The organism is Nocardia colli, assembly GCF_008704205.1.
Lineage (GTDB): Bacteria > Actinomycetota > Actinomycetes > Mycobacteriales > Mycobacteriaceae > Nocardia > Nocardia colli.
The window spans coordinates 1-113,393 of the sequence record NZ_VXLC01000017.1 but is presented as its reverse complement, the minus strand read 5'-3'; the positions used below and the strand labels follow the sequence as shown (position 1 = coordinate 113,393).

Sequence of the window (113,393 nt, the reverse complement as noted above, 5' to 3'; positions counted from 1 at the left end):
AGCGGCGGTGCGCGCCGGACAGTCCGACGCGATGCAGAAGTTGCTGCGCGACCTGGAACCCGCGGCCGCGCTGACCCCGTCACCCGCGCTGCACATCGGAATGCGTTACGCGCAGGCCGTTTTCGCTAACGAGGCCGCCGACGAGCGATTCACCGCCGCGCTGGCGGCCGATCTCGGCCGGTGGCCAGCCGAGCGCGGCCGGCTACACTTGGCCTACGGCGAGTGGTTGCGCCGGCAGCGCCGGGTCGTCGAATCCCGGACCCATTTGCGCACGGCCAGAGAGACTTTCGACGCCCTCGGCTTCGCCGCCTGGAGCGAGCGGGCCCGCGTGGAACTACGCGGTGCCGGCGAATCGAGCCCGGACCGCAGCCTGGACGCCCGCGACCGGCTCACCCCACACGAGCTGAGCATCGCGCAACTGGCGGCGCAGGGACTGACCAACCGGGAGATCGGGCAACGGCTGTATCTGTCGCATCGGACCGTCAGCACCCACCTGCACCGGATCTTCCCGAAGCTCGGCATCAGTGCGCGCGGCGACTTGGCCGCGCTGTTGCCGACCTCCGACGACCCGAACCCGTAGTCACCACTTGTCCCCGCGCGGCTGACCGACACTGATTACGTCATCCGACGCTCGCGGTGGCTCTCGTGCGCTGCCTAGCGTCGGTACCAGCGGTGACAAACGTCGCCGCGCATCCGCCGAGAACCGACAGCAGGAGCGCGAATGGACATCAGCAGACGATTTTTCGGTGGCGCGCTGGCGGTCGGCGCGGCGGCCGCATTGGGCGCCTGCGCCACCGACTCCACCACGCCCGCGACCACGACGCCGGGACCGGACCTGCGGGCGGGCTCCGGGGCCAACACCACGCTGGGCCCGATCAAACAGATCGACGCCGGAGTGCTCACTGTCGGATACGCCGAATTCGGTCCCAGCACCGGGCAACCCGTGATTCTGCTGCACGGCTGGCCCTACGACCCCTATAGCTACGCCGACGTCGGACCGCTGCTCGCGGCCGCCGGATACCGGGTAATCGTCCCGTTCCTACGCGGTTACGGCTCGACCACCTTCCGGTCCGCCGAGACCGTCCGCAACGGCCAGCAGACGGCGATCGCCCGCGACATCGTCGACTTCATGGACGCGCTGCACATCGACCAAGCCGTTCTCGGCGGATTCGACTGGGGCGCAAGAACAGTCGACATCATCGCCACCTTGTGGCCGCAGCGTTGCAAGGCGATCGTCGCGGTGAGCGGATACATCGTCACCCAGCAGGCGGCGCAGCAGCAGCCGCTGTCGCCGGAAGCCGAACTCGGCTGGTGGTATCAGTACTATTTCGCCACCGAACGCGGCCGCCTCGGCTACACCCGCAACCGGCACGATTTCAACAAGCTGATCTGGCAACGCGCTTCTCCCCAATGGCATTTCGACGACGCCACCTATGACCGCAGCGCGGCCGCCTTCGACAATCCCGACCATGTCGACATCGTCATCCACAACTACCGGTGGCGGCTGAGCCTGGCGCCCGGCGAGCCGCAATACGACGCCTACGAGCAGCAGCTCGCCGCCGGACCGGCCATCACCGTGCCCGCCATCACCATCGGCAGCGATTTCGACGGGGCGGCCAAGGACGGAAAACCCTACCGCGGCAAGTACTCCGGCAAATACGAGCACCGCGTGCTCGACGGCATCGGGCACAACGTCCCGCAAGAAGCGCCGCATCCGTTCGCGCAGGCGATCATCGACGCCGATCACCTGTGAGCGCTGGGGCCGGTGACACAGCACCGGCCCCAGCGTCCGGCTACAGGTAAGCGCGTTGCCGGATACCGCCGCCGGACTCGAGTTCGAGCACGGTGTCGACGCCGATCCGGCGCAGGAACGGATAGTCGTGACTGACCACCATAATCGCGCCGCGATAGTCGGCCAGCGCGTCGACGAGTTGGTCGACGCTGGCGATGTCGAGGTTGTTGGTGGGCTCGTCGAGGATCAGCACCTGCGCCGGTGGATCGGCGAGAAGCAAGCGCGCCAACGAGACTCGGAATCGCTCGCCGCCGGACAGCGTCGAGACGGGCCGCTCGACGCTGTCACCGCGCAGGAGTAGCCGGGCCAGCTGGTTGCGGATCGTGGCGGGCGGGGTGGCGGCGGCGACCGCGTGCACGTTGTCGAGCGCGCCGGCCTGCTCGTCCAGGTCATCGAGGCGTTGCGGGAGATAGCCCACCCGGTCGGTGTACAGCGTGCCCCGTTCCGGGTCGCGACCGTGGATCAGGTTCTCGATCAGCGTCGTCTTCCCCGCGCCGTTACGGCCGATCAGGGCGACGCGCTCCGGACCTTGGATGACGACGCCGCGATCGCCGTCGCGCAGTTCCGCGATGCGGCGGCTGCGCGGCACATCCGGGTCCGGCAGTTCGAGATGGATGTGTTCCTCGCGGCGCACCCGTGCCGCTGCGGATGCCAGCGCATCTTGGGCCGCAACGACTTTCGCGTCCAGCGTGGTGCGCATCGCTCCGGCCGAAGCCTGTGCCTTGCTGGCGCGGTTGCCCGCCAGGATTCGCGGAATGCCGCCGTTCTGCTGGGTGTTGCGCCCCGTGCGTTCGCGTCTGGCGAGTTTGGTCTCGGCCTCGATGCGTTGTCGTTTCTCGACTTTCAACGCCTGCTCGGCGGTGCGGGCCGCCTGCGCGGCCGCCGCCTGTTCCTGCTCGATGTGGCGCTGCCAGTCGCTGTACGGACCGCCGAACACGTCGAGAGTCGTGCCGTGCAGTTCCGCGGTGGCGTCCATGCGCTCGAGCAGTTCCAGATCGTGGCTGACCACCACCAGCGTGCCGGGCCAGGTATCCACGAATTCGGCCAGCTGGGAACGGGTTTCGCGATCGAGGTTGTTGGTCGGCTCGTCGAGCAGGGTGATCGGCGTGCGCTGCACCCGCAGGCCGGTGATCGCGATGAGCACCGCCTCGCCGCCGGAGATCTCCCCCACCTTCCGATCCAGATCGGCTGCGCTGAAACCTATTTCGTCCAGCGCCTCGTCGGCGCGGGCCTCGATGTCCCAGTCGTCGCCGATCGTGTCGAAGTGCCGCTCCGCGCTGTCGCCGGATTCGATCGCCCGCAGCGCCGCGAGAATGTCGGCGATGCCGAGCAATTGGGCGATGGTGGCGTCGCGGCCGAGGGTGAGTGTCTGCGGTAGGTAGCCCACCGCACCGGTGGTTTCGATACGTCCGGACGTCGGGGTGAGGATTCCGGCGATCAGGCGCAGCAGCGTCGATTTGCCCGCACCGTTGCGGCCGACCAGACCGGTTCGCCCGGTGGTAAGGGCGCCGTCGACTCCGGCAAGCGCGACGGTGCCGTCGGGCCATTCGAACGTCAACTGCTGCAAGGTGATCGCGGATTGCGTGGATATAGACATGGTTCGTCGACTCTTTCCTGCTCGCGAACGAGCGGGCCGCAAGTTTCGCGCCGCGGGCGCGGAGACCGTGGGCGCGGGTGATTTCGGAACTTCGCGGAAGCAGACGGAGGCGAAACAGGCGCAGGCACCAAGAAACTCAGGCCGTCCCCGATTCGGGACGCCGAGCAGAATGTGCAATCAATACGCCGCCCCCGACTGGGCGGCTACAGTCTGTCGACTTCCTCCATGATCACCCGATCACCCTAACATTCGGCTCGATTCCGCAGGCGAGGCAGACGGCGAGCTCCACGGACCGCTCGTCAGTGGGCGGTGTCGCGCGCGGCCTGCTCGATCACGTCGGCGACGGCCTCGGGCTGGGATACGGCGACCGAGTGCGACGCGGCGATCTCGGTGACGTGCGCCCGGGCCCGCTCGGCCATGAACCGCTGCGCCGCGACGGGGATGTTGAGGTCCTGCGTGGTGATCACGTCCCAGCTGGGCTTGCCGGTCCAGGCGGCGACCGTGGCCTTCTCCTCCAGTGCGGCCTGCGCGATCGGGCGCTGGGCCGCGGCCGCCAGCGCGGCGCGGTCGGCGGGCACGTCGGCGGCGAACTGGGCGCGGAACTTGTCGCGCTGGATGTAGAGATCGGTGCCGGCGCTGCCGTCCGGACCGGTGAACGGGACCGGGTCGAGCGTGCCGGGCAGCGTGGTGCCGGGGAACTTACCGGTCAGCTCGAGCGCGGTCTCGCCGGGCGCGGGCAGGAACGCCGCGACGTACACCAATGCCCGCACCTGATCGCTGCCGGCCGCGGCGGTGCTGATGACCGAGCCGCCGTAGGAGTGCCCGACCAGCACGACGGGTCCGTCGATATGACTGATCAGTCCCCGTAGCGTGGCGGCGTCGGCGACCGGGCCGCGCAGCGGATTGGCCGCCGCGACAACGGGATACCGATCCTTGCGGAGCTTGTCGATGACGTCGTTCCAGCTCGACCCGTCGGCGAACGCGCCGTGCACCAGCACGACGGTCGGCCTCGGCGCGTCCTCGGTCGGCCCGGCGTGCGTGGTGCTCGCGGTGCAGGCGACGGCGAGGCTGCCCGCGGCCACCGCGGCGGTGATCGCCGCGACCGCCCGGGCAGCGCGCCGGCTATGGGGACGTCGGATGCCGACCATGTGGTTGTTCCTTCCGCGAACCAGTGGGATTGACGGCTTCCACTGTGCGTCGGCCGCTCCCACCGCCACATCTGTCAACTGACGCCGACTATGACGTAGTCGGCCGGGTTTCCCCGGGACCGATTGGTACCTCAGTGTCGCTGAGCGCGGATGGCGGCGAGAGCCTCACCGGCAGTGGCGACCGAGACGCCGAGCAGGACCAAGTCCTTGATCAGAAACCCGCCGCCCGACCCGAGGAACGGGAAACCGTAGCCGGGCTGCCAGACGCCGGGGGCGCTGAGCATGAAGCTCAGGGTGGTCAGGAACAGGATTACGGCGCCGGCGCTGCCGATAAGGCCGACGCGCGGGGCGAAGCGCCCTGCCGCGATCGACAGCCCGATCGCGATTTCCACGACGCCGAGGACCGCCGAGAGGGCGTTCACGCTCAGCAGGTCGTAGAGCCAGGACATCAGCGGCGAACTGGCCACCAGCGGCTGAATGCCCTGCGCCTCGAAGGAGAAGAACTTCATCGCGCCGATCCAGAGGATGACCAGCGCCAAGCCATAACGGCTCAGCGCGGCCCCGATCGTCGGCACTGCGGCTACTCGATCGAACGTCGAGGTCCGGGTGATGGTTGCCATGACATGCTCCTTGCTTTCAGTGATAGCGCCGGGTTTCACTCGTAAAGTGACCGGCTAACTCGGAACACTGGTCATTGTGACCCGCAGCACCGTGACCGGTCAAGTGGTTACACTGGTCTCATGACGATGGAGGGTCGGCCCGAACCGGTGCAGCAACTGGTGGCGTTCATCAACACCCGGCACTGCCCCGACGGCGACGACGTGCTTGCCGACGGGCGAGCTCCGGGCTGGCTGGCCACCTGGCTCGGGCGCGACGACGCAGAACTGTCCGTCGAGCCGGATGCGCTACTGGCACTGCGGAATCTGCGCGAGGGCATGCGCGAGCTGGCCGCGGCCAACAACGGGCAGCAGTCCGACACCGACGTGATCCAAGGCGCGGCAACGGTTTTGGCGTCCGCGCCGGTGATCCTGCAACTCGGCGACAATCAGCAGGGCCCGCACCTGGTCGCCGATTCCGCCGCGGATCCGGCACGGCACGCCGTCGCCGCCGTGGCGCAGTCCTACCTCACCGTCCGCGCCTCCGGCGACTGGGCCAGGGTCAAATCCTGCGCCGCGGCCGACTGCCGCTGGGTCTACTTCGACACTTCACGCAACCGCTCACGCCGCTGGTGCGACATGACCAACTGCGGCAATCGGGCCAAGAATCGCACCTGGCGCGAACGGGTGCGCTCCGGCGAGCACGCCGACTGATCCACTTGCCGCCGTGCGGGATTCCCTTACTCCGACTCCTCCGGCGGCGGCTCCTCGCCACCACCACGGATGGTCCACAGCAGACCATCCAATTCGTCGGGCTTGATGAGAACGTCGCGAGCCTTGGAACCTTCGCTGGGGCCGACGACGCCGCGGGTTTCCATGAGATCCATGAGGCGGCCGGCCTTGGCGAAGCCGACGCGGAGTTTGCGTTGCAGCATGGACGTGGAGCCGAATTGGGAGGTGACGACCAGTTCGACGGCTTGGATGAAAACGTCGAGGTCGTCGCCGATGTCGGGGTCGACGTCCTTCTTCTCGCCCTGCTTGGCCGCGGTGACGCCCTCTTGGTATTCGGGCTCGGCCTGGTTCTTGGCGAAGTCGACGACGGCATGGATTTCTTCGTCGCTGATGAACGCGCCTTGCAGACGGGTCGGCTTGTTCGCGCCCATGGGCAGGAACAGTCCGTCGCCCATGCCGATCAGTTTCTCGGCGCCGGGCTGATCCAGGATGACCCGCGAGTCGGTCAACGACGACGTGGCGAAGGCCAATCGGGACGGCACGTTGGTCTTGATCAGGCCGGTGACCACGTCGACCGACGGGCGCTGGGTGGCCAGCACCAGGTGAATGCCTGCGGCGCGGGCCTTCTGGGTGATCCGCACGATCGCGTCCTCGACGTCGCGGGGCGCGGTCATCATCAGGTCGGCGAGCTCGTCGACGATGGCGAGGATGTACGGGTAGGGCCGGTACACCCGTTCGCTGCCGAGCGGCGCGGTGATCGCGCCGGACTTGACCTTCTTGTTGAAGTCGTCGATGTGGCGAACCTTGTTGGCCTGCATGTCCTGGTAGCGCTGCTCCATCTCCTCGACCAGCCAGGTCAGCGCGGCGGCCGCCTTCTTCGGCTGGGTGATGATGGGCGTGATCAGGTGCGGAATGCCCTCGTACGGCGTGAGTTCCACCATCTTCGGGTCGATCAGGATCATCCGGACCTCGTCCGGCGTGGCCCGGTGCAGCAGTGAGACCAGCATCGAGTTCACGAAACTCGACTTACCCGAACCGGTGGAGCCGGCGACCAGCAGGTGCGGCATCTTGGCCAGGTTCGCGGCGAGGTAGTCGCCCTCGATGTTCTTGCCGAGCCCGATCACCAACGGGTGGTGGTCGTTTCGGGTCGACGGCGCCTTGAGCACGTCGGCGAGGCGGACCAGTTCGCGATCGGAGTTGGGCACCTCGATGCCGACGGCGGACTTGCCGGGGATCGGCGCGAGCAGCCGAACATTCTCCGTGGCAACGGCATACGCGATATTGCGGGCCAGCGCGGTGATCTTCTCGACCTTCACGCCGGGTCCGAGTTCCACCTCGTAGCGGGTGACCGTCGGGCCGCGCACGAAACCGGTGACCGCGGCGTCGATCTTGAACTGCACCAGCACCTCGGTGATCGCCTCGATCATCGATTCGTTGGCGGCACTGCGCTTCTTGGGCGGGTCGCCGTCGGTCAGCAGGGACATCGGCGGCAGCACGTAGTCGCCCTCGACCTCGCGATCGGCGACGAATTCGAGCTGCTTGGGCGGCGGCGGGGTCTGGTCCTCGACCTTCGGGACCGGGCGCTGCTTCTTCGGTTTCGGCTTGGCGGCAGGCTCTTCCGTCGCGATCGGCTTGGCGTCCTGCAACGGCGGCTCGCCGATCACCTCGGTCACCGCGTCGGGATCGCCGAACTCGTCGGGCGGGTAGTTCTCCACCGGCGTGCGACCGCGGCGCTTGGCCTTGGCGGAGTGCAGCGGGAACCCGTCGGCGTCGTATTTGGCCGGGTCGTACCCGTATTCGCCCTCGTACTCACCGTATTCGTCGCCACCGCTGCCGGTGCCGAAGTACTCCCGCAGTCGAGCGGGCACCTCGCGCACCGTCGTGCCGGTCAGCAGCAGCACACCGAAGACGATGGCCAGCAACAGAATCGGCACCGACAGCCACGCGGTGAGCCCGTTGGTGAGCGGCCCGCCCACCACGAAACCGACGAAACCCGCTGCGCGCGAACGCCCGTGCGGATCGGTCGGCGCGCCGGCGATGACGTGCCACAGCCCGAGCACCGGCAGGCCGACCAGCAGCCCGCCGAGCACCAGCCGCGGCCGGATCTCCGGATGCGCCTCGGTCCGCATCAGAACGACGGCGATCCCGGTGGCCACGAACGGTAGTCCGGCCGAGGCCGAGCCGGACACGGCCCGGATGGCTTCGCCCACCCAGTGCCCCACCGGACCGCCTGCCGAGAGCCACACCGCGGCCGCGATCACCGCGCTCAACGCGATCAGGGCCAGCGCGATGCCGTCGCGACGATGGCCGTGCTCGATCTCCCCCGCCTTGCTCAGCGTCCGCGTGGTGGCGCCGAGGCCGCGCGCGAGCATGTTCCAGCCGCTGCTGATGCCGCGGCTCAGCACCGCGAGCGGCGCGGTGTTCGACTTGCGCCGAACCGGCCTGCGCGCGGGTGGGCGGCGGGCCCGAGGGGTCGTCGTGGTGCGGGGCGTTGCCGAACGAGACCGAGCCGCCGTGGTCCGTCCCCGCGCCGATCCCGCCCGCGCCCGAGTAGTCGTCGTGGTGCTGCGGGACTTACCTGCCATGGACCCAGGCTAGCCGCAAACGCCCCTCACAGACCATCCGCAACACTGGTATCGCACGTCTCATCAGTGCCCAACTGTGCAGATGCCCAGGTCGCCGATGATCCGACAGCGCACGCCCCCAGAGGCCGATCCTGCGTGTCGAACCCGACCGGTCGGGCCTGAAGCGTGGCGAGCAAACCGTCTGTTCGGGCAAGCCGCGACCGGCCTGCCCGGTGAGCGAACAGTCAGACGGAGCGATCCAGCGTCAAAACGGCCTGCACGGCCTCGGGAGTGCCGGTGGTCTCGATCCGAACCTCGTTCCGCCCGAACGAGTGCAGCAGCAGCTCCGACGGTGCCCCGGTCAGCACCACTTCCTCGCCCGATTTCGACCGAACGACCGCACGGCGCTCGTCCAGCGTTTCCAGCACGACCTGCACCGGCGAATTCCGGTAGGACCGTCGCGCCATCCGCCGGACCAGCTGCCAGTACCGGTCCTCGTCCACCTGCGACAGCGCACGCGGCTCCCAGCCGGGACTGCCGCGCCGCACGTCCTCGTGGTGCACGAACATCTCGGTCAGATTCGCGATCGCGTCGATCGGCCGCAGCGGCGACCACCACGGCGGCCCGGTCCGGACCAGTTCCAGCAGCTCGGGGAAGGGCCGGCTCGCCGTTTTGGCCTGCACGCCGTCGAGATACCCGGCGAACGGCTTCAGCATGATGCCCGGCGCGGCATCCGGGCGCCGCTCGCGAACCACCAAGTGCGCGGCGAGGTCTCGCACCGTCCAGGTGCCACACAGCGTCGGCGCCTCCGGCCCGACCGCGGTCATGGTCTCGACGAGCTTCTGACGTTCCCGCTGCGCGATGCTCACCCCCTGAACATACCGACCAGCGCGGGGATGCCCACCCCGGCGTCGCGGACATCGACACGCGAGACCCCCGAATTCTTGGGTAGCGCAATGAGTGTTCGCTATGTACCTTGTCACTCGGTCCATCGGGTCGTGGGCCTAAATACAAGAAGGGCAAATTCCCTGTGAAGAAGTTTATGACTGGTGCAGCCGTCGTGGCCGCCGCAGGTTGCGCGCTGGCTATCAGCGCGCCTGCCGCGCAAGCCAAGGCGTACAACTACGGCGCGATCGCACTGTCCACCTCCACCGGACTGATCGGGTACTCCTACGACTACCCCGATTCCGGTTCCGCGCAGGCGCGGGCGGTCCGCAGCTGCGGCGCGAGCGATTGCGAGACGGTGGTCTGGTTCGCCAACGGCTGTGGGGCGGTGGCCTATTCGAGCCGGACCGGCGACTACAGCTGGGGTTACGCCGCGTCGCGCAGCGGCGCGCAGAGCAAGGCACGGGCGAACAACTCCTCCGACGCCTACATCGTGCACTGGAACTGCACATCCAACCACGGCTGATGTCCGCGAATCGATTCAGGGGAAACATCGTGAAACACCGCACTTTCCGGACCGCCGTGGCCGTCGTGCTGACCGCCGCCGCGTGCACGCTCACCGCCTGCGCCTCCGGCGACAAGGAGTCCTCGTCGCCGAGCACCACCGCCAACGCCGACACCAAGCCCGGCGAGCTGCAGGGCGGAAGTGACAAGGGCGACAAGGAGACCGGCTCCGCGCCGACCACCCCGTCCTCGCCGGCCCTGGCCAAGCCTTCGACCCAGCAGCTGAACGACCGCCTGACCAAGGCGTTCGATCCGAACGTGCCGAACAAGGAGAAGATCAGCTGGATCCAGGCCGCCGAGCAGGATCCGTACCTGGTCGCCAACCTGGTCGACGCCGCCAAGAAGCAGGGCGTCAAGGTCGAGATCACCAAGGTGAACGACCCCACCGACGGCAAGCTGAAGGCCGACGCGAAGGTCACCATCAACGGCTCCCCGGTCGACGGCGCGTTCGTCTCGTTCGTCTCCGAGGGCGGCGAGTGGAAGGTCGACCACACCTTCGCCTGCAACATCGTCAAGAGCGCGAAGATCGATTCCGCGGCTTGCGAGGAATGAGCTAGCCCAAACGAAAAGCGCCGGAGGCCAATGGCTTCCGGCGCTTTTCGGTGTTCGGAGTCAGACGCCGATCACCGTGGGCACGATCATCGGACGACGACGGTAGGTGTCGGCGACCCAGCGACCCACGACGCGCCGCACGCTCTGCGCGATCCGATGGATATCGGTGACGCCCTCGGTCGCCAGCCGCTGCAACTCCGCCTCGACCAGTTCGGCCGCGTCGGACAGCGCCGTCGGATCGTCGGAGAAACCGCGTCCGCTGACCTCCGGCGCGCTCACCGCCTTGCCGGTGGTCTCGTCGATCGCGACGGTGATCGAGATGAAACCACCCTCGCCGAGCACCAGCCGGTCCGACAGCGTCGATTCGCCGACGTCGCCGACCGAGAGGCCGTCGACGTACACGTGCCCGACCGGCACCCGCCCGACGATCGAGGCGATGCCGTCGACCAGGTCGACCACGACGCCGTCCTCGGCGAGCATGACCCGGTCCTCCGGCACGCCGGTGGCGATGGCCAGCGCGGCGTTGGCGCGCAGGTGCCGCCATTCGCCGTGCACGGGCATCGCATTGGTCGGGCGCACCGCGTTGTACAGGTACAGCAGCTCGCCCGCGGACGCGTGCCCGGAGACGTGCACCTTGGCGTTCTGCTGGGTGATCACCGTGGCGCCGAGCCGGGCCAGGCCGTTCACCACCGCGAACACCGAGTTCTCGTTGCCCGGGATGAGCGAGGACGCCAGCACCACGAGATCGTCCTCGCGGATGTTGATCTGGCGGTGATCACCGCGCGCCATCCGGGACAGCGCCGAGAGCGGCTCGCCCTGCGAACCGGTCGAGATCAGCACCAAGCGATCGCCGGGCAGGGTCGCGGCCTGGTCGAGGTCCACGACCACGCTCTCCGGCACGGTCAGGTAGCCGAGATCCTGCGCGATCTGCATATTGCGGACCATCGAACGACCGACGAAGCAGATCCGCCGGTTGTACTTCTGGGCCACGTCGACGACCTGCTGGATGCGGTGCACATGGCTGGCGAACGAGGCGACGATCACCCGGTTGCGCGCCTTGCCGATCACCGTGTCGAGCACGCCGCCGATTTCGCGTTCCGGCGTGACGAAGCCGGGCACCTCGGCGTTGGTGGAGTCCACCAGGAACAGGTCGACGCCCTCGTCGCCGAGCCGGGAGAAACCGGCCAGGTCGGTGAGGCGGCCGTCCAGCGGCAGCTGGTCGAGCTTGATGTCACCGGTGTGCAGCACGACGCCCGCGGGGGTGCGGATGGCGACGGCGAGCGCGTCCGGGATGGAGTGGTTGACCGCGAAGTACTCGCAGTCGAACGGGCCGTGGTTGGTGTGCTGGCCCTCGATGACCTCGATCAGCTTCGGCTGCTGGCGGTGCTCCCGGCACTTCGCCGCGACCAGCGCGAGGGTGAACTTGGAACCGACCACCGGAATGTCGGCGCGCAGCCGCAGCAGGAACGGGACCGCGCCGATGTGATCCTCGTGACCGTGCGTGAGCACGACCGCGACCACGTCGTTGATCCGGTGCTCGATCGGCCGGAAGTCGGGCAGGATCAGGTCGACGCCAGGCTGCTGGTCCTCGGGGAACAGCACGCCGCAGTCGACGATGAGCAGCTTGCCGCCGTACTCGAAAACGGTCATGTTGCGGCCGATTTCGCCGATGCCGCCGAGCGCGAAGATGCGCAGGCCGTTCTTGGCCAGCTTCGGCGGGGCGCCGAGGCGATCGTGCGCGAGCGCCGCGGCGCGCGGATCCTGTTGCGGCGCGGACTGTTCGCCGCGTCCACGACCGGACTGCTGGCGGCCGCCGCGACCGGACTTGCGGGCCTGCTGGCCGTTTTGCGGCGCTTCGGCGCGCGGGGCGCTCTGCTTGGCCGGCGCGGACTTCTTCGCCGCCGACTTGCGCGGCTGCGTGGTCTTCACCGCGGCGGGCTCGGACGTGGTCGCCGGGGGCGGCACCTCCGCCTGCACGGCGACTTCGGGCTGGGCCACAGGCTTTTCGACCCGCTTGGGCTGCTCGGCCGGGGCCGGCGGCGGCGGGCCCGCGGTGCGGGAGGCAGTCCGCCGGGGACGACGTGCGACAGGCTCAGTCATGCCTGCACCTCGCTGGCGCTCGGTTCCGGCCTGACTGGCGTCGCTGTGTCGATGATTCGCTCGCTGCGCTCCCTCATCGGCACCTCTATGCACTGGTTATTTAGCTCGCTCTGCTGTGTGGTGATTCGCTCGCTCCGCTCTCTCATCCGAGCACCCCCGCTGCCCGTAGATCGGCAGCAAGGAACTCGAGTTGTTCAGGGTTCGGCATCAACTGCGGCAACCGCGGCTCACCCGCGTCGACCCCGAGCAGGCGGAGGCCGCCTTTGCTCATCGCGACACCGCCCAAACGGAACATCGCGGAGTTCAATGGCACCAGGCCGGCGTTGATCTCGCGGGCGCGGGCGACCGCGCCCGCGGTGTAGGCAGTGAGCAGCTCACGCAGCCGCTCGGGGACGAGATGTCCGATGACGCTGATGAATCCGGTCGCGCCGATCGACAGCCAGGGCAGGTTCAGCGTGTCGTCGCCGGAGTAGAAGGCCAGGTCGGTGTTCGCGATCAGGTCCGCGCCGGCGTTCAGGTCGCCCTTGGCGTCCTTCACCGCGACGATGCGCGGATGCTCGGCCAGGCGGCGGATGGTGTCGCTGGCGATCGGCACCACCGAGCGCGGCGGAATGTCGTAAAGGGTGACCGGCAGGTCGGTAGCGTCGGCGACCGCGGTGAAGTGCGCGAGCAGGCCCTCCTGCGAGGGACGCGAGTAGTACGGCGTCACCACCAGCAGGCCGTGCGCGCCGGCTCGCTGGGCGTTGCGGGCCAGTTCGATGGAATGCGCGGTGTCGTAGGTGCCCGCGCCCGCGATCACGGTCGCCCGGCTGCCGACGGCGTCGACGACGGCGCGGAGCAGGTCCGCCTTTTCCTGTTCGGTGGTGGTCGGCGACTCGCCGGTGGTGCCGGAGATCGCGAGCAGGTCGACACCGCGATCGACCAGGCGGGCCGCGAGCGCGACCCCGGCATCGACGTCGAGCTTGCCGTCGGCACTGAAGGGGGTCACCATCGCGACACCGACCGTGCCGGACGCGCGCAGCTCGTTCTGCGTCGATTCACCGTTCGTCATGGTCAGAAAGGCTACCCGGTCGAAGGAACGCCCTCGACACCGTCGCCACCGAATCGACCGGCCGGTTCGGCGCGTGGTCACCCACGACATGACCGTGATGTCATTCCCGTCCTTGCGTGACATCAAATATGACGCCACACTGATGTCATGGATCTGAACAAGTACACCGCCCGCCTGCGCGAGGACCTGATCGCGGCCGCCGCCCTCGGCGACGAGAAGACCCAGGCCACCGCGGCGGCGCTGGCCGCGGCGACGGAGAGCTCGGCCCGATTGGTGCTACTTTCCGCGCTGTCCGACCTCGCCGCCGAACTCAGCACCGAACTGGGTGACCGCACGGTGCACCTCTCCTTCGACGGCACCGAGGCCAAGGTCGACCTGCGCAAGAAGTCGTCCGCGGACGACCATCCGACCTTCGACGAGATGACCGGCGACATCAGCCGCGTCACCCTGCGACTGGTCGAAACCCTGAAGTCCAAGGCCGAAGAGGCTGCCGCACAGAGCAACCAGTCGCTGAACTCCTGGTTGTCCGGTGCGGTCTCGGGTGCCCTGCGCGACCAGATGCGCGGCTACGGGCAGAAACGTGACGTCTGATCAGAGGAACGGGGCGAGATTGCCCTTGGAGCCGATGACCACCTTGTCCAGTTCGAGCCAGTCGGCCATCTCACGCAACGACTCGGTGAGCGCGTGCGCGGTGGCGGGGGTGTCGTAGCCGGGTTCTGCGAAGGCTGCGGGGACCGAGAGCCGGCCTGCGGCGCGTTCGGCGCGCAGATCGACCCGGCCGACCAGCTCGCCGTTCAACAGGAACGGGAAGACGTAATAACCGTGCACCCGTTTGGGTTCCGGCGTATAGATCTCCAGCCGGTAGTGGAAGTCGAAGAGTCGTTCGGTGCGGGCGCGGAAGAAGATCAGCGGGTCGAACGGGCACAGCAGAGCCGCGCCTTCGACGCGGCGCGGGATCGGCGTGCCCTCGCGCAGGTAGGCGGGTTTGTCCCAGCCGTCGACCTGGACCTGGTGTAGCTCGCCCGCATCGATGAGATCGGCGATGGCCGGTTCGGTCTGGCTGCGCTGCAGCCGGTAGTAGTCGCGCAGGTCGGTCTCGGTGCCGATGCCGTGCGCGGTGGCCGCGCGCAGCATCAGTTCACGGATCGCGTCCTCCTCGGAAACGGTGCGCGCCAAGATATCCGGCGGGATCACCCGTTCGGCCAGGTCGTAGTACCGGGCGAAGCTGACCCGCTTGTCGATCGACAGCGCACCGGCGGCGAACAGCTGCTCGCAGATCGTCTTGGTGTCGCTGAGGTTCCACCAGGAACCGCCGCCGCGCGGCTTGTCCAGTTCCAGATGCCGTTCGACGTCGCCTGCGGTGCACGGACCGACCTCGGTGAGCACATCCAGAATGTCGTTGCCCAGGGTGGGATTACGCTCGACCACCTTGGTAGCGGCCGACCAGCGGCCGTTCTCGAACCGCCGCATCCGCCAGCGCATCAGCGGCCAGTCCTCGACCGGGATCAGCGCGGCCTCGTGCGCCCAGTACTCCACCAGCCGCCGCGGCCGCCGCGCGTTGTGGCTCCACGCCGCGTCCTCCAGCAGCGACCGGTCGTAGGCGCCGATCCGGCTGAATACCGGCGCGTAGTGCGCCCGCACCACCGCCGACACCGAATCCAATTGCAGCAGTTGCGTTTTCTCCACCACGCCGAGCACCGAGCGCCGGGTGGCGCGTGCCGGTTTCCGCGCCGTGAAACCCTGCGCCGCCAACGCGATCCGCCGCGCCGCCGCGACACTGAACTTCCGCATCCCTGCAATATGCCACGGGGGTCCGACAAGCTCTGCCGCGCCGGTCTAAGTGGAGATCTTGATGCTTCCGGCGGCGTCGATCTCGGTGCGGCGGTCCTGGTCGGGGGCGTTGGCCAGGACGGTGGCGAGGATGCGGCGGCCCATGGGCAGCACCCGGACGGTGACCGAGCCCGCGTTGGCGGCGTCCAATTCCTTTGTCGCGGCTTCGATTACCTGCTGACGGACCCAGCGGGGCACGCCGGCGAAACCGCCGTCGTCGAGCAGCACCACCTCGACGCCGCGCGAACGCGCGCCGCGGGCGGCGCTGCTGAGTTCGTCGGTGACCAGTTGCGGGGCACGCAGACCGTCGCGCAGTTCGGCTTCGAGTAATCGGCACTGTTCGCGTTCGGTGGCGGTGAGTTCGACGCCGTCGGCTATGCGTTCCAGGATCGGCCTGGCCACCTTGTCCAGGCGGGCCAGCTGGCGATCGCGTTCGCCGTTCTCCGCGGCCATGGTGGCCTCGGCGGCGGCGCGCATCGTCGACTCCTCGCGCAGCAACCGCAACGAGCGTTGCGTCGGCCGCATGATCACCGCGAACAGCGAGACACCGGCGACCGTGGCGATCGGCACGATCGAGCCGGCGATCACCTCGCCGCGCAGCCCGTTCACCACGCCGACGGTCGCGATCACGGCCGCGACGCCACCGACCCCGAGCCACGCCGCGCCCAATCGGCCGCGCAGCACGAGCACCGCGAGCACATAGGACGACGCGAACGCGGTCCACACCTGCTTGGACCAGCCGTGTTCGGCCTCGAACGAGGTGAGCGCGGTGGCCAGCGGTCCGGACGCGGCCACGAAGATCGTGGCCGGCAGCGGCAGCGGATCGACCGGGATGACCAGCACCAGCACGCCGGCCGCGGCCAGCAGCACCAAGGCGGTCACCGCCGCGATCAGCGGCGAATCGCCGAAGTTGCGAACCATATACAGCACGATGGTCGCCTGCAGGATGAGCAGGAACAGCCCGGCCGCCGGATCCCGCAGTCCGAGCAGATCGCGCAGCCCGAATTCGGTATCCGGGTCAGCCATCGCTACCCCACACCAGCGTCACCGTGGTGCCCTCGCCGGGCTGCGACTCCACGAAACCCGCGCCGCCGGCCAGCTGACGCATCCGGCCGAGGATGCTCACCGAGATGCCGAGGCGGTCGGCTGGCACCACACCCAGATCGAAACCCGCACCGTCATCGCGGAATACGACCCGGATGCCGCCGGCGCTGATGGTCACCGTGACGGTGCGCTGCACCTCCCGGCCGGGCACGGTCGCGTGGCGCAGGCTGTTGCGCACCGCTTCGGTGAGCGCGGCGGCGATGGTGCCCGCGGCGTCCACCGGCAGGCGCAGGTCGTCGAATCCGGACCAGCGCCGCGCGGTGAAGCGGATGCCGGGGTTGACCTCGTGCACCGCCGAACGCAGGAACCCGGTGGCGGACTGCGCGTCCAGCCGATTCGGTTCGACGTCGCCGACCCGGCATTCGTCGAGTTGTTCCAGCGTCCGCTCGGCCTGTCTGCGCAGCACCGGCGAGTCGGTGCCCGCCCGGGACGCGTCGAGCAGCGTGGACAGCACCGCGTCGTGGATCAGCGCGGCGAAACGTGCGCGTTCCCGATCACGAGCCGCGGCGCCGGCCACCGCCGCCGCACGCCTGCTCTCGATCGCCGACTCCCGGTCCACCCGGTCGGCGGCGGCCTTCGCGTAGATGGCGCACCACAGGAACAGCGCGCACAGTCCGGCCGCGCGAACGAAATCGCCGGCCCACACCACGGGCGTCGAGTCCGGCAGCACGAAGGCATTGGCGAACGCCGACAGCGCCGCACCGATCACCAGGTAGATCACCGCGAACAGCGGCCGCCAGGCCAGCACGGCCGCGAGCACGCCGAGCGCGAGCACCCGATACAGCCACACCGAGGAGGCCTCGGGCATCGGATCCGGATACGCGAACGGGATCACCGCCATCGCGGCGAGGAAACTCACCGCCGCCGCACCCGAAACCAGTTGGATCAGTTGCCGGCTCGACGCGATCGACACCGCGGCCAGCACCGGGAACAACCCGAACGCCAAGACCACCGTGAGGATCGTCCAGCCGCCCGCGATCAGCCGGCTCTGGTCGGCGATCTCCGGCAGTTCCACCACCGCGACGATCACGCCGGCGATCCCGATCGCCAACCCGAAGCGACGCAGAATTCGATCGGACGCGCCCTCGTACCCACTCTGTTTGGACACCGGAGCCGCACCCCTGCGCCAACGGCTCGGGGCGATGCGCTCGAGTGACACAGTAGGGGTCGGGGTGTCCAGCATGCTGGACGCAGTCATCCGCGTGGATGCCGCTCGGGCACCGGAAGCCATCCGTCCTCCACTGCCCGCTTGTACAGGTCGGTCTTGGTCGGCGCCGGGCGGCCCGCGTCGGCGTACTTCTGCCGGATGCGACCGAGGTAGTCGTTGACCGTCTGTTCGGACAGACCGGTCAATCGCGCTACCCGGGAAGCCTTCTCGCCGGACGCGTACAGCGTGAGCACCTCTTCCTGACGCGGGCTGAGCCCGACGTCGGACAGCTGCGGGTCGCCGTCGATGGCGGCGGCCCAGTCGGTGGTCACCACCTGTTCGCCGGAACCCGCGCGGCGCACGGCGGCGACCACGGTCTGCACGTCCTCGGACTTGCGCACCACGCCGAGCACACCGGCCCGCGCGGCGGACCGCACGAGGAACGCGTTGTCCGCGCCGGTGAAGATCAGTACCTCGATGCCACGGTCACGCAGGGCGCGCACGTTGTCCTCGGGCGTCGACCCGTCGGCCAGGCGCAGGTCGAGCACGACCAGATCCAGTTGCGGTAGATCCTGAGCGGCGGCCAATAACTCGGGCACCGTGCCTGCGGTCAGCACCAGGTCCAGATCGGGTTCGGGCGCGAGCATTGCGGCCAGTCCGATCGCTACTGATTCGTGGTCTTCGACCACTCCGATCCGGCGCGGTGCGTTATTGCCCCCTTCGGCCAACGTCACCTGAAATCTCCATTCCCGAGCAAACTCGTCACATCCCCACCGCAACAACGTTCTGTCAGTATGCCGGGCCGAAGCACCGAATGGTCAGACACCAGAAATCGGGGCCGTCCCTAAATCCCAACCGGCAGAGATTGTCACTGCCAGCTATTTCGGGGACAAAAACTGTCAGTCGCCCATTAGTTGCGCGGCAATGGTCGCACCGAGCTCCCAGCAGCGCTGGATGTCGTCCTTGGTGGGTGGGCCGGACACGATGACCGGTGCGGCCGACTGTTGCCAGCCGAGGCCCGTGGTGACCCGTTCCACCCCGCGTTCGGCGCCCTCGGTGCCCTCGTTGCCGTGCAAGTAGAAACCGAAGGGCCGACCGGTGGTGGAGTCGAGACAAGGATAGTAGAAGGTGTCGAAGGCGTGCTTCAGCGCACCCGACATGTAGCCGAGATTCGCCGGGCTACCGAGCAGATATCCGTTGGCGGCCAACACATCCGAGGCGGTGACCGCGAGCGCCGCGCGGCGCACGACCTGCACGCCTTCGATCTCCGGATCGTTCGCGCCGGAGACCACCGCCTCGAACATGGCCTGCATGTGCGGGGACGGCGTGTGATGGATGATCAGCAGCTGCGCCACACGACGAGCTTAGGCTTCGGACGCGAAGTATTCCGCCACCGGTCTCGGCCGTCGGCCGATGCCGACCGTGAAATATCTTCGGACGTGAGCGAATTCACCAGATGACCGGCTCGCGCCCGATCGATTCGGCCGGCGACACGCCACGAACGTCGTAGTTGAAACCGTCACTACCGCGTCGAGTCGGCTAGTCGGTGAAATCTGCGGCCATCAGTGTTCGTAGAAACAGCGCAAATTGAGACGCGCGCCGCGCACCCCGTTCAGCGCGCTTGGTCGCGTTCGAGTTTTTCCAACGCGACGGCGCGGCGCATGGTGGCGCGGGCGCGGGTGCGGTCGCCGGCGTAGTCGTAGGCGCGGGCGAGGCGATAGGAGACCCGCCAGTTGTCCGGGTCTGCTTCCCATTCGGTTTTGACCTGGGCGAACAGTTCGTCGGCCGCGTCGCGTTCGATGCGGCCGGAGGGGCGGTGCGGCAGCTCGGAGACGTCGAGCTCGCCGCCCTCCTCGTGCATGCGCCGGGCTAGGCGCTGATGCGCCAGCGCGGCCTGCACGGTGGCGGCGACGACCCAGACGCCGACGAACGGCAGGATCAGCACGCCGATGCCGATCAGGATCGCCGCGACCCCGCCGGTGCCGATGAGACTGAACGCGATTCGGCCGAGCAGCAGGAAGTAGAAGCCGAGCACGAGGACCAGGACCGCGAGAAACGCGACGACCTTGACCACGTCCCGGTTCTGCTTGGCCCCGTCCGCGGCGGGGTCGGCGCCGTTCACGCCCGCACCTCGATGTGCTCGCTCACAGGTCGAGGAAGGGGTCGAGGCCGACGGTGAGGCCGGGGCGCTTGGCGATCTCGCGCACGCCGAGCAGCACGCCAGGGGCGAAGGAGGACCGGTCGATCGAGTCGTGCCGGATGGTGAGCGTCTCGCCCTGGGTGCCGAACAGCACCTCTTGGTGCGCGACCAGGCCGGCCAGGCGCACCGAGTGCACCCGCACGCCGTCGACGTCCGCGCCGCGCGCGCCGTCGAGTTCGGTGGTGGTGGCGTCGGGGCTGCGGCCGACACCGGCCTGCTCGCGGGCGGCGGCGATCAGGCCGGCGGTGCGGTAGGCGGTGCCGGAGGGCGCGTCGGCCTTGTTCGGGTGGTGCAGCTCGATGACCTCGACCGATTCGAAGAACCGGGCGGCCTGCTCGGCGAAGCGCATGGACAGCACCGCGCCGATGGCGAAGTTCGGCGCGATCAGCACGCCGGTGCCGGGGCTGCCGGCCAGCCAGCCGCGCACCTCGTCGAGCCGGGCGGCGTCGAAGCCGGTGGTGCCGACGACCGCGTGGATGCCGTTCTGCACCAGGAACTTCAGGTTCGCCATCACCACGTCTGGGTGGGTGAAGTCGACGACGACCTGCGCGTTCGCCACGGTGAACGCGTCGAGCGAGTCTTCCTTATCGACGGCGGCGACCAGTTCCAGATCGGCCGCCGCGTCTACCGCCGCACAGATGGCCTGTCCGACTTTGCCGCGCGCTCCGAGCACTCCGACCCGTGTGGTCACCGCACCTCCTCTTTCCGCTTTCGTCGGTGCCAGCCTATCGACCGGGCCGGGGCGGCGGTCTGCTGACCTCCATGATTTACATTGCTACATGCGCATGTTTGCGCATCGCCGATATCTCCCCTACCGTCACGGTCGTGGCGTCGATTCGGGAACGGGCAGCGATCTTCCTCGGTCAGCACGACCGCAAGAAACTCGATGCCGGACAACACAGTTGGCGCTACTACGCCGGCGGGGACGGCGATCCGGTGCTGCTGCTCGGCGGCGGTTCGGGGATCGGTATCGGCTGGCTCGATCTGGCGCCCGCGCTGACGCCGCGGTTCCGGACCATCGCGCCCGACTATCCGTCGAGTGCCGGTTCCTGTGCCGAGTTGGTCGACGGTCTGGTCGCGGCGCTCGATGCGGAGGGGGTCGATCGGGCGCATGTGGTCGGGCAGTCGGCGGGCGGCATGTTCGCGGAGCTACTTTCGCGGCGCGTGCCGGATCGGGTTCGGTCGCTTACCTTGTCGAGCACCGGGCTGTACGGGGCGGAGGATGTCGACCGGCTGCGGATGCGGGTCGAGACCACCTTGGCGACGCCGTGGCCGCAGACGCAGGAGGCGATTCGTACCGCGTTGCGGAGCACCTGGCAGGACTCCGAGGACGCGGAGTTCTGGATCGAGCAGGTGGTGACGGCCGGCGACGCGGCGGGCAGCGCCGGTGCCGCCAATTCCTATCGGCTGCTGCTCGAACTCGCCGAGGGCGTCGACGAGCTGATGCGGGGTCCCGCCTGGGCCGGACCCACGCTGCTCTTCCGCGCGGACGACGATCCGCTGATCACCACCACCCACGCCGGGCGCCTGCGCGCGCTGCACCCGGACTGCGATTTCCGTACGTTTCCCGACGGCGGGCACTCCCTGCTGATCAGCCGGACCGCCGACTACATCGGCACCGTGACGGATTTTCTCGTGCACCCCGACTAGTCACGCCATGGGCATACCACCGGCACTCCGGTCGGTACAAAGTGTTTGACGTTGCGCGTAACAATTTCGAGCCCATGTGATTCCGCGGTTGCGGCGATCAGCGCATCCGCCGCTTCAACGGGATTTCCGCTCCCCTCGGTTCGCGCCACCATCCGACCCCAGGCCTGCGCGACTACCCCATCCACCGATAGGAGGCGCCCCTCGAACCGGTCGATCAGCGACTCTGTCAGCCAATCCACCAGTCGCTGCTTCTTCGGTGAGTCCGCCATCTTCTCAATGCCCTTACGGATTTCTCCGAGGGTGATGACGCTGAGATGAAGCCGATCCTCGTCAGCGGTGTGGAGCCACAGACTCAGACCAGGATCGGGCCGGGGCTTCATCCATTCCGATACCGCACTCGTATCGAGCAGATAGCTCCTCACAGTTCGACGTCGCGTACATCCAGATGGATGCGTTCGATCTCGACACCGGAATCACGCAGCGGCGACGCCGCGAAAAACTCCGCGAGACTCCCCTGCCTGTTTGCCTTCTGCCGCCATTCATCGATGTGTACAACGACGGCGACCTCTCGCCCGTGCTTGCTGATCACCTGCGGTCCCTCCCGTTCTACCTTGTCGATCAACTCGGACAACCTGGCCTTCGCGTCGGCAAGGGGCCATGCGATATCAGGTCGCTCCGACCGCTTTCTGGCCATCTGATCACCCGTTTCGACCACTTTGACTACTCTGGTCACTTCAGACTAGCTAGCGGATCGCCTCGGCGCCAGCCATATTCGCGGCCATCTTTTCCAGCACCCGCATGGTCTCGGCGAACTGCTCGTCGGTGATGCCCTCGGCCAGCTGCCGGCGGCGCGCGCCGATCCGGATCCAGGCCTGGTCGTGCACCTCCCGGCCCGCGTCGGTCAGTGCGAGCGTGCCCCGTTCGTCGACGACCAGCCCCCTGGCGGCGACCGCCGCGAGTTCGGCGTCCCACTCCGCCGGGTCGGTCAAGAACGCGTCGAGCGCGGCGTAAAGCTCGGCCGACCGCTGCGGGCCGCCGGACAACGAGTGCAGGATCTGCCAGTGCCTGCGGCTGAGCTCGCCGGCGGCGAGATCCTCGTCGAACCGCTCGGTGATCAGTCGATCGAGTGCGACGAGCCAGTAACCGATGTGGCGTCGTACGGCCATTGTTCCTCCAAAAGCATGCATCTAGACAACTACATGTAATATGACATGCAGTGTCGGTGAATGGAAGAGCGCGACAAAGAGAAGGCCAGCGATGACGGAGCACGACGCGATCACCGAAGCCGTCGAAGCGGCGATGATCCGGATCCGGCGCAGACAGACCCGAGGGGCGCTGGCCGGCGACTCGCCGATCCCGGTGGCGCTGCATCGCGTCCTGGACGCGGTCGCCGCCACCGAATCCCCCACAGTCACCGCCCTTGCCCCCGCGCTGGGCGTCGATCAGCCGCGGGCCAGTCGCCTTGTCGCGCAGGCTGTTTCGCACGGACTGCTGGAACGCGTCGCCGACCAGCACGACGGACGCCGCGCCGTGCTCCGCCTCACCGGCGACGGGCAGCAGGCGATGGCGGCCGCGCGCACCGGGCGCCGCACGGCGATGGCGGCCGCGATGGCGGACTGGACCGCGACCGAACGCGCCGAATTCGCGCGCCTGCTGGAACGTTTCGTCGACGCGATGGACGCGCACTGACCACCCGGGTCAGTCGAAGACGATCACCTGTCGCAGCGCATGACCGGCGGCGAGTTCGTCCATGGCATGGTTGATTTCGTCCAGGCCGATATGCGCGGACACCAAACGCTCGACCGGCAGCCTGCCTTCGCGCCACATACCGACATAGGTAGGAATGTCGCGAGCAGGCACAGCCGAGCCCAGATAGCTGCCGACGATCGAACGCCCTTGCGCGACAAGCGCAAGCGGCGAAATGCTCGCCCGCGCGTCGGGCGCGGGCAGCCCGACGGTCACCGTGGTGCCACCGGGCGCCGTTGCCGCGACGGCGGTTTCGAAGGCGCGGATGTTGCCCGCGGCCTCGACCACGATCTCCGCCTGCACACCCAGCTCGGCCACCTGCGCCGGCGTGTAAGCCGCGGTAGCGCCCAGTTCCGTTGCCAAGGTGAGCTTTTCCGGAACCGTATCCACGGCGATGACCTCCCGGCCGTCCGCCGCCAACGACACCGCGACCAGCACCGCCGCCATGCCGACCCCGCCGAGCCCGACCACCATGATCCGGTCCCCCGGCCCCGGCTTCGCCGAATTCAGCAGCGCGCCACCACCGGTCAGCACCGCGCACCCGAGCACCGCCGCCACCTCGGGCGGCACGTCGTCGTCCACCGGAACCACCGATCGGCGGTCCACCACCGCGTGGGTCGCGAAGGCGGACACCCCCAGATGATGGTGCACCGCATGGCCGTCGCGCGTCAGCCGGCGCCCACCGCCGAGCAGTTCGCCCGCATTGTTGGCGACACTGCCCGGAATGCACGGCGTCCGGCCGTCGGTCGCACAGCCGGCGCATTCACCGCAGCGCGGCAGGAAGGTCATCACCACGCGCTGCCCGACCGCGAGATCGCTACCGCCGGGACCGATCGCCTCGACCCGTCCCGCCGCCTCGTGCCCGAGCAGCATCGGCACCGGCCGCACCCGATTACCGTCGACCACCGACAGGTCCGAATGGCACAGCCCGGCCGCTTCGATCCGGACCAGCAGCTCACCCGCCCCGGGCTCGCCGAGCTCCAGCTCACCCACACTGATCGGCGCCGATTCGGCGAACGGCACGGGCGCCGCGATCCGCTCCAGGACCGCCCCACGAATCTTCATTCCGCCGACGCTACCGTCCGCACTGTCCCAGGCACAGGGGGCGGCGGCTACCGCACCCGTTCCGCCACCGTGGTCGCTCGGTGGAGCAGCCACTCCAGCGGTCCGCGGCGGAAGAAGCGGCTCCAGCAGTAGGCGAACATCATGATGATCGCGCTCAGGCCGAGCAGGACCGGGAGCGAACCGGCCGGGAGCACGTCGAAGCCGAGGATGGCGATCGCGACAACGTGGAATACGTACGCGGTCAACGACATACTGCCGACCGCGATCAGCGGGGTGGCCATCTTCGAGAACTGCCGAGATCCGTCGCACGCGGCCAGGCAAGCGATCAGAACAATAAGCGCGACACCGGTATTCGCGACGATCGACAGCGTGGTCTCGCTGTGCGGCATCGCCCCCAGCTGGTATCGCCAGCCCGCCGGATCCTCCGCCATGTCGGACCACCACGGCGCGTACATGATTCCCGGCCGCTCCCGCACGCCCGGCGCGACCCGCAGTGCCAGCGCGGAGCCGCCGTAGCCCAGCACCGCGAGACCGACGCCGGTCCACGCCAGACGAACACGAATCAGGTTGGCGGCCAGGTCGAGTCGCGCCACCGCCATGCCCGCGAACACGAACGGCATCCAGCTCAACGCCGGATAGTTACCCGTGACCAGCAGCCCGACGATCCCGTCACCACTGCCGATCGGATCGCCCCGGCTCCCCGACCAGGCGAGCGGATCGAATCGATCGACCGCATCGGCCCAGCCGAGATCCCTCGACACCAGGAACACGAGCTGCGGCAGCACCAGCGCACTCACCGCCGCGAGCACCGCCAACGCGCCCGCCCGCAACCGCGCGAACGGCAACGCCAGCAGGAAGTACATCCCGTAGTAGGCCAGGATCACCTCCACCTTCGTCCCGGTCGCGGTCAGCGCGGTACCGATCACCAGCAGAATCCCCGCCCGAATCAGGATCTTGACCCGCGCCTGCCGTCCCGCCTGTCCCACCTTCGGCACCCGCCGCCCGGTGATCAGCAGAATCGAGAACCCCGCCAGAAACGCGAACAGCGCCGAGGACCGCCCATGGGTGAGCTCCATGACGAACCCCTCGACCCCGCCCTCCCGCGGATCCGGCCCCACATGCGCCGCGTACATCCCGAGCACCGCGAGCCCGCGCGCCAGATCCACCCCGAGCAACCGCGCACCGGCCCGCACCGCGGCGCCCGCACCCGCTTCACTGGCCAGAGACGGACGACCGATCTCGGCATCGATCGATGCCGGAGTTCCGTTGTGTGCCATACCTTCAGCGTCGAGAACGCCCGATTCATCCGGTATCCGGCACGCGTCCGGATGATCTCCGCCCAGCGGCGGGCGGTGACCCGCCGACCGGCTGGACCATCCCCGCCGGTCGGCCGTCGCACCCGCCTCGCCGACGGGCCGGCGCCTGGGCGGGATCTAGGCTCACGTGCAGGAACAGGCCTGGGCGAAGGAGGTGTGGCGGGTGATTCGGGTGGTCGTCGTCGATGACGAGGCGCTGGTGCGGTCCGGTTTCGAGATGATCCTGAATGCGGCCGCCGACATCGAGGTGGTCGCGACGGCGACCGGGGCGGAAGCGGTCCAGGCGGTGACGGCGGCGCGACCGGACGTCGTGCTGCTCGACATCCGGATGCCCGATGTCGACGGGCTGACCGTGCTGCGACAGTTGCGCGCCGCGCCCGACCCGCCCGTGGTCGCGATGCTGACGACGTTCGACACCGACGACTACATCCTGTCCGCATTGCGTTCCGGCGCAGCGGGTTTCGTGCTCAAGGACACCGAACCCGAGCAGCTCGCCCAGCTGACCCGCACCCTCGCCGCGGGCGGCGTCGTGCTGTCCCCCAAAGCCTCGGCGGCCCTGTTGCGCAACGCCGAACCGGCCACCGCCGCGGGCATCGACGCCGACGCCGCGCGCGTCGAACGGCTCACCGGGCGGGAGCGCGCGGTGCTGGTGCTGATCGCCGCCGGCCTGTCGAACGCCGAGATCGGCCAGCAGATCCACCTGAGCGTGGGCACGGTGAAGGACCACGTCAGCGCCATCTTCACGAAATTGCGGGTGACCAGCCGGGTGCAGGCCGCGTTGCTGGCACAGCGAGCCGGTCTGCTGCCGTGAACCGGTTCCCGGCGTGGCTGATCGACCTGGCGCTCGTCGCGATCGCCGTGGCCGACGTGCTCGTCGACGGCGGCGTCAGCACCCGGCTCGAGCTCGCCGCCGCGGTTCTGGCCTGCGCCGCGTTGCTGCTGCGCCGCCGCTTCCCGTTGCTGACCTTCGTCCTGACGCTTCCCGTGAGCTGGATGCTCGATATCCTCGTCGCCCCCGCGGTCGCGCTGTACACGCTGGCCGAACGCACGAGCAACCGCGCGCTGCTGTGGGCGGCCGTGCTCGCCACCTCGATCGCCGCGTCCGCCCCGTGGCCGCTCGGCGACGCGTTCGACCAGCGCGGCGCGCTCGTCTCCTTCGCCTATTCGCTGGCCTGGGCGGGCGCACCGGCATTGCTCGGGCAGCTCGTGCGAACCCGCCGCGACCTCTCCGAACGGTTGGTCGAGATCGAGGAGGCGCGCGATCACGAACGCCAGCTGCATGCCCAAGCCGTCCTGGCCCGTGAACGCGCGCAGATCGGCCGCGAGATGCACGACGTCGTCGCCCATCAGGTCAGCCTGATCGCCGTGCGCGCGGGCGCGCTGCAGGTGGCGGCCACCGATCCCGACGCGGCCGACGCCGCCCGCACCATCCGCCGGCTCAGCGTCGACACCCTCGACGAGCTCCGCCACATGGTCACGCTGCTGCGCGCCGCGGGCGGTCAGAGCACCGAGCTCACGCCCCAGCCGACGCTCGCCGATCTGCGAAAGCTGCTCGACTCCAGCGGGATTCCGGTCGAGCTGCACGGCGAACTACCCGACGACCTGTCCGCGCCCGGCCAGCGCACCATCTATCGCACCGTGCAGGAAGCCCTCACCAACGTCCGCAAGCACGCGCCCGGCGCGACCGCGACCATCGAGCTGTGGCACGACAGCGACCACTTCGGCGTCACCGTCACCAACACCAGGTCGACCCGTCCCGCGGTGGCGCTGCCCAGCTCCCGGCACGGGCTGGTCGGCCTGGCCGAACGGGCCGAATTACTCGGCGGCACCTTCGAGTCCGGCCCGACCGCCGACGGTGGCTATCGCGCGGCCCTGTGCCTGCCCCGTTGAACTGAATCATGGCCTGTGTCACTGGATACTGGCGAAATCCATGGGACGTTTGCTAGCGTCGTTGCTCGTGACGGTGCTCCCGTTGGCCGCCTTGTACCGAGCCCGGGGTCGGGACCGTCACGGCACAAGGAGAAATTCCCCTGTCAGTACAGTTCGATCACACCATTGTCGGTTGCCGGGATAATCGCGTGACCGCCGAATTCTGGGCAGACATCCTCGGCACGGAACTGGGGGCCGAATGGGGCCCGTTCATTCCACTGCCGCTGGACAACTCGGTAACCTTCGATTTCGCGAACGTGCCACCGCACGTCACAGAAATCTCGCCCCAGCACTACGCATTCCTGATCTCCGAACCCGAATTCGACGTGGCCTACGCCAAGATCCAGCGCTACCAACTGGAGCACTGGGCCGACCCACGTCAACAGGGCGTCAACCAGATCAATCACAATGACGGCGGCCGCGGCGTCTACTTCCTGGACCCCAACGGCCACTTCATGGAATTGATCACCGTCCCGTACGGTGGCTGGCCGAGTTAAATGATCTGGGGCGGCATCTATCCAGATGCCGCCCCTCGGGCATACCGACTGATCACTCCGAATTGTCACCCACGGTGACGATTTCTCCGGTCGTGGTTTGTTTTTCGAGTTGGGCATGGCGGAGCGCCCGAATGAGTACCCTTGACGTACTCCGAAAGGCCTTGCGGGGATTCGCACTTTGCGACTCTTTTATCGAAACTCGCGCCGATGGCGCGAGATACAGGACTGCGAGTAAATCCATGCCTATCGCCCTGCAGAATCTGATCGTGCTCGGGGACAGTCTGTCCGACGTCGGAAACAAACGCGAGGCCCCGACCGGGTTGTTCGCGCGCGCCATCAAAGCGATGCGCACCAACGAGATCGGCCGCTACAGCGACGGAAAGAACTGGACCGACTTCCTGATCGAGTGGGCAGGCGCGGATCCGCTGGTCCAGTCCACCAAGGAGCTCACCGAGCAGGCCACCGAATACCATCGCAGCCTGACCAAGCACTCGATGCTGCTGAAAACCGACGTCGACTCGAATCCGCCGGTGCGCTATGCCAATTACGCCGAGGGCGGCGCGATCGCGGGCTCGGACTGGAGTCCCAAGGCCGGCGCGCTCGGCTACCTGAAGACGCAGGTCGCGCAGTACATCAAGGCCCGAAAAGCGTTGGGCGACCAGTACACCGGCGACACCATGCACATCATCTGGATCGGGCTGAACGACATCGTCACCGCCGAACGCGCCGAGGGCAACGTCATGACCTCCGCGGACGGCGTGTTCGAGGTTCCGCGCGGGATGAAGGACAAGGCGGGCACCGGCATCACGCCCGTGGTCGCGGAGATCAAGGGCCTGGTCGACAGCATCGCCAACGCCTTCCCCGGCCCGCCCGATCGCAACCACTTCATGCTGATCGATCTGCCCAGCCCGACCGTCTCGATCCGGTTCCAGGATCAGATCGCCGACGGCAAACGCAAACAGGTGGACCAGTTCTCGGCCAACACCGCCCGGTTCAACGAGGTGCTCGACTACTTCGCCCAGCACTGGCCGATGACCGCCAAGGACCCACAGCCGGGCGCCGCGCAGAACCACGTGACGCTGGTGCGGATGTGCGACTGGATGACCTACGTCGCGGACAACGCGAAGGCATTCGACCTCACCGGATTCGCCCAGCTGCACGGCGTCTCGGTGCCGTATCTCGGCGAGAAGGACACGGTCGAGCCGGCCATCCGCCGCTGCCTCACCACCAGCGATCTGGCCCATCCCACCCAGGCGGTGTACGAACTGATCGCCCGGAAGATCGCCGACGATCTGCTGAAGGGTTACACGCTGGGACGACTGAACGCGCAGTCCTGGACCAGGATTCGACCGTACGCGGACGTGTAACCGTTACTCGGGCAGCTCCGGCGGCCATGGGTTCGGTTTGACATTGGCCGGCTTGCGGGTCGGGATGTCGTCCCAGTCGAAGTGGGTACCGACCCAGGCCGTCGGCCGGTCGAAGGTGATCTCGGCGGCGTTGAACCGGGCGTCGACGAACGAGATATCGCCGAAGAAGTCGCCCTCGCTGAAATCGACGGAGCGGCCGGCGAAGGTGGTGCCCGCGAAGGTGGTCTTGCCGTGGAATTCGGCTCGGCTGAAGTCGGTTTCGCGGGTACCCCGATTGCGCATGCGCGCGGGAGCGCCGATCCGGGTCTCGTCGAAGGCGACGGTGCCTGCCTCGAACTGGGCTCCCGAGAAGGTGATTCGCGGGCTGGAGATGTCCGCGCCGGTGAAGGCGAGGTGCTGACCGTCCAGCGTGGCGCATTCGAACGAGGTGAGGTCGGCGTGGAACTTGGTGTCCTGGAACGAAGTTCGCTTCCCGGTGGTACGGATACCGGCGAAGGTCGTGCGTGGGCCGACGAAAACGGCCTGCTCGAAGGACACCGAGCCGTCGAACCGCGCGCCGTCGAAGGTGGTGCCGTACTCGGCACGTGCGACCTTTTCCGGCCGGGTCGAACCGAACTGCGCATGGTCGAACAACACGGGTCCGCCGTCGAAGGTCGCCTCCCGGAAGCTGACCTGTGGACCGGCGAAGGTCGCGTGTTCGAAGGTGGTGCGGCCGCTGAATACCGCACGGGCGAACGAGGTCTTCCGCCCGGCGAACACCGCGTGCCGGAAGTCGGCGCGTTCGATGACCGCGTTGTTGAAGGTGAAGTCGCAGTCCGACCAGGAGACGTCGGCCGACCGCTGCAGGTGATCGGCGATCACCTGCACGATGGTGCGGCGCACCTCCCGATCGTTCTGCCGGAACTGGTAGACGCGTTCGACCTTCAGGCCTGATTCGTCGACCGTTTCCGCCTGGGACACGAGGTGGTTCGCGCCGGCCATCGGGTCATAGGGCAGTCGGAGATAAGCGCAGAGCACGTCGACACACTGCTGGCGCCGGCTCGTCGATCGGAACTCGTCGGCGATCCCGGTCATCGCGTAGACGCCCGCGATCCGCACCGCCACATCCGAATCGCCCAGCTGTCGCGAGGCAGCGCCGAACAATTCGGCGAAGCGTCCGCGTTCGAGGTCGCGCTGCCGCCGGTAGGCCACCACCAACGCGACGGCGCCACCGACGCCGGCCGCCACCGCCAACGCGATCTTGGTCAGGTCCAGCTGATTCGGCGTCTCCGCCTTCGCCCCGAGCGCCAGCCACAGCAGCCACCAGGTGAGCGCCGCGATGCCGAGGCCGCAGACAACCGCTACCAGCACCGCAAGCAGTAACGCCGCGCGGTGCAGTCGGTCGCCCAACCTCCCCCATCGCATTAGCGCATGGTAGCCGCATTGCCGCCGGTCGACTACCGGACAAGATCGGCTATCGGTGCGCCCCAGACCCTTTCAAATGTCCTCTATCCACACGGGGCACACCGCGCGACTCGTTGGCGTCGGGTGGCGCATGCCGGACACCGATCGGCCGTCGCGTCGCTGGACTGCGCGGGCGTTCCGCTCGAGTAGTCTGCGGAGATGTCTGCTTCCGATTCGCTCGATCCGGTGGCCGAAGTCGAGGCCGTGCACGCGCTGCTCGCCACCTGGTTGGGGACCGATGCCGAGCCGGAGGTGCTCGAGCGTTTCGCCGCGACTCAGCACGACACGATGTCCATGGTGACCACCGACGGCACGCGCATGAGCCGCTCCGAGCTGCTGTCCGGCCTGCGGCGCGCGCGCAACGCCCGGCCCGGTCTCGATATCGAGATCTCCGAGGTGGAGGTGCTGTTCGCCGAGGGGAACGTGACCGTCGTCCGTTTCATGGAGCGGCATCACTTCGACGGCAAACACGCCGACCGCTGGACGACCGCGGTCCTGACCGCCGAGGGCCTCCCGCCGCGCTACAGCTGGCGGGTGCTGCACGAGACCGAGGCTCCCGGCGACTAGAACCGCGGCCGCTTCGGTTGCGGGCAGAGATACCCGGCGCTGCCGCACGTCGACATTGATGTCGTGATCAGCCACGAGCACGCCGCGAACGAACTGTCGAGCCGCGCACAATATCGCTAGCAGTTCTCGGCGCGCCCAGCCGGTTTGCGCGCGGCAGGCCGCTTTAGGCGCAGCGGGTCGCTTTGCACGCGGCGGGCCAGTTGTGGGTGGCGGGCCCAAGGCGCGGCTCGGCTCGGCGCACTCGGCGTACGAATCCTTCGGGTGCGCGCGGAATTGCTGGCTACTTCAGGCGCGGCGGATCGATGCGTGCGCAGCGGGCTGATGTGGGTGCGGGAGGGTGGTTCAGGGTGCGGCGGGCAACATTCGCGAAGGCTTGCTCGGTCTCGCGCATTCGTTCTTTCCAAGCCGGAGAACGGGATTCGTGAGTACCGTCCGAATATGGCAAATGATGTGTTGGTGCTGGGGGCGGGCGTGATCGGGCTGACCACCGCGGTCTGCCTGGCAGAGGAGGGCCATCGGGTCCGGGTCTGGGCGGAGCGGCCGCCCGAGCGGACGACGTCGGCCGTGGCGAGCGGGTTGTGGGGACCCGGGAGTACGCCACGGGATTTGGCGTGGAGCCGAGTGACCTTCGCCGAATTCACCGAGCTGGCCGAGGATCCCGCGTCCGGCCTGCATTTCGAACGCGGACTTCAGGTTTCGAGCAACTGGCCCGAACCGCCTTCCTGGGTCGAAGATTTGACCGACGTACAGATGTGCACACCCAGCGAACTGCCCGAGGGTATGCGGTTCGGCTTCTGGTGCACGGCCCCGCTGATCGATCTGCCCCGCTACCTGCACTACCTGACCGATCGCCTTACCGCACAAGGCATCACGATCGAGCAGCGAACCGTGCACGACCTCGCCGAGCCCGCGGCCGCCGCACCTGTCGTGGTGAACTGCACCGGCGTAGCGGCGGGCAAACTCGCCGACGACGACGCCGTACAACCGGTGCGCGGGCAGCACGTCATCGTCCGAAACCCCGGCATCGAGGACTTCTACGTCGAACTCGGCGGCGAAACCGAATGGGCCGGCTTCTTCCCGCACGGCGACCGCCTCATCCTCGGCGGCGTCCGCCAGCACGGGCAGTGGAGCCTGGACCCGGATCCCGAAATCGCCGACCAGATCCTGCGCCGCTGCATCGCCGTCGAACCGAAACTCGCGACCGCCGAAGTGGTCGGCCACGAAGTCGGCCTGCGCCCGGGCCGCACCGAGGTCCGCCTCGACGAGGAGCGCATCGGCGAGTCCCGGGTGGTGCACAACTACGGCCACGACGGCCAGGGCGTCAGTCTGTCCTGGGGCAGCGCCCGCGAGGTCGCGGGCATGCTCGCCGACTGATCACCCGGCGCCGAGCCGATCGGCCGCCGGAAGCGGCTGCGCCTGAGCCATTTCCAGATCGAGCAGGCGTTCCGCTCGGGGCACGACGAAGGTGCGGTTGACGAACAGCCACAGGCCCACCAGGACGATCAGCGGCAGGCCGGAAACCAGCGACGACTCTCCGGCCTCGTCGGCCGAGTAGCTGTAGACCACGACGACCCGCAATATCGCATCGACCAGCAGCACCACACCCAATGTCGCGGTGACGAAGCGGTAGATCGTTCGGAAGCGCGCAGATTTCAGCCAGGTTCGGTCGAAACCGTCGGCGCGCAGCGGGTCTCCCTTCGCGGCAACGGGTTTGAGTGCGTCGCGCATGAAGGGGTGGTCCGTCCAGGTGCTGGCCAGGATGACGATGCCGGCGACGGCGATGTACAACGAACTGCGCGCCAGCACGAAACGCGCGTCGCCGCTGATCGAGGTCAGCACGATGCCGGCCACGACTTCGGCGAGCACCAGGACGGCGAATCGGTCGATCGGATGTGTCCGGTTGCCCCGCAATCGCGTTCGCGCGAGATCACCGAGGACGATCAGCCCGGCGACGACCGTGCCCGCCACCATGCTCGTCGTATCGCCGAACCCGCTGAAGTAGCACCCGAGGAGCACCGCGGTGGACACCGCGGTCAGGGCCAGGGCGAAGCGCCACCGGAATTCCCCGGTCTGCAACCCGCCGCCGATGGCCTTGGCGGCCAGCAACGTCCCGCCGAGCGACAACCGGATCGTGGCCGGCAATCCCGTCGGCGCGAGCAGCGCGAACACCACCGTCGGCAGCAGCAGATCAACGGCCGTGTTGGCGACCATCAGAACCAGCCACCCGGCCTTCTTCCGCTTGTCGATCGTGCCGTGCATGGACACTCACCCCGTTCCCTCGAAATATCTCAGGAGATAATCCTCTTAGTTACTAAGATAACGAGAGACTAAGGTATGTTGGAGGCATGACGCAAGAGGTGCCAGCGGACCCGACCCTCCTCGGCCGCGAATTCGCGTCGGCGATGGTGAACTTCCATGCCGCGACCGGCAAGCTGCTCGGCCTCAGCGCGGTCGAGCGCAAGTGCATGGACACGCTGCGCATCCTCGGTCCGGTATCGGCCGGCACCATCGCCGAGCACACCGGCTTGACCACCGGCGCGGTCACCGGTTTGGTGGATCGGCTGGAGAAGGCCGGCTACGCGAAACGCACCCGCGACCCGCTCGACCGGCGCAAAGTGCTCGTGGAGCTCGTACCCAACGAGCGAGTCGACGGACTATTGGCCGCGGTTTTCGTCCCGTTCGGCACGGAAATGGCCGATCTGATGGCCAGGTACTCCCCCGCGGAGTTGCAGGCGATCCGCGACTGGATCGATCGCACCACCGACATTCTGGTGCAGAACACCCAGCGAATCTCCGCCCCCGACTTCGAGCCTACGTCGGAGCACTGAGTCACCCTGCGGCAGAACAGAACTCGCCGCTCAGCTGTTGTCCGACAGGCGATACCAGGTGCGCGCGGCATCGAACGCGTTGCCGCCACCGATAATTGTTGTCCGCGTGGGGAAGACGGTTAGAACGGCCCGTCTCAACCAGTTTCGAACCCGTCTCACGCAACGGGGACCAGGTTTTCGAAGAGCGGATGACGGGATTTGAACCCGCGACCCTCACCTTGGCAAGGTGATGCGCTACCACTGCGCTACATCCGCATTCGCACCTCGGGTGACTCCGTGATGCGAGATAGAACTTTAGCTGATCGACGGCGGAAAATGCCAATCCGTGCTCAGGCCGCCGATTCGACGGCCGTCCGGGTGCGGCGCAGGCCGAGGCCGGCGGCGGTCAGGCAGGCCAGCGAGACGACCACGACGAACCAGGGGAACACCGTGCTCAGCCCCCAGGTGGTGGCGGCCCAACCGGCCAGGATGGTCGGCAGCGCCATCGCCGTGTAGGCGAGCAGGTAGTACGCCGACATGGTCTCGCCCCGCTTGTGCTGCGGGACCACCTCGGACAGGTGGCGCAGCGAGCCGCCGAAGCCGAGTCCGAATGTGGCGCCGAGCAATACGCCGGCCAGCAACACCACGACCCAGTTGCCGGTGTGCAGCGCGGGCACGGTGAGCAGCAGCGCGATCGCCATCCCGGTGTCGCCGCCGATGGCCGCGCGCCGGGCCGGGATCTTGGTGGCGAACAGCTGCGAGGTGGCGCCGGCCAGCGCGGTCGACGCGACCACCGCGCCGCCGAAAACCAGGTTGTGGATGCCGGTTTCGGCCGAGGCCAGCGACGGGTACAGCGACAGCAGCACGCCGAGCACCGACCAGGCCGCCATCACGCCGAGCGCGGAGAACCAGAAGTCGCCGCGAATCTCCGGCGGCACAGCGGGTTTCGCGATCCGGATGCGACCGGCGATGCGCCCGGTGTGCGGTTCCTCCAGCGCGATGACGCCGATGCCGATGACCAGGCAGACCACGGTGATGACCACGTACGGCGTGCGCAACGGATGCGGCGCGTACTGCGCGAGCAGGGCCGAACCCAGAATCGCCACGGCCATACCGACATTGAACGCGACCCCGGTGAGCTGGCCGGATCGCGCGCCGTGCTTGGGCCGCAGATCCAGCAGCGCGGCCGCACCGGCGACCACCGTCGCACCGACCGCGAAGCCGTGCAACGCGCGCGCCACCAACAGCATCACCACGTTGTCGGCGAGCAGGAACACGGCCAGCCCTGCGATCATCGTCACAAAAGCGCCGAGCAGCACCGGCTTACGGCCGACCACATCGGAGATCTTGCCGGACACCAGCACCGCGCCCAGCGCCGCGAACGCGTAGACGGCGAACACGAAAGTCGTGGTGAGCGGCGAGAAATGCCACTCCTTCTGATACATGCCGTAGAGCGGGGCCGGCACTCCGGACACACCGAGCGCCACTCCGCCTGCGGCCAGCACGAGCCCGTAGGCCCAGCGCTGTGATGTCCGCTCGTCCGCGGCGGGCACCGCGATCGTCGCTGCCATCGAATCTCCGATCAGGTAAGTTTGATAATGATCGAACCGCATACGACGGTACAGCTAGTTTGACGATCATCAAACCCCGGAGTGAGGTAGATCATGACCGAAGCTAAGGAGGCGGCGGCCGACGCCCCGCCGGTGGCCGCGTTGTCCACCGTGCTCGGCGCGATCCAGGACCCCATCCGCCTGGAGATGGTGCGCCGCCTGAGCAACGCGGGCGTCGCGGTGCGCTGCAACGAGCTCTACGAGGTGATCAACAAATCGACCGCGACGCACCACTTCAAGATCCTGCGCGAGGCGGGCGTGATCGAGCGGGTGATCGTGGACGGCCAGATCTGGCAGCGCCTGCGCGCGCGAGATCTCGAATCCGCGCTGCCCGGCGTGGTTTCCGCGGTGGTCGAGGCGGCCAACCGGGCGAGCGCGGAGTAGGTCAGCCCTCGACCAACCGGCGCACCGCGGCGGGCAGTTCGCGAGTTCGCTTGTACGGTCCGGCGATCGACGCCGCGAAGGGCCGCGACAGCAGCGTGTTCGCGATGGCGCAGACCTCGTCGGTGGTGACCGCGTCGATCCGCGCCAGCGTTTCCGACACGCTGCGATGGTTGCCGTAGCTGAGTTCGCTGCGGCCGATGCGGTTCATCCGGGACGCGGAATCCTCCAGGCCGAGCACCAGGCCACCGCGCAGCGAGCCCTTGGCCCGCGCGCATTCGGCGTCGGTGATGCCGTTGGCCGCAACCTCTTCCAGCACCCCGCGGGCCAAAGTGGCGACCTTGCCGAGGTTTTCCGGCTGGCAGCCGATGTAGACCGAGAACGCGCCGGTGTCGGCGAAGGTGTCCACGCTGGAGTACACCGAGTAGGCGAGTCCGCGTTCTTCCCGAATCCGTTGGAACAGACGCGAACTCAGCCCGCCGCCGACCACGGTGTTGAGCACCGAGAGCGGCCAGCGCCGCTCCCCCTCGTGCCGCCCGAAGGCGCGCACGCCGAACGCCAGGTGCGCCTGCTCGCTGTCGCGATGACTCCAGTGCAGTTCGGGATCGCCGGCCGGGCGGAACTTGCCCTCCCGGCGCTTGGCCGGGGTAGCGGCCGGATCGAGCCGATTCTCGAACGCGCGGTGCACCAGCTCCACCGTGTGCTCGTGTTCGACATTGCCCGCGACCGCGACGACCATCCGGTCCGGCCGGTAGCGGCGCAGGTGGAAGCCGCGCAGCTGGGCCGCGTGCATCGACTCGATGGATTCGATGGAGCCGATCACCGGCCGGCCGATCGGATGATCACCGAACAGGGCGGACAGGAACGCGTCGCCGACCAGGTCTTCCGGGTCGTCGTCGCGCATGGCGATCTCTTCGAGCACCACCTGGCGTTCCAGGTCGACGTCCTCGGCCCGGCACAGCCCGTTGAGCACCACGTCGGAGACCAGATCCACGGCCAGCGGCAGGTCCTCGTCGAGCACGTGCGCGTAGTAGCAGGTCTGCTCCTTCGCGGTGAACGCGTTGAGCTCGCCGCCGACGGCGTCCATCGCCTGCGCGATGTCCAGCGCCGTGCGCGTGGGGGTCGCCTTGAACAGCAGATGTTCGAGGAAGTGCGCCGCACCGGCGACGGTGGGGCCTTCATCGCGCGAGCCGACGCCCACCCAGACGCCGATCGAGGCCGAGCGCACGCCGGGGACATGTTCGGTCACCACGCGCAGTCCGCCGGGTAGCACGGTGCGTTGAACGCCGGGATCGGTCATGTTGGCTCGCAGCTCCAGTGACGAACCCCCCTGCTCGCGTCGGAGCAGAGGGGCTGTCGTCTTCTTCGTCGTCACAAAGACAAGTACTACTCGGTCGCTGCCGCGCCCGCATCAACGGTCTCGGCTTCGGCCGGCTCTTCGGCGTTCTCCTCGACCGGGACCAGCGAGATCTTGCCGCGGTTGTCGATATCGGCGATCTCGACGCGCAGCTTGTCGCCGACGTTCACCACGTCTTCGACCTTGGCGACGCGCTTGCCGTTGCCGAGCTTGGAGATGTGCACCAGGCCGTCACGGCCGGGCAGCAGCGAGACGAACGCGCCGAAGGCGGTGGTCTTGACGACCGTGCCCAGGAAGCGCTCGCCGACCTTCGGCAGCTGCGGGTTCGCGATGGCATTGATCTGGTCGATCGCCGCCTGCGCCGCGGGGCCGTTGGTCGCACCGACGTAGACCGTGCCGTCATCCTCGATCGAGATGTTGGCGCCGGTCTCCTCGGTGATCTGGTTGATCACCTTGCCCTTGGGCCCGATCACCTCGCCGATCTTGTCGACCGGGATCTTGATCGCGGTGACCCGCGGGGCGTACTGGCTCATCTCGTCCGGGGTGTCGATGGCCTCGGCCATGACCTCCAGGATGGCGGTGCGGGCGTCGTGCGCCTGGCTCAGCGCGCCGGCCAGCACCTGCGAGGGGATGCCGTCGAGCTTAGTGTCGAGCTGCAGCGCGGTGACGAAGTCCCGGGTGCCGGCGACCTTGAAGTCCATGTCGCCGAAGGCATCCTCGGCGCCCAGGATGTCGGTGAGGGCGACGTAGCGCACCTCGTCCTCACCCTTGTCGTTCGTGATCGTGTCGGACACCAGGCCCATGGCGATGCCGGCGACCGGCGCCTTCAGCGGCACACCGGCGTTGAGCAGCGACAGGGTCGAGGCGCAGACCGAGCCCATCGAGGTGGAACCGTTGGAGGACAACGCCTCCGACACCTGACGGATGGCGTACGGGAACTCTTCCTGGCTCGGCAGCACCGGCATCAGGGCCCGCTCGGCGAGCGCGCCGTGGCCGATCTCGCGACGCTTCGGCGAGCCGACGCGGCCGGTCTCACCGGTGGAGTACGGCGGGAAGTTGTAGTGGTGCATGTAGCGCTTGCTGGTCTCCGGGCCGAGCGAGTCGACCTGCTGGGCCATCTTCACCATGTCGAGGGTGGTGACGCCGAGGATCTGCGTCTCGCCCCGCTCGAACAGCGCCGAGCCGTGCGCCCGCGGCACCACGGCGACCTCGGCGGACAGCGCGCGGATGTCCGCGAGACCGCGGCCGTCGATGCGGAAGCCGTCGGTCAGGATGCGCTGGCGGACCAGCTTCTTGGTGACCGAGCGGAACGCGGCGCCCAGTTCCTTCTCGCGGCCGACGAAGTCGTCGCCGAGCCGGGACAGCACGTCGAGCTTGATCTCGTCGATCTTGGCTTCGCGCTCCTGCTTGTCCGCGATCGAGAGCGCCTCGCCGAGCTCACGCTTCGAGGTGCCTTCGACGGCCTCGAACACATCGGCCTCGTACGGCGGGAACAGCGCGAACTCACCGGTCGGCTTGGCGGCCAGCTCGGCGAGGTCGGCCTGCGCCTTGCACAGGCGGGCGATGAACGGCTTGGCGGCCTCGAGGCCCTCGGCCACGACGGCCTCGGTCGGCGCCTGCGCGCCACCGTCGATCAGCGCGATGACCTTGTCGGTGGCCTCGGCCTCGACCATCATGATCGCGACGTCACCGGACTCGACCACGCGACCCGCGACGACCATGTCGAACACGGCGCCCTCGAGCTGCTCGACGGTCGGGAACGCGACCCACTGGCCGTCGATCAGCGCGACGCGCACGCCGCCGACCGGGCCGGAGAACGGCAGGCCGGCGATCTGGGTGGACGCGGACGCGGCGTTGATCGCCACCACGTCGTACAGGTCGTTCGGGTCCAGGCTCATGATCGTGACGACGACCTGGATCTCGTTGCGCAGGCCGTCGACGAAGGACGGGCGCAGCGGGCGGTCGATCAGGCGGCAGGTCAGGATCGCGTCGGTGGAGGGGCGGCCCTCGCGACGGAAGAACGAGCCGGGGATGCGGCCCGCGGCGTACATGCGCTCTTCGACGTCGACCGTCAGCGGGAAGAAGTCGAACTGGTCCTTCGGGTGCTTGCCCGCGGAGGTGGCGGACAGCAGCATGGTCTCGTCGTCCAGGTAGGCCACGACCGCGCCGGCGGCCTGCCGGGCCAGGCGTCCGGTCTCGAAGCGGACGGTGCGGGTGCCGTAGCTGCCGTTGTCGATCAGCGCGACGGATTCGAACACACCGGGCTCGACCTCTACGGCCGAGGACTTGCGTTCAGTTGTTTCGGTCATTCTCTTCTCTCAACCTCTCGTCTTCGCCGGATCAAGCGCCATCTGGCGCGATCCGGCTCTTCGTCAGCCGTACCTGGTACGGACGCGCGGCAACCATCCTGGCTGCGGCCCGAGCACCCGGCCGAATCCCCTTGGATCGCGGCGACGCGGAGGCGGTCATCGATCGAAGCCCGCCGGCGGTGTTTGCCCTGCCGGGAGGCCACTACCGAAGACCGACGCCACGCAGGCGGGTGCTTACGGCTGTGCAATGTCGTCATACACGAATAGCCAACGGGGAGATTGTACGTCTCCCCGTTGGCCGGGTCTGCGGCTACCTCGGGTAACCGGCGTGTGGAGCGATCAGCGGCGCAGGCCGAGACGCTCGATCAACGTACGGTAGCGCTGGATGTCGTTGGCGGCCAGGTACTTCGACAGCCGACGACGACGGCCGATCAGCGCGAGCAGGCCGTGCCGGGTGTGGTGATCGTGCTTGTGCACCTTGAGGTGCTCGGTGAGGTCGGAGATCCGCTTCGACAGCATCGCGATCTGGGCTTCCGGCGAGCCGGTGTCCTTCTCGTGCAGGCCGTATTCCTTGAGAATCGCCGACTTCTGTTCGGTGGTCAGGGCCATGAGGCATCCACTCTCTATTTCAGTACCGCGCTCGAATTTCCGGTTACCCGGGCCGGGTGCCGCCGCGGACCGCAGCAAACCCGAGGATCCACTTTACCGGATCGAATTCGGCGGACCGAATCGGGCTAGCGGTCGTCCACGGCGATGAGGATTTTGCGCGCGTTTTCCACGTCGCGGCCCATGTGCTCGATGAGTTCGTCGACCGAGTCGAATTTGCGCTGGCCGCGGACGTGATCGACGAAATCGACCGCGACGTGCTGACCGTAGAGGTCGGCCTCGCCGTCGAGCACGTACGCCTCGACCGTGCGGGCGCGGCCGGAGAACGTGGGATTGGTGCCGACCGAGATGGCGGCCATCGCGCGCTCGCCCGGGGTGACGGTGCCGATGGTCGGGCCGGGGCCCAGCACGGTGAACCAGCCCGCGTACACGCCGTCGGCCGGGATCGCGGCGTGCATCGGCGGCGCCACGTTCGCGGTCGGGAAGCCGAGCTGACGGCCGCGGCCGTCGCCGTGCACCACCACGCCCTCGACCCGGTGCGGCCGGCCGAGCGCCTCGGCGGCAGCAGCCATGTCGCCCGCGTCCACGCAGGCGCGGATGTAGGTGGAGGAGAAGGTGACCGCGTGTTCGCCGAGCAGCTTCACGCCGTCGACCTCGAAGCCCCAGCGGGTGCCGAGCTCACGCATGGTGTCGATGGTGCCCGCGGCCTTCTTGCCGAAGGTGAAGTTGTCGCCGACCACGACCTCGGCCACGTGCAACCGCTCGACCAGCAGGTCGTGCACGTAGCGCGCGGGGGTCAGCTTCATGAAGGCCTGGGTGAACGGCATCACGCAGAACACGTCGATGCCCAGTTCCTCGGCCAGTTCCGCGCGCCGGGTCAGGGTGGTCAGCTGCGCCGGATGCGAGCCGGGCCGGACCACCTCCATCGGGTGCGGATCGAAGGTCATCAGCACCGCGGGAACGCCGCGCGCGGCCGCCGATTTCACCGCCCGGCTGATCAGCTGCGCGTGTCCGCGGTGCACTCCGTCGAACACGCCGATCGTGAGTACGCATCGACCCCAGTCCGCTGGCACGTCGTCCAGTCCACGCCATCTCTGCACAGTCGGCAGCTTATATCCCGCAGCTGAACGGAGTTCGACCGAAGTCCGTGATGTCACACGCGGCTTCCGGAGTTGTGTACGGGTGGTGAATCCCTGGTTCCACTGTGCGGCGAGCTGTGTCTTTCGGCATTCATGTGCTTAAGCTCGAGTATGTGCCCGGTAAACGAGACATCGCCACCCGCCGTGAGCTAGCCGACGCTGCCGCGCCGAGACAAGCCACCGGCGGCACCGCGACGATCGCGCCGGTGCTCTCCTCGGTTGCCCAGGACTATCTGAAGGTGATCTGGACCGCCCAGGAGTGGTCGCAGGAGAAGGTGTCGACCAAGCTGCTCGCCGAACGCATCGGGGTTTCCGCGTCCACCGTGTCCGAGGCCGTGCGCAAGCTCGCCGATCAGGGGCTGGTCGAGCACGCCCGCTACGGATCGATCACGCTGACCGACGGCGGCCGCCGGGCCGCGATCGCGATGGTGCGCAGGCATCGGCTGATCGAGACGTTCCTGGTGAACGAGCTCGGCTACGGCTGGGACGAGGTGCACGACGAGGCCGAGGTGCTCGAGCACGCGGTCTCCGAACTGCTGATGGCGCGCATCGACGCCAAACTCGGCTACCCCGACCGGGATCCGCACGGCGATCCGATTCCGTCGGTCGACGGTGCGGTGCCGACGCCGCCGGCCCGTCAGCTCAGCGACTTCGGCGCGGGCGAGTCCGGCCGGGTCGCGCGCATCTCCGACTCGGATCCGGACATGCTGCGCTACTTCGACTCCGTCGGCATCGCCTTGGACACCGCCATCACGGTGGTGGAGCGGCGAGATTTCGCCGGCACCATCGCGATTCGCATCGGCACCGCCGAAACCCCTACCGACCTGGGTAGTCCCGCCGCCGAGGCGATCTGGCTCACCGCCTGAGGGTGCGGTTCACCACCTGAGCGCGCGGCACCTGAGCACCGCGCGACTCGCGTCGAGCTCGACCGTCAGCGCGATTCGGCGCCGACCGGATCCACCAATTCAGCTGCGCGGCTTGCGATGGCCGTGGCGAGATCCGTGGTTGTCGCGGTACCGCCGAGGTCCGGAGTCAGGACCTCGCCTGCGCCGAGCACGTCGCAGACGGCACGGTCCACCGCCGCGGCCGCGGCGTGTTCGCCGAGCTGGTCGAGCAGCATCGCGCCCGCGAGAATCTGCGCGACCGGGTTCGCGATGCCCTGACCGGCGATGTCGGGTGCGCTGCCGTGTACCGCCTCGAACATCGACGGCGCGGTGCCCGCCGGATTGATGTTGCCGGACGGGGCCAGCCCGAGCCCGCCGGTCACCGCGGCGGCGAGGTCGGACAGGATGTCGCCGAACAGGTTCGAGCCGACGATCACGTCGAGCCGGTCCGGGTGCAGCACGATCTCCGCGGCCAGCGCGTCGACGTGCATCTGCCGGGTCTGCACGTCGGGGTATTCGCCGGCGATGCGGTCGAACACGCTGTCCCAGTACGGCATCGAGTGGATCAGGCCGTTCGACTTGGTGGCCGAGCACAGCTTGCCGCCGCGTTCGCGGGCCCGGTCGAACGCGTAGCGGATGATCCGTTCGCAGCCGACCCGGGTGAATACCGACTCCTGGAGCACGAATTCGTCGTCCCGGCCGGGGTTGTGTTTGCCGCCGATCTCGGAGTATTCGCCTTCGGAGTTCTCCCGCACGATGAGAATGTCGAGGTCTTGGGCGGTCCGGTCGCGCAGCGCCGACTCGGTGCCCGGCAGCAGCCGGACCGGGCGCAGGTTGACGTACTGACCGAACGCGCGCCGCAACGGAATCAGCAGGCCCCACAGCGAAACATGGTCGGGCACACCGGGAAAGCCGACGGCGCCGAGCAGGATCGCGTCGAAGCCGGCCAGCAGCTCGGGGCCGTCCGCGGGCATCATCTCGCCGGTGCGCAGGTAATTCGCGCAGGACCAATCGAATTCGGTCCATTCGAGGCCGGGCAGCACGGTATCGAGCACCGTGACCGCCGCCGCGGTGACGTCGACGCCGATGCCGTCGCCGGGGATGGTCGCGATGCGGTACTTGCGTTCGCTCACAGGCGCACTCCGATGTATTTGGTCTCGAGGAACTCGTCGATGCCGGTCGTACCGCCCTCGCGGCCGAGGCCGGATTCCTTCACACCGCCGAAGGGTGCGGCGGGGTTGGACACGACGCCCTGGTTGAGCCCGACCATGCCGGTCTCCAAGGCCTCGCAGACCCGCAGCCCGCGCCGGAGGTGCTCGGTGAAAACATAGCCGACCAGGCCGTACGGGGTGTTGTTGGCGCGGGCGATCACCTCGGCCTCGGTGTCGAACGCGGCGATCGACGCGACCGGCCCGAAGATCTCGGTGTGACACATCTGGGCGTCGTCGGGCACGCCGGTCAGCACGGTCGCGGGATAGAAGTTGCCCGGACCGTCGATCGCGGCGCCGCCGGTCAATACCCGCGCGCCGCGGCGGCACGCGTCGGCGACCAACTCGCTGACCTTGGTCACCGCGTCGGCGTCGATGAGCGGGCCGACGACCACGCCGGGCTCGGTGCCCCGCCCCATCGGCAGGGCCGCCATCCGGGTGGCGAGCTTGTCCGCGAACTCGTCGGCGACGGTGCGCTGCACGAAGATTCGGTTGGCCGCGGTGCAGGCCTGGCCGATGTTGCGCATCTTCGCCGCGAGCGCGCCCTCGACGGCCTCGTCCAGGTCCGCGTCGTCGAACACGATGAAGGCCGCGTTGCCGCCCAGTTCCATCGAGGTGCGCATCACCGTCTGCGCGCATTGTTCGAGCAGTCGCTTGCCGACCGCGGTCGAGCCGGTGAAGGACAGCTTGCGCGAGCGGGTGTCCAGGATGAGCGGCGTCATCAGCGCACCCGGGTCGGCGGTGGTGAGCACGTTGACCACCCCGCGCGGGGCCCCCGCGCGATCGAGGATGTCCGCGAGCGCGAGCATCGACAAAGGTGTCTGCTCAGCGGGTTTCACCACGCAGGTGCAGCCGGCGGCGAGCGCGGGCGCGATCTTGCGGGCGCCCATGGCCATCGGGAAATTCCACGGCGTGATCAGCAGGCTGGGGCCGACCGGTTGTTTGGTCACCAGGAACCGCGCGCCGCCCGCAGGTGCGGGCATATAGCCGCCGTCGAGGCGCACGGCCTCTTCGGCGAACCAGCGGAAAAACTCAGCGGCATAGGCGATTTCACCGCGCGCCTCGGCGATCGGCTTGCCCATCTCCAAAGTCATGACGAGCGCGAGCCGGTCGGTGTCGTCGAGCAGCGCGTGGTGCGCCCGCATGAGCAGATCGGCGCGCTCCCTGGGCGGGGTCGCGGCCCACGCGGATTGGGCGGCGTGCGCGGCGGCCAGCGCGGCTGAGCCGTCCTGCGGGCGCGCGTCGGCGACCGCGCACAGCGGCAGGCCGGTGGCCGGATCCAGCACGGGTAGTTCGGCATTCGTCTCGCACCACTGGCCGTCGATATACAGACCCGTTGGCACAGTGTCGATTACGGCTCGTTCCGCGGCGGACAAGGTCTCGGTGAGCATCGGCGCCGGACTCCTTTCACTGGCCGGACGCGACCGCGGGCTATTGCTGCGGCCACCATCGCCATGTTATGCATATTGTCAACAATCCGACAATAGACAATCTGCGGATGTTGCGCGCGCACCACTTCCCTGGAGGCGATCACCATGACCGAACTTTCGCCCGTTCTGCGGCAGGCCACCCCGGTGACCGTCGACCACGGAACCGGCTGCTACCTCTATGGCACCGACGGGCGCCGCTATCTCGACTTCACCGCAGGCATCGGCGTCACCAGCACCGGCCACTGCCATCCCCGGGTGGTCGCGGCGGCACAGGCGCAGGTGGCCAGCCTGATCCACGGGCAATACACGACCGTCATGCACCGGCCGATGCTCCAGCTCATCGAACGCCTCGGCACGGTATTGCCGGAGGGCCTGGACACACTGTTCTTCGCCAACTCCGGCAGCGAGGCGATCGAGGCGGCGCTGCGGCTCGCGCGCCAGGCCACCGGACGGCCGAATGTCGTTGTCTTCCATGGCGGTTTCCACGGCCGCACGGTCGCGGCGGCGACCATGACGACCTCGGGCACCCGCTTCTCCGCCGGATTCAGTCCGCTCATGTCGGGGGTGCACGTGGCACCGTTCCCGACCGCGTACCGCTACGGCTGGACCGAGGAGGAGGCCACCTCGTTCGCCCTGCGCGAGCTGGACTACCTGTTCGCCACCATCACCTCGCCGGCGGAAACCGCCGCGTTCGTGGTCGAGCCGATGCTCGGCGAGGGCGGCTACATCCCCGGCAACACCGCGTTCTTCCACGGACTGCGCGAACGCGCCGATCGGCACGGCATCCTGCTGATCATCGACGAGATCCAGACCGGGTTCGGTCGCACCGGAAAGTTCTTCGGGCATCAGCACTTCGGGGTGCGGCCGGACATCATCACCATCGCGAAGGGCCTCGCCAGCGGGTTCCCGCTGTCCGGCATCGCCGCCTCGCGCGAGCTGATGGCCAAGGCCTGGCCGGGCTCGCAGGGCGGCACCTACGGCGGCAACGCCGTGGCCTGTGCGGCGGCGGTGGCGACCCTCGAGGTCATCGAATCCGAGCACCTGGTGGACAACGCCGCCGCACGCGGCGAACAACTGCTGACCGGGCTGCGCGCGAGCGCCACCAAGGCGATCGGCGACGTGCGCGGCCTCGGACTGCTGGCCGGTGCCGAATTCACCACCGCGACAGGCGAACCCGACACCGAGACGGCCGGTGCCGCGCAACGGCTCGCGGTCGGGAAGGGATTGCTGCTGCTCACCTGCGGCGCGCACATGAACGTGGTGCGGATGATTCCGCCGCTGATCGTGACCGATACTCAGATCGAGGACGCGCTCGCGATCTGGACCGAAGTGCTGGCCGAGCTCTAGCCACGGACACAGCGGCCGGGGGCTCGCCCGGCCGCTGCCACACTCCCCCGACCGACGACCAGAAAGCAGAAACCGATGGCCCGCTACCTCACCATCACCCTGACCAAGGCCGCCGTCACCTGCCGCGCCCGGCTGCTCGACGCGGAGGCCCCGCGCACCTGCGCGGCGGTGTGGGACGCACTGCCGCAGGAAGGGGACGCGTTCCACGCCAAGTACGCCCGCAACGAGGTGTACACGCTGGTCCCCCGCATCGGCGCGGCCCCGCACCGGGAGAACCCGACCGTCACGCCGATCCCCGGCGACGTCTGCCTGTTCGACTTCGAGGCGTGGGAGATCGGCAATCCCGCTTACGGTTACGAGCCCGGCTCGACCGCGCACCACGATCAGGGCGCGACCGACCTCGCGATCTTCTACGGCCGCAACAACTTACTGATCAACGGCGACATGGGCTGGGTGCCCGGCAACGTGTTCGCGACCATCGAAGAGGGCCTGGCCGATATCGCCGCCGCCTGCAATGAGCTGTGGCTGCACGGAGTCTCGGGCGAGACGCTGTCATTCGCCCGCGCCTGACCAGAACCCCGCGCACCAATTCCCCTCCCGCGCACCAATTCGCTAACGAACTCGTACGCACCGCCACGAAACGCGCGCGCCATCGATGGCCCGGCGCTATCGGGTCGGCGGTGGTCCTAGTTCAGGGTGCCAGAACGTATTCGGCGTAGCGGGCGAGCGCGAGGACCAGGTCGTCGGAGTGGCGCGGGCCGATGATCTGCATGCCGACCGGTAGGCCGTCCTCGGTCGTGCCGACCGGGATGCTGATCGCCGGCTGCTGAGTCATGTTGAACGGGTAGGTGAACGGCGTCCACTGCGGCCAGCTGGTCAGGCCGCTGCCGGGCGGCACGTTGTGGCCCGCCTCGAAGGCGGTGATCGGCATCGTCGGCGTGATCAGCACGTCGTAGGCGGTGTGGAAGGCGCCCATGGTGATGCCGATCTCGGCGGCCACGTTGCGGGCGTCGAGATAGTCGACGGCGCGGACCGCATCGCCCTGTTCCCAGACCTCGCGCAGAGCCGGATCCACCCGCTCGCGTGATCCCGCGGGGAACTTCGACAGCATGGTGGCCGCGCCTGCCGCCCAGAGCAGTTCGAACGCCTCGCGCGGATCGGCGAAGCCGGGATCCGCCGCGACGACGCGTAATTCGGCGTCGGCGAGCTTGCGCATCGCCGCGTCGACCAGTTCGGCGACCTCGGGATCGACCGTGGCGTAACCGAGCGTCGGCGAGTAGGCGACGGTCAGTCCGCGGACCTCGCGCACCACCTGTCCGCGGAACGTGGTCAGGGTCGGCGCGAGGCCGGTCGGATCGCGCGGGTCGGGCAGCGACAGGATGTCCATCAGCAGCGCGGCGTCCTCGACGGTCCTGGTCATCGGTCCCGCGTGCGCGAGCGGACCGAACGGGCTCGCCGGATACAGCGGAATCCGGCCGTGCGTCGGCTTGAACCCGACGATGCCGCAGAACGCCGCCGGAATGCGAATGCTGCCACCGCCGTCGGTGCCGACCGAGACCGGTCCCATGCCGCCCGCGACGGCCGCCGCGCTGCCGCCGGACGAGCCGCCCGCAGTCGTCGCCGGGTCGACGGGGTTGCGGGTGATGCCGGTCAGCGGGCTGTCCGTGACCGCCTTCCAGGCGATCTCCGGCGTCGTCGTCTTGCCGAGGAACACCATGCCGTCCTCGCGCAGCCGGGCCGCGACCGGGCTGTCCACGGTCCACGGTCCGGCCGGATCCACCGACGTGGAACCGCGTCTGGTCGGCCAGCCCTCGGTGAGGAAGATGTCCTTGATCGAGATCGGCACGCCGTCGAGCAGACCGCGGGCGTGCCCGGAATGCCAGCGCGCCTCGGAGTCCTTGGCCTGCACCAGCGCTCGGTCGGGGTCGACCAGGCAGTACGCGTTCACGTCCGGATCGCGGGTCGCGATGGCGTCCAGCACGGCCTCGGTCGCCTCGACGGGTGACAGAGCGCCCGCCGCGTAGGCCGAGACCAGTTGCACGGCAGTCATCGCCGCAGGTTCGGTCGGAATGTTGATGTCGGGGTAGCTCATCGATGGGCTCCTTCAGCCGGGCACGTACCCCAGCTCCTTGTCGACCACGTTCTGCAATGGCCGGCCGGCGATCCAGTTGTCGAAGTTCTCGGCGAACGCGCTGACGATCTCGCTCCGCCAGCCGATGAAATCGCCCGAATTGTGCGGTGTGATCGACACGTTCGGCAGATCCCACAGCGGATGGTCGGGCGGCAGCGGCTCGGGGTCGACCACATCGAGCGCGGCCCCGGCGATCGATCCGGCGGCGAGTGCGGCCACCAGATCGTCGGTAACTACGAGTTCCCCACGTCCGACATTGACAAACCTCGCATGTGGCTTCATCGCCGCGAATTCTCTGGCGCCGAACATATTCCGGGTCTGCGGCGTCAGCGGGGCGATCGCCACCACGTAGTCGGCCGACGGTAGCTCGGCGTAGAGATCGGTGCCGACCGAGCCGAAATCGGGGTCCGCCGAACGCATTCGGCGGCCGACCGCGCGAATGTTCATCCCGGCCGCGCGCAGCAGTCGCGCGATGGCGCGCCCGATCGAACCGGTGCCGACGATCAGCACGGTGCTGCCCGCGACCCGTTCGTTCTCCCGATGCTCCCACTCGTGGCGCAGCTGCCTGCGCATCGATCCGGGCAGGTCCTTGGCGAAACCGAGGATCTGCCCGAGCACGTATTCCGCTATGGCCGTGTCGAACAGGCCGCGCGTGTTGGTGACCACGACGTCGCTGGCCCGCAGTTCGGGGAACATCGCCGGGTCCACCCCGGTCGATCCCATGTGCAACCATTGCAGCCGGTCGGCCGATGGCCACGCGCCGGGGATCGCGCGGGTCAGAAAGTCGTAGACGAACAGCACGTCGGCACCGCGCAGCGCGGTCGCCAGACCGGTTGCCTCGGTGTAGCGCACCGTTGCCCGCGCTGCCACGGCGGCCATCAGATCCGCCTCGGGCACGCGGTCACTGTGCAGGACGGTGACAATGGGGCCCGTTTCCACATTGACACAGTAAGATCGCATCGTATGATTGTCAACAATCCGACTCTGTTCGGAGGTCCAGCCAGCTGAGTGCGAGAGGGGCCGTAGTGGAACTCAGCTTCCCGGATATCGAGGGCCCCGTCGCACAACGGGGCATCGGCATCATCGCTCCGTTCGACCTCGCGCTCGAACGTGAGCTCTGGCGTTGGGCGCCGATGGAGGTCAGCCTCCATCTCGCCCGAACGCCCTATGAACCGGTACCGGTCTCGTTGGCGATGGCCGAATTGGTGTCCAATCCGGCGCATTTGACCACCGCCACCCGCGACGTGCTGCACGTCGAACCGGAAGTGGTTGCGTACCTGTGCACTTCGGGCAGCTTCATCAAGGGCCTGGAGTACGAGCGATCGTTGCGCGAAACGATCTGCGCGGCAGGGGCATTGGATGCGGTCACGACGTCGGGGGCGCTGATCGAGGCGATCCGGCATCTGGATATCAGCCGGGTCTCGGTGCTCACCCCGTACGACGAGATCCTGACCGACAAGTTGCACGACTTCCTCGGCGAGGCAGGCTGTTCCGTCATCCGCTCCGACCATCTCGGGCTCGGCGGCGGCATCTGGAAGGTCAACTACCGCACCATCGCCGAACGCATTGTCGGCGCGGACGATCCGGCCGCCCAGGCCATCTTCGTCAGCTGCACCAACCTGCCCACCTACGACGTGATCGAACCGCTGGAACAGGCCCTCGGCAAACCCGTGCTCACCGCGAACCAGCTCACCATGTGGGCCTGTCTCGGCCGGATGAAGCTGCCAATGATGGGCCCGGGCAAGTGGCTACTGAACGTCTTCTGATCGGGAGAACACCACACATGCGCACACCCACCATCGGTTTCATCTACCCGGATCACGCGGCCGAGGACGACTACCCGCTGGCCGCCGCCGCGCTCGGCGCCGGTCTGCCGGTGGCGCACATCTACGGCACCGATCTGCACGCCATCCCCGAGCTGCTGGATCTGGGTAGCCCGGACAAGCTGCGGCACGGGGCCGAACTGCTCGCGCCGCACCAGCCCGAGGCCGTCGTATGGGCTTGTACCTCAGGCAGTTTCGTCTACGGGCCGCGCGGCGCGCGCGATCAGGTCGACGCGTTGGCCACCGCCGCGGGGGTGCCCGCGACCAGCACCAGCCTCGCCTTCGTGGACGCGGTGCGCGCGCTCGGCGTACGGACCGTCGCGGTCGCGGCCAGCTACCCGGACGATGTCGCCGAGCTGTTCGTCGAATTCCTGGCCGACGCCGGGATCACGGTGGTCTCGATGCGCAGCGCGGGCATCGACACCGCCGCCGAGGTCGGCACCCTGACCGCCGAGCAGGTCCGGCAGCTCGCCGTGGCCAACGATCATCCCGACGCCGAGGCGCTGCTCATCCCCGACACGGCCATGCATACGCTTGCCGTGTTGCCGGAGCTCGAGGCCGCCCTCGGCAAGCCGGTGCTCACCGCCAACCAGGTCACCATCTGGGCGGGGCTGCGACTGGCCGGCGCCGCCGTGACCTGCCCGGCCCTCGGCACCCTGTTCACAGAAAGGCACGCACATGCCGCTCGTTGAGATCGAGCCGGTCAGCAGGCAATCCACGGCCGAGGTGATCGCCGACCGGCTGCGCGAGGCGATCATGCGCGGCAGCTTCGCCCCCGGCGATCAGCTCGGCGAGGCCGACCTCGCGGCCCGCTTCGACGTGTCCCGCGGGCCGGTCCGCGAGGCGATGCAGCGCTTGGTCTCCGAGGGCCTGCTGCACAGCATCCGCCATCGCGGCATCTTCGTCATCGACCTCACCCTCGACGACGTCGTCGACATCTACCAGGCCAGGACCGCCATCGAAGGCGGTGCGCTGGAACTGATCCTGGACGGCCGCCGCGAGATCGCCTACGCGGCGCTCGGTGACAGCGTCACCCGGATGTGCGCGGCCGCCGAAATCGGCGATGCCGCAGCACTTTCCGACGCCGACCAAGCGTTCCACGTCGCGCTGGTCGACAGCGCGGGCAGCCCCCGCCTGGCTCGCGCCGCCCGCACCCTGCTCATCGAGACGCGAATGTGCTTGGGCGCCTTGCAGACAACCAATCCAGACCTGAACGAACAAGCCCGCGAGCATGTCGACCTCCGCACCGCCATCGGCGCCGGACCGCCCGCCCGCGCGCGCAAGCTGCTGATCGACCACATGCGGGATGCGGTCCGCGCCATCGCCGCCCAGCGCAGTCAGCCGGTCGAGCGGAACGCGGTGTGAGTGGTCAGCAGGTGAAGTACGGCTGGAATCGAGCGACCAGATACTGACCTATCGCCGACCAGGACCAGCTGGTTAACACCGTCAAGCCGACAATTACACCGAACGGGACATCAAGGCGGCCGAATCGGCGTGTCACCACCACCAGGTCCCGCTCGCCGAACCTCGGCTCAGCGGGCGAGGAAGTCCAGCAGGGAACGGAATTCGGAGAGGGAGAGGTAGCCGTCGTTGTCCTGGTCGGCGGCGGCCAGGAGGGTTTCGGCCGACTCTTCAATGCGTCCCTCGCCGACGTGGCGGATGAGGGATTCGAGTTCCTCGACCGAGATCCGGCCGTCCTGATTCACGTCGAAGACCTGGAAGGCGGCGTCGGCGTCGGTGACCTCGATCCGGCCACCCACCAGCGCGGCATCGAATTCCGCTCGGGAGATCAGGAAGTCGCCGTTGGTGTCGGCGGCGGCGACCATCCGCTCGACGGCATCGTCATCCACGTCGAGGCCGAGCGCCCGAATACCCGCGGTGATGTCCGCGACCGAGACGAGCCCGTCCCCGTCGGTATCCCACAGCTCGAATGTATCGACCGGCCGCTCACCCATAACCCGCTACCTCTCACTGCCGCACCTTCGAACGGCCATCCCACACTGTACGGATTCCGTTGCCGCCGAGCAGCTCCGCCATTTCGCGCCCCGAACGGGACGTAACCGCGGCGGTCGGCGGCTAGGCCGCACGGATGGAATCGCCGAGGCGCCGTAACCAGAATTCGATCGTGGTCGTGAGGATGCTGCTCAACCGATCGGCCCCCACCACCCCGGACACCCGGCCGGCGGCCAGCCCGATGCCGGTCCCCAGCACACCGTGCACCGCGTCCTCCAGCAATTGCCCGCTGACGTCCGCGTTCTCGGGCAGATGATCGAGCATCAGCACCCGCCCGGACTCCACGAACCGCTGGCAGGCCTCGGCCGCGCGGGCCTGCGAGGCCGGGTCCCGGAGCAGGCTGATGCCGTATTCGGCCACCAGAATCAGCGGTGCGTCGTCGGTCATCACCTGGTTGTCCCACCAGTCCGCGATGGCGTCGAGGCGCTGCTCGAGCGTGCCGTCGGTGCCGGCGATCGCGTTGGCGAGCCGGGACAGCCGAGCGGTCCCCCAGCTGCGCAACACCTCAAGGCACAGCGCCTCTTTGCTGTCGAAATTGCTGTAGACCGCGCCGATGGTCCGGCCGGCCTCGGCGGCGATCGCGGCCAGCGAGGTCGCGTGGTAGCCGTTGGCGTAGAACAGGCGTTCCGCGGCGGCGATCAGCTCGTCCCGCGTCAGAGCCTGGCTTTCGGCCCTGGTCAGCACCCTACGAGCGGCCACTCTTCCTCCGTTGTCGATTGTCCGCGGGCGGTGGGTGGAACGTACGCACTGTGCATTCCAGGTACTGACATTATCTGGATTCGTGCATATGACCAGATGCTAGGTCCGCCGCGCGAGCACGTGCCCGATCCGGGTGACCGGTTCGTCGCCGTAGATCCACTCGCGGGCGATCCGGTGCCAGTTGCCGGTGGCCACCAATTGTCCGAGGACACCGAAGGTCAGGAAGTCCGCCCGGCGGGAGAAGACATGCTCGGGCGGCAGCAGTTGCCGGCGCATGGCGCTGTGCTCGGCCAGGCGTGGGTCGAGCGCGGTCAGCAGGGCGCCGGTGGCGAGGTCAGGGGTGATGGTGAGTTCCTCGTCGGCCAGGTTCCATTCCGAAGCGGCCCAGACGTATTCGAGGCATTGCGCAGGATCGACGTCGGTCTCGTCGGACAGGATGCCGCGCTCGACGAACAAGGCGTAGAGGTCCTCGGCGCGATGCTCGGCCGCCGCGCGGGCCACCTGCCGCTCGAATTCGATGTGGGCGGGGGCCATCCGGTTGTAGAGACCGAAATCGATGAATCCGACTCGCCCGTCGGCGGCGAGCAGGATGTTGCCCGGGTGCGGGTCGCCGCAGAATTCGCCGCGGTAGAACAGCGAGCCGATATAGAAGCGGTAGATCAGTTCACCGATGTGGTCGCGGTCCGCGTCCGGCAGGGTTTGCATGTGCGCGAACGGCTTCGAGGGCAGGTACTCGGTCACCAGGATCCGGTCCGAGCAGTGTTCGAGCACGCTGTCGGGCACGACGATGAACGGATGGTCGCGGTACTGGGCGGCGACCAGGTGCTGGGTCTGGGCCTCGCGCCGGTAGTCGAGCTCCGATTCCAGGTTCCGGGCGATCTCGTCGACCAGCGCTCCGCCGCTGAGCGCGGGCCACATCGACTTCCACAGTTTGGCGAACAGCGCCAGATTGCGCAGGTCGGCCCGGACCGCACGCTCGACACCCGGGTACTGCACCTTGACCGCCACCTCGCGACCATCGCGCAGCACCGCTCGATACACCTGACCGATCGATGCCGCGGCGATGGGCTCCTCGTCGAAATCCCGGAATGTCGTACTCAGCGAGCCGCATTCGGCTTCGAGGACCGTGCGCATGCTCGCGAACGGCACGATGGAAGCCTGGTCGCACAGGGCCGCCAGTTTGGCGCGGAAGCGCTGCCGATGTGATTCGGGGACCAGATCCAGATCGATGACCGAGAGCATCTGCCCGAGTTTCATGGCCGCGCCCTTCATGTTGCCGAGCACATCGACCAACTGCTCGGCGGCGTCCAGGCTCGAGCGCTGCGCCAGCACCGCGCGCGCGTGTTCCGAACGGCCGATCATCGACAGCTTGGCGGTCGCGCCCCTGGCCGCCTGCCCGGCCGCGAGCATGCCGAGCTTGCGGCCCCTGGTCACCCGATTGCGCGGAACCCGCTCGGCCATCGGCTTGCCCTCGACTTTCTAGTGCGTGTCCGGCTCCGGTCGCGATCTCGCCGCGGCCAGACGGCGCAGCGCGGATCTGCGGCGCTCGGTGGTCGCGGCTCGGTCGAGGGTTTCCGGGTCGGACAGTTCCTCGGTCAGCTCTCGCACTATGTCATCCGGCAGGTACCCGACGATATCGAGTAGCTCGGCGACGGCGTCCGCGGCGCGGAGGTGCCCGCAGATTCGCGCGAGATCCTGCGGTTTGCCAGACTCGAACAGCAGGGCGCTCATGGGCGCCGCGAACTCGGCATCGATGCGGCCGAGCAGCGACACGGTGGCCACCAGTACTTCTCGATCGCCCGCCGCCCCGGCGGCGACCAACCGCGCCCGACGCTGCGGGGACACCATCCGGATGATCGTGTTCAGGATCTCCGTGCGCGCCACCATCGCCCCGGTGCGCACGATCGCCGCGTCGTCTTGGACGTGCCGTTCGAACTCCCGGATCAGCTCCTCGGTGGCATGTTCGACGAACCGCGCCGCCGTGATGTAGTCGCGGCGGCGCAGCAATTCGTCCGCCGCCGGCACCAGCAGGGTGAACGGCAGTTTCGGCGCGAAGACCGGAATCAGCCGGGGATCGACATAGGGCGCCGCGTCGGCGAGATAGGCCGGCGGCAACCGGCCGATCAGGCTCGCGGCCCGATGCTGATGGTCCATGCCGACGGCTCCCCCGCCGCGGCCGGCCACCTCGGGCGGGATCGCCTTGACCGCGACCGTGGCGGCCACCGCGTCCGGCACCAGCGGCGCCAGCCGGCTGACCCTGGTGAATACCGTTGCCAGGGAATCGAACATGACGTCCGACATGCTTTTGCGCAGCGCTTCGACCCGGTCCGCGCCGAGCCGCTCGAGATAGCCCAGTGTCGCGGGTTCGACGTCGAGCAGCTGGGCCAGCATCGTGATCTGCGCGCGCGTCCGGAAATCGGCCATGTCCCACTCACTTTCCGAACAGAATCGAACGCGCCGGGATCCGGATGAGGCGGGGCAGGATCTGCAACGCGTCATCGATGGCCCGATCGAGGCTGCGCCGCTGGGCGATTCGGGCCTGACGCAACAAGGTCAGCAATTGCTCTGCCTCCTCCTGGGTGAGCAGCTCCAAGACATCGTCGATGCCGCCCAACTCGGCGCGCAGTGCCGATCGGTGATCGTGCGCCGACGCGCTATCTGCTTGCGGCCGAGCCCTATTCACGATGGAAGGCAATCGATGCGGGCACCCGGCGAGCGGCCACGCGCGCGGCGCTCCCGGCGCGCTCGAGGGTGGGCACGGAACAGATCCAGCGCAACAGACCGGGCGAGAGCCGATGCAGTACCCAGGCGAGGGTGGCGTCGAAATTCACCGGCACGATGGCGAGATCGAAGCGGATGGCGCGTTGCACGGCGCGCGCCACCAGGTCCGGGGTCGCGAAGCTGTATCGCGACTGGGCATCGGCGAAGTCGGTCCGGAACTCGTCGGTCGCGGCCGAGCCGGCGCCGACCAGGGTGGCATTGGCCGCGAGCTGCGTCCGGGTCACCCCGGGACATACCGCGCTGACCCCGATGTGCTTGGGCGCCAGCTCGACTCGCAACGACTCCGCGATCATCACCGCGGCGGACTTGGAGACCGAATAGGACGGCGCCACCCGGTTCGGGGTCCACGCGGCGCCCGAGGCAATCACGACGATGTGGCCCGGTTGACCGCGCTCCACCATTTTCGCGCCGATGATCCGGCTGCCGTGCACGACGCCGAACACGTTGATCGACATGATCTTTTCCCAGTCCTGCGGACTCTGGTCGAGGAACGCGCCGGCGAGGGCGATGCCGGCGTTGTTGACCAGAATGTCCGGCACGCCGAACCGGGCGATCACCGTGTCCGCGACCTCGTACCACTGTTCGGGGTCGCGCACGTCGAGTGCGTAGGCCTGACAGGTGCCGACGGCCAGCTTTGCCGTCTGCTCCGCGGCCGCGAGATCGATATCGGTCGCGATGACGATGTCGCCGGCCGCGGCCTGGCGCAGCGCGATCGCCCGGCCGATACCGCTGCCCGCGCCGGTCACCACTACGACCCGTCCGTACTTGTCGGCCACCGGGCCGCTGAACGGAAGTCTCACCATGATTGCTCCACTTCGGTCGAAGGTATTGGCACGCCGGCTATTTCGCGGCCGTGCGCACCGGCTTGGACCGGGCGCCGTTGCTGCCTGCCGCGGAATCCCGCTGGGCCGCTTGGGGAATGGCGCGGAACGTGTAGTCCGCGCGCGGGTCGAAGCGCGCACTGTGGTCCCACAGTGAGTCGCGGAATCCCCGGGACGGACGCAGGATCGGCGCCTCACCCCGCTGGTTGAAGAAGTAGCTGCGGACGTTGTGCCGCTTCAACTGTCGTTCGACGAGATATTCCTCCGCGATCTGCGTGAACGGGCTCGTCGCCATCAACTAATGCCACGCGTCGTGCGCCGCCTGCGTGACCTCGGCGACCTGTTCACCGTTGGACCGGGCCGCCGCGATCACCCGCGCCGCGTGCAGCGCGGAGCTCTCCATCATGCTCACCCAGGTGACGCCGTTCCACCCGTACGGACCGTAGAGGAACCAGCGATTGGGCAGCTTGGGGATCGTCACGCCGGCGTAGGCCTGCATGCCGTTGGCGCGATAGAACTCACCGAGGTCGAAGCCGTCGCGCCCGCGGACCGCGCCGATCGGGAACGACTCCGGGTCCGATGCGACGGTGAAACCAGTGGCCAGCACGATCATGTCGTAACCGCGTTCCGCGCCGTCGGCGGTGCGGATACCGGCCGCGGTGAAGCGTTCGATCGGGGTGGTCAGCAATGCCGCGTCGGCCCGGCTGAAGGTTTGCAGGAACCCGCGGCCGAACGTCGGCATGTTGGCCATCAGGCCGTGCCGTGGCACCAGCGCCCGCCGCGCGGCCGAATCCTTCACCTGCAAGCGCAGATACGCGCGGTACGCGGTGCGCAGCACGCTCTCCAGGCCGGTAATCAGGGCTAGCGCAGCGCGTTTCGGAATATGCTCGGCCGCGACGACCAGCGCTTGGTAGACATACCAGTTGGCCATGTAGGCCAGGACGTGGAACCGTTCCGAGCGCATCAGCCGACTGCCGATACGGCCGAAGGCGAAGTCCGGCTTGGGAAAACACCACGTCGCGGTGCGCTGGTAGACGTCGAGGTGGGCCACCTCCGCCGCGATCGACGGCACGATCTGCATCGAGCTCGCTCCGGTACCGATCACGGCGACCCGCTTGCCGCGGTAGTCGAAGGAGTGGTCCCAGCCGGCCGAGAGCATCAGCTTGCCCGCGTACTTGTCCACGTCGGGGATGCCGGAGTTGGATCGCGGCTCGAGGAAGAAACCCGTCGCGTTGAGGACGTAGCGGGCGGTCAAGGTCTCGCCACCGGTCAGATGTATTGACCAGTAACCATTTTCGTCGTCCCAGACCTCGCGTTCCACCGAGACGCCGAACCGCGCCCGCTCGTAGAGCCCGTGCTCACGCGCGACCCGCTGGCAGTACTCGCGCACCTCGTCGCCGGGCGCGAACACCCGCGACCATCGGTTCGGCGCGAACGTGAATTCGTAGGACGTGGACGGCACGTCGAGCGCGACACCGGGGTAGGTGTTCGCGATCCACGTCCCGCTGAAATCGCTTCGCCGATCGAGGATCACGAAGTCGTCGATCCCGGCCCGCCGAAGCTGGCACCCGGCGGCGATGCCGCCCACGCCCGCTCCGATCACCACGGCTTCGACCTCGGGTTCGGTGACTGCCCGCTTCCTAGTGCTCGCGCTCAATGTCGTGACTCCATCGTCGATCCCGGCTCGCCGTCGATGTGGTCGACGGGATGCGCCCTTGCACCGACTATTTCACATGATCCAACTATTTGAATAGCCTCACTATCCGAATAGTCATAAAATCTGTATGGTTTTTCACGACCCCACCGGCCGCCGAGGGCCGTCGGGAGCTCGAGAGGAGATTCCGCGATGTCGCAAGTCTTTGCCCGCAGGTCTTTGTCCAGCCGGCACTCCGCGGCGCCATCGGCGACACCGCCTCGGCTCGGCCGGCTGGCGTCGGCCATGACGAGACCGGCCTGGATCAAAGGCTGGTACGCGCTGGTCGGCGCGGTCTGCCTGGTAATCGTCGGGCTGACCTTGCTGATCCTCGTCAACGTCATGCCGGAGGGTTCGGACGTGGCAGGCACCGTCGATTTCTATGCGCGGCACAACACGCTCCTGCGCGGGGTTTCGGCCTTTCTCGCGCTGCTGTTCCTGGCCGGGGCCATCTGGTCCGGGGCGTTCATCGGCACGCTCTGGGCCGCGGATACCAGCCGCAATCGCGTGTACACGTGGACCGCGATCTTCAGCGAAGTTCTGGTGCTCGGCCTGTTCTTCGTCGAAGCCGGGTTGTTCGCGGGCACCGTTCTGCTGTCCGGGAATTCACCCGACTCGGTCATCCACGCGTTGCATGTCTGCGTGCTCGTCTCCGCCGCGTTGCTCGGGCCCGTCTGGGTTCCGTTCGCGGTGGCGGCCCTGCTGATCTCGCGCCGATCCGGGCTGTTCCCCGGCTGGTTGAACACGTTGTGCGTGGTGGTGGTCGTGATCGACTTGTGCACGCTCACCGGGGTTTTCACGCTTTCCGGTCCGCTCAACGGGGAGAACGGACTCATCGGAGCGCTCGCGGGCGTGCTCAGCCCGGTCGTGTGGGTCGGCGGCGTCGTCGCCTGGGAGGTCGTCGAATGGGCCCAGTACCGCGCCGATTCGACGAATTGACTTGCGCGCCAACATGACTGACTCAGTATCGGAGAGAACCGCTATGACGAAGAAGATTCGCCACCCGCAATACGAGGTCGCCGTGATCGGCGCCGGACCCGGGGGCATCGCCGCCGGAGCGAAGCTGCGGATGAGCGGGATCGACGACATCGTGATCCTCGAACGCGCCGACGATGTCGGCGGCAGCTGGCAGGAGAATCGCTACCCCGGCATCGCCGTCGACGTGCCGTCGACCACCTATCAGTACTCGTTTGCCCGCAACCCCAACTGGTCTCGCTTCTTCGCCCACGGACCCGAGGTGCAGCAGTATCACGCCGACGTCGCGCGTCGCTATGGCCTCTACGAGAAGACTCGCTTCAACTCCAACGTGGAGCGCGAGGAGTGGGACGACACCGGAAAGTTCTGGGTGCTGCACCTCGACAACGACTCCATCGTCACCGCCCGATTCTTGATCAGTGCGATCGGCGCGTTCGTCCGGCCCAAGGAAGACGCCGGACTGCCCGGCGCGGATTCGTTCCAGGGCAAGATCCAACGGCCGACCGCGTGGGACTACGACTACGACATGGCGGGCAAGTCGGTCGGCATCATCGGCACCGGGGCGAGCGCTGTGCAGATCATCCCCGCGATCGCGGCAACGATGGGCAGCCTCGAGGTCTTTCAGCGCACGCCGGTCTGGTCGGTGCCGAAGCCGGACTTCGTTGTGCCGAAAGCGATGCAGGCGGCCTTGGCAGTTCCCGGGGTGTCCGCGGCGATCAACGGTGTCGCCTTCGTGGTCGTGGATCTGTTGCTGCGCTTGGTGTCCAAGACGCCGATTCGAATCTTCCGTCCCGTCGCCGACAAGTTCGACGCAGGAATGATCGCCGGATATCGGTGGTACGTCCGGCATGTGGTCGAGGACGCGGAGACCGCCGCGAAGTTGAGCCCCGACTTCGGTGTGCTGGCGAAGCGGCCGACCATGTCGACCGGGTATCTGACCGCGTACAACCGGGACAACGTCACGCTGATCACCGATCCGATCGCGGAGATCACGCCGACCGGGATCCGGACCCGCGACGGTGTGCTGCACGAGCTCGATGTGCTCATCCTCGCCACCGGATACGAGGTCTTCTCCGACCCCGAAACCTATGTGCCCGGCACGATCGTCGGCCGCGACGGGTTCGACCTCGCCGAGTTCTATCGAGACGAGGGGCTGCAGGCCTATCAAAGCGTGTCGGTGCCCGGTCTGCCGAATAGATGGACGCTGGTGGGTCCCTATTCGTGGAGCGGCACGAGCTGGCATGCCTTCGTGGAGACGACCGCCGATCACGCTGTCCGCGCGATCACCGAGACCCGCCGACGCGGCGCGGACGTGTGCGAGGTCCGCAAGGAGGCGGCCGACGAGTATCACCGCAAGGTGCACAAGCAGGCCGAAGGGGTTCGCTACTACCTGTGTGAGCTCAATGGGCATGTGCCGACCTACTATCGAAACTCGCAGGGCGACAGCACTTATATTCGGCCGGAGAGCTTCTTCGCGGCCAGGCGGCGAACTCGCCGGTTTCCGCTCGATGACTATCGTTACGAGACGACGGGTTCGACGTCTTCCGTTCCGGCGGTGCAGTCCTCGGCGGCACCGATCGCGCAAAGCCGATGAACGCGGACAGGTCCCACCTTCGGGTGGCCCCGATCGACTCCCCCGTGCCGGGCCGCCCGCTCCAGGTCGAAATCGCAAGCCGCGCAAGCCTGCGCATGCGGATCGCGCACGCGGCGCTGCGGGCGACGGTCCGTCCGGTTGTCGATCGATTCTTCGCCGTCGCCGAACACGGCCCGGTGCGCGGGAACCGGGCCTTTCGGGTCGCCAATTACGCCGAGTTGCTGGCCGCGCCGTTGATCGCGCCGCGCGGTACGCGACGACATGCGGTGGATTTCGACGAGTTCCGCGCCGAATGGTTGTGGCACCGAGGCGATCCGGGGCCCGAGGCGATCGACCGCGGCGCGATTCTGTATTTCCACGGTGGGGCGTTCGTTGCCGGTGGGCTGATCAGTCACCGCAGGCTCGCGGCGCGGATTGCTCGCGCCGCCGGGTGCTCGTTGCTGAACGTGGACTATCGGCAGCTTCCGCGTGCCCACTTTCTCGACAGCATCGATGACGCGGTGACGGCCTACCGGTACCTGCTCGATCGAGGTTTCGCCGCACAGCGGATCGTGTTCGCTGGAGACTCGGCGGGCGGTGGCGTCGCCTTCGCAGCCGCGCTCGCCGCGCGGGAGCGTGGTCTGCCGATGCCGGGCGGTATCGCGGCGATCGCGCCGTTCGCCGACCTCGACTCCACCGCTCGCCGGGCGCATCCCAACGAGCGCCGGGACGCCGTGCTCTCGGCGTATGCGCTGTCGGTACCCGGACGCGTCGGCTTCGCGCGGGACGGGCGGGTCGATCCGGGGTGGTCGCCGGTGAATCACGAATTCACCGGGATGCCAACGACTTTGATTCAGGTCAGCAATACCGAGGTGTTGCTTGCCGATGCGGAGTTGCTCGCTGCCCGGTGTGTGGAGGCGGGGGTGCCGCTGACGATGCAGATCTGGGACAACGCGATTCATGTCTTTCAGGCGGGGGCGGACCTGCTTCCGGAAGCGCGGACGGCGATCGCCGAGATCGGTCGGTTCGTCCGGCGGATCACGCGATAGACGGTGCCGCTTGTCCCGCCGGTTCGGATCAGGCGAAGGTCGGGGTCGCGGCCGTTGTTGTGGCGGTGCGTTTTTCGTCGGCGGTGGCGAGCCAAAGGTAGATCGGCGGGAGGGCGACCTCGAGGGCGGTGAGGACGATCTGGAACCAGTGCGGCCAGCCGTAGACGGCCACCGAGATGAAGCGGCCGACGGCGCCGAGCAGGAAGATGCCCGCGAGCCAGCGGATGACGGTCGCGGGGATCGGGGTCTGGCGGGCGGCCCAGATCCAGACCACGCCGTAGCCGAGGAAGATGGCGCCGAAGAACCGGGTCTGACTGTCGGCGGTGACGCCGGACGAGCCCATGTCCGGGATGCCGTCAATGCCGGCCGCCAGGTGAAAGATGCCGATCCCGACGCAGGCGACACCCATGACCAGGGAGAGCCATCTGAGTGCGGTTGCCATGGTATTCCTCCGCAGGTGTGCGACGAATCATGCTGGCGGGCAGCGGGTTTCCCACTCGAACCACCGGCCGCAGGCAAGTTGACGGTTGTCTACTAAATGACCCTACGACGCTTAGTAGACAGACGTCAACTAGAGTTTCGGAATGAGCACTCGCCGACGCCTATCCCCCGACGAGCGCCGCCGGGTGCTGCTGGAGGCAGGCGCGCGACTGTTCGCCGAGCGTGCATACGACGCGGTACTGATGGAGGACGTCGCAGCAGCCGCAGGCGTATCACGGGCCCTGCTCTACCGCCATTTCCCGAGCAAGCGCGACCTGTTCGCCGGGGTATACGAGCAGGCAGCAGAACAGCTGCTGATCGCCACCCCGCTCGACAACGGCAAGCCGCTCGCCGAGCAACTGACCGCCGGACTGGACACCCACTTCGACTACTTCGAGGCAAACGCCAACAGCGTGCTGGCAGCGAACCGAGTCCTCGCCGGCGATCCCACCATCCAAGCCATCATCGCCGGCGAACTCGGCGAACTCCGCCGCCGACTCCTCGACGCCCTAGGCCTCGAAGGAACCCTCCGAACCCAAGTCTCCTCGATCCTCCTGAGCTGGCTCACCTTCGTCCGCGTACTGACCGTCGAATGGCTGGAAAACCACCACTATTCACGCGCCGAACTCCTCGACATCACCATCGGCTCACTACTCGGCGCCCTACACCCCGTCCTCGGCCCCGACTTCCCACCGAGCGCCACACCGCAGTAGATACCGCTTTGTCCGACCCGCCCGCATGCCCGAGCGCAAGGCCGGCAGGGACTCACGCCCGCCGAACATTTGCGACTTACAGGTTCGACCGGCGGACGACCATCACGGAGGCGACGCGCTTACCACGATCCTGAGCACGACGACACGAACATCCATGCCAGCACAGCGCAGACCCTGGGCAGGTAACTCGTTGTGCTGTAGCGCTTTCCGTCCCGCCGAACCCTACGGCCTACAGGTTTGACGGGCGGACGACCATGACCGAGGCGGCGCGCTTGCCGCTTTCTTGGAGGAGCGCTATGGCTCGGCCGTCGGGGGCGAGGGCGGCGTAGACGCCGGGGAGGCCGATGGGGGCCAGCCAGCGGCCGTTGCGTAGGTCGTCTACCTGGGATTCGTCTATTTCGCGGTGCGGGAAGGCGGTTCGGACCGCCGCGTCCATGTCGAGGCTGAGGAGGGCGGTGTCGGATTCGGCGGCTTCGGCCAATTCGCCCAGGGTGCGGGCGTGTTCGAGGGTGAACGGGCCGACTCGGGTGCGGCGCAATGCGGTGAGGTGGCCACCGACGCCGAGCGCGGCGCCGAGGTCGCGGGCCAGGGCGCGGACGTAGGTGCCGGAGGTGCATTCGACTACCACGTCGAGGTCGACGAATTCGCCGTCCGGGACGTCGCGGCGGGTCAGGATGTCGAAGCGGGACACCGTGACCGGGCGCGCGGCCAGCTGGACCTCTTCGCCGGCGCGGTGGCGGGCGTAGGCGCGTTCGCCGTTCACCTTGATCGCGCTGACGGTGGCCGGGACCTGGTCGATGTCGCCGGTGAGTTTTGTTGTCTGCGTGGCGATCTCGTCGTCGGTGAGGTGCAGGGCGGGGGTGGTCGAGAGCACCTCGCCCTCGGCGTCGTCGGTGCTGGTGGCCTGGCCGAGGCGGATGGTCGCGGTGTAGGCCTTGGTGGTGAGGGTGAGCAGGCCGAGCAGCTTGGTGGCCCGTTCCACGCCGAGCACGAGCACGCCGGTCGCCATCGGGTCGAGGGTGCCCGCGTGCCCGACCTTCTTGGTGCGCAACAGCTTCCGGCAGCGCGCGACCACGTCGTGACTGGTGAGGCCGCTGTCCTTGTCGACGATCAGCAGCCCGCCGAGACCGTCCATCAGCCGTGCACGATCGCGGTGAGGATGAACCCGTCGGCGATCAGCCACCGGCCGTCGAACGACAGCAACGGCACCCCACCGTCATTGGTCTGGCCCGGCACCAGCAGCTCGCTGTGGAACGTGCCGTGGCCGGAATCGCCGGTGCTGTCCTGGATGTCGAAGGTGATGTGCGCGTCCTCGAAGCCGAGCCAGCGCGAGGTCAGCGGGAACCACGCCTTGTAGGTCGCCTCCTTGGCGCAGAACAGCAGCCGATCCAGGTGCAGCGCGGAACCGGTGGCCTGCAACCACTCCCGCTCCGGCGGCAAGCTCACCGAATCGAGGATGCCCTCGGGCAGCGTCGCGTGCGGCTCGGCATCGATGCCGACCGAGCGGAAGCGCAGCTTGTGCGCTAGCGCCGCGGCCCGATAGCCGTCGCAGTGCGTCATGCTGCCGACGATGCCGCGCGGCCAGATCGGCGCGCCCCGCTCGCCCTTGCCGATCGCGACTGGCGGCTCACCGAGCTCGGCCAGCGCCAACCGCGCGCAATGCCGGGCACCGATGAAGTCCCGGCGACGCTTCTCCACCGCCTTCGCGATGAGATGCTCCTCCGCCGGATGCGCCTTCAGGTCCTCCGGATACTCCAGCAGCTCAGCCGACGCGACACCCGCGGGCAAAATTGTCTCGATCATCACCACCGAGCCTAGACGAGCCGCACACGAAGATCGCAGCCGCGGGCTCGGTCAGACGCCTCGGCGGCGCTCGGCTTTGGCGCGCATTTCCTCGGCGGCGGCCTTCATTTCCGGGGTCACCTGGAAGTGGCCGCCCCACTCGTTGAGTGAGCCGGGCGGGTAGACCGGGGCGGGGAGGATTTGGCGGAGGAGGCGTTCGGGGAGGCCGCGGCGCTGCCATTCGCGGGGGTAGCCGAGGGACACCTCTTCGAAGCGGACGCCGTCGTAGGTGGAGGTGCGCGGGATGTGCAGGTGGCCGTAGACGGAGCAGACCACGTTGTAGCGGGTGTGCCAGTCGGCGGTCAGTTCGGTGCCGCACCAGAGCGCGAACTCCGGGTAGAACAGCACGTCGGTAGGCTGCCGGACCATCGGGAAGTGGTTGATCATCACGATCGGCGTGCCCTCGGGCAGCGCGTCCAGCTTGCGCTGGGTGACCTGCACGCGGGCGTGGCACCAGGCATCCCTGGTCAGGTACGGATCCGGGGAGAGCAGGTATTCGTCGGTGGCCACCACGTTGCGGTCCCGCGCGATGGCGAGCCCCTCCGCCTTGGTGGTGGCGCCCTTCGGCAGGAACGAATAGTCGTAGAGCAGGAACATCGGCGCCAGCGTCACCGGGCCGCCGTACTGTTCGGCGCCCGCGCCTTCCCAGACCGGGAACGGGTCCTCCGGGGTCAGCACGTCCAGGTCGCGGCAGATCGATACGAGGTAGTCGTAGCGTGCGACACCGGTCATCTGCACCGGGTCCTTCGCCGTCGTCCACAGCTCGTGATTGCCGGGCACCCAGATCACCTTGGCGAACCGGCCGCGCAGCAGCTCCAGCGCCCACCGGACGTCGTCGGTCTTCTCCCCCACGTCCCCGGCCACGATCAGCCAGTCCTCCGGTGAGTCGGCATGAATCTGCTCGACCACCGGCCGATTCCCCTGGTGCCCGACGTGAATGTCGCTCACCGCCATCAACTTGGGTATCACCACACCTACCTTGGCACACTCGAGCCGGTTCGCGCCCGGCACCCCGCCGGGAAAGGAACACCCGGGGGCGTTCGCACGCAATGTGCGCTACGCATGAGGAACCCCTCGGGCGCGCGCCCAAACCGAAATGAGGCAATTATCTCGGAACCCGCAACCCGGTGGATCTGCGCGCGCGACCCGGTAGGTTGACCGAACATGATCGCACGCAACACTTTCCGAGGGATTGTCGTGGCATCATCGGCTGCGGCAGCCGGCTTCGCCATTCCAGGTCTCGCCGGGGCAACCATCAGTCCGCCGAGCAGCGCGACATTGCAGGTCGCCGGGGAGACCTTGACCGCGACGCCGACCCGGATCAGCACCGACCTCGCCGGCGGCACCGTGCAGTGCACGCTGCTGGTCGACGGCAATCCGGCGCAGAACACGCTGTCCCCCAGGCAGCCCGCGCCGGCCGACTTCACGCTGACCCGCCGGCTGGCCGAGGGCGAGCATCTGGCCCTGACCTACTGCGCCGACTTCCCCGCCGATTCCGATACGCCGAGCTCGTACCCGACGCTGGCCTGCGCCAAGGTGACGGTGCCTGTCGGCTTGGTGGAGCAACTGCCGAACGACGCCTGCTTCCTGACCAACAGCTGACCTCGTCATCCGACGGCCTTGACCGGCCCCGGAACCTCGGCGCCGATCTGCGCCCAACGGCCGGACCAGGCCCGCCAGGACACGGCGACCAGGCGCAGCACCATGAAAGCGACCAGGCCGGACCAGATTCCGGCGATCCCCCAGTCGAAGGCCAGCGACAGCCAGATCGCGGGGAGGAACCCGAGCAGGGCCGAGCCGAGCGTGGTGGTGCGCAGGTAGGCGGCATCGCCCGCGCCGAGCAGAACCCCGTCGAGGGCGAAGACGACGCCGGCGACCGGGATGATGCAGACGAAGAACCACCAGGTGACGTGCGTGCGGTCCAGCACGGCGGGGTCGTCGGTGAACAGCCTCGGGATCAAACCGGCGCCTGCGGCGAAGCACGCGGCGAGGCCGAGGGCGAAGATTTCCGACCAGCCGGTGACCCGCTTGGCCAGCGCGCGGGCACCTGGTGCATCGCCCGCGCCTAGCGCGGCACCGACCAGGGTTTGCGCGGCGATGGCCAGTGAATCCAGGGCCAGCGCAAGGAAATTCCACAATTGCAGCACCAGCTGATGCGCGGCGACCGAGGCCGCGCCGAACCGGGCGGCGACCGCGGCGGCCGAGACGAAGCACGCCTGGAAGGCGAGGCTGCGCACGATCAGGTCCCGCCCGAGGACCAGCTGGGCGCGCATCACCAGCCACTGCGGCGCAAGCGAAACCCGCTCCCGGACAAGCGCATTCAGGAACAACCCGGCCATCACCAGCTGGCCCGCCACGTTCGCGACGGCGGAACCGGGTAGCTCCATCCGCGGCGCACCGAGCAACCCGTGCACCAGCACCGGACACAGCACACCCGAAACAATCAGCCCGGCAACAACATAGATGAGCGGACGACGAGTCTCCTGCACCCCGCGCAACCACCCGTTGCCCGCCATGGAGATCAGGATCAACGGCACCCCGAACAGCGCGATCCGCACCCATTCCAGCGCCTCGTCGGCGATCTCCCCACCGCCGGCGATCGCACCGGTCAACGGCACCGCGAAGACCTGAACCAGCACCAGGATCAATACACCGACCGAGATGGCCAGCCAGGTCGCCTGCACCCCCTCGGCCACCGCGCCGCGCTCATCACCCGCACCGTGCTTGCGCGCGGCCCGCGCGGTGGTGCCGTAGGACAGGAAGGTCAGCTGCGAGCTGGTCTGCGCCAGAATCAATCCGCCCACCGCGAGCCCGGCCAGCGCGAGCGCCCCGAGCCGCCCGACCACCGCGAGATCGAACAGCAGATAGATCGGCTCCGCGACGAGCACACCGAGCGTCGGCACCGCGATCCGCAGTATCCGCCCCGGCCCGACCTCCGCCGCCGGGTCGACCATCGCCCCGGTGGCAACCGTCGACGGCGCCGCACCCTCCGCCGGGTCACCCTCGGTCGGCGACTCGCCACTCATGAAACCTCCCTCACCACAACGCATCCAGCGCACCGGACAGCCCGATCGAATCGCGGCACCCGCATACTCGGCAACGTGCCTGGCACCGCCACCCGGCGCGGCAACTACTCCCGTTACCCTGCCACGAGGCACCGACAGACCAGCGCCTTCACACACCCCGTCACTGCTCGCACACCAAATAAACAGCGCGACGCGGCAGCAATATGCCATCGGCTTCAGTCGACCGCGGAGCACCGATCGAGCAGTCCAGGACCGGTTGTACGAGATACCTGACCCCTCAGCGCTAACCCCGCATGAGGCAACGACTGGATGCGTAGGGCACTGCGCGGCGACGACCGACAGCGCTCAGCCCAAGGCGGCGAGCAAGGTGGCAACCAGGTCGTCGGCAGCCCCGTACGCCGTGTAGCCAGCGGCAAAGCGATGCCCACCGCCCCCGAGCGCCGTCGCTACCTCGGCAACGTCCACTCCGTCATCCGCGCCGGGCCGACTGTCGCGCGCACGCAACGACACCGTCCATCGATCGGTGCCGATCCCGGATTCCTTGAATACCGCGGCGATTCCGGCTTCGGACGTCGTGCGGACGATGTCGATGACGCTCTCCGCCTCTTCGGAACTCACCTCGGCGATGTCGTCGAGCCGCACGAACGCGTACACCAGCCCGATGCCTCCGCGCACGCCCGGCACCAGCTGCGCGGTCGCGAGCACGCGGGACAGCATGGTCAACCACCCGAACGGATGGGTGTCCAGCAAGGTCCTGGCGATCTCGCCGCCGTCGATCCCGGTGGCCAACAACCGCTCGGCCAGCTCGTGGGTGCCGGGCCGAACCCAGCGGAACGACCCGGTATCGGTCACCAGCCCCGCGTAAAGGCAGTGTGCTACTTCGAGATCGATCGGCACACCCCACGCATCGAGCAACCGCACGATCAGGCTGGTCGTCGATTCCGCCCCGGCATCGACCAGATTGATCGACCCGAAACGGTCATTGGATCGATGATGATCGATCACCAAAGTCGTTGCGGCCCCGGCGATTCGGTCGGCGAGCGCGCCGAGCCGCCCGACGCTGCCGCAATCGACCGCGATCAGCAGATCGACCGACGCGGGCACCTCCGCGGGCGGCACCAGATGGTGCACGCCCGGCAGCGACCGCATCGACTCGGGCAACTCCGCCGGCTCGGCGAACGACACCCAGACCGGAATCCCCCGCCGGTGCAAGACCAGCGCGAGCGCGAGACCACTGCCGACGGTGTCGGCGTCCGGTTGTACATGGCAGACGATGGTGACCGAGCGGGCGGCGTTCAACGCCTCGACCGCAGATTCGAGGTCGACCGCGTCCCGCATTGTCGTCATCGTCTACCGCAGGTCACTCGGTGTCGTCGCGTTCGACCTTGTACGGGTCGGCGTCGCCGGCGTGCCTGGCGTTGGCGGCGACCTTGGCCACCTCTTCGTCCGCGGCCCTGGCCCGTGCCAGCAGCTCTTCCATGTCCTTGGCGGCTTCGGGCACCTTGTCGAGCACGAACGCCAGGGTCGGCGTGAACTTCACGCCGGTGCCCGCGCCCACCTTCGAGCGCAGTACCCCCTTGGCCTTCTCCAGGCCCGCCGCAGCGCCGGCATAGTCCGGTTCGGCGTCCAAGGTTTCGCCCAGCACCGTGTAGTACACCGTCGCGTCGCGCAGATCGCCGGTGACCTTGGCATCGGTGATGGTCACGAAACCCAGCCGCGGATCCTTGATCTCGTACTCGATCGCGGTGGCCACGATCGAGGAGATCCGCTTGGCGAGTCGGCGTGCCCTGGCTTGATCCACCATGGCTGAACCTTCCTCACTAGATAGTTAGTCTTCGGGTCCGAAGATCCTGCGGCGCACTGCCAGCAACTGTAACTCCGGACGTGCCGCGACGTGCCGCTCACAACGGTCGAGTACCTCGGTCAGGTGTTCCATACCGGAACTGACCAGGGCAACTCCCAGCAGTGAGCGACGATGGCGGTCTTGTTCGCCGCCCTCGGCGGCACTCACGCCGAAGCGCTGCAATTCGGCCAGGATCGGCCGGATCACCGAACGCTTCTCTTTCAGTGAGTGCACGTCTCCGAGGAGAAGGTCGAACTCGAGTGCCCCCAGGAACAACTACGCACCTCTTTGGTCAAAAGGCCCGAGCTTTCGAGAGCTCGTCCCGCACGTCACGCCGGGCGGACGGCCCGGCGTGACGTGCGGTCGGAGAACTCAGTCGCGCGGCTTTTCGCGCAGCTCGTAGGCCTGGATGATGTCGCCTTCCTTGATGTCGTTGTAGGTCAACGTCAAACCGCATTCGAAGCCCTCACGGACCTCGGTGACGTCGTCCTTTTCCCGCTTCAAGGAAGAGATCGTGACGGTTTCGGCGATCACCACGTTGTCGCGGAGCAAGCGCGCCTTGGCGTTGCGCTTGACCGAACCCTCGAGCACCATGCAGCCGGCGATGTTGCCGACCTTCGACGAACGGAAGATCGCGCGGATCTCCGCCCGGCCCAGGTCGACCTCTTCGTAGATCGGCTTGAGCATGCCCTTGAGGGCCTTCTCGATCTCGTCGATGGCCTGGTAGATCACCGAGTAGTACCGGATGTCCACGCCTTCGCGGTTGGCCAGCTCGGTGGCCTTGCCCTCGGCCCGGACGTTGAACCCGATGATGATCGCGTTCGACGCCGACGCCAGGTTGACGTTGGTCTCGGTGACGCCACCGACACCGCGGTCGATGACCCGCAGCCGAACCTCGTCGTCGATCTGGATACCGAGCAGCGCCTCTTCGAGGGCCTCGACGGTACCGGAGTTGTCGCCCTTGAGGATCAGGTTGAGCTCCGAAGTCTCCTTCAGTGCGGCATCGAGATCTTCCAGGCTGATCCGCTTGCGGCTGCGTGCGGCCAGCGCGTTGCGCTTGCGTGCGTTGCGGCGGTCGGCGATCTGGCGAGCGATCCGGTCTTCGTCGACAACCAGGAGGTTGTCACCGGCGCCCGGCACCGACGTGAAGCCGATGACCTGGACCGGCCGCGACGGGAGTGCCGCGATGACATCCTCGCCGTGCTCGTCGACCATGCGCCGGACGCGACCGTAGGCGTCGCCCGCCACGATCGAGTCGCCGACGCGCAGCGTGCCGCGCTGGATGAGCACGGTCGCCACCGGGCCACGGCCGCGGTCGAGGTGGGCCTCGATGGCCACACCCTGCGCGTCCATGTCCGGGTTCGCCCGCAGGTCAAGTGCCGCGTCCGCGGTGAGCAGGACGGCCTCGAGGAGCGCATCGATGTTGATGTTCTCCCGCGCGGAGATGTCGACGAACATGGTGTCGCCACCGTATTCCTCGGCCACCAGGTTGTATTCGGTCAGCTGCTGCCGGATCTTGTCCGGGTTCGCGCCTTCCTTGTCGATCTTGTTGACCGCCACCACGATCGGCACGTCGGCCGCCTGCGCGTGGTTGATCGCCTCCACCGTCTGCGGCATGACGCCGTCGTCGGCGGCGACCACCAGGATCGCGATATCGGTGGCCTTCGCGCCACGGGCACGCATGGCGGTGAACGCCTCGTGACCCGGGGTGTCGATGAAGGTGATCAGGCGATCGTTCTCGCCGAGGTGGGTCATCACCTGGTAGGCGCCGATGTGCTGGGTGATACCGCCGGCCTCGCCCTCACGGACGTTGGCCTTACGGATCGTGTCCAGCAGTCGGGTCTTACCGTGGTCGACGTGACCCATGACGGTCACCACCGGCGGACGCTGCTCGAGATCGTCCTCACCGCCGGCATCCTCGCCGTAGGTCAGGTCGAACGATTCCAGCAGCTCGCGGTCCTCGTCCTCCGGGCTGACCACGTGCACGACGTAGTTCATCTCGCTGCCGAGCAGCTCGAGCGTCTCGTCGTTCACCGACTGGGTAGCGGTGACCATTTCGCCGAGGTTGAACAAGGCTTGTACCAAGGCAGCCGGGTTCGCGTCGATCTTCTCCGCGAAGTCCGAGAGCGAGGCGCCGCGGGCGAGGCGGATGATCTCGCCGTTGCCGCGGGGCAGCCGCACGCCGCCGATGGCGGGAGCTTGCATGCTCTCGTACTCGGCGCGCTTCGCCCGCTTCGACTTACGGCCACGACGCGGTGCGCCACCGGGACGACCGAACGCGCCGGCCGCGCCGCCACGACCACCGGGACCACCCGGACGACCGCCGCCACCGCCACCGGGGCGACCGCGGAAACCACCGGGAGCGCCACCGGCACCGGGAGCACCCGTGCCTGCACCTGCGCCACCACCGGGAGCGCCGCCGCCGCGGTAACCACCGCCACCGCCGCCGCCACCGGGACGACCTGCGCCGCCACCGCCGCCGGGACGACCGCCGGGTCCACCCGGACGACCGGCGCCGGGTCCACCGGCACCGCCCGGACGTGCCGCACGAGACGGCATCGCACCCGGGTTAGGCCGGGGCGGCATCGAGCCGGGGCTCGGCCGCGGTCCGCCGGGACGGGGACCGCCCTGGCCGGGCGCGGGACGGGAGCCGCCCTGCGCCGGAGTACCCGGACGCGGCGAACCCTGAGCCGGGCCGGGACGGGGACCGCCCTGGGCCGGACCCGGACGCGGGCCACCCTGGCCGGGGGCCGGACGCGGCGCGGGACGCTCGGGCGCCGAGGAGTACGGATTGTTGCCGACCCGCGGGGTCTTCGGACCCGGACGCGGACCCGAACCACCCGGACGCGGCGAACCCTGTGCCGGGGCGGCACCGGGACGCTGCTGCTGACCCGGACGCGCGGCATTCGGCGTCGGGCGCGGCCCGGCCGGTGCGGCGGGCGCGGAGCTCGCGGGGGTTTCGGTGGCGGCCGCGGCGGCAGGGGCCGGCGCGACTTCCTGGGCGGCGGCCGGCTTGGGCGCCGGAGCCGGGGTCGGACGTGCTGCGGGGCCCGGCTTCACGGCCGGTCCCTCGCTGGTCCGCGGGGCTTCGCGGACGGTTTCCTGCTGTGCTGCCGCGGCCGGGGCGGGCGCGGGAGCCGGCGGACGCGGTCCCGGACGGGGACCGTTTCCTGCGGGCTTCGCGGCCGGACGGGCCGACGAGGACGGGCCGGGGCGTGATCCCGACTTGGTGCCGTTCGCGGGGGCTGATTTGGATGCGAACGACTCACGCAGACGGCGCGCGACGGGAGCTTCCACCGTCGAGGACGCCGACTTCACGAACTCGCCCTGCTCCTTGAGCTGTGCGAGTAGTTCCTTGCTGGTGACACCGAGTTCTTTGGCCAACTCGTGCACGCGGGCCTTGCCTGCCACTGCTCTCCTCACTGAGAGGTCGAGCAGGTGCACCCGTTGTTCAGGGACGGGGCCCGCACGACCTCGGGTTATCTCCGATGGACGTTCATCGTTGGTGCTTCACGGTGTGCTCATGAGTGCTCGTGCCTGTTCTCGAGGTACTTCTCCAGGGCTGAGATATCCAGATTTCCGGACACTCTTAGTGCTCTGCCGAATGCTCGGCGCCGTTCTGCCGCGGTCAGACAAGCCGAGACGGGGTGCAACCAGGCACCCCGTCCGGGAAGTCTGCGCCGCGGATCGGGAAGGATCGTGACGGAATTCGGGCCGTTTCCGGTAACCGTTTCCCGTGCGACGATCCGTAACAGATCGGCGGCCAACTCGCGCTTCCGGCATCCGATACAGGTCCGAATCGGTTGCGCGTGCTGAACCTGTGTCCACTCTACCGCCGACCCGGTCGGATCAACGAACCGCTCCCCTGCGGAAGTTACCAACATGTCATCCCGACGGTCCGATTCCCGACCCGTGATGTCCAACGGACGGTGTGCCGCGTCGGTTCCGGTCAACTCCGGTGCGCCTCCGTCCGCACCGAGCCGCCGCCCATGTCCGGGGCGGCGTCGCTGCGGATATCGATCCGCCAGCCGGTCAGCCGGGCGGCCAGGCGGGCGTTCTGCCCCTCCTTGCCGATGGCCAGCGAGAGCTGGAAGTCCGGCACCACGACCCGCGCGGCGCGCGCCTCGGGATCGACGATGGTGACCGACACCACTTTCGACGGCGAGAGCGCGTTGCCGACGAAGGTCGCCGGATCCTCGGCGTAATCGATGATGTCGATCTTCTCGCCGGCCAGCTCGCTCATCACGTTGCGCACCCGCTGCCCCATCGGGCCGATGCAGGCGCCCTTGGCGTTGACCCCGGACACGGTGCTGCGCACCGCGATCTTGGAGCGGTGCCCGGCCTCGCGCGCCACCGCGACGATTTCCACCGAGCCGTCGGCGATTTCGGGTACCTCGAGCGCGAACAGCCGGCGCACCAGATTGGGATGGGTGCGCGAGAGGGTGATCTGCGGGCCGCGCGGACCGCGGGAGACGCCGACGACGTAACACTTGATCCGGTCACCGTGCTCGTAGGTCTCGCCGGGCACCTGCTCGGCCGGCGGGATCAGGCCCTCCGCGCCGTTGATCTCGCTGCCGATGCGGACCACGATGGTGCCGCGGGCGTTGGCTCTGGCATCGCGCTGCACCACGCCGCCGACGATGTCGCCCTCGTGCGTGGAGAACTCGCCGAAGGACTTCTCGTTCTCGGCGTCGCGCAGCCGCTGCAACACCACCTGGCGGGCGGTGGTCGCCGCGATCCGGCCGAAACCCTCTGGGGTGTCGTCCCATTCGGAGACCATGTTGCCGTCGGCGTCCAGCTCGCGCGCCATCACCCGGACCGTGCCGGTCTTCTGGTTGATGTCGATGCGCGCGTTGGGCTGGTGCCCCTCGGTGTGCCGGTAGGCGGTGAGCAGCGCCGACTCGATCGCGGAGATCACGGTCTCGATCGAGATCCCCTTGTCGGCGACGATCGCGCGCAGGGCTTCGATTTCGATGTTCATTCCACGGTCCCTTCGGTCGGCGAATCGGACGCTGTTACTGATTCGGGTAGTAATGGTGTTGATCCTCGAACATCCGCGGCGTCGACCGCCGGCTCGTCATCTTGCTGGCCAGGTACCGGGCGACCGGGGATGATGCCCCCGGCGAGTTCCAGCTCTTTCGCGCCCGGCTTGGAGAACTCCACCTGCACGACCGCCTCGGCGATATCGGCGAGCGGGACGTGCACCACATGTGGTTTGTGCTTGCCACCGAGCACCAGCGCCACTGTCTCGCCGCTGAGCTCACCCACCCTGGCTTCGAACTTCGCCGCACCGCCCGGCTCGGGAGCGGGCGCCCCGTCGCGCAGCAGGACGCGAACCTTGCGCCCGCGCGCGCGACGCCAGTGCCGGTCCGCGCTGAGCGGACGGTCCACGCCCGGTGTGGTGACTTCTAGAAGATACGGCGTCTCGCCGAAATCGTTTGCCTCGTCCAGCAACTCCGACAGTTCGGTGCTGAGCGTGGCGATGGTGTCCAAATCGGAAGGCCCGTCGCTGTCGACGGTCACCTTCACTCGAGCCTGCGCCTCCGCATGCTTACCGGTCGTCGAGATCTCGACGCCCTCGAGGTCGAATCCTCGGCGTTCGACGAGCCCGGCGATCAGCTGGCTCAGCCTTTCCTCGGTCGGCATCGGCATATGGGGCGGCTCCTGGTTCAGTTGTGACGGCGGTCGGAATTACTTATACCGAGGGTCTAGCGTAACGCGCCCAGAGAGTGTAAAGGACCAACGGGCAGCCACTACGCTCGCCACACGATGCCTCGTCCGGAGCAGTCCCGGGAATCTGGCACGATGGTGCCGTGCCTATCCGCCTTCCCGCGCAGCCGATCGTCCTGTGCACCTCCGGCATCCCGTCCGACCGGCACGGTTCCCGGTTCACCGTGGACCGTCGCAGCATGTTACGGCTGGCCGGTGGCGGCGCGGTCGGCGCCTTGACCATCGGCGCACTGGCCGGCTGCGGCACCGAGGACAAGGTGTACGAACCGGATCCGCTTGCCGCCCAAGAGGTTCAGGCCCGCACCGACGCCGCCGCGGCGACCGCGGCCATCGCCTTGACCCCGCAGCGGCACAGCGCGTTGACCGCGATCGCGGCCGAAAGGACCGCGCACGCAGACGCTTTGAAGGCGGAGATCGATCGATTGATCGGTGTCTACGGCGACGGTACGAAGCCGGTGCACCGCACCCGGGAGAACGGTCCGGGACAGTCCTCGGGTCCGTCCGCGGTGGCCTCCGGCACGGCGATCCCACCCAGCCCGCCCCCGGCGGTCGACGCGCTACGCGCGCAGCTCACCAAGTCGCGCCAGTCGGCCGCCGATCTGGCCCGCGGCCAGTCCGGTTACCGGGCGGGGCTGCTCGCCTCGATCAGCGCGGCCTGCGCCGTTCAGGCGGGAGTGTTGCTGGCATGACCGATACCGAACGCCAGGCGCTGCTGGACGCGCTGCGCGCCGAATACGGTGCGGTGTACGCCTACGGTGTGATCGCCGCCTACGCCTCGGCCGAACGCGGCCGTCTGGTCGCGGAAAGCACTGCCGCGCACCGGGCCCGCCGCGACGCCACCATCGATGCGCTCACCTCGGCAGGCGTCACCGCGCCGCCGCCGGACGCCGCCTACACGATGCCGTTCCCGGTCAACGACCCGATCCCGGCGGCCCGGCTGGCCGCGACGGTCGAGACCGACACCGCGGTGGCCTGGCGCTCGGTGGTCGAACGCGGCGACACCGAGAACGTCCGCCGCATGGGCGTCGACGCGCTCACCGAAAGCGCTGTGCGCCTTGCCACTTGGCAGTCGATCCTGGGGACCAACCCGCCGACGATCGCCTTCCCCGGCAAAACCTGACCCCAGCTATCCGAAAAAGGCCGGTCCCGCAATCGTTGCGGGACCGGCCTTTTCGTAGTGCTGGCTACGGGCGCATCTCGTACGCACCGTCGTACGACGCGACCTCGGCCCAGATCCGGTCGAAGCGCGGACGGTCGGCCACCGGCGGGCGCAACGCCGAGGCGGCCCAGCCCTGCTGATCCGGGGTGGCGGACGGCTTGCCGTAGAGCGTGGTGGCGTAGGTGTTGAAGTCGCGGATCTGGAAGTCGAAGATCTGGTCGAGCAGATCGCGGTCCAGGCCGGTGAGCGCCGCCTGCTCCAGGATCAGCTGTCCGTAGACCACCAGGGAGAACAGGTGGCCGATGGTCAGCATGAAGTCCAGGTCCTTCTGCTGATCGGCGCTGGGGGCCGCGGTGCTCAGCAGCGTGCGCAGCGCCTGGGCCTGCTCGAAGAAGCGGCCGACGTTCGGGATGTCGGCGTGCTTCGCATACGCCGGGGTCCAGTCGGCGAACTGCACCTTGCCCGCGCCGCGGGCCGGGCCCTGATGCCAGAAGAACTCGTCGTCGGCGGCGTCCTGACGGGTGCCGACCTCCGGGTACTCCTTCGGGTTGAACAGGTAGTTCGGCATGAACTTCAGGATCTGCCCGACGTTCACGTGCACCGTGCCCTCGAGCCGGGGCAGCGTGTTGATCAGCCGGGCCACCTCGGCGAAGTAGGTGTTCTTCTCGAATCCCTTGGCCGCCAGCACATCCAGCAGCAGCGTCATCACGGTCTCGCCCTCGGAGGTCACCTTGGACTTCGTCATCGGGTTGAACAGCAGGTAGCGCCGGTCCTGCAGGCTCGCGCTGCGGAAGTAGTCCACGGCCCGGTCGCTGAACAGCTTCATCGCCACGATGCGCGCGTAGGCGTCGACGAAATTCGTTCGTACGTGCGGGAACTCGGTGACCGGGTTGCCGTAGAGGATGCGGTTGTTGGCGTGCGTGATCGCCTCGTAGAACGAGTGCTCGACCATGCCGATGCCGCCGTGGCAGAGATTGAACTTGCCGACGTTGACCGTGTTCAGCGCGGCGGAGAACGCCTCGGGTCCGGTGTGCAGGATGTCCGCGGCGCGCACCGGGTAGTTCTCCAGCCGGAAGGTGCTCACGTACATCTGCTGGTGCACGACATTGCCCAGCAGCCGGTAGTTCTCGTGCCTGCTGTCCGCGGCGAACCAGACGTAACCGTCCGCGCCATCGATGTCGGCGCGCCGGGAGAACACCGACACCATGCTCGCCACATTGCCGTTGCCGATGTAGTACTTCTCGCCGTTGGCGCGGAACAGGATTCCGGCCTCGGCGTCGGCGCTGCCCGGCTCGCTCGGGGTCAGCACGAGGTCGGTGTTGTAGATGTCGGCGCCGTGCTCGCGCTCGGACAGCCCGAACGCCATCACCTGGCCCTCGGCCAGGTCCGCGGCCGCGCGCCGCTTGGCTTCCTCGTTGTCGCTCTGCCAGATCGGGCCGAGGCCGAGGATGGTCACCTGCTCGGCGTACCAGTAGGCCAGGCCGTAGAAGCCGAAGATCTCGGACAGGGCCGCGTTGCGGGCCGCGTCCCAGCGCCGGTTCTCGTCGCCGTCGGCGTAGGCGGCCGGGGTCAGGAAGGTCGCGAACAGCTTCTCCTTCGCGACGAAGTCCAGGAAGTCCGCCGTCCACACCGCGTCCGCGTCGTCGGCCAGCAACTGCTGCTTACCCCGCGACTCGAACCACTCGACGGTCGCGCGCAGCAGCCGCCGGGTCTCGGCGTCGAACTGCTGCGGGTCGTAGGTGGCCGGGTTGAACAACAACGCGTCGGTGCTCGTCATGCCGTTAACTTACCAGCGGGTAATCGCACGCCGGAGCGGGTCTGTCGTACCTCACACGGCAAATCTCGCCTACGCGACCGTAGGTCCGCCGGTCTGTTCCGGTGCGAAAACAGCGCGGCCCCGATGGGCTGTCCATCGGGGCCGCGCCGCTGTGTCGATGACTAGCCGCGAACCTTCGCGACCACGGCGTCGACGGCCGAGTCGGCGGGGATCTCGTCGGCTGCGCCGGTGAAGCGATCGCGCAGTTCCACCTTGCCCTCGGCCCAGCCGCGGCCGACCACGAGAACCAGTGGCATGCCGAGCAATTCGGCGTCCTTGAACTTCACCCCGGGAGAGGCGGTGCGGTCGTCGAAGAGGACGTCCAGACCCTGGGCGTGCAGGCCGGCCACGACCTCCTCGGCACCTGCGCGGGCCGCCTCGTCCTTGTTCGCGATGACGACGTGCACGTCGAACGGCGCGACCTCGGCGGGCCAGCGCAGGCCCTTGTCGTCGTGCTGCTGCTCGGCGATCACCGCGACCATCCGGGATACGCCGAGACCATAGGAGCCCATGGTCAGGCGCACCGGCTTGCCGTTCTCGCCGAGCACGTCGACGTCGAACGCGTTGGTGTACTTCTGGCCGAGCTGGAAGATGTGGCCGATCTCGATGCCGCGCGAGGCGACCAGCACGCCCCGGCCGTCCGGCGAGGGATCGCCGTCGCGGACCTCGGCGGCCTCGATGGTGCCGTCGGGGGTGAAGTCGCGCCCGGCGACCAGGCCGACGACGTGCTTGCCCGGCGCGTCGGCGCCGGTGATCCACGCGGTGCCGGTGCCGACGCGCGGATCGACCAGGAAGCGAACACCGTTGGCCTGCAACGCCTTCGGCCCGATGTAGCCCTTCACCAGGAACGGATTGGCGGCGAAGTCGGCCTCGGTGAGCAACTCGACCTCGGCCGGCTCGACCGAGGAACCGAGGCGCTTGTCGTCGACCTCGCGGTCGCCGGGGATGCCGATGCCGACGATCTCTTCCTTGCCGTCCGGGTGGCGCAGTTTCACCATGACGTTCTTCAGCGTGTCGGCCGCGGTGACCGGACGGCCGAACTGCTCCGCGATCCCGGCGCCGTTGGCCCAGTCGACCAGCGTCGCGATGGTGGGGGCGTCCGGGGTGTCGTGCACGACCGCCTCGGCCAGTCCGTCCAGCGGCAGCGGCGCGGGCGCGGGGGTGACCACGGCCTCCACGTTGGCCGCGTAACCGGACTCGACGCAGCGCACGTAGGTGTCCTCGCCTGACGGGCTGTCGGCCAAGAACTCCTCGGACGCGCTGCCTCCCATCGCACCGGAGGTGGCCGCCACGATGACGTACTGGACCTGCAACCGGTCGAAGATCCGCTGGTACGCCTCGCGGTGCGCGTTGTAGCTGGTCTTGAGGCCGTCCTCGTCCAGGTCGAACGAGTAGGAGTCCTTCATGATGAACTCGCGGCCACGCAGGATGCCCGCGCGCGGACGCTCCTCGTCGCGGTACTTGTCCTTGATCTGGTACAGGATGACCGGCAGGTCCTTGTACGAGTTGTATTCGCCCTTCACGGTGAGCGCGAACAGTTCCTCGTGCGTCGGGCCGAGCAGGTAGTCCGCGCCCTTGCGGTCCTGGAGGCGGAACAGGTTGTCGCCGTACTCGGTCCAGCGATTGGTGGTCTCGTACGGCTCGCGCGGCAGCAGCGCCGGCAGCGAGATCTCCTGGGCGCCGATCGCGTCCATCTCTTCGCGCACGACTTCCTCGACCCGGCGCAGCACCCGCAGGCCGAGCGGCAGCCAGGAGTAGACGCCCGGCGCGATGCGCCGCACGTATCCGGCGCGGACGAGCAGTTTGTGGCTGGGCACCTCGGCGTCGGCGGGATCGTCGCGCAGGGTACGCAGGAAAAGTCGAGAGAGGCGGGTGATCACGGATGCACAGGGTAGTCGCTGGCCCGGCGATGGTCACAGCGCATTACCGTTATCGCTCGTGCTGGTGCTGCTGCCTCCCTCCGAAACCAAGTCCGACGGTGGTACGGACGTTCCGCTGGACCTCGACGCGCTGTCGATGCCGCAGCTCACAGCGGTGCGCGACCGGCTCATCGACGAGGTGACCAAGCTGGCCACCGACCCGGACGCCAGTCGCGCCGTGCTGGATCTCGGCAAGGGGGCTGACCTGGAGATCGCACGCAATGCGGCCCTGCGGACCTCGCCGACACGCCCGGCGCTGGAGCGCTATACCGGGGTGCTCTACGACGCGCTGGACGCGCGTTCGTTCACCAAGGTGCAGCGCGCGAAGGCGTATGCGCGGCTCGGTATCGGGTCGGCGTTGTTCGGTGCGGTGCGGGCGAGTGATCCGATTCCCGCCTATCGGCTGTCCGGCGGATCGAAACTGCCCGGTCTGCCGACGCTTTCGGCGGTCTGGCGGGAGTCGCTGCCCGAGGCGCTGCTCGCCGAGGCGGCGGGTGAGCTGGTCGTGGATCTGCGGTCCGGGGTCTATCAGCAGCTCGGTCGCGTTCCGGGTGCGGTCACCGCCAATGTCCTGACCGAGCATCCTGATGGTTCGCGGACCGTGGTGAGTCACTTCAACAAGCATCACAAGGGGCTACTGGCCCGCGCTCTCGTCCTGTCTCGCGCCGAGCCCACCGATGTTCGCGGACTCGCCCGGGTGGCTGCCAAATCCGGCCTGAAGACCGAAATTGCTTCTCCCACTGAGTTGTTGATTCTGACCTGAGCGTTCGAGGTCAGGTCGTCGGCGCGGTGAGTTCCGTCAGTTCTCGCTGGAGGTTCGCGCGGGCAGCGGCCTCGTAACGCGTTCTGGCAGTGGGCGTTCGGAACAATCGCGACTGCTGAGCCAGTCCCTGAAGTACCGCCGCGCGTCCGGCCCGGAACAGCGCATCGGGCACATGCCCGTACTCCGCCCTGACCGCGGCGGTGTACGCGGCATAACCGGGTTCGTCGGCGGCGAGTACGGCAAGGTCCGCATCACACAGGACACCGCCGTTGCGGTCGTCGTCGGCCGGATCGTGGGTCGCCGTGAGACGCACCAGCCTGGCGACCTCGCCGACGAGTTCCGGTGCCACACCGAGGGATTCGAGCACCTCCTCGGCCAGCACCGCGCTCTGCTCTTCGTTGTCCGCACGGTCCACGGCGTAAACGGCGTCGTGAAAGAACGCCGCATACCGAACCGCGTCGGCATCGTCGGCGTCTCCGGCCAGCTCATCGATGACCGGCAACATCGCGGCCAGGTGATCGACCGTGTGATACCGCCGATGCGGCTCCTGATACCGCCGGATCAGGTCGTCCCCGACCGCCGCGGCCTCCGCCCCCGCCAATGCCGCCCACCGCTCGCGCAGGCCCGTCTCCGTCGATGTCCCCATCGGCACAGTCTGACGAACCGCGCCGCCGCCGACAATGCCCCGGCCCCTGTGCCATACAGCACAGCGCCGAACCGGCCCGCGGAAAATAAGATGCGCCGACCCAACCCCGGTCCGTACCGTGGCATCCGAGCTCGGGGTTACCGGAACGGGAGGATTCGGTGGCCTCGAGCCGAATGTCGGTGCACCGTGCGGGAATTGCGCGGCGGGGAGGTAGAGATGACGAAACTGAATCAGATCATTGCGGTCGAGAAGGGCATCAAGAGCGGTGCCCTGCGCGAGCTGGCCGAGGCGCACGGTTCGTTGCAGAAGGCGCCGCTGCTGGCCGGTCTCGCGCGCACCTATCAGCCGAAAGACGAAGAGGGCGAGCAGCTTCCGTCGGAGTCCACCCGGGTGCAGGTGAAGTCCGAGGAGGTGCTGCGGCAGACGGCGGCGACGCTCACCCGCCTGTTCGACGTCACCGCGACCAAGGACTGGGCCAACACCGCGGCCAAGGCCGATGTGACGGTGGACGGCGAGGTGCTGCTGCGCGACGTGCCGGTCTCCTACCTGCTGTTCCTGGAGAAGCAGCTGGCCGAGCTGCACACCTTCGTGAAGAAGCTGCCGGTGCTGGACGCGGCCGAGGTGTGGTCGTTCGACGATTCGTCCGACACCTGGCGCACCGACGCCGTGCGCACCATGCGCACGAAGAAGGTGCCGCGCAACCACGTGAAGGCCGAGGCGACCGAGAAGCACCCGGCCCAGGTGGAGGTGTACTACGAGGACATCTCCGTCGGTTACTGGACGCTGGTGCGCTTCTCCGGCGCGCTGCCGGCCCGGCGGATCAACGAACTGGCCGTGCGAGTCGAAAAGCTCCAGCGGGCAGTGCAGTTCGCGCGTGAAGAGGCGAACGGGACCGAGGTCACCGACCGCAAGACCGGTGACGTGATCTTCGGGTACCTCTTCCGCTGACCCCGGCGCGGGGCCGACCGCCATCGGCCCCGCGCCCCACAGACTCCCCCGCCGCGTGCGGGGGAAGCGCAAGGAGCGCAAAACTCAATCTGAAGCCAAAGCTGAATCACACGGCGTCAGTAGGGGTTCGAGTCCCCTTCCGGGCATCCAGGCCCGGGTGGCCCAACTGGTAGAGGCAACCGTGGTCAACCTCAGACTCTCGCTCCAGCACGAGTATTCGCCGCCGAACACCCCGGGATGAGGAAAGGACATGCCCGCGACGAGATGCCGGTTCAACTCCGGTCTTCCGCGCCCATGCGGAGGTGGTCTAACCGTATGACACGTCGCTAACCTGAAGCTCATCCGATCCCGACGCCGGGGTGTGCGAATTGGGCGGCATTCTGAAACCCGGGAGCAGGCTACGCTCCCGGGTTTCGCATATCCGTCAGCGCTGCGCGGCGGCCAGCAGGGCGCGAATCTTCGCGGCGTCGGCGGGCGCACCGGCGTTCTCCCAGAACGGAAGTGCCGACGCGTACGCGTCCGCGTAGACCGGCGTGTTCACCTGGAAGCGCCAGCTCTCGCTCAACGGGCCGACGTCGACGGTGTCGTAGCCGAGTACGTCGAGCAGTTGTGCCGCAGCGGCTTTCGCGTCCGCGTCGTCGCCGGCGATCGGCAGCGCCGTGCGATCCGGCGAGCCGATCGGGCGGGCCAGCTGACCGAGGTGGGCGAAGTAGATGTTGTTGAACGCCTTCACGACCTTCGAGGTCGGCAGCTGCTTTTGCAGCAATTCGCCGGTCGTCGTGGACCCGTCCTCGACCTCGGGGAACGTGCCGTCCCGGTCCGGGTAGTAGTTGTTCGTGTCGATCACGACCTTGCCCGCCAGCGGCGCCACCGGCACCTGCCGGTAGTTGCGCAGCGGCACGGTCACCACCACGATGTCCCCCGCCGCGGCCGCCTCGTCGGCGGTCACCGCCCGGGCCCGGGGGCCGAGCTCCGCGACCAGATCAGCCAGGGTTTCCGGACCACGCGAGTTGCTCAGCACTACGTCCAGTCCGGCGGCGATGGCGAGCCGCGCCACCGTGCTGCCGATGTTCCCGCTACCGATCAATCCAAGGGTTGTCATACGCCGTCAAACGCGCCCGTGACCTCGGATGTTCCCAAAACGGACACGGGCGACGGCGGCGCGTGAGCGACGTCACGCGCGAGTGTTCAGGGCAGATCGGCATTGGCGGTGAGGTCGCGGATCAGCAGCGCGGCGTGCAGCGACGTGCGCGACTCGCCGTCCTCGAGGTCGACGGCGAGGATGCGCTCGATGCGGGCGAGCCGGTCGTAGAGCGTCGGCCTGCTGATGCTGAGCCGGCGCGCGAGTTCGGTCTTGTTGCCGGCCAGGTCGAGGAACTGGCGCAGGGTGCGGGTCAGGTCGGCGGTGTGCCGAATGTCGTAGCGCAGCAACGCACTCAGCTCGGTCTCGGCGAAACGTTGCACGCCCGGTTCGTTGCGGATCAACGAGAGCAGGCCGCGCAGCCGCACATCGCCGCTGCGGTAGAACGCCCGCGGCGCCGAAGTCTTCAGGGACAGCGCGACTTCCGCGACGTGCGCGGCGTGCGGCAGTTCGTGCGCGGTGTCGAGCAGCGAATCCGATTCCGCGCCGACGCCGATCACCACCCGCTCGACGCCGTCCACGCGACGCACCTCGCCGGTGATCGCCGTGCAGGCGGCGGTCAGGCTGTGGTCGAGATCGCCGGACCGGGGCAGCGCCAGAATCATGCCGACCCGGTCACCCTGGTCGGCGGCGGCCAGCGCGGTCAGTTTCGCCAAGCCCAGGCCGTGCGTGACGGCGTCGAGGATCCCGGCGGCCCGGCGTTGCTTGGCGACCGGGTCGGTCTCCGCGACCGCGGCGACGTCGATGGCCAGCGGTACATAGGCGGCGCGGCGCGCCAGACCCAGCGCGGCCGCGCGCGCCACCGCGTCCCGCTCGTCCAGCACGCGACCGTTGACCAGGTCGTCGATGAGCCCGGTCTGTGCCTGCCGATGCAGGCCGAAGCGGTCCTTCTCGATCATCCGGTGCAGGGTCAGAGTCTGCGCGGCCCGCTCGAGCACCATCCTGGCGCGGGCGGTCGGCACGTCGTTGGCGGGCAGGATCAGCCGACCCCACCGCTGCGTATGCGGTCCGACGGCCACCGCGTCCCAGCCGTCGGGCAGCAGCCGCGAGGTGGTCTCCCAGTCGTCCAGCAGCGTCGAGGTGGACGCGTGCCGGGCGGTGAGCGTCAGCACCCGATGCGATAAATCCTCCAGCACCACCGACGAATCCAGCATGCCCGCAGCGGTTTTCACGATTTCGGCGAGCGACGCGCGGCGCACGCTGAGGTCGGTGAACGTCTCGTGCACGGTGCGCGCGAATTCGAGTTCGGCGTACTGCTCGGCCACGATGACCCGGTGCACCGCCTCGGTGATCTCGACGAACCGGGTGATCTTATGCAGCACGATCACCGGCAGGTCCAGCGCGTCGGCGGTCGCGGCCACCACCGGCGCGAGTTGCGGCACGTAGCCGCCCAGCTCGATGACCAGCCCGGCCACCCCGGCAGCGGCCAGCGCGGTCAGATATCCGGCCGTCGCGATGTCGCCGTGGCTCATCGCCTGTCCGGTGGTGAGAATCAGTTCCCCGCCGACCAGCAGCTGCGCCACATCGGCCACGTCGCTGACGTGCACCCAGCGCACCGGCCGATCCAGCGATCCACCCGCCACGACCTGCGGCTCGCCGGCGCAGACCACCGGCATCGCCAGCACATCGGCCACGGAGGGAAGCACCGACGAATCGTAATACGAAATCCGAAATCACGTACAGATCGTCGGCCCATCCAGAAAGGTTGATGCCGCAGAGTAGTACCCAGGAGGCGTCCATCCGCCGACGCACCGCGACGCTCACGGATCGAATCGAGGAGAAATGCAGACAATCGCGCACTGGCTCGACGGCAAGGCTTTCGCAGGCACCAGCGAGACGACCGCGCCGGTGACCAATCCGGCGACCGGGGTGGTGACCGGACAGGTCGCGCTCGCGAATGTCGCGGACACCCGCGCCGCGATCGACGCCGCGGCCGATGCCTTCCCGGCCTGGCGCGACGCCTCGCTGGCGCGGCGCACGCAGGTCCTGTTCCGGTTCCGTGAGCTGCTGAACGAGCGCAAGGAAGACCTGGCGAAGCTGATCACCGCCGAGCACGGCAAGGTGCTGGCCGACGCCATGGGCGAGGTGAGCCGCGGCCTGGAGGTCGTCGAATTCGCTTGCGGCGTACCGCATCTGCTCAAGGGCGGGTACACCGAGAACGCGTCGACGAAGGTGGACATCTTCTCCATCCGGCAGCCGCTGGGCCCGGTCGCGGTGATCTCGCCGTTCAACTTCCCGGCGATGGTGCCGATGTGGTTCTTCCCGCTGGCCATCGCCGCGGGAAACACGGTGGTGCTCAAGCCGAGTGAGAAGGATCCGTCGGCGTCGCTGTGGCTGGCCGAGCTGTGGGACGAGGCCGGTTTGCCCGCAGGCGTGTTCAACGTGGTGCAGGGCGACAAGGTCGCGGTCGACGAGCTGCTGGACAACCCGGCGATCAAGGCGGTCTCGTTCGTCGGCTCGACCCCGATCGCGAAGTACGTCTATCAGCGCGGCACCACCGCGGGCAAGCGGGTGCAGGCGCTCGGCGGCGCGAAGAACCACATGGTGGTGCTGCCGGACGCCGATCTGGACCTGGCCGCTGACGCCGCGGTGAACGCCGGATTCGGTTCCGCGGGTGAGCGATGCATGGCGATCAGCGTCGTAGTCGCGGTCGGCGACGCGGCCGACGAACTGGTCGGCAAGATCACCGAGCGGGCCACCACGATCAAGACCGGCGACGGCACCCGCGGCACCGACATGGGCCCGCTGGTCACCCGGGCGCACCGGGACAAGGTCGCCGAATACATCGCGGCGGGCGAATCCGCCGGCGCCAGTGTGGTTCTCGACGGACGCGGCATCGAAGCCGACGGCGCGGCGGACGGATTCTGGCTCGGGCCGACAATTCTCGATCATGTCGACGCCGAGATGAGCGTCTACAACGACGAGATCTTCGGTCCCGTCCTGTCGGTGGTGCGGGTGGACAGCTACGACGACGCGCTCGCGCTGATCAACGCCAACCCCTACGGCAACGGCACCGCCATCTTCACCAACGACGGCGGCGCGGCCCGGCGCTTCCACAACGAGGTGGAGGTCGGCATGGTCGGCATCAACGTGCCGATCCCGGTGCCCATGTCCTACTACAGCTTCGGCGGCTGGAAGAACTCGCTGTTCGGCGACTCGCACGCGCACGGCGCCGACGGCGTGCACTTCTTCACCCGGGGTAAGGCGGTCACGACGCGCTGGCTCGATCCGAGCCACGGCGGGATCAACCTCGGCTTCCCCGAGAACAAATAGCCACCGCCCCGCGACCAAGTAACCCACAATCCCAGCGACGCAGGAGAACTCGCCGATGACCCTCCCGAACGGATTGACACCGGAGACCGCCCGCGCGGCCGCCGAACGCGCGTACGAGCTCGACCGCCGCCACGTCTTCCACTCCTGGTCCGCCCAGGCGAACCTGAACCCGATGACGATCAGCGCCGCCCAGGGCTGTTACGTCTGGGACGGGGAGGGCAACCGGCTGCTCGACTTCTCCTCCCAGATGGTGAACACCAACATCGGCCATCAACACCCGAAAGTCGTTGCGGCGATCCAGGAACAGGCTGCCAAGCTGTGCACCGTGGCGCCGCCACACGTCAACGACGCCCGCTCGGAGGCGGCCCGGCTGATCGCCGAGCGGACCCCCGGCGAGCTGAACAAGATCTTCTTCACCAACGGCGGCGCCGAGGCGGTCGAGCACGCGGTGCGGATGGCCCGGCTGCACACCGGCCGCTACAAGGTGCTGGCCCGGTATCGCTCGTATCACGGCGGCACCGAGACCGCGGTCAACCTGACCGGCGATCCGCGGCGCTGGGCCAACGATCACGGCAACGCCGGCGTGGTGCACTTCTTCGGCCCGTTCCTCTACCGCACGCAATTCCACTCGACCGACGAAACCCAGGAAACCGAGCGCGCTTTGGCGCATCTCGAGCAGACCATCGCGTTCGAGGGGCCGAACACCATCGCGGCGATCGTGCTCGAATCCATCCCCGGCACAGCGGGAATCATGATTCCGCCGCCGGGTTACCTGGCGGGCGTGCGGGCGCTGTGCGACAAGTACGGCATCATCTTCATCGCCGACGAGGTGATGTCGGGGTTCGGGCGGACCGGAAAGTGGTTCGCGATAGAGCATTTCGAGGGCGTCGTCCCCGATCTGATCACCTTCGCCAAGGGCGTGAACTCCGGCTACGTGCCGCTCGGCGGGGTGGCGATCAGCCCGGCGATCGCCGCGACGTTCGATGACCGGCCGTACCCGGGCGGGCTCACCTACTCGGGTCATCCGCTGGCCACGGCCGCCGCGGTCGCGACGATCAACGCGATGGCTGACGAACGGATCATCGAGAACGCCGCCGATATCGGCGCCCGGGTCCTCGGTCCCGGGCTGCGGGAGATCGCCGAGCGGCACCCGAGCATCGGCGAGGTGCGCGGCACCGGGGTGTTCTGGGCGCTGGAACTGGTCCGCGATCGGGCGACGCGCGAACCGCTCGCGCCGTACGGCGGCACGAGTCCGGCGATGAACGAGGTCGTCGCGGCGTGCAAGGCCGCGGGGCTGCTGATGTTCGTCAACTTCAACCGGCTGCATGTGGTGCCGCCGTGCATTGTCAGCGAAGCCGAGGCCAAGGAGGGCCTGGCCATCCTGGACAACACGCTCGCGGTCGCCGACCGGCACGCTTCCTGACCACTGCTCGGCGACAGCCCGGAATGCCGTTGGCTTCCGGGCTGTTCCATTTGTGCGTGACCGATACCACTGAGCTTTCCGAAGATCTGAAGAAGTATCTGGACGAGTCCAACGTGTTCGCGACGGTGGCGACGACCAACCCGAACGGCCAGCCGCACCTCACCGTCATCTGGCTCGAACGCGACGGCGACGACCTGCTGTTCTCCACCACCACCGATCGCCAGCAGGGCAAGAACCTGGCCCGAGATCCGCGGATCACCATCATGATCAACCCGCCGGAGAACCCGTACACCTACGCCGAGATCCGCGGCACCGCCACACTCACCCCGGACCCGGACAAGACGCTGCCGAACAAGCTGTCGGAGAAGTACACCGGGCAGAAGTACCTGGACTTCAACCCCGCCTCGGTCAACGACGGGCCGCGCGTCATCGTGCGGGTGACGCCGAGCAAGGTCGCCGGTCGCCTCTGAAGAACCGGGCCCGGCAGGTTCAGGCCTGCTGGGCCTCTTCCTGCGCGTGCTGCGCCTGCGCGAGCTGGGCCGGCGTGAACCGCAGGGTCAACGCGACCAGCCCGGCCACGAACGCGACGATCGCGCACACGAACAGCACCAGCGTGTAACCGCTGCCGAGCGCGGCGACCTCGGTCGCGTTCATCTCGGTCACCTTGCCGGTCCGCCCGCCGAGCGAGAGCGTGCGCGAGGCCGCGATCGGGGTGAGCAGGCCGATGGCCACCGGCGTCGCCAGGTTCATGAACATCTGCCCCACCGCCGACAGCGGCCCGATGTTCTCCGCGGACACCCCGACCAGCACGCACAGCGGCGCGAGCACCATCGCCATGCCGACGCCGAAGCCGATCACCACGAGCAGCGGCAGCAGCGTGGTCGGGTACGCCACGTCGCCGTCGAGCGTCGAGCCGAACAGCAGGCCGATGCCGAGCACGACCGCCGCCCCGGCCAGCAGCCAGCGCGGCGCGAACAGCATGGCGAGCTTGGAGGCCAGCGCGCCGCCGATGCCGATGCCGATGGTGAACGGGATGGCCGCGACGCCGGCCTGCAGCGGGCTGTAGCCGATGACGTTCTGCAAGAACTGAGCGACGAAGAAGGTCATCGCGCCGAGCACGCCGCCGGCCAGGAAGATCAGCAGGAAGGTCGCGACCCGGTCGCGGCTGTCGAACAGCGACCACGGCAGCAGCGGATCGTCGACCTGGCGCTCCATCAGCACGAACACCACCAGCAGCAGCACGCCGCCGATCAGCGCGCCGATGATGAACGGGTTGTCCCAGCCCATCTCGGGTCCCTCGGTCGCGCCGAACACGATGGCCGCGCAGGCGAGCGTGCCGAGGATCGCGCCGCGCACGTCCAGCGGCGAGCGGTGATGCGCGGTGTCGGCCAGCTTGTAGATCGCGCCGACGATGATCAGCACGCCGATCGGCACGTTGATCAGGAAGATCCAGCGCCAGGACACCTGGGTCAGCGCGCCGCCGACCACCAGGCCGCCGACCGAGCCGATGCCGACCATCGAGCCGACGATCGCGATCGCCTGGTTGCGCGCCTTGCCGGGCGCGAAAGTCGTTGCTACGAGGGCGAATGCGGTCGGGGCCGCGATCGCCGCGCCCGCGCCCTGAATCGCCCGGGCGGCCAGCAGCATGCCCTCGTTCTGCGCCAGCCCGCACAGCAGCGAGGCGAAGGTGAACAGCGCGACGCCGATGATCAGCATCCGCTTGCGCCCGAACGCGTCGCCGAGCCGGCCGCCGAGCAGCATCAGCCCGGCGAAGGTCAGGCCGTAGGAGGTCACCGTCCACGCGCTACCCGCGCTGGACAGCCCCATCTCCTCCTGCAACCGGGGCAGCGCGAAGATCACCACGGTGCCGTCCAGCACCACCATCAGTTGCAGCCCGCTCAGCACAAGGATGGCGAGCCCGAAGGCCCGCTGCTTCATCGGATACTGCATCGTCGCAGCGGGATTCTCGAGCACAGTGAGCCACTGTACTGACCCGGGCCCTTCACGCGGTATCGGCGGCCCGCCGAGCTTCAGCTGTCCGCGGAGAAACCTGCGGTGGGGCCGATGACCACGATGGCGGGCGGGCGGATGGCTTCCTCCTTGACCCGGGCGGCGACGGTGCCGAGGTCGGCGCGCAGGACGCGCTGGGTGCGCATGGTGCCTTCCTGGATGACCGTGGCCGGGGTGGTCGCGGCGCGGCCGTTCTCGATGAGGACCGTGGCGAACTGCTCGATGCGTTCGACGGCCATCATCAGGACGATGGTGCCGCGGAGGCGGGCGAGGGCGGGCCAGTCGACCAGCGAGTCCGGGTGATCAGGGGCGACATGGCCGCTGACCACGACGAATTCGTGGGTGACGCCGCGATGGGTCACCGGAATGCCCGCGGCCGCGGGGACCGAGATCGGACTGGTGATGCCGGGGACCACGGTGACCGGGATGCCCGCGTCGACGCAGGCCTCGAGTTCTTCGAAACCGCGGCCGAAGACATAGGGATCGCCGCCCTTGAGCCGGACGACGAACTTGCCGGCCTTGGCACCCTCGATGAGCGCGGCATTGATCGCGTCCTGGGCCATCGCCCGCCCGTACGGGATCTTCGCCGCGTCGATCACCTCGACGTCGGGGCCGAGTTCGGCCAGCAGTTCCGGCGGCGCGAGCCGGTCGGCGACCACCAGGTTCGCCCGCCCGAGCAGCCGACGGCCGCGCACCGTGATCAGGTCCGGGTCGCCGGGCCCGCCGCCGACCAGCGCGACACCCGGCGTGATCGGCGTCGAATCATCGGTCACCACACCGGATTGCAGCGCCTCGAGCAGCGCGTTGCGCACCGCGGCCGAGCGGCGGTGCTGCCCGCCGGCCAGCACGCCGAGGGTCATGCCGTCATAACGAGCAGTGGCCGGCGTGACCGCGGTGCCGAGCCGGGCGATGTCGGCCCGCACGCAGAAGATGCGGCGACGAGTGGCTTCTTCGACCACGGCCGCGTTGGTCTCCGGCTCGTCGGTGCAGGCGATCGCATACCAAGCGCCATCCAGGTCGCCCTCCGCATAAGGCCGCAGCGTGACGGTGATCTGCCCGGAGGTCGCCATCCCCTCGACCGCCGGCGTCACCTCGCGACTGATCACGTGCACGTCCGCGCCGGACGCGATCAGCAGCCCGAGCCTGCGCTGCGCCACCGTCCCGCCCCCGACCACGACGACGCGGCGCCCGTCGAGATCGAGCCCGACCAGATAGTTCGGGTCGCCCTCATTGGACGCGGCGGTCGCGGATACCGCCTGGTCGGCGGTGTGGTCTGACGTGTTCGGCACAGTTTTCGAGCCTACGGCCTGGCTCCGGCGCCACGGCAATCGACTCGGGTCGCCGCTGGTACGCGGCTCGCGGCGGCCGCAAAAGCGATACTCGACCAGCGGAAAACGGCCGAGGCCCGGGTTAGGCGACCATGATCGTTCCTATACTCGGGCGCATGAACCGCTGGAGCCGGACAGTGCAATTGGTGGTCGCTTCGATAGCTCTGGCGTGGGTGCCGGCCACGGCCGGTGTGGCGCAGGCCGATCCGGCACCGTATGTACCGACGCAGGGGGTCGAGTCGAAGTATTTTCAGCCGGGTCCGGCGGCGGTGACCGAGAAGCTGGGGTTCGGGTGTTGCGACTCCACCGGGGCGAAGTTCGATGTCTGGTATCCGGCGGACCTCGGGGCTACCCGGCATCCGATCGTGGTGTGGGGTGACGGGACCAGTGCGGTGCCGAGCCAATATGTCTATCTGCTGCGGCATTTGGCGTCGTGGGGGTTCGTCGTGATCGGCACCGAGAACCAGAACACCGGGTCGGGGGCCGATATTCGGAAGTCGCTGGATTATCTGCTGGCGCAGGACGGCGATCCGGCGAGCGTGTTCTACGGGAAGCTGGACAAGGCGGCGGTCGGTGCGATGGGGCATTCGCAAGGCGCGTCCGGGGTGCTGAACGCGCTGCGCGATGCGGGCGGGGCGATCAAAACCGCGGTGCCGCTGGAGCTTCCGGCGCAGCACTTCTGCTCCAATTCGACCTCCTGTGCCGATACTCGTTCGCTGACAACGGGTTCGGTATTCCTGGTGAACGGGTCGGCCGACGGGCTCATCTCGCCCTCACAGCAGTTGCTGCCGTGGCAGGCGGAGGGGTTGCAGTCGAATCAGGCGTACTACGAGGCGACTCCGGCGAATCTGGCGAAGGCGTGGGGCACGCTCAACGGCCCGAATCACAACGACGTGCAGGGACAGCCGGACTGCGCGGGCGCATCCGTGCCGTGCACGACCGGGGTGTACGGCTATCTCGGATATCCGACGGCCTGGCTGATGGCGCAGTTGCGCGGCGACACCGCCGCCCAGGACGCCTTCCGGCCGGGCGGTGAGTTCAGCACGCCGTCGCCGAATTGGAGCAACCAGGTCAGCGCCGTCGCCGGATAAGCCGGGGGTGGGCGAATTGTCCGTCGCACGGTAGCTACTGACGTACGGTTCGTCCGTTGCCCGCAGGCCCGGCACGGACGAGTGTTCATACATGGCTTTGACCGATGACACGCCGCTGGCGTCCGAATACGCCGACCGCGTCATCGCGGTGGAACCGGGCGGCAACGAGCACATCCCCGACGACGCCCGGCACGGCAAGCCGCGCCAGCTGTTCTGGACCTGGATGTCGCCGAACCTGGAATTCGCCACCATCTTCATCGGCGTGCTGTCGGTCACCGCGTTCGGGATGAACTTCTGGCAGGCCACGCTCGGGCTCGCGGTCGGCGTCGGGCTCGGCGCCGCAGCGCATTACGTGCTGTCGGCGCGCGGACCCGCGCACGGCGTGCCGCAGATGGTGTTGGGGCGCTTGGCCTTCGGGTATCGAGGTAACGCGCTGCCCGCTGCGTTCATGTCGATCATGTGCGGGGTCGGCTGGTTCGCCACCAACAGTGTGAGCGGCGCGTTCGCGTTGAGCACGCTGACCGGGATGTCGAAGCTCACCGCGCTGATCCTGATCGTGCTGGTGCAGACCGGGTTTGCCGCGTTCGGCCACAACCTGGTGCACGCGTTCGAGCGGTTCGTGTTCCCGGTGCTCGCGGTGGTGTTCCTGGTGGTCACCGTCGTCATCTTCAGCAAGGCCGACCTCGGTGCTGCCGCACCGTCCGGCGGCGTCGGCGGGATCGGCGGATTCCTGCTGACCGTCGGCACCGCGTTCGGCTATGCGGGCGGCTGGAATCCCTACGCGGCGGACTACTCCCGCTACCTGCCCAAGACGGTGTCGCGGGTTGCCACCGGCGGCTATGCCGGGGCTGGGCTGTTCGTCTCTTGTTTGTGGTTGTCTGCACTCGGTGCCGCCTCGGCCACCATCGTCGGCTCGGTGCAGGGCAGCCCGACGGACGTGTTCACCGCCAATCTGCCTGGCGTGCTGGCGAATCTGACCCTGCTCGCCATCGCGCTCGGCGCGGTCGCGGCCAATGCGCTGAATGTGTATTCCGGCGCAATGGCATTCGTGACGATCGGGATCAAGCTGCCGATCCGCACGCAGCGGGCCGTCGTCTCGATCTGCTTCGGCGCCATCGGTTTCCTGGTCGCGTGGTGGGCGCTGCCCGACGCCGCCGCCAGCTACGAGGCGTTCCTACTGATCGTCGCGTACTGGATCGGCCCCTGGCTGGGCGTGATGTTCGTCGACCAATACCTGCGCCGCGGCCGCAAGATCGACGACCTCCTCTACAACCGGTCCTACACCAATTGGCCTGGCGTAGTGGCCTTCCTACTCGCTCTGGCGATCTCGGTCCTCTTGTTCTCCAACCAGGCCAAGTTCACCGGCTACCTCGTCCGCCAACTTCCCGACCTCGGCGACATCACTTTCTTCGTCGGCTTCGTTCTCGCCGCAGCGGCCTACTTCGTACTCGGCCGGCGCAGCGCCGCTGACTGAGTGCAGACCGCCGCGCGACAGGTCAAGGGGTCGCGAGGCGGTGGGCGCACAGGGCGAGCAGCAGTGTGCCGGTCAGCGCCGGTGCGGCCGGGTCGTAGCCGAGGAGGTCGCGGATGCGGTCGAGGCGCTGGTAGAGGGATTGACGGCCGATGTGCAGGGTGGTGGCGCAGCGGGTGGGGCTGGCGCCGTGGCGGAGGTAGACCTCGAGTGTGCGGGTGAGATTGCTGTGATGGGTTGTGTCCCAGGCGATCAGCGGGGCGATCGTCGTGGCGATCAGGCGGGTGCGTTCGGTGGCGGGGAGGGATTCGACGACGAGTTCGGTGGCCAGTTCGCGGCAGGTGGAGATGGGGCTGCCTGCGAGCCAGTCGCGGCGGTGACGGGTGGCCAGGCGGAGCGCGGAACGGGTGGCTTCGAGTGAGCCGGTGAGTGCGGCGGAGGTGAAGTCGCAGGGGTCGCCGACTACCAGGGTGACGCCATCGATGCTGTTGGTGGTGAACGCGTTTCGCAGCATTCGGACCGTTTCACCGACCGGATCGGCGGTCGCCTGGTCCAGCGAGAGCACCCCGTAGGTGGTGGCGTGCACCTCGGCGACCAGGCCCGGCCGGCCGAGTTCCTTTGCCGCGGTGTCGATCAGCCGGGTCGCGATGCGCGCATCGGGTGCGTCGACCGCCACCGGCACCAGCGTGCGTCCGGCCAGCGCGGTCACGCCCGCGGCCGCGGCGCGCACCTTCAGATCGGCCTGGCGAATCGCCTTGCCGTCCAGCAGATCCGCGAGGAGCGTGGTCGCCGCGAGCTGTGGCCGTCCGGTCGGAGCGCCCGAATTCGCCAGCGCGAGGCCGAGACTCGGCGCGGACTGGTCGAGGACGACGGCCAGCGTCGTGCTGTCCAGGGACGAGCCCGGCCCGGCGGTGAGCGTCCCCAGGGTGTTCTCCTTGGCCCGAATCGAGGCGGCCGCGACGGCCGATTCGACTGCGGCCCAAGCCGATCGATCATCGTCGACGCCGTGCGCGGCGATCAACGCACCGTTGCCGCTCGTCACGATCAGCGCGCAACCGGTGACCTGACCGATCCTGGCCAGCAGTTGTGCGAGACCGTTCCCGGCCGCCAGCTCCCCGGTCAGATCGCGCGCCAGTTCGTTGAGCAACCGCAGCGAACGCACCTCCCGCGAAACGATCTCGGTATTCGCCGCACGACACAGATCGATGAACGGCACCACACTGCGCAACGCGATCAGCGGCAGGCTGTGCCGCGACGCCTCCGCCACCATGTCCGGCGGGATGGCGTCGAAGGTGCGGCCCAGTTCGAAGGCGACGCCGGCCACCCCGCGCCCGGCGATCTCCCGCAGGTAGTGCCGCCGCATCCCCGCGTCCACCCCGGTCAGCCCGAGACCGGTGGTGAGCAGCAGTTCCCCACCGGACAGCAGCGGGCTGATCTCGTAGATCTCGCTCGAATGCACCCACCGCACCGACCGCCGAAGTGCGCTGTGACCGGCCAAGACGAGCGGATCGGCCGCGACGAACTGATCGTCGAGCAACTCGCGCACGGTGGGCAACATACGGTCATCCTGTCATCCGCGGGCGGGGACCGGGCAGACGATCTGTACGTTGCGGCCGGAACGGTTCCCTTGGAGGCTGGACCCATGACGCAGGCTATATCGGCACGACAACTGCTCGAGGTGGCATACGACGAGGCCCAGCTCGGCCTCGCCGAGGGCGGCATCCCGATCGGCGCCGCGCTGTTCGCCGCCGACGGCACCCTGCTCGGCCGCGGCCACAACCGCCGCGTGCAGTCCGGCGATCCCAGCATCCACGCCGAAACCGACGCCTTCCGCGCCGCCGGCCGCCGGCGCGACTACGGTTCGACGATCATGGTGACCACGCTGTCGCCGTGCTGGTATTGCAGCGGGCTGGTCCGCCAGTTCGGCATCGGCGCGGTCATCGTCGGCGAATCGCAGACCTTCCACGGCGGCCACGACTGGCTGGCCGAGCACGGCGTCGCGGTGACCGTGCTCGAGGACGATCGGTGCGTCGAGATGATGACCAAGTTCATCACCGAGAACCCGGCGCTCTGGAACGAGGACATCGGGGTCGCGGACGAAATAGAAGCACGCTGAGCAGGGCCCTGATCGTTGGCACGGCGACCCGCCCCGAGGCGCCACCGCACGCGTCCGGTCGAAGAACGGGAGCGCGCCGACCCGATCGGGCCGGCGCCGGCAGAGAGAGTGAGACGCAGTGAACGCGATCGCATCGATCGACCTGTCCCGGTGGCGTAGCGGCGGCTCGGCCGCGGCCGAGGTCGAGCGCGAGGTGGACGAGGGGTTGCGGCGCGCCGGATTCCTGCTGGTCCACGGGCATGGGGTGCCGGAGGGTCTGGCCGGTTCGGTGCGGGCGGCCGCCCGGCGCTTCTTCGCGCTGCCGGACGCGGTGAAGGAACGCTATGCCGTCACGGTCGGCGGGCGCGGGTGGATCGGACCGGGCAAGGAGGCCAACGGTTATGCCGAGGGCACCGAGACGCCGCCCGATCTGAAGGAGACCTTCGCCGTCGGCGCGGACACCGCCACGGGTGATCGCCGGATCGATGACGTCTGGTTCCTGCCCAATGTCTGGCCGGACGAGGTGATCGAGCTGCGCGAATTACTCACCGCCTACACCGACGCCGTACACACCCTGTCCGACGAACTGCTCGCGCTCTTCGCGGCGGCACTTCACCTGCCCGCCAACCCTTTCCAGGATCTGGCGAGCCGCCCCACCTGGACCTGCAACATCAACCACTACCCACCGATGACCGTGGTCGGCACCCCGGAACCCGGCCAGTTCCGGATCGGCCCGCACACCGATTTCGGCACCGTCACCGTCCTGGACCGCGAGCCCGGCGCCGGCGGATTACAGGTTTACACCGAGGCGGAAGGCTGGGCCGACGCACCCTACGATCCCGCCGCCCTGACGGTGAATATCGGTGACCTGCTTGCCTATTGGAGCGGCGAACGCTGGCCCTCCGGCCGGCATCGGGTGCTCCCCCCGCAAGCCGAAGCCCCCGAGGAAGACCTCGTCTCCCTCATCTACTTCTACGAACTCGACCACGACGCAGTAGTAACCCCGCTCGAACCACCGATAGGACGAGTAACCGGCCACCCTCCCGTCGTCTCCGCCGACTTCCTCCGCACCCGCCTCGACGCCATCACCATCGGCTGACCACAGCCGCACGCCTCCTGATTTCCCGCACCGAGAATCGCATGCGATTTTCGGTGCGGGAAATCAGAAGTGGTGCGGCTGTGTGGGTCAGCTGAAGTGGGGGTAGTCCTGGATCCACTTGAACTTGGTGCCGCGCAGGGGGAATGAGTTCAGGTCGAGCTGTTCGAGTGAGAGTGTGACGTGGTGGCCGTTCAGTTGGCCGTCCAAGGTCAATCGGTTCGGTGCGGGCTGCGTGTAGGTGAACGAGGCGATCTGGGTCGGCTGCGGCTGGGCGATCTGGCCGGGCAAGGCTTCACCTGTCGCCTGGGACACCGTGAGGGTGTGTGCCTGGCTGTCGACCGTGCCGACGGCCGGCACCAGCGTGCCGTCCATTTTCTGATAGTTCATCCCGCCGATGTCGAAAACTACTCGCTGCCAACGGTTCTGGTCGGTGGTCAGCGGAGCGAGCGGCTGGCCGTCCTGGTTGAACTCCGACACCGTCCAGATCCCGTACAGCTCGGGCTTTTCCGCGCCGCCACTTTGCCTCCAGAATTCCAGGTCTTGTTGCACCTGGCCGAGCAGCACCCACCCGCCGAGCACGATCTGCACACCGACCGCGATCAACCGGAGGCGACGCGATCGGAACGGCTCGGGCTGTATCGCAGGCTCCGAGGAGCGCTGCAACACAAGCACATTCGCCAGGCGACGGGCCTGCGGCGCGAGCAGCACCAGCGAGATCAGCATGAGGTGACCGGCCAGAATCTTCACCGGCACATCGAAGGTCATGTTCAGGATGAACACCTGCAGCATGCTCACCAGGCTGATCATCGCGCCCAGCGTCGCGGTTCGCGGCACGAACAGCAGCAGACCGCCGAGCACCTCCGCCGAGCCGAGCAGGATCTCGTAGACCGGCGAGCTGCCGACCTGCATCCAGAGCACCGCCGCCGGGGTGAAGTCGCCGTACTGGGTGAGCAGGGTGGCCAGCGGCGGCTCCGGCATCTGCGACGGAATGACCTTGGCCATGCCGTAGAACAGCATCTGCCCGCCCAGGCAGAGCCGCAGGAAGAGCAGGAACCAGGCGTTGAGCCGCTGGTAGTTCGGGCGGTGGCGATCCAGCACCGTCCACAGCGCCGTCACCACCAAGGCGACGACCAGGATGCAGAACAGGAACACCCAGATGACCGCCTGGTCGCCGCTGCCCGAATCCAAGTGCAACTCGACGTCCGCGCCGAAGACGTGCTGTCCGACCCACTCCCAGATCGGACTCAGCGGATACAGAAACCCATTGATCGCGCGCTCGGGGAACTTCGGGCCGAACAGCCCCGAATACACGAACAGGAACTGCGGAAAGATCAGGCAGAACAGCCCGAAATAGGTGAAGCAGAACCGGAATGCGATGCGGGTCGGCAAATTCCATCGCGTGTCCGGGCGAACAGCGGAGGCTTCCGTGTCCCTATCGACCGACACCGTTCTGACAGCACTCAAAACGAACCCCTCAATCCGAAAACCTCCGCGTGGGGCCAACGGTATTGCGGCGAGGAGTCACCGACCTCCAGGAAATCCCCGGTCTTTCCCTAGGTAATCAGTCGTACGTGCTACCCACACCCAGGCCGTCGTGCCAGCCCGGGCAGCACCGAGTACTCGCATGTCAAGGCCCGGTTCCGGCCAGTGAGCGGGTTCGGGAACCTCGATCGTTTTCCACCCACGGGCCGACTGGAACGCGTTACTGTCGCGTATCGCGGCGGACCGCCGTCGATGTGGGCTGTGCCGAGGCGGGCCCGCGTTTCATGGCGTCAGGAGGACAACGATGGCCGAAGATCCGGATCCCGCCAAGCGGCAGCAGCTGACCGTCAGCGAGCGCGATCTCGACGTGCTCGCCGAGGATCTGGCGCGCTGGCTGGATTCGCGCGTCTCCGCGGATCATCCGCCGAAGGTCTCCGGGCTGTCCCGGCCGCAGTCGGGCGGTATGTCGAGCACCTCCATCCTGTTCGACGCCGAATGGAGTGTCGACGGGCGGCAGGAGCGCGGGTCGTTCGTGGCCAGGATGGCGCCGGAGGACGGCTCGTTCCCGGTGTTCGAGACCTACGATCTGGCCACCCAGTACAAGGTGATGGCCGGCGTCGCCGAGGCCACCGACGTGCCGGTGCCCGGCCTGTGCTGGCTGGAAGAGGACGAGAAGGCGCTCGGCACACCGTTTTTCGTGATGAAGCGGGTCGACGGCCGGGTGCCGACGGACAACCCGCCGTACGTGTTCATCGGCTGGCTGTTCGACGCGACCGCCGAGGAACGCGCGCGGCTCACCGCGAACACCGTCGAGGTGATCGCGAAGGTGCACGCCATCCCGGATCCGGCGATCCGCTTCCCGGCGTTGCGCGGTCCGGGGCAGTCGCTGCGCAGGCATGTCGAGGCGCAAAAGGCGTGGTATCGCTGGGCGCTCGCCGACGACGGCTACGAGATCCCGCTGCTGGAGCGGACTTTCGCCTGGCTCGACGACAACTGGCCGACTGATCCGGGACCCGACGTGCTCAGCTGGGGCGACGCCCGCCCCGGCAACATCATCTTCGACGAATTCGATCCCGCCGCCGTATTGGACTGGGAGATGGCCGCATTGGGGCCGCGCGAGCTGGACGTCGCCTGGGTGATCTTCATCCACCGGTTCTTCCAGGACATCGCCACCCGATTCGACCAGCCGGGCCTGCCCGACTTCCTGCGCCGCGCCGACGTGGTCGCGAAATACGAAGAGCTGACCGGTCATACGGTCCAGAACCTGGATTGGCACATCATCTACGCCGCGCTGCGGCACGGCATCGTGATGGCCAGGGTGAAGCGCCGGATGATCCATTTCGGCGAGGACACCGACACCCCCGACCGGGACGACTATGTCATGCATCGAGCGAGCCTGGAACGGCTGCTCGATGGAACCTACGAGTGGGATTGAGATCCGCCATGCCAGTTCCGTTGGACGAGTACCCGATTCACCAGACCGGTCTATCGCTGGCCCGGGTGGCCAGCACCGACCGTAACTTCTACGACCGCAGCTATTTCAACGGTCACAACCGCGACGGCGGCACCTTCTTCATCACCGGCTTCGGCGTCTACCCGAACCTCGGGGTGACCGACGCCTACGCGCTGGTCCGCCGCGGCGACGTGCAGCGCAGCGTGCGCTTCTCCGACGCGCTCGGTGACCGCAGCCTGGAGCAGCGGGTCGGCGGTTATCGGATCGAGGTGGTCGAGCCGCTGCAACGGATCCGGGTGATCTGCGAGCACGACGACCTGTCCTTCGACCTCACCTGGGAGGGCGCCTTCCCGACCGTGCAGGAGCAGCCGCATCTGATCCTGGCCGGCAATCGGCCGATCATCCAGGCGTCGCGGTTCGCCCAGCTCGGCTCGTGGGCCGGGACGCTGACCGTCGACGGCGACGACATCACCGTCGACCCGGCGGTGTGGACCGGCACCCGGGATCGGTCCTGGGGCATCCGGCCGGTCGGCGAGAGCGAACCGCCCGGGCGGGTGGCCAGCGAGCCGGCCGGCGGCTTCTGGTGGATGTACGTGCCGCTGCGATTCGACGATTTCGCGGTCGTCGTCATCGTGCAGGAGGACCCGGACGGGACCCGCACGCTGAACGACGCCGTGCGGATCTGGCCGGACGGGCACACCGAGCAGCTCGGCTGGCCGCGCATCTCGATCGATTACCGTTCCGGCACCAGGATTCCCGTCGGCGCTCGGCTGGAATTGACCACGCCGGACGGTAAGCCGCTGGAGATCGAGGTGACCACGGGCACCAATGTGCCGTTGCACGTCGGGTGCGGTTACGGCGGCGATCCGGACTGGCAGCACGGGCAGTGGAAGGGTCGCGACTGGTCGTTGTCCAGCGTGTACGACCTCACCGACCCGGGCATCGTCGCCCGCACGCCTTACGGCGTGATCGACCATGTGGCGCGTGCGCGGTGCGGTGACGCCGAGGGTTGGGGGCTGTTCGAACACGCCAGCCTGGGCCGGCATGACCCGACCGGCTTCGCCGACTGGGGTTCGGTCGCGCCGTAGGTCAGAACGCCGGGCGGGCCAGTTCTGGGCGCTTGCTGTAGTCGGTCAGGCCGATCACATTGCCCCACGGATCGGCGAGCTCCACGCTCCAGCCGGTCGCGACTTCGAAGGGCGCGGTGAGCATTTCGACACCGCGCTCTTCGATTTCCGCCGCGGCGGCCCGGGCGTCGGGCACCTCCAGCCAGACCCGCATCGCGGGCGGCCCGCCCTGGCCGGCCGCCGGATCGAACATCGCCATGATGCCCGGCGTTTCCGCCGCGACACCGAAGAGTGCGATGCCGCGCTCGGGCACGGTGAAGCGCAGCGAGAGCCCGAGCCGGTTCGCGTAGAAGTCCACTGCCACGGCCAGATCCCCCACGGGAACCAGCACGTTGTCGATCCCTCGGATATCCACTCCGTCATCAAACCACTCGTGACCGCCGCATCACCTGGTTCCGGGTGGAGGTGACCGCCGGAGCGGTAATTCCGGTACGAGTCGATGGATGCGCCGCTCAGCCCGGGATACGCCGTGCCGCAGCGATAACGATGCCGTGCACGGTGCGTTTGGGAACCACCAGAACGCCGCCGCCCGCGGCGAGGATGGCGGCCGCCTCGGCGACGCTCGCCGTGCCCACCGCGGCTACCGTCCGCGAATCCGGGTTCGGCACAGCCACTTCCGCTAATTCAGCGGCGCTGAAGATGCGAATCGGCACGCCGAGCACGGCCGCCGCATCGATCAATCCCGGCTCTGCGGCACGTCGATCGATGGTCGCCAAGCACTCGACTTGATTGAAGGCCAGCACTTTACGCACCACCACCACGATGCGGTCAGCGGAAGTCCCGGGCCGCAGCCCCAGGCCGATAATCAGGTCAGGCACTGGTCACCTTCATGCTCAGCAGAGCGGAGAGTCGCGTCAACGGCTGGCACGAGTACCCGCGTACTCGGTCGCGGCCGCTACGAAACGGGTTGTGGCTTCGGGGTTTCCGGCTGGGTGGGTGTGCAGGTAGGAGGCATGGACGCGGTGGACGAGCGCGCCCTCTCGGGCCGGTGCGCCGTCGCTGCCACGCCACGCCCAGGCGGGGGCCGCGGCGGCGGCTGTGGTCAGGCGGGTTCGATGGAACTCGTGGCCGCGGACGCGTTCGCCGGCTCGCCACAGCGGGGAATCGGCCAGCGCCACCGCATCTCGGTAGCCGAGGGTCAGACGGGGGCCGAACTCGGCGTCGGCGTCGATCACGCCGGCCATGGGATGTCCATCGAGCGAGCGGGTCAGGTACAGCAATCCCGCGCATTCCGCGTGCACGGGCATACCGCGCCGAGCCTGCTCCGCCACTGCGGTCAGCAGCGCGGTATTCGCCGCCAGTTCCGCCGCATGCTCCTCCGGAAAACCACCAGGGAGCACCAAACCCGCGGTCCCGCTGGGTAACTCGTCGCGCAGCGGATCGAACACAGCCACCTGGGCGCCTGCGGCCAGCAGCAGCTCGCGATGCTCGGCATATCCGAAAGTGAACGCCGGACCACCCGCCATCGCGATCAACGGGCCGGAACCCGCGAACGCGTCGGACTCACCCCGCGCAACTTCTGCCGGACTCCACACCGGTCCGGCCGCGTTCGACCGAGTCAGCGCTGCGATCGTCGGACCACTCGCCATTGCACGGCCGGAGCTCGCGGTCACGTTCTCGGCCGAGACATCCTCGCCCCGCGCAGCTTCCGCTGGATCCCACGCAGGCCCATTCGCGGTCGACCGGGCCAGTCCCGCGATCGCGGACAGATCTACATGGGCGGCAACCAGATCCGTCATCGCCGACACTGCGGCGGTCGCGGCAGCCCCGTGCTCCACGGCGGGGATCAACCCGAGATGCCGTGAAGGCACCTCCAATTCGGTCATCCGCGGCAGCGAGCCGAGCACCGGCAATCCGACCCGATCACAGGCCGCACGGAGCACCTGATCGTGGCGTTCGCTGCCGACCCGGTTCAGAATCACTCCACCGAGCCGAATACCGCTGTCGAAGGTGGCGAACCCGTGCAGCAGGGCAGCCAAACTCTGACTGTGCCCGCGAGCGTCGACCACCAAAACGACCGGCGCGCCGAGCAGACTCGCGACCTGCGCGGTAGAACCCTCCGCGACCGGCCCGGCATGGTTCTCATCGATGCGCCCATCGAACAGCCCCATGACCCCCTCGACCACCGCGAGATCGCAATCCAGCGCACCGTGCCGATACAGCGGCACAACCCGTTCCGCACCGACGAGCACCGGATCGAGATTGCGCCCAGGCCGCCCCGCCGCCAACCCGTGATACCCCGGATCGATGTAATCCGGCCCTACCTTGAACGGCGCCACCCGATGACCAACCCGCCGCAGCGCCCCGATCAATCCCGTTGCCACCGTAGTCTTCCCGCTCCCGGAAGCAGGCGCGGCAATCACCACCGCAGGCACACCCGCGCTCACCGGTCACCCCGAGAGAGATTGCGGGAGTTCACCATTCGATGCCGCGCTGGCCTTTGCGGCCCGCGTCCATGGGGTGCTTGAGCTTGGTCATCTCGGTGACGAGGTCGGCGGCGTCGATGAGTGCCTGGGGTGCGTCGCGGCCGGTGATGACGACGTGCTGGTTGCCGGGGCGGGTGCTCAGCGTCTCGACGACCTCGTCGATGTCGACCCATCCCCATTTCAGTGGATAGGTGAACTCGTCGAGGACGTAGAAGCGGTGCTGTTCGTCCTTCAGGCGACGGGCGATCTCCTGCCACCCGGCGAGCGCGGCGGCGGCGTGGTCCTCGTCGCTGCCCTGCTTACGGGTCCAAGACCATCCTTCACCCATCTTGTGCCATTCGACCGCGCCGCCGGTCCCGGTCTCCTCGTGCAGGGTGCCGAGGGTGCGGAAGGCCGCCTCCTCCCCCACCTTCCACTTGGCGCTCTTCACGAACTGGAACACCGCGACATCGAAACCCTGGTTCCAGGCCCGCAGCGCCATGCCGAACGCCGCGGTCGACTTGCCCTTGCCCGGCCCCGTGTGCACGGCGAGCACCGGCTGATTGCGCCGCTGCCGCGTGGTGAGGCCGTCGTCGGGCACGGTCTCCGGAACACCCTTAGGCATCGAATCTCCTTGTCAGTCCACGACTCATCATCAAGCCGCGCGCACCGACGCCGAACCGGGCCGCCCGGATCCGGCGCGCACCACGTCGGCGACCGAATCACCGGTCAGCTCAGCAAGTCTCAGATATCCGCCGCGCAGTTCGCGCGCCAGTTCGGCGGCGAGACCGAGCCGGATCATCCCGCGCTCGCAGTCGACCACGATCGAGGTGACCCCGTCGTTGGCGAGGCGAGCGGCGGCCGCGCGGGCCCGCGGCAGCGGATCGACACCGCCGGTGGCGCGACCGTCGGTGAGCAGCACCAGCATCGGACGGCGGCGCGGGTCCCGGACCCGTTCGCGCAGCACGATTTCGCGCGCCTTCACCAGTCCGGCGGCCAGCGGCGTCTTACCGCCGGTGCGCATCGCGGACAGCCGGCGCACGGCGATATCGACCGAAGACGTCGGCGGCAGTACGAGTTCGGCGTCCTGCCCACGCACCGTGATGACCGCGACCTTGTCGCGCCGCTGGTACGAATCACGCAGCAGGGTGACGACCGCGCCGGTGACGGCCGAGAGCCGATCCCTGGACGCCATCGACCCGGACGCGTCGACCACGAAGACGACCAGATTGCCTTCGCGCCCTTCGCGATTCGCGCCGCGCAGATCCTCGGCGGCCAGCTTCAGCGGACCGTCGCCCCGGCCACGCGACCGCTGATGCGGTGCGGCGGCGAAGACGGTGCCGAGCAGGTGCAGACCGGTCGAGGTATCGGCGCTGGGCCGAACGACCCGGCCGTGCCGCGACTCCGCCCGGGAGCGACGGCCGGGCGCACCTTCGCCGATACCGGGCACTTCCCAGCGCGGCGGCGTCGCAGCGGCGGAAGCCGGTGTGCCACTGCGACCTTCGCGGGCGCTGGGCCGCTGCCCGTCGCCGGGGCCGTCGGGCGGCGAGTCCGGGTCATCATCCGGATCGGAATCACTCTCACCGGCCGGCTGGGATGCGTCAGGCGTCGACCGATCACCGTCGCCCGGTTCCTCGGGCGACTCGCGCGACTCGAATTCGTCTGTCTCGCTAGGCGACTGAGCCTCGCGCTCCACTTCCCCGGCGGCATCGCGCATCGCTTCGTCGAGCTGGTCCTCGCTGATCCCCGGCTCATCGAACGGATCGCGCCGACGCCGATGCGGCAGTGCGAGTTCCGCGGCGATCCGCACGTCCTCCTCGGTGACCGCGTCCGCACCACGCCACGCGGCGTGCGCGGTCGCGGTCCGCGCGACCACCAGGTCCGCGCGCATGCCGTCCACGTCGAAGGCGGCGCACAGCGCGGCAATTCGGCGCAGCTCCCCGTCGTCGAGCCCGACCTCGGCGACCCGATCCCGCGCACCGAGGATGCGCTCGGCGACCGCTCGATCTTCGGCGGCATAGCTTTCGGCGAATCCGGCCGGATCGGCCTCGTAGTCCAGCCGCCGCCGCACCACCGACATGCGCACGTCCACGTTCCGCGAGGCGGCCACGTCGACGGTGAGCCCGAACCGGTCCAGCAGCTGCGGACGCAGCTCGCCCTCCTCCGGATTCATGGTGCCGACCAGCACGAAACGCGCCGGATGCGAATGCGAGACACCGTCGCGTTCGATGTGCACCCGCCCCATCGCCGCGGCATCGAGCAGCACGTCGACCAGGTGGTCGTGCAGCAGATTGACCTCGTCGACGTAGAGCACGCCATGATGCGCGGCCGCCAGCAGACCCGGCCGGAACGCCTGTTCTCCGTCGCGCAGCACCCGTTCCAGATCCAGCGAGCCGACCACCCGATCCTCGGTCGCACCAACCGGCAGTTCCACCAGTCGTGCGGGGCGCGCGCCGGTCTCGTCGACGACCGGCGGCAGCAGCTGCGCCAGCGCGCGCACGACGGTCGACTTCGCGGTGCCCTTCTCACCGCGCACCAGCACACCGCCGATGCCGGGGTGCACCGCGCACAGAATCAACGCCAGTTGCAGCCGCTCCTGACCGACCACGGCGGAGAACGGAAAACCCACCTCGAGGTCAGTGCCCGGACGCGTACGTGATCCGGTCAACGAGTGAGGCGACGGCACAGTTTCGGCATGGGACAACGACACGCCCCAACTCTATGCGCGCTCGCCCGGCCTGCCGACGCTGCCCTGCGGATCGCGTCACCCCGCGCAGACACCACCGCCCTCGTCGCTTGTCGGCGACGAGGGCGGCAGCCGATCAACGGCTCGACGATCACCCCTTGCGCATCGGAATGTGCAGGATCCCGTCTTCGTCGAATTCCTCGCCGTCGGGCTTGAATCCGTGCTTGGCGTACATGTCGACCAGGTAGGTCTGCGCGTTCAGCCGCACGGTCGCCGAGCCGACCTCGGCGAGCGCGGCCTGCAGCAGGCGCGTGGTGTAGCCGTGGCCGCGGGCCGGCGCGACGGTGCAGAGCCGGCCGATGCGGAAGGATTTCACCCCGTCCTCGTGCTCCTCCAGCAGCCGCAGCGTGGCGATCACCTCGCCCTCGTCATCGAGCCAGAAGTGCCGGGTCTCCGGCAGCAGGTCCAGCCCGTCCAATTCCGGATACGCGCACTTCTGCTCGACGACAAAGACTTCGACGCGAAGTTTCAACAGCTGATAGAGGGTGGCGTTGTCGAGATCCAACGCCCATGACCGTTTGAGAGCAACCGTTGACATCATCGCCTGTTGCTATCACACCTAGCGGTTTGCCGCGACCCCCGCGTGCTTTGGCGTGTTATCTGTGCCACCCGTGAGGTTCAGCGTCTTGGACGTCCAATCCCACACTTCGTGGAACAACGCCTGATCCTCGGACAGCTTCACGCCGAGTGAGGGAATCATCTCCTTGAGCTTCGGCGTCCACCCGGCGTACTCGGCCGGGAAGCAGCGCTGCATGACGTCGAGCATGGCGGTGACGCCCGTCGACGCGCCCGGGGAAGCGCCGAGCAGACCGGCGATGGAGCCGTCGGCCGCGGCGACCACGGCGGTGCCGAATTCGAGCACGCCGCCCGCGCCCTTGCGCCGGATCACCTGCACGCGCTGGCCCGCGGTGATCAGCTCCCAGTCCCGGCCGTCGGCGCGCGGGATGAACTCCTTGAGCGTGTCCACCTTGCCCGCCTCGGACTTGAGCAGCTCACTGACCAGGTACTTGGTCAGGCCGAGCTCGGTGACGCCGACGCCGAGCAGGGAGAACAGGTTGTTCGGCTTGACCGACTTGAACAGGTCGGTGAGCTTGCCCTCCTTGAGGAACTTCGGCGTCCAGCCCGCGTACGGGCCGAACAGCAGGCCGGGCACGCCCTTGATCACGCGAGTGTCCAAGTGCGGCACCGACATCGGCGGCGCGCCGACCGCGGCCTTGCCGTACACCTTGGCCTCGTGCTGCTGGATCAGCTCCGGGTTGGTGCAGCGGAAGAACTGACCGCTGACCGGGAAGCCGCCGAAGCCGTCGATCTCCTTGATGCCGGACTTCTGCAGCAGCGGCAGCGCGCCGCCGCCCGCGCCGACGAAGACGAATTTGCTGATGAGCGTGCGGGTTTCGCGGGTACGCAGGTTGCGCACCTTGACCAGCCAGGAGCCGTCGGACTGCTTGGCCAGGTCGCGCACCTCGTGGCCGAAGGCCAGGTCCGCGCCGCTGGCGCCGAGGTAGGCGAGCAGTTCCTTGGTGAGCGAGCCGAAGTCGATGTCGGTGCCGCCGTCGGTCCAGTTCAGCGCGACCGGATCGGAGAAGTCGCGGCCGCGGGCCATCAGCGGCAGGCGGCGGGCGAATTCGTCCGGGCTGTCGATGAACTCCATGCCCTCGAACAACGGGTGCGGCGACAGCGCCTCGTAGCGCTTGCGCAGGTACTCGACGTTGTCCGCGCCGTGCACGAAGCTCACGTGCGGGATCGGGTTGATGAACCGGGACGGGTCACCGAGAACGTTGTTCTCCACGGCGTAGGACCAGAACTGGCGCGACACCTGGAACCGCTCGTTGATGTCGACGGCCTTGCTGATGTCCACCGAGCCGTCGGCGTTCTGCGGGCTGTAGTTCAGCTCGCACAGCGCGGAGTGGCCGGTGCCCGCGTTGTTCCACGGGTCGCTGCTCTCCGCCGACGCGGCGTCGAGCCGCTCGAACAGGGAGATCGACCAATCGGGCTGCAACTGGCGCAGCAGTGCACCGAGGGTGGCACTCATGATGCCGGCGCCGATGAGTACAACATCGGTCTTTTCAGTCATGGCAGCGTTCGGCACGGCTAGATCGACTTCCTTGTCCTTCTACGCGGGCCCACCGGGCGGGTGGACCTGCCTGGGCACGGTGCTTGCGAGATATTGCCTCGGTCCGGGTTCCTAAACCATGGCGGGAGTTAGGTTACCCGCCGTTCACCTAGCCCCAATTGTGCACCTCACCACGTCGATCCCCCGCGCCGAACCCGCCGAATGTGACCTAGATTGTGTATGTGACAAAGGAAACTTCACTCGCCGCTCCGAAATCCGACACCCAGGGCGATGGCCAGTGGAAAGCCGATGTCCTCGGCGAGAACTACCAGCAGCGCACGCTGCCGCTCGGCACCGATCCGGACGGCGAAGGCGAGGCCGTGGCCACGTTGGTGCGCTATCTGCCCGGCGGAAAAGTCGAGGCCGGCGCGGGCGCCGTGCTGTATGTGCACGGGTTCACCGACTACTTCTTCCAAGAACATCTCGCGGAGCATTTCGCGGCACAGGGGTACCAGTTCTACGCACTCGATCTGCGTAAATGCGGACGGTCGCTGCGCGAGGGACAGACACCGCATTATGTGACCGATCTCGCACTGTATGACGCGGAGTTGAACGAGGCATTGCGAATCGTGCGGGCGGAGACCGGAGCGCCCGTCGTGCTGAACGCGCATTCCACCGGCGGGCTGATCCTGCCGCTGTGGCTGGACCGGCTCAACCGCGCACGCGGCACGGCGGCGTCCGGGGTCGCCGGCCTCGTGCTCAACAGCCCCTGGTTCGATCTGCAAGGCCCGTCCTACTACCGGACCGTCGGAACGCCGATCATCAAGGGGCTCGGCCGATTTCGGAAGATGTTCGAGCTGCCGAGCGGCAAGGTCAGCACCTACGGCGACAGCCTGCATCAGAGCGTGGCCGGCGAATGGGACTACAACCTGGACTGGAAACCGCTGCACGGCTTCCCGGTTCGGCTCGGCTGGCTGCGGGCGATCCGCAACGGGCACGCGAAACTGCACGGCGGGCTCGACATCGGGGTGCCGTCGCTGATCCTGCGTTCCCGGATAACGAAGTTCGCCCGCCGCTACGGCCCCGCCGTGGACGTGGCCGACGCGGTATTGGACGTCAAGCAGATTCAGCGCTGGTCCGGCTGCCTCGGCGACCGCACCAACATCGTGCCGATCGACGGCGCGAAGCACGACGTGTTCCTGTCCTCGGCCGAGCCGCTCGCGCACGCGTTCGCCGAACTCGACAGCTGGCTCGAATGGCTGACGCTCTACCGAGCCGAAGCCGCCTCACCAAGTGCTGGTGCGTAGCACGATCTCCGTGGCCAGCTCGTGGTCGGCCTCGGTCGCCACATTGGTGACGTCGATGTCGACCACGCGGAACTCGCCGTAGACGAAGCGGCCGGACGCGTCGGCCACCGAGCGCGGCAGGTTCTTGGTCACCAGCACCGTGGTCGGCAATTCGACTGGACGGACTGTGGCGTCGGCGACGGTGCCGTCCGTGCCCGGAGCGGCCGGATGGCCGTGATCGGCCACCACGAGGCTGATGAAGCGCCCGAATCCGGCCGCGCAGGCCCGCCACGCCAGTTCCGCGCCGGTGCCGCGCGCGGCCACGTTCGCCCAGGGCACGCCGATCTGATCCAGGATCGCGGTGACGCCCGCGGCGTCGAGCCCGTCGATCGACTCCAGCACCACCGTGCGCAGATCAGAATTGTGCAATCGAGCACATACCTGGTCGTAGACGTCCGCCGGGTCGTTCGCGTCGGGCAGCAACAGCACGCTGTGCCGGGATTCCGGGCCGTCTACCCGCACGGTCCATGCCCGATCGCCCACCGTGATCTGCCGAGATTTCATGCCGAATGACGCTACACGGGTCTCCTGAACGAGGCCCGGTCTTCGTCAGGCCAATAACCGCATTCCGGCACGTTCACCGGCGTTGTGATCGAAGGTGACGGTGAGGTCGCAGCCGGCCTCCTGACCGAGCTGCTGGATCAGCGCGTCGGCGAAGTCCGCGCCGTCGGCGGCCTGGCGCAGCGCCTGACGCACGGTGTCGGCGCGTTCGACCACGATCTCGGTCGAGTCGAGCAGGCCGAGCAGCACGTCGGTGACCGCCTCGGGGTCCTGCTTGTAGCCGCGGCGCAGCACCCAGTGGATCTCCGCGAGCACGATCATCGTCACGTAACCGGGGCGGCTCTCGCTGAGGCCGTCGATCACCTGATTGGCGCGCGCGGACTGCTCCGGATCGTCCTGGGTGAGGTAGCGGATCAGCACATTGGCGTCCAGACCGATCATTTCTGCTTGCCTTCCACGACGTTGCCGGTGATCGCCTCGTTCATCTGCTCGAGGCCGATCGGCGAGCCGGACCAGCCGACTATTCCCTTGAGCGACTTGATGGTCCGGGTTTCCGGGACCAGTTCGTAGGTGCCGTTGACGGTGGGCACGAAGGCGACCCGGACCCCGGCCCGCAGGCCCATGGCGACCCGGACGTCGATCGGGATGGTGATCTGTCCCTTGCTCGTCACGGTCGCGGACACCACGTTTCCCGCCCTGCCGCTGGACTTCTTGTCTGCCACTTCATTCACCGACCCGTGCTACTCCCACGCCCATCGCCCCGCGCGCCTTACCCGGAGCCGAATTCCTTACTGAAAGGTAAGGGGCGAGGTACGTCGCGTCAACAGTTCAGCTACGCGAGCTTGCCGAAGTGGGGAGCGCCTGGGTTGCCAGGGTGGGCAGATCCAGGGGTGCGCCGTCGGTGAGCAGGCGCTCGAGCCCGTCCAGATCGAGGTGATTCTCGACGAGGTCGGCGAGCAGGTCGAGCTGGTTCGCACGCACGGTGGCGACGGAAGTGTCTTCGGCGGCAACGAAACCCGTGCGCCCGGCCGCGGCGGCCACCGAACGCAGCCAGGTGCGGCGGAATTCGTCGGATTCGAGCAGGCCGTGCAGGTGGGTGCCCCAGAGGGCTTCGCGGACACTGCCTTCCGGTTCGCCGTCGAGGTCGAGCCAGGCCGGGTGGCCGTTGCCGATCACCCGGCCGTGGTGGATCTCGTAGCCGTGCACCGGGATTCCCGTGGTGTCGTGACCGCTGGTGCGGCGCAACACCTTCGGATCGGCGAATTCGATCTCCAGGTCGAGCAGGCCGAGTCCGTCGACCGGGCCGGCGCCGGACTCGATCGGGTCGATGATCCGGGTGCCGAGCATCTGGTATCCGCCGCAGATGCCGAGGATCGGGCGGCCCGCCGCGGCCCGGGCGCGCAGCACGTCGGCGATTCCGGTGCGGCGCAACCACTCCAGGTCCGACACGGTCGCCTTGCTGCCGGGCAGCACCACGAGGTCGGCCTCGGCCAGGCGGGACGGCTCGCTCGCCCAGCGCACCGAAACGCCCGGCTCACAGGCCAGCGCCTCGATGTCGGTGGAGTTGGAGATGCGGGGCAGCCGGATGGCGGCGACGGTGAGCCACTCGGTGCCGACCGGTGGGCGCGGGCGGCCGACCGGTGCGTCGGCGAGGGTGCTCAGCGAGTCCTCGGCGTCGATCCAGAGGTCGTCGGTGTACGGGAGCACGCCGAGGGTGGGGCGGCCGGTCAGCTCGGTCAATCGGTCCAGGCCGGGGCGGAGCAGTTCGACGTCGCCGCGGAACTTGTTGATCACGAAACCGGAGATCAGTTGCTGGTCTTCGGGTTCCAGGATGGCGACGGTGCCGAAGAGGTGCGCCAGCACGCCGCCGCGATCGATGTCGCCGACCAGCAGCACCGGGAGCCGGGCGGGTTGCGCGAGGCCCATGTTCGCCAGATCCGTTGCGCGCAGATTGATTTCGGCGGGCGATCCGGCGCCCTCGCAGATCACCACGTCGAATTCGGCGCGCAGCGAGGCGAGTTCATCGGCGACCACCTCGCGCAGCCGCTGCCGATGCTGGAAGTAGTCCCGCGCGCCGACCGTGCCGACCGCCTTGCCGCGCACCACCAGCTGCGACCGCCGATCGCTGCCCGGCTTCAGCAGCACCGGGTTGAATCGCACGCTCGGTTCGAGCCCGCACGCCTGCGCCTGCAACGCCTGCGCGCGGCCGATCTCCCCGCCGTCCAGGGTGACGACGGAGTTGTTCGACATGTTCTGCGCCTTGAACGGCGCCACCCGCACCCCGCGCCGCGCCAGCATCCGGCAGATGCCCGCCACCACAACGCTTTTGCCCGCGTCCGACGTGGTCCCCGCGACGAGTAGCGCGCCCTTCACCACGCAGCCCAGA

The 113,393-nt window shown here is 68.2% G+C and carries 111 protein-coding genes and 1 tRNA gene (1 of these 112 running past the window's edge); 41 read left to right on the top strand and 71 right to left on the bottom strand.

Translation table 11 applies throughout. The features are described 5' to 3' along the window. Together F3087_RS31770 and F3087_RS31765 are read left to right on the top strand one after the other, a co-directional pair. Window positions 1-580, top strand: partial view of an AAA family ATPase gene (locus F3087_RS31770; RefSeq protein ID WP_150405786.1) — the 3' end only. The gene continues 2,135 nt to the left of window position 1, outside the view; 580 of the gene's 2,715 nt are visible here — the last part of the coding sequence; its start codon lies off the left edge, out of view; the stop codon is at window positions 578-580. 141 nt (window positions 581-721) lie between these two features. Further along, on the top strand, window positions 722-1,753 hold the full coding sequence (locus tag F3087_RS31765; protein WP_150405785.1) for an alpha/beta fold hydrolase: 1,032 nt from the start codon (window positions 722-724) through the stop codon (window positions 1,751-1,753). A 40-nt stretch (window positions 1,754-1,793) separates the two neighbouring features. On the opposite strand, the gene F3087_RS31760 is transcribed toward F3087_RS31765, so the two are convergent. From F3087_RS31760 to F3087_RS31750, 3 genes are all read right to left on the bottom strand, one after another. Next, the gene (locus F3087_RS31760) at window positions 1,794-3,389 is read right to left on the bottom strand and encodes an ABC-F family ATP-binding cassette domain-containing protein (protein WP_150405784.1); all 1,596 of its coding nucleotides are present in this window, start codon (window positions 3,387-3,389) and stop codon (window positions 1,794-1,796) included. A gap of 299 nt (window positions 3,390-3,688) precedes the next feature. Continuing rightward, window positions 3,689-4,537, bottom strand: a complete 849-nt coding sequence (locus F3087_RS31755) for an alpha/beta fold hydrolase (protein WP_150405783.1) — start codon at window positions 4,535-4,537, stop codon at window positions 3,689-3,691. A 131-nt stretch (window positions 4,538-4,668) separates the two neighbouring features. Further along, the gene (locus tag F3087_RS31750) at window positions 4,669-5,157 is read right to left on the bottom strand and encodes a YkgB family protein (RefSeq protein WP_150405782.1); all 489 of its coding nucleotides are present in this window, start codon (window positions 5,155-5,157) and stop codon (window positions 4,669-4,671) included. A 120-nt stretch (window positions 5,158-5,277) separates the two neighbouring features. Between F3087_RS31750 and F3087_RS31745 the strand changes: the two genes are divergently transcribed. After that, window positions 5,278-5,847, top strand: a complete 570-nt coding sequence (locus F3087_RS31745) for a CGNR zinc finger domain-containing protein (RefSeq protein ID WP_150405781.1) — start codon at window positions 5,278-5,280, stop codon at window positions 5,845-5,847. Window positions 5,848-5,873: 26 nt separating this feature from the next. On the opposite strand, the gene F3087_RS31740 is transcribed toward F3087_RS31745, so the two are convergent. Next, window positions 5,874-8,450 carry a DNA translocase FtsK gene (locus F3087_RS31740; protein WP_150405780.1) on the bottom strand — a complete coding sequence of 859 codons (2,577 nt, stop codon included), beginning with the start codon at window positions 8,448-8,450 and terminating at the stop codon, window positions 5,874-5,876. Between the two features lie 224 nt (window positions 8,451-8,674). Then, a complete protein-coding gene (locus F3087_RS31735) occupies window positions 8,675-9,298 on the bottom strand; it encodes a TIGR03085 family metal-binding protein (RefSeq protein ID WP_191094235.1) in 624 nt (207 codons plus the stop codon). A 173-nt stretch (window positions 9,299-9,471) separates the two neighbouring features. Between F3087_RS31735 and F3087_RS31730 the strand changes: the two genes are divergently transcribed. After that, window positions 9,472-9,840 (top strand): DUF4189 domain-containing protein, encoded by a 369-nt coding sequence (locus F3087_RS31730; RefSeq protein ID WP_150405778.1) that lies wholly within the window; start codon window positions 9,472-9,474, stop codon window positions 9,838-9,840. 29 nt (window positions 9,841-9,869) lie between these two features. After that, on the top strand, window positions 9,870-10,430 hold the full coding sequence (locus F3087_RS31725) for a hypothetical protein (protein ID WP_150405777.1): 561 nt from the start codon (window positions 9,870-9,872) through the stop codon (window positions 10,428-10,430). Window positions 10,431-10,490: 60 nt separating this feature from the next. Here the strand turns inward: F3087_RS31725 and F3087_RS31720 are convergent, their stop codons facing one another. Together F3087_RS31720 and dapA are read right to left on the bottom strand one after the other, a co-directional pair. After that, window positions 10,491-12,530, bottom strand: a complete 2,040-nt coding sequence (locus F3087_RS31720) for a ribonuclease J (protein ID WP_150405776.1) — start codon at window positions 12,528-12,530, stop codon at window positions 10,491-10,493. A gap of 142 nt (window positions 12,531-12,672) precedes the next feature. Next, complete coding sequence (gene dapA / locus F3087_RS31715; protein ID WP_150405775.1) at window positions 12,673-13,581, bottom strand: 4-hydroxy-tetrahydrodipicolinate synthase; 909 nt, start codon at window positions 13,579-13,581, stop codon at window positions 12,673-12,675. Window positions 13,582-13,728: 147 nt separating this feature from the next. Between dapA and F3087_RS31710 the strand changes: the two genes are divergently transcribed. Further along, on the top strand, window positions 13,729-14,172 hold the full coding sequence (locus F3087_RS31710; protein ID WP_150405774.1) for a hypothetical protein: 444 nt from the start codon (window positions 13,729-13,731) through the stop codon (window positions 14,170-14,172). On the opposite strand, the gene F3087_RS31705 is transcribed toward F3087_RS31710, so the two are convergent. The 7 genes from F3087_RS31705 to dapB form a co-directional block, all read right to left on the bottom strand. Beyond that, window positions 14,173-15,372 carry a winged helix-turn-helix domain-containing protein gene (locus tag F3087_RS31705; RefSeq protein ID WP_150405773.1) on the bottom strand — a complete coding sequence of 400 codons (1,200 nt, stop codon included), beginning with the start codon at window positions 15,370-15,372 and terminating at the stop codon, window positions 14,173-14,175. Between the two features lie 45 nt (window positions 15,373-15,417). Further along, window positions 15,418-16,437, bottom strand: coding sequence for a hypothetical protein (locus tag F3087_RS31700; protein WP_150405772.1), 1,020 nt, complete (start codon window positions 16,435-16,437; stop codon window positions 15,418-15,420). Next, window positions 16,430-17,623, bottom strand: a complete 1,194-nt coding sequence (locus tag F3087_RS31695; RefSeq protein ID WP_223885497.1) for an ATP-binding protein — start codon at window positions 17,621-17,623, stop codon at window positions 16,430-16,432. The genes F3087_RS31700 and F3087_RS31695 overlap by 8 nt, the downstream gene beginning before the upstream one ends. An 86-nt stretch (window positions 17,624-17,709) precedes the next feature. Then, entirely contained in the window at window positions 17,710-18,396 is a 687-nt protein-coding gene (locus F3087_RS31690; RefSeq protein ID WP_150405770.1) for a response regulator transcription factor, read from the bottom strand. 165 nt (window positions 18,397-18,561) lie between these two features. Beyond that, window positions 18,562-19,017: a flavodoxin family protein gene (locus F3087_RS31685; protein WP_150405769.1), complete on the bottom strand. Its 456-nt coding sequence runs from the start codon at window positions 19,015-19,017 to the stop codon at window positions 18,562-18,564. Between the two features lie 257 nt (window positions 19,018-19,274). Continuing rightward, window positions 19,275-19,784, bottom strand: coding sequence for a transmembrane protein 258 (locus tag F3087_RS31680; protein ID WP_150405768.1), 510 nt, complete (start codon window positions 19,782-19,784; stop codon window positions 19,275-19,277). Between the two features lie 22 nt (window positions 19,785-19,806). Continuing rightward, window positions 19,807-20,553, bottom strand: a complete 747-nt coding sequence (gene dapB, locus F3087_RS31675) for a 4-hydroxy-tetrahydrodipicolinate reductase (protein ID WP_150405767.1) — start codon at window positions 20,551-20,553, stop codon at window positions 19,807-19,809. A gap of 134 nt (window positions 20,554-20,687) precedes the next feature. Here dapB and F3087_RS31670 point away from each other — a divergent pair, with 134 nt between their 5' ends. Beyond that, the gene (locus tag F3087_RS31670) at window positions 20,688-21,512 is read left to right on the top strand and encodes an alpha/beta fold hydrolase (RefSeq protein ID WP_191094234.1); all 825 of its coding nucleotides are present in this window, start codon (window positions 20,688-20,690) and stop codon (window positions 21,510-21,512) included. Here the strand turns inward: F3087_RS31670 and F3087_RS31665 are convergent. Genes F3087_RS31665 through F3087_RS31655 form a run of 3 tightly spaced genes read right to left on the bottom strand, consistent with a single transcriptional unit; the run spans window position 21,509 to window position 22,678 of the window. Continuing rightward, a complete protein-coding gene (locus tag F3087_RS31665) occupies window positions 21,509-21,934 on the bottom strand; it encodes a type II toxin-antitoxin system VapC family toxin (RefSeq protein ID WP_150405765.1) in 426 nt (141 codons plus the stop codon). The genes F3087_RS31670 and F3087_RS31665 overlap by 4 nt on opposite strands. Further along, entirely contained in the window at window positions 21,931-22,227 is a 297-nt protein-coding gene (locus F3087_RS31660) for a type II toxin-antitoxin system Phd/YefM family antitoxin (protein ID WP_223885496.1), read from the bottom strand. The genes F3087_RS31665 and F3087_RS31660 overlap by 4 nt, the downstream gene beginning before the upstream one ends. Before the next feature lie 28 nt (window positions 22,228-22,255). Further along, window positions 22,256-22,678, bottom strand: a complete 423-nt coding sequence (locus F3087_RS31655; RefSeq protein ID WP_150405764.1) for a MarR family winged helix-turn-helix transcriptional regulator — start codon at window positions 22,676-22,678, stop codon at window positions 22,256-22,258. 91 nt (window positions 22,679-22,769) lie between these two features. Here F3087_RS31655 and F3087_RS31650 point away from each other — a divergent pair, with 91 nt between their 5' ends. Beyond that, window positions 22,770-23,201: a MarR family winged helix-turn-helix transcriptional regulator gene (locus F3087_RS31650; RefSeq protein WP_150405763.1), complete on the top strand. Its 432-nt coding sequence runs from the start codon at window positions 22,770-22,772 to the stop codon at window positions 23,199-23,201. 9 nt (window positions 23,202-23,210) lie between these two features. On the opposite strand, the gene F3087_RS31645 is transcribed toward F3087_RS31650, so the two are convergent. Next, the gene (locus F3087_RS31645; RefSeq protein ID WP_150405762.1) at window positions 23,211-24,323 is read right to left on the bottom strand and encodes an alcohol dehydrogenase catalytic domain-containing protein; all 1,113 of its coding nucleotides are present in this window, start codon (window positions 24,321-24,323) and stop codon (window positions 23,211-23,213) included. 47 nt (window positions 24,324-24,370) lie between these two features. Further along, on the bottom strand, window positions 24,371-25,600 hold the full coding sequence (locus F3087_RS31640; protein ID WP_150405761.1) for a DUF418 domain-containing protein: 1,230 nt from the start codon (window positions 25,598-25,600) through the stop codon (window positions 24,371-24,373). A 166-nt stretch (window positions 25,601-25,766) separates the two neighbouring features. Between F3087_RS31640 and F3087_RS31635 the strand changes: the two genes are divergently transcribed. The 4 genes from F3087_RS31635 to F3087_RS31620 all read left to right on the top strand — a co-directional run bounded on the left by F3087_RS31635 (window position 25,767) and on the right by F3087_RS31620 (window position 29,432). Next, entirely contained in the window at window positions 25,767-26,450 is a 684-nt protein-coding gene (locus F3087_RS31635) for a response regulator (RefSeq protein WP_223885495.1), read from the top strand. After that, the gene (locus tag F3087_RS31630; RefSeq protein WP_150405760.1) at window positions 26,447-27,529 is read left to right on the top strand and encodes a sensor histidine kinase; all 1,083 of its coding nucleotides are present in this window, start codon (window positions 26,447-26,449) and stop codon (window positions 27,527-27,529) included. Before F3087_RS31635 ends, F3087_RS31630 begins: the two co-directional genes overlap by 4 nt. Before the next feature lie 140 nt (window positions 27,530-27,669). After that, complete coding sequence (locus F3087_RS31625; protein ID WP_191094240.1) at window positions 27,670-28,065, top strand: VOC family protein; 396 nt, start codon at window positions 27,670-27,672, stop codon at window positions 28,063-28,065. Between the two features lie 239 nt (window positions 28,066-28,304). Further along, window positions 28,305-29,432, top strand: coding sequence for an SGNH/GDSL hydrolase family protein (locus tag F3087_RS31620; RefSeq protein WP_150405758.1), 1,128 nt, complete (start codon window positions 28,305-28,307; stop codon window positions 29,430-29,432). A gap of 3 nt (window positions 29,433-29,435) precedes the next feature. Here the strand turns inward: F3087_RS31620 and F3087_RS31615 are convergent, their stop codons facing one another. Beyond that, on the bottom strand, window positions 29,436-30,836 hold the full coding sequence (locus tag F3087_RS31615; RefSeq protein WP_223885494.1) for a pentapeptide repeat-containing protein: 1,401 nt from the start codon (window positions 30,834-30,836) through the stop codon (window positions 29,436-29,438). Between the two features lie 198 nt (window positions 30,837-31,034). On the opposite strand from F3087_RS31615, the gene F3087_RS31610 reads away from it, so the two are divergent. Together F3087_RS31610 and F3087_RS31605 are read left to right on the top strand one after the other, a co-directional pair. Continuing rightward, entirely contained in the window at window positions 31,035-31,442 is a 408-nt protein-coding gene (locus tag F3087_RS31610; RefSeq protein WP_150405757.1) for a DUF4440 domain-containing protein, read from the top strand. 438 nt (window positions 31,443-31,880) lie between these two features. After that, the gene (locus F3087_RS31605; RefSeq protein ID WP_150405756.1) at window positions 31,881-32,816 is read left to right on the top strand and encodes an FAD-dependent oxidoreductase; all 936 of its coding nucleotides are present in this window, start codon (window positions 31,881-31,883) and stop codon (window positions 32,814-32,816) included. Here F3087_RS31605 and F3087_RS31600 read toward each other — a convergent pair whose 3' ends face one another. Beyond that, a complete protein-coding gene (locus tag F3087_RS31600) occupies window positions 32,817-33,701 on the bottom strand; it encodes a VC0807 family protein (protein ID WP_150405755.1) in 885 nt (294 codons plus the stop codon). Window positions 33,702-33,787: 86 nt separating this feature from the next. On the opposite strand from F3087_RS31600, the gene F3087_RS31595 reads away from it, so the two are divergent. Then, complete coding sequence (locus F3087_RS31595; RefSeq protein ID WP_150405754.1) at window positions 33,788-34,270, top strand: MarR family winged helix-turn-helix transcriptional regulator; 483 nt, start codon at window positions 33,788-33,790, stop codon at window positions 34,268-34,270. Between the two features lie 183 nt (window positions 34,271-34,453). On the opposite strand, the gene F3087_RS31590 is transcribed toward F3087_RS31595, so the two are convergent. Next, window positions 34,454-34,525, bottom strand: a tRNA-Gly gene (locus F3087_RS31590). A gap of 74 nt (window positions 34,526-34,599) precedes the next feature. Then, window positions 34,600-35,820: an MFS transporter gene (locus F3087_RS31585; RefSeq protein WP_150405753.1), complete on the bottom strand. Its 1,221-nt coding sequence runs from the start codon at window positions 35,818-35,820 to the stop codon at window positions 34,600-34,602. 93 nt (window positions 35,821-35,913) lie between these two features. On the opposite strand from F3087_RS31585, the gene F3087_RS31580 reads away from it, so the two are divergent. Then, the gene (locus F3087_RS31580; protein WP_150405752.1) at window positions 35,914-36,243 is read left to right on the top strand and encodes an ArsR/SmtB family transcription factor; all 330 of its coding nucleotides are present in this window, start codon (window positions 35,914-35,916) and stop codon (window positions 36,241-36,243) included. 1 nt (window position 36,244) lies between these two features. On the opposite strand, the gene F3087_RS31575 is transcribed toward F3087_RS31580, so the two are convergent. The 4 genes from F3087_RS31575 to F3087_RS31560 all read right to left on the bottom strand — a co-directional run bounded on the left by F3087_RS31575 (window position 36,245) and on the right by F3087_RS31560 (window position 41,612). Further along, the gene (locus F3087_RS31575) at window positions 36,245-37,540 is read right to left on the bottom strand and encodes a M16 family metallopeptidase (protein WP_223885493.1); all 1,296 of its coding nucleotides are present in this window, start codon (window positions 37,538-37,540) and stop codon (window positions 36,245-36,247) included. Window positions 37,541-37,626: 86 nt separating this feature from the next. Beyond that, window positions 37,627-39,906 carry a polyribonucleotide nucleotidyltransferase gene (locus tag F3087_RS31570; protein ID WP_150405751.1) on the bottom strand — a complete coding sequence of 760 codons (2,280 nt, stop codon included), beginning with the start codon at window positions 39,904-39,906 and terminating at the stop codon, window positions 37,627-37,629. A 339-nt stretch (window positions 39,907-40,245) separates the two neighbouring features. Further along, complete coding sequence (gene rpsO / locus F3087_RS31565; protein WP_150405750.1) at window positions 40,246-40,515, bottom strand: 30S ribosomal protein S15; 270 nt, start codon at window positions 40,513-40,515, stop codon at window positions 40,246-40,248. Between the two features lie 125 nt (window positions 40,516-40,640). After that, a complete protein-coding gene (locus tag F3087_RS31560) occupies window positions 40,641-41,612 on the bottom strand; it encodes a bifunctional riboflavin kinase/FAD synthetase (protein ID WP_150405749.1) in 972 nt (323 codons plus the stop codon). 236 nt (window positions 41,613-41,848) lie between these two features. On the opposite strand from F3087_RS31560, the gene F3087_RS31555 reads away from it, so the two are divergent. Beyond that, complete coding sequence (locus F3087_RS31555; RefSeq protein ID WP_150405814.1) at window positions 41,849-42,517, top strand: metal-dependent transcriptional regulator; 669 nt, start codon at window positions 41,849-41,851, stop codon at window positions 42,515-42,517. A 65-nt stretch (window positions 42,518-42,582) separates the two neighbouring features. On the opposite strand, the gene F3087_RS31550 is transcribed toward F3087_RS31555, so the two are convergent. Both F3087_RS31550 and F3087_RS31545 read right to left on the bottom strand, forming a co-directional pair. Next, window positions 42,583-43,668, bottom strand: a complete 1,086-nt coding sequence (locus F3087_RS31550; protein ID WP_150405748.1) for a tartrate dehydrogenase — start codon at window positions 43,666-43,668, stop codon at window positions 42,583-42,585. Then, on the bottom strand, window positions 43,665-45,134 hold the full coding sequence (locus F3087_RS31545; protein ID WP_150405747.1) for an NAD-dependent succinate-semialdehyde dehydrogenase: 1,470 nt from the start codon (window positions 45,132-45,134) through the stop codon (window positions 43,665-43,667). The genes F3087_RS31550 and F3087_RS31545 overlap by 4 nt, the downstream gene beginning before the upstream one ends. A gap of 144 nt (window positions 45,135-45,278) precedes the next feature. Between F3087_RS31545 and F3087_RS31540 the strand changes: the two genes are divergently transcribed. Both F3087_RS31540 and F3087_RS31535 read left to right on the top strand, forming a co-directional pair. After that, window positions 45,279-46,520 (top strand): aspartate aminotransferase family protein, encoded by a 1,242-nt coding sequence (locus F3087_RS31540; RefSeq protein ID WP_150405746.1) that lies wholly within the window; start codon window positions 45,279-45,281, stop codon window positions 46,518-46,520. Between the two features lie 75 nt (window positions 46,521-46,595). Continuing rightward, window positions 46,596-47,090, top strand: a complete 495-nt coding sequence (locus F3087_RS31535; protein WP_150405745.1) for a DUF3830 family protein — start codon at window positions 46,596-46,598, stop codon at window positions 47,088-47,090. Between the two features lie 121 nt (window positions 47,091-47,211). Here the strand turns inward: F3087_RS31535 and F3087_RS31530 are convergent, their stop codons facing one another. Next, window positions 47,212-48,597 carry an amidase gene (locus tag F3087_RS31530; protein ID WP_223885502.1) on the bottom strand — a complete coding sequence of 462 codons (1,386 nt, stop codon included), beginning with the start codon at window positions 48,595-48,597 and terminating at the stop codon, window positions 47,212-47,214. Window positions 48,598-48,624: 27 nt separating this feature from the next. After that, window positions 48,625-49,590, bottom strand: a complete 966-nt coding sequence (locus F3087_RS31525) for a D-2-hydroxyacid dehydrogenase (protein WP_150405743.1) — start codon at window positions 49,588-49,590, stop codon at window positions 48,625-48,627. A gap of 86 nt (window positions 49,591-49,676) precedes the next feature. On the opposite strand from F3087_RS31525, the gene F3087_RS31520 reads away from it, so the two are divergent. Genes F3087_RS31520 through F3087_RS31510 form a run of 3 tightly spaced genes read left to right on the top strand, consistent with a single transcriptional unit; the run spans window position 49,677 to window position 51,839 of the window. Beyond that, entirely contained in the window at window positions 49,677-50,417 is a 741-nt protein-coding gene (locus F3087_RS31520; protein ID WP_150405742.1) for a maleate cis-trans isomerase family protein, read from the top strand. Between the two features lie 17 nt (window positions 50,418-50,434). Next, entirely contained in the window at window positions 50,435-51,166 is a 732-nt protein-coding gene (locus tag F3087_RS31515; protein ID WP_150405741.1) for a maleate cis-trans isomerase family protein, read from the top strand. Next, the gene (locus F3087_RS31510) at window positions 51,153-51,839 is read left to right on the top strand and encodes a GntR family transcriptional regulator (RefSeq protein ID WP_150405740.1); all 687 of its coding nucleotides are present in this window, start codon (window positions 51,153-51,155) and stop codon (window positions 51,837-51,839) included. Before F3087_RS31515 ends, F3087_RS31510 begins: the two co-directional genes overlap by 14 nt. Window positions 51,840-52,006: 167 nt before the next feature. Here F3087_RS31510 and F3087_RS31505 read toward each other — a convergent pair whose 3' ends face one another. The 8 genes from F3087_RS31505 to F3087_RS31470 all read right to left on the bottom strand — a co-directional run bounded on the left by F3087_RS31505 (window position 52,007) and on the right by F3087_RS31470 (window position 58,445). Further along, window positions 52,007-52,429, bottom strand: coding sequence for an EF-hand domain-containing protein (locus F3087_RS31505; protein WP_150405739.1), 423 nt, complete (start codon window positions 52,427-52,429; stop codon window positions 52,007-52,009). Between the two features lie 121 nt (window positions 52,430-52,550). Then, on the bottom strand, window positions 52,551-53,186 hold the full coding sequence (locus F3087_RS31500) for a TetR/AcrR family transcriptional regulator (protein ID WP_223885492.1): 636 nt from the start codon (window positions 53,184-53,186) through the stop codon (window positions 52,551-52,553). Window positions 53,187-53,285: 99 nt separating this feature from the next. Continuing rightward, window positions 53,286-54,647, bottom strand: coding sequence for an ABC1 kinase family protein (locus F3087_RS31495; RefSeq protein ID WP_150405737.1), 1,362 nt, complete (start codon window positions 54,645-54,647; stop codon window positions 53,286-53,288). Between the two features lie 18 nt (window positions 54,648-54,665). After that, window positions 54,666-55,610: a hypothetical protein gene (locus F3087_RS31490; RefSeq protein ID WP_150405736.1), complete on the bottom strand. Its 945-nt coding sequence runs from the start codon at window positions 55,608-55,610 to the stop codon at window positions 54,666-54,668. Window positions 55,611-55,617: 7 nt separating this feature from the next. Further along, on the bottom strand, window positions 55,618-55,869 hold the full coding sequence (locus tag F3087_RS31485) for a hypothetical protein (protein ID WP_150405735.1): 252 nt from the start codon (window positions 55,867-55,869) through the stop codon (window positions 55,618-55,620). Beyond that, window positions 55,862-56,770: an SDR family NAD(P)-dependent oxidoreductase gene (locus tag F3087_RS31480; protein ID WP_150405734.1), complete on the bottom strand. Its 909-nt coding sequence runs from the start codon at window positions 56,768-56,770 to the stop codon at window positions 55,862-55,864. Before F3087_RS31480 ends, F3087_RS31485 begins: the two co-directional genes overlap by 8 nt. A 37-nt stretch (window positions 56,771-56,807) precedes the next feature. Continuing rightward, complete coding sequence (locus tag F3087_RS31475; protein ID WP_150405733.1) at window positions 56,808-57,083, bottom strand: hypothetical protein; 276 nt, start codon at window positions 57,081-57,083, stop codon at window positions 56,808-56,810. A gap of 3 nt (window positions 57,084-57,086) precedes the next feature. Next, entirely contained in the window at window positions 57,087-58,445 is a 1,359-nt protein-coding gene (locus F3087_RS31470) for a flavin-containing monooxygenase (RefSeq protein ID WP_191094233.1), read from the bottom strand. A 282-nt stretch (window positions 58,446-58,727) separates the two neighbouring features. Between F3087_RS31470 and F3087_RS31465 the strand changes: the two genes are divergently transcribed. From F3087_RS31465 to F3087_RS31455, 3 genes are read left to right on the top strand one after another with little or no spacing between them, the layout of a single operon-like run. Continuing rightward, complete coding sequence (locus F3087_RS31465; RefSeq protein WP_191094232.1) at window positions 58,728-59,420, top strand: hypothetical protein; 693 nt, start codon at window positions 58,728-58,730, stop codon at window positions 59,418-59,420. A gap of 43 nt (window positions 59,421-59,463) precedes the next feature. Next, window positions 59,464-61,050: a flavin-containing monooxygenase gene (locus F3087_RS31460; protein WP_150405730.1), complete on the top strand. Its 1,587-nt coding sequence runs from the start codon at window positions 59,464-59,466 to the stop codon at window positions 61,048-61,050. Continuing rightward, on the top strand, window positions 61,047-62,078 hold the full coding sequence (locus tag F3087_RS31455) for an alpha/beta hydrolase (RefSeq protein WP_150405729.1): 1,032 nt from the start codon (window positions 61,047-61,049) through the stop codon (window positions 62,076-62,078). Before F3087_RS31460 ends, F3087_RS31455 begins: the two co-directional genes overlap by 4 nt. Before the next feature lie 28 nt (window positions 62,079-62,106). Here the strand turns inward: F3087_RS31455 and F3087_RS31450 are convergent, their stop codons facing one another. After that, window positions 62,107-62,520 carry a DUF4345 domain-containing protein gene (locus F3087_RS31450; protein WP_150405728.1) on the bottom strand — a complete coding sequence of 138 codons (414 nt, stop codon included), beginning with the start codon at window positions 62,518-62,520 and terminating at the stop codon, window positions 62,107-62,109. 142 nt (window positions 62,521-62,662) lie between these two features. Between F3087_RS31450 and F3087_RS31445 the strand changes: the two genes are divergently transcribed. Continuing rightward, the gene (locus F3087_RS31445; protein ID WP_150405727.1) at window positions 62,663-63,271 is read left to right on the top strand and encodes a TetR/AcrR family transcriptional regulator; all 609 of its coding nucleotides are present in this window, start codon (window positions 62,663-62,665) and stop codon (window positions 63,269-63,271) included. A 229-nt stretch (window positions 63,272-63,500) separates the two neighbouring features. On the opposite strand, the gene truB is transcribed toward F3087_RS31445, so the two are convergent. Genes truB through F3087_RS31430 form a run of 3 tightly spaced genes read right to left on the bottom strand, consistent with a single transcriptional unit; the run spans window position 63,501 to window position 66,082 of the window. After that, window positions 63,501-64,406 (bottom strand): tRNA pseudouridine(55) synthase TruB, encoded by a 906-nt coding sequence (gene truB / locus F3087_RS31440; RefSeq protein ID WP_150405726.1) that lies wholly within the window; start codon window positions 64,404-64,406, stop codon window positions 63,501-63,503. After that, entirely contained in the window at window positions 64,406-65,074 is a 669-nt protein-coding gene (gene npt / locus F3087_RS31435; protein ID WP_150405725.1) for a 4'-phosphopantetheinyl transferase Npt, read from the bottom strand. The genes truB and npt overlap by 1 nt, the downstream gene beginning before the upstream one ends. A gap of 51 nt (window positions 65,075-65,125) precedes the next feature. Continuing rightward, complete coding sequence (locus F3087_RS31430; RefSeq protein WP_150405724.1) at window positions 65,126-66,082, bottom strand: metallophosphoesterase family protein; 957 nt, start codon at window positions 66,080-66,082, stop codon at window positions 65,126-65,128. Window positions 66,083-66,310: 228 nt separating this feature from the next. Between F3087_RS31430 and F3087_RS31425 the strand changes: the two genes are divergently transcribed. Further along, the gene (locus tag F3087_RS31425) at window positions 66,311-66,715 is read left to right on the top strand and encodes a hypothetical protein (protein WP_150405723.1); all 405 of its coding nucleotides are present in this window, start codon (window positions 66,311-66,313) and stop codon (window positions 66,713-66,715) included. A gap of 5 nt (window positions 66,716-66,720) precedes the next feature. On the opposite strand, the gene F3087_RS31420 is transcribed toward F3087_RS31425, so the two are convergent. From F3087_RS31420 to rimP, 8 genes are all read right to left on the bottom strand, one after another. Continuing rightward, the gene (locus F3087_RS31420) at window positions 66,721-68,067 is read right to left on the bottom strand and encodes an MATE family efflux transporter (protein ID WP_223885501.1); all 1,347 of its coding nucleotides are present in this window, start codon (window positions 68,065-68,067) and stop codon (window positions 66,721-66,723) included. A 417-nt stretch (window positions 68,068-68,484) separates the two neighbouring features. Then, complete coding sequence (locus tag F3087_RS31415; RefSeq protein WP_150405721.1) at window positions 68,485-69,486, bottom strand: DHH family phosphoesterase; 1,002 nt, start codon at window positions 69,484-69,486, stop codon at window positions 68,485-68,487. Window positions 69,487-69,499: 13 nt separating this feature from the next. Next, window positions 69,500-69,943, bottom strand: a complete 444-nt coding sequence (gene rbfA / locus F3087_RS31410; RefSeq protein WP_150405720.1) for a 30S ribosome-binding factor RbfA — start codon at window positions 69,941-69,943, stop codon at window positions 69,500-69,502. Window positions 69,944-69,967: 24 nt separating this feature from the next. Continuing rightward, complete coding sequence (locus F3087_RS31405) at window positions 69,968-70,258, bottom strand: DUF503 domain-containing protein (RefSeq protein ID WP_150405719.1); 291 nt, start codon at window positions 70,256-70,258, stop codon at window positions 69,968-69,970. Between the two features lie 96 nt (window positions 70,259-70,354). Next, the gene (gene infB / locus F3087_RS31400) at window positions 70,355-73,393 is read right to left on the bottom strand and encodes a translation initiation factor IF-2 (RefSeq protein WP_150405718.1); all 3,039 of its coding nucleotides are present in this window, start codon (window positions 73,391-73,393) and stop codon (window positions 70,355-70,357) included. Between the two features lie 110 nt (window positions 73,394-73,503). Beyond that, window positions 73,504-73,863 carry a YlxR family protein gene (locus F3087_RS31395; RefSeq protein ID WP_223885500.1) on the bottom strand — a complete coding sequence of 120 codons (360 nt, stop codon included), beginning with the start codon at window positions 73,861-73,863 and terminating at the stop codon, window positions 73,504-73,506. A 68-nt stretch (window positions 73,864-73,931) separates the two neighbouring features. Continuing rightward, window positions 73,932-74,963 (bottom strand): transcription termination factor NusA, encoded by a 1,032-nt coding sequence (nusA, locus tag F3087_RS31390; protein ID WP_150405716.1) that lies wholly within the window; start codon window positions 74,961-74,963, stop codon window positions 73,932-73,934. After that, complete coding sequence (gene rimP / locus F3087_RS31385) at window positions 74,960-75,634, bottom strand: ribosome maturation factor RimP (protein WP_150405715.1); 675 nt, start codon at window positions 75,632-75,634, stop codon at window positions 74,960-74,962. Before rimP ends, nusA begins: the two co-directional genes overlap by 4 nt. 161 nt (window positions 75,635-75,795) lie before the next feature. On the opposite strand from rimP, the gene F3087_RS31380 reads away from it, so the two are divergent. Both F3087_RS31380 and F3087_RS31375 read left to right on the top strand, forming a co-directional pair. Beyond that, window positions 75,796-76,401 carry a hypothetical protein gene (locus F3087_RS31380; RefSeq protein ID WP_317983945.1) on the top strand — a complete coding sequence of 202 codons (606 nt, stop codon included), beginning with the start codon at window positions 75,796-75,798 and terminating at the stop codon, window positions 76,399-76,401. After that, window positions 76,398-76,832, top strand: a complete 435-nt coding sequence (locus tag F3087_RS31375; RefSeq protein ID WP_150405714.1) for a ferritin-like domain-containing protein — start codon at window positions 76,398-76,400, stop codon at window positions 76,830-76,832. Before F3087_RS31380 ends, F3087_RS31375 begins: the two co-directional genes overlap by 4 nt. Window positions 76,833-76,896: 64 nt before the next feature. Here F3087_RS31375 and F3087_RS31370 read toward each other — a convergent pair whose 3' ends face one another. After that, window positions 76,897-78,648, bottom strand: coding sequence for an acyl-CoA dehydrogenase family protein (locus tag F3087_RS31370; protein WP_150405713.1), 1,752 nt, complete (start codon window positions 78,646-78,648; stop codon window positions 76,897-76,899). A gap of 161 nt (window positions 78,649-78,809) precedes the next feature. Then, on the bottom strand, window positions 78,810-80,567 hold the full coding sequence (locus F3087_RS31365) for a proline--tRNA ligase (RefSeq protein WP_150405712.1): 1,758 nt from the start codon (window positions 80,565-80,567) through the stop codon (window positions 78,810-78,812). Between the two features lie 58 nt (window positions 80,568-80,625). On the opposite strand from F3087_RS31365, the gene yaaA reads away from it, so the two are divergent. Further along, window positions 80,626-81,369 (top strand): peroxide stress protein YaaA, encoded by a 744-nt coding sequence (yaaA, locus tag F3087_RS31360; RefSeq protein WP_150405711.1) that lies wholly within the window; start codon window positions 80,626-80,628, stop codon window positions 81,367-81,369. Window positions 81,370-81,379: 10 nt separating this feature from the next. Here yaaA and F3087_RS31355 read toward each other — a convergent pair whose 3' ends face one another. Further along, window positions 81,380-82,015: an HD domain-containing protein gene (locus F3087_RS31355; RefSeq protein ID WP_150405710.1), complete on the bottom strand. Its 636-nt coding sequence runs from the start codon at window positions 82,013-82,015 to the stop codon at window positions 81,380-81,382. Window positions 82,016-82,231: 216 nt separating this feature from the next. Between F3087_RS31355 and F3087_RS31350 the strand changes: the two genes are divergently transcribed. After that, on the top strand, window positions 82,232-82,963 hold the full coding sequence (locus F3087_RS31350; RefSeq protein ID WP_150405709.1) for a DUF7873 family protein: 732 nt from the start codon (window positions 82,232-82,234) through the stop codon (window positions 82,961-82,963). 424 nt (window positions 82,964-83,387) lie between these two features. On the opposite strand, the gene F3087_RS31345 is transcribed toward F3087_RS31350, so the two are convergent. Both F3087_RS31345 and F3087_RS31340 read right to left on the bottom strand, forming a co-directional pair. Then, on the bottom strand, window positions 83,388-84,065 hold the full coding sequence (locus tag F3087_RS31345; protein WP_150405708.1) for an NADPH-dependent F420 reductase: 678 nt from the start codon (window positions 84,063-84,065) through the stop codon (window positions 83,388-83,390). Between the two features lie 86 nt (window positions 84,066-84,151). Further along, complete coding sequence (locus F3087_RS31340; RefSeq protein WP_150405707.1) at window positions 84,152-85,750, bottom strand: PucR family transcriptional regulator ligand-binding domain-containing protein; 1,599 nt, start codon at window positions 85,748-85,750, stop codon at window positions 84,152-84,154. Window positions 85,751-85,886: 136 nt separating this feature from the next. Here F3087_RS31340 and F3087_RS31335 point away from each other — a divergent pair, with 136 nt between their 5' ends. The 3 genes from F3087_RS31335 to F3087_RS31325 are packed head-to-tail and all read left to right on the top strand — an operon-like array spanning window position 85,887 to window position 89,270. After that, on the top strand, window positions 85,887-87,377 hold the full coding sequence (locus F3087_RS31335) for a CoA-acylating methylmalonate-semialdehyde dehydrogenase (protein ID WP_150405706.1): 1,491 nt from the start codon (window positions 85,887-85,889) through the stop codon (window positions 87,375-87,377). Between the two features lie 55 nt (window positions 87,378-87,432). Further along, window positions 87,433-88,800 (top strand): aspartate aminotransferase family protein, encoded by a 1,368-nt coding sequence (locus F3087_RS31330; protein WP_150405705.1) that lies wholly within the window; start codon window positions 87,433-87,435, stop codon window positions 88,798-88,800. 56 nt (window positions 88,801-88,856) lie between these two features. Beyond that, window positions 88,857-89,270 carry a PPOX class F420-dependent oxidoreductase gene (locus F3087_RS31325; protein ID WP_150405704.1) on the top strand — a complete coding sequence of 138 codons (414 nt, stop codon included), beginning with the start codon at window positions 88,857-88,859 and terminating at the stop codon, window positions 89,268-89,270. 19 nt (window positions 89,271-89,289) lie between these two features. Here F3087_RS31325 and F3087_RS31320 read toward each other — a convergent pair whose 3' ends face one another. Further along, window positions 89,290-90,750, bottom strand: a complete 1,461-nt coding sequence (locus F3087_RS31320) for an MFS transporter (RefSeq protein ID WP_150405812.1) — start codon at window positions 90,748-90,750, stop codon at window positions 89,290-89,292. Between the two features lie 80 nt (window positions 90,751-90,830). After that, window positions 90,831-92,021, bottom strand: coding sequence for a uroporphyrinogen-III C-methyltransferase (gene cobA / locus F3087_RS31315; RefSeq protein ID WP_150405811.1), 1,191 nt, complete (start codon window positions 92,019-92,021; stop codon window positions 90,831-90,833). Window positions 92,022-92,254: 233 nt separating this feature from the next. On the opposite strand from cobA, the gene F3087_RS31310 reads away from it, so the two are divergent. Further along, window positions 92,255-93,229 carry a poly(ethylene terephthalate) hydrolase family protein gene (locus tag F3087_RS31310; RefSeq protein ID WP_150405703.1) on the top strand — a complete coding sequence of 325 codons (975 nt, stop codon included), beginning with the start codon at window positions 92,255-92,257 and terminating at the stop codon, window positions 93,227-93,229. Window positions 93,230-93,320: 91 nt separating this feature from the next. Next, window positions 93,321-94,703 carry a purine-cytosine permease family protein gene (locus F3087_RS31305; protein ID WP_150405702.1) on the top strand — a complete coding sequence of 461 codons (1,383 nt, stop codon included), beginning with the start codon at window positions 93,321-93,323 and terminating at the stop codon, window positions 94,701-94,703. 22 nt (window positions 94,704-94,725) lie between these two features. Here F3087_RS31305 and F3087_RS31300 read toward each other — a convergent pair whose 3' ends face one another. Next, on the bottom strand, window positions 94,726-96,258 hold the full coding sequence (locus F3087_RS31300; RefSeq protein ID WP_150405701.1) for a PucR family transcriptional regulator: 1,533 nt from the start codon (window positions 96,256-96,258) through the stop codon (window positions 94,726-94,728). A gap of 84 nt (window positions 96,259-96,342) precedes the next feature. On the opposite strand from F3087_RS31300, the gene F3087_RS31295 reads away from it, so the two are divergent. Further along, window positions 96,343-96,816 (top strand): nucleoside deaminase, encoded by a 474-nt coding sequence (locus F3087_RS31295; RefSeq protein ID WP_191094230.1) that lies wholly within the window; start codon window positions 96,343-96,345, stop codon window positions 96,814-96,816. A gap of 118 nt (window positions 96,817-96,934) precedes the next feature. Then, entirely contained in the window at window positions 96,935-97,894 is a 960-nt protein-coding gene (locus tag F3087_RS31290; RefSeq protein ID WP_150405700.1) for an isopenicillin N synthase family dioxygenase, read from the top strand. Window positions 97,895-97,981: 87 nt separating this feature from the next. Here the strand turns inward: F3087_RS31290 and F3087_RS31285 are convergent, their stop codons facing one another. Continuing rightward, the gene (locus tag F3087_RS31285; protein ID WP_223885491.1) at window positions 97,982-99,283 is read right to left on the bottom strand and encodes a DoxX family protein; all 1,302 of its coding nucleotides are present in this window, start codon (window positions 99,281-99,283) and stop codon (window positions 97,982-97,984) included. A gap of 397 nt (window positions 99,284-99,680) precedes the next feature. On the opposite strand from F3087_RS31285, the gene F3087_RS31280 reads away from it, so the two are divergent. Together F3087_RS31280 and F3087_RS31275 are read left to right on the top strand one after the other, a co-directional pair. Next, window positions 99,681-100,811, top strand: a complete 1,131-nt coding sequence (locus F3087_RS31280) for a phosphotransferase family protein (protein WP_150405698.1) — start codon at window positions 99,681-99,683, stop codon at window positions 100,809-100,811. 8 nt (window positions 100,812-100,819) lie between these two features. After that, window positions 100,820-101,917 carry a hypothetical protein gene (locus tag F3087_RS31275; protein WP_150405697.1) on the top strand — a complete coding sequence of 366 codons (1,098 nt, stop codon included), beginning with the start codon at window positions 100,820-100,822 and terminating at the stop codon, window positions 101,915-101,917. A gap of 1 nt (window position 101,918) precedes the next feature. On the opposite strand, the gene F3087_RS31270 is transcribed toward F3087_RS31275, so the two are convergent. The 7 genes from F3087_RS31270 to mqo all read right to left on the bottom strand — a co-directional run bounded on the left by F3087_RS31270 (window position 101,919) and on the right by mqo (window position 109,196). Continuing rightward, window positions 101,919-102,287, bottom strand: coding sequence for a VOC family protein (locus F3087_RS31270; protein ID WP_223885490.1), 369 nt, complete (start codon window positions 102,285-102,287; stop codon window positions 101,919-101,921). Between the two features lie 121 nt (window positions 102,288-102,408). Further along, a complete protein-coding gene (locus tag F3087_RS31265) occupies window positions 102,409-102,774 on the bottom strand; it encodes a cobalamin biosynthesis protein (RefSeq protein ID WP_223885489.1) in 366 nt (121 codons plus the stop codon). A 36-nt stretch (window positions 102,775-102,810) separates the two neighbouring features. Continuing rightward, window positions 102,811-104,343, bottom strand: coding sequence for a cobyrinate a,c-diamide synthase (locus F3087_RS31260; RefSeq protein WP_150405695.1), 1,533 nt, complete (start codon window positions 104,341-104,343; stop codon window positions 102,811-102,813). A gap of 28 nt (window positions 104,344-104,371) precedes the next feature. After that, window positions 104,372-104,986 (bottom strand): cob(I)yrinic acid a,c-diamide adenosyltransferase, encoded by a 615-nt coding sequence (cobO, locus tag F3087_RS31255; protein WP_150405694.1) that lies wholly within the window; start codon window positions 104,984-104,986, stop codon window positions 104,372-104,374. A gap of 30 nt (window positions 104,987-105,016) precedes the next feature. Next, window positions 105,017-107,029 carry a magnesium chelatase subunit D family protein gene (locus F3087_RS31250; protein ID WP_223885488.1) on the bottom strand — a complete coding sequence of 671 codons (2,013 nt, stop codon included), beginning with the start codon at window positions 107,027-107,029 and terminating at the stop codon, window positions 105,017-105,019. A 169-nt stretch (window positions 107,030-107,198) separates the two neighbouring features. Beyond that, window positions 107,199-107,648 (bottom strand): GNAT family N-acetyltransferase, encoded by a 450-nt coding sequence (locus F3087_RS31245; protein ID WP_150405692.1) that lies wholly within the window; start codon window positions 107,646-107,648, stop codon window positions 107,199-107,201. Window positions 107,649-107,666: 18 nt separating this feature from the next. Further along, complete coding sequence (mqo, locus tag F3087_RS31240) at window positions 107,667-109,196, bottom strand: malate dehydrogenase (quinone) (protein WP_317983944.1); 1,530 nt, start codon at window positions 109,194-109,196, stop codon at window positions 107,667-107,669. Between the two features lie 206 nt (window positions 109,197-109,402). Between mqo and F3087_RS31235 the strand changes: the two genes are divergently transcribed. Continuing rightward, window positions 109,403-110,467, top strand: coding sequence for an alpha/beta hydrolase (locus F3087_RS31235; protein WP_150405690.1), 1,065 nt, complete (start codon window positions 109,403-109,405; stop codon window positions 110,465-110,467). Here F3087_RS31235 and F3087_RS31230 read toward each other — a convergent pair. The 4 genes from F3087_RS31230 to F3087_RS31215 all read right to left on the bottom strand — a co-directional run bounded on the left by F3087_RS31230 (window position 110,447) and on the right by F3087_RS31215 (window position 113,380). Continuing rightward, window positions 110,447-111,010: an alpha/beta hydrolase gene (locus F3087_RS31230; protein WP_150405689.1), complete on the bottom strand. Its 564-nt coding sequence runs from the start codon at window positions 111,008-111,010 to the stop codon at window positions 110,447-110,449. The two genes, F3087_RS31235 and F3087_RS31230, sit on opposite strands and share 21 nt — an antisense overlap. 45 nt (window positions 111,011-111,055) lie before the next feature. After that, window positions 111,056-111,448 (bottom strand): PIN domain-containing protein, encoded by a 393-nt coding sequence (locus F3087_RS31225; RefSeq protein ID WP_150405688.1) that lies wholly within the window; start codon window positions 111,446-111,448, stop codon window positions 111,056-111,058. Then, window positions 111,445-111,738 (bottom strand): AbrB/MazE/SpoVT family DNA-binding domain-containing protein, encoded by a 294-nt coding sequence (locus tag F3087_RS31220; protein WP_223885487.1) that lies wholly within the window; start codon window positions 111,736-111,738, stop codon window positions 111,445-111,447. Before F3087_RS31220 ends, F3087_RS31225 begins: the two co-directional genes overlap by 4 nt. Window positions 111,739-111,835: 97 nt before the next feature. Beyond that, the gene (locus F3087_RS31215) at window positions 111,836-113,380 is read right to left on the bottom strand and encodes a cobyric acid synthase (protein WP_150405807.1); all 1,545 of its coding nucleotides are present in this window, start codon (window positions 113,378-113,380) and stop codon (window positions 111,836-111,838) included. Between the last annotated feature and the right edge of the window lie 13 nt (window positions 113,381-113,393).

What these genes read in the sequence shown, in the direction of transcription:
- F3087_RS31765 (WP_150405785.1), top strand. Translation starts at nt 722, where the DNA reads ATGGACATCAGCAGACGATTTTTCGGTGGCGCGCTGGCGGTCGGCGCG.
- F3087_RS31760 (WP_150405784.1), bottom strand. Translation starts at nt 3,389, where the DNA reads ATGTCTATATCCACGCAATCCGCGATCACCTTGCAGCAGTTGACGTTC.
- F3087_RS31755 (WP_150405783.1), bottom strand. Translation starts at nt 4,537, where the DNA reads ATGGTCGGCATCCGACGTCCCCATAGCCGGCGCGCTGCCCGGGCGGTC.
- F3087_RS31750 (WP_150405782.1), bottom strand. Translation starts at nt 5,157, where the DNA reads ATGGCAACCATCACCCGGACCTCGACGTTCGATCGAGTAGCCGCAGTG.
- F3087_RS31745 (WP_150405781.1), top strand. Translation starts at nt 5,278, where the DNA reads ATGACGATGGAGGGTCGGCCCGAACCGGTGCAGCAACTGGTGGCGTTC.
- F3087_RS31740 (WP_150405780.1), bottom strand. Translation starts at nt 8,450, where the DNA reads ATGGCAGGTAAGTCCCGCAGCACCACGACGACTACTCGGGCGCGGGCG.
- F3087_RS31730 (WP_150405778.1), top strand. Translation starts at nt 9,472, where the DNA reads ATGACTGGTGCAGCCGTCGTGGCCGCCGCAGGTTGCGCGCTGGCTATC.
- F3087_RS31720 (WP_150405776.1), bottom strand. Translation starts at nt 12,530, where the DNA reads ATGACTGAGCCTGTCGCACGTCGTCCCCGGCGGACTGCCTCCCGCACC.
- dapA (WP_150405775.1), bottom strand. Translation starts at nt 13,581, where the DNA reads ATGACGAACGGTGAATCGACGCAGAACGAGCTGCGCGCGTCCGGCACG.
- F3087_RS31710 (WP_150405774.1), top strand. Translation starts at nt 13,729, where the DNA reads ATGGATCTGAACAAGTACACCGCCCGCCTGCGCGAGGACCTGATCGCG.
- F3087_RS31705 (WP_150405773.1), bottom strand. Translation starts at nt 15,372, where the DNA reads ATGCGGAAGTTCAGTGTCGCGGCGGCGCGGCGGATCGCGTTGGCGGCG.
- F3087_RS31700 (WP_150405772.1), bottom strand. Translation starts at nt 16,437, where the DNA reads ATGGCTGACCCGGATACCGAATTCGGGCTGCGCGATCTGCTCGGACTG.
- F3087_RS31655 (WP_150405764.1), bottom strand. Translation starts at nt 22,678, where the DNA reads ATGGCCGTACGACGCCACATCGGTTACTGGCTCGTCGCACTCGATCGA.
- F3087_RS31650 (WP_150405763.1), top strand. Translation starts at nt 22,770, where the DNA reads ATGACGGAGCACGACGCGATCACCGAAGCCGTCGAAGCGGCGATGATC.
- F3087_RS31645 (WP_150405762.1), bottom strand. Translation starts at nt 24,323, where the DNA reads ATGAAGATTCGTGGGGCGGTCCTGGAGCGGATCGCGGCGCCCGTGCCG.
- F3087_RS31640 (WP_150405761.1), bottom strand. Translation starts at nt 25,600, where the DNA reads ATGGCACACAACGGAACTCCGGCATCGATCGATGCCGAGATCGGTCGT.
- F3087_RS31620 (WP_150405758.1), top strand. Translation starts at nt 28,305, where the DNA reads ATGCCTATCGCCCTGCAGAATCTGATCGTGCTCGGGGACAGTCTGTCC.
- F3087_RS31615 (WP_223885494.1), bottom strand. Translation starts at nt 30,836, where the DNA reads ATGCGATGGGGGAGGTTGGGCGACCGACTGCACCGCGCGGCGTTACTG.
- F3087_RS31610 (WP_150405757.1), top strand. Translation starts at nt 31,035, where the DNA reads ATGTCTGCTTCCGATTCGCTCGATCCGGTGGCCGAAGTCGAGGCCGTG.
- F3087_RS31605 (WP_150405756.1), top strand. Translation starts at nt 31,881, where the DNA reads ATGGCAAATGATGTGTTGGTGCTGGGGGCGGGCGTGATCGGGCTGACC.
- F3087_RS31600 (WP_150405755.1), bottom strand. Translation starts at nt 33,701, where the DNA reads ATGCACGGCACGATCGACAAGCGGAAGAAGGCCGGGTGGCTGGTTCTG.
- F3087_RS31595 (WP_150405754.1), top strand. Translation starts at nt 33,788, where the DNA reads ATGACGCAAGAGGTGCCAGCGGACCCGACCCTCCTCGGCCGCGAATTC.
- F3087_RS31585 (WP_150405753.1), bottom strand. Translation starts at nt 35,820, where the DNA reads ATGGCAGCGACGATCGCGGTGCCCGCCGCGGACGAGCGGACATCACAG.
- F3087_RS31580 (WP_150405752.1), top strand. Translation starts at nt 35,914, where the DNA reads ATGACCGAAGCTAAGGAGGCGGCGGCCGACGCCCCGCCGGTGGCCGCG.
- F3087_RS31575 (WP_223885493.1), bottom strand. Translation starts at nt 37,540, where the DNA reads ATGACCGATCCCGGCGTTCAACGCACCGTGCTACCCGGCGGACTGCGC.
- F3087_RS31570 (WP_150405751.1), bottom strand. Translation starts at nt 39,906, where the DNA reads ATGACCGAAACAACTGAACGCAAGTCCTCGGCCGTAGAGGTCGAGCCC.
- rpsO (WP_150405750.1), bottom strand. Translation starts at nt 40,515, where the DNA reads ATGGCCCTGACCACCGAACAGAAGTCGGCGATTCTCAAGGAATACGGC.
- F3087_RS31545 (WP_150405747.1), bottom strand. Translation starts at nt 45,134, where the DNA reads ATGCTCACCGAGACCTTGTCCGCCGCGGAACGAGCCGTAATCGACACT.
- F3087_RS31540 (WP_150405746.1), top strand. Translation starts at nt 45,279, where the DNA reads ATGACCGAACTTTCGCCCGTTCTGCGGCAGGCCACCCCGGTGACCGTC.
- F3087_RS31535 (WP_150405745.1), top strand. Translation starts at nt 46,596, where the DNA reads ATGGCCCGCTACCTCACCATCACCCTGACCAAGGCCGCCGTCACCTGC.
- F3087_RS31515 (WP_150405741.1), top strand. Translation starts at nt 50,435, where the DNA reads ATGCGCACACCCACCATCGGTTTCATCTACCCGGATCACGCGGCCGAG.
- F3087_RS31510 (WP_150405740.1), top strand. Translation starts at nt 51,153, where the DNA reads ATGCCGCTCGTTGAGATCGAGCCGGTCAGCAGGCAATCCACGGCCGAG.
- F3087_RS31505 (WP_150405739.1), bottom strand. Translation starts at nt 52,429, where the DNA reads ATGGGTGAGCGGCCGGTCGATACATTCGAGCTGTGGGATACCGACGGG.
- F3087_RS31495 (WP_150405737.1), bottom strand. Translation starts at nt 54,647, where the DNA reads ATGGCCGAGCGGGTTCCGCGCAATCGGGTGACCAGGGGCCGCAAGCTC.
- F3087_RS31490 (WP_150405736.1), bottom strand. Translation starts at nt 55,610, where the DNA reads ATGGCCGATTTCCGGACGCGCGCGCAGATCACGATGCTGGCCCAGCTG.
- F3087_RS31480 (WP_150405734.1), bottom strand. Translation starts at nt 56,770, where the DNA reads ATGGTGAGACTTCCGTTCAGCGGCCCGGTGGCCGACAAGTACGGACGG.
- F3087_RS31475 (WP_150405733.1), bottom strand. Translation starts at nt 57,083, where the DNA reads ATGGCGACGAGCCCGTTCACGCAGATCGCGGAGGAATATCTCGTCGAA.
- F3087_RS31465 (WP_191094232.1), top strand. Translation starts at nt 58,728, where the DNA reads ATGACGAGACCGGCCTGGATCAAAGGCTGGTACGCGCTGGTCGGCGCG.
- F3087_RS31460 (WP_150405730.1), top strand. Translation starts at nt 59,464, where the DNA reads ATGACGAAGAAGATTCGCCACCCGCAATACGAGGTCGCCGTGATCGGC.
- F3087_RS31455 (WP_150405729.1), top strand. Translation starts at nt 61,047, where the DNA reads ATGAACGCGGACAGGTCCCACCTTCGGGTGGCCCCGATCGACTCCCCC.
- F3087_RS31450 (WP_150405728.1), bottom strand. Translation starts at nt 62,520, where the DNA reads ATGGCAACCGCACTCAGATGGCTCTCCCTGGTCATGGGTGTCGCCTGC.
- F3087_RS31445 (WP_150405727.1), top strand. Translation starts at nt 62,663, where the DNA reads ATGAGCACTCGCCGACGCCTATCCCCCGACGAGCGCCGCCGGGTGCTG.
- truB (WP_150405726.1), bottom strand. Translation starts at nt 64,406, where the DNA reads ATGGACGGTCTCGGCGGGCTGCTGATCGTCGACAAGGACAGCGGCCTC.
- npt (WP_150405725.1), bottom strand. Translation starts at nt 65,074, where the DNA reads ATGATCGAGACAATTTTGCCCGCGGGTGTCGCGTCGGCTGAGCTGCTG.
- F3087_RS31420 (WP_223885501.1), bottom strand. Translation starts at nt 68,067, where the DNA reads ATGGTCGACCCGGCGGCGGAGGTCGGGCCGGGGCGGATACTGCGGATC.
- F3087_RS31415 (WP_150405721.1), bottom strand. Translation starts at nt 69,486, where the DNA reads ATGACGACAATGCGGGACGCGGTCGACCTCGAATCTGCGGTCGAGGCG.
- rbfA (WP_150405720.1), bottom strand. Translation starts at nt 69,943, where the DNA reads ATGGTGGATCAAGCCAGGGCACGCCGACTCGCCAAGCGGATCTCCTCG.
- nusA (WP_150405716.1), bottom strand. Translation starts at nt 74,963, where the DNA reads ATGAACATCGAAATCGAAGCCCTGCGCGCGATCGTCGCCGACAAGGGG.
- rimP (WP_150405715.1), bottom strand. Translation starts at nt 75,634, where the DNA reads ATGCCGATGCCGACCGAGGAAAGGCTGAGCCAGCTGATCGCCGGGCTC.
- F3087_RS31375 (WP_150405714.1), top strand. Translation starts at nt 76,398, where the DNA reads ATGACCGATACCGAACGCCAGGCGCTGCTGGACGCGCTGCGCGCCGAA.
- F3087_RS31370 (WP_150405713.1), bottom strand. Translation starts at nt 78,648, where the DNA reads ATGACGAGCACCGACGCGTTGTTGTTCAACCCGGCCACCTACGACCCG.
- F3087_RS31355 (WP_150405710.1), bottom strand. Translation starts at nt 82,015, where the DNA reads ATGGGGACATCGACGGAGACGGGCCTGCGCGAGCGGTGGGCGGCATTG.
- F3087_RS31350 (WP_150405709.1), top strand. Translation starts at nt 82,232, where the DNA reads ATGACGAAACTGAATCAGATCATTGCGGTCGAGAAGGGCATCAAGAGC.
- F3087_RS31345 (WP_150405708.1), bottom strand. Translation starts at nt 84,065, where the DNA reads ATGACAACCCTTGGATTGATCGGTAGCGGGAACATCGGCAGCACGGTG.
- F3087_RS31335 (WP_150405706.1), top strand. Translation starts at nt 85,887, where the DNA reads ATGCAGACAATCGCGCACTGGCTCGACGGCAAGGCTTTCGCAGGCACC.
- F3087_RS31330 (WP_150405705.1), top strand. Translation starts at nt 87,433, where the DNA reads ATGACCCTCCCGAACGGATTGACACCGGAGACCGCCCGCGCGGCCGCC.
- F3087_RS31320 (WP_150405812.1), bottom strand. Translation starts at nt 90,750, where the DNA reads ATGCAGTATCCGATGAAGCAGCGGGCCTTCGGGCTCGCCATCCTTGTG.
- F3087_RS31310 (WP_150405703.1), top strand. Translation starts at nt 92,255, where the DNA reads ATGAACCGCTGGAGCCGGACAGTGCAATTGGTGGTCGCTTCGATAGCT.
- F3087_RS31305 (WP_150405702.1), top strand. Translation starts at nt 93,321, where the DNA reads ATGGCTTTGACCGATGACACGCCGCTGGCGTCCGAATACGCCGACCGC.
- F3087_RS31300 (WP_150405701.1), bottom strand. Translation starts at nt 96,258, where the DNA reads ATGTTGCCCACCGTGCGCGAGTTGCTCGACGATCAGTTCGTCGCGGCC.
- F3087_RS31295 (WP_191094230.1), top strand. Translation starts at nt 96,343, where the DNA reads ATGACGCAGGCTATATCGGCACGACAACTGCTCGAGGTGGCATACGAC.
- F3087_RS31280 (WP_150405698.1), top strand. Translation starts at nt 99,681, where the DNA reads ATGGCCGAAGATCCGGATCCCGCCAAGCGGCAGCAGCTGACCGTCAGC.
- F3087_RS31275 (WP_150405697.1), top strand. Translation starts at nt 100,820, where the DNA reads ATGCCAGTTCCGTTGGACGAGTACCCGATTCACCAGACCGGTCTATCG.
- cobO (WP_150405694.1), bottom strand. Translation starts at nt 104,986, where the DNA reads ATGCCTAAGGGTGTTCCGGAGACCGTGCCCGACGACGGCCTCACCACG.
- F3087_RS31245 (WP_150405692.1), bottom strand. Translation starts at nt 107,648, where the DNA reads ATGATGTCAACGGTTGCTCTCAAACGGTCATGGGCGTTGGATCTCGAC.
- F3087_RS31230 (WP_150405689.1), bottom strand. Translation starts at nt 111,010, where the DNA reads ATGAAATCTCGGCAGATCACGGTGGGCGATCGGGCATGGACCGTGCGG.
- F3087_RS31225 (WP_150405688.1), bottom strand. Translation starts at nt 111,448, where the DNA reads ATGATCGGTCTGGACGCCAATGTGCTGATCCGCTACCTCACCCAGGAC.